Genomic DNA, 115343 nt, shown 5'->3' with positions numbered 1-115343 from the left:
ACGTTTCGCGGTCACGGTATCGGACTCTGGCTTGCCACCAGCCGTCGGTCCCCCACATCTCGAGCAGCGAGCCGCCGTCGACTAGCAGCGTCTCACAGAGCTCGTCGGTGCCCGCACCGTCGACGAACTCGACGTCGAACAGCAGTCTCGAATCCGACTCCACGAGCAGGTCGTACTCGAGTACGACGGGATCGGTGTCGAACGCGTCCGCGGCCTGCTCGCGGTCGACGTTTGCGACCCAGAGACAGGGTCTGGTTTTCGAGACCGACGACTCGAGTTCGAAGGTGATCTCGGGGGTGTGTTCGAACGCGGTTACGAGGGTGTTTTCGGTGGCCGGAAGCCGAAGCTCGGCTATCGTCGACATCACGCTACGTACACCGGCATCACCTAAAAATAGCTGTTCACGGCGGGCTGACTGTCTTCTGTTCGGATATACCGTCTGCGGGCAGTTCGTGGCTCCGGGTCCAGGTCCGTGTTCGTCCGACTTGTGGTCGCCCCAGTCAATGCTACGCTGGCTTCTGGGCGCTCACCGCCCACCGTCGCTCACAGCGACAGTCCCACGTCACTCACAACATCCTCCGCGAGCACGGACTCGAGTTCCCGCACGCTCGCTTTCTCCACGCGGTCCGGATTCGCGAGCACGCGCACGGTCTGGGCGCCGAGTGAGACGTACTCGAGTGAGAGTCGCTCCGCAGTGTCGCGCAGGCCGAGTGCGGCGTCGGCATCGCCTGCGATGACTCGTCTGGCGGGGCTCTCGTGGGCGCGCAGGCCGACGTCGAAGCCGTCGATTTGGGTTGCGAGGTCGTGCTGGTCGTCTCCCCGCTCTGCCGCGAGGTCGGCGAGTGCTCGCTCGATGCTCGTACGGAGACCGGAGTCCGACGTTCGGTTGACGAACTGTAGGTCTCGGTCGACCAGGTCGTCGAGGTCGTCGATCTCGTCGGGGTTGCCTGCGCGGACGATGAGCCCCCAGTCGCGCTCCCAGCTGCCGAGTTCGGTCGCCTCGAGTTCGAGTTCGTGTTCACGCCCGCGCGGCCCGGCGACGACGGCTACGTCCGGGATTCCCTCCCGGAGTCGCCGGAGACCAGGCCGGGAGCCGACCGAGAGATACCGGGGGTTGTCGAGGCGGTCGAGTACACGGTTGAGGGTCGGATCGTCTTCGCCGACGCCGAGCAGCGTGGGCGGGCGAACGTCGGGGGAGAAGAGTTGGACGTCGACGGATTCGCCGCGCTCGAGGTAGTCCGTTTCGGGGCCGACCTCGACGACGCCGTCGGCTTCGGCGAGGCTGGTTGTCGCGCCGCTGCCCTTGTCGACGGGGTAGACGAGGGTGTCACCGGCACTGACACCGACACCGGCATCGACACCAGAATCAGCACCGCCGCCGTTACTGTCGCTGTTACTGTTACCGTCCCCATCGGTGACGAGCCCCACCGGCATCAGCCGGAGTCGGCCCTCGCCGTAGCGCTCATCGCGAGCCATGCGGCCCGTAACGGTCGCCGATTCGGGCTCGGGAAGCCCAGCAGCCTCCCGGATCGCCGGCGCGACGAACGTCCGGAAGACCATCATCGCCGAGACGGGGTAGCCCGGTAGCCCGACGTACGCGGAGGAGTCCAGTCGGCCGACGAGCATCGGCTTCCCCGGTTTGACGCTCACGCCGTGGAGCAGCAGTTCGCCCTGTTCTTCGATGACGCGATAGATCACGTCGACCGCGCTCGCGCTGGTCGACCCCGAGGAAAGCACGAGGTCACACTCCGCCGCAGCCTCGCGGAGAATCCGCTCCATCTCGTCCTGTTCGTCGCCCGCGTGGGGGTAGAGAATCGCCTCACCGCCTGCATCTTCGACGCCGGCCGCGATCGTGTAGCTGTTCACGTCGTAGATCTCGCCGCGGGCGCTCTCGAGTTCCCCGCCGGGTCGCACCAGTTCGTCACCCGTGGAGACGATGCCGACGCGCGGTTTGCGCCGGACGGGTACCTCGTCGATCCCGAGGGCAGAGAGGAGGCCGATGTCCCGCGGTGTGATGCGGGTTCCGGGCCCGAGTGCGCGCTCGCCGGCGGCGACGTCCGCGCCGGCGAACATGACGTTGTCGCCGGGGGCGACGGATGTGCGGACCAGTACTGTCCCCTTGTCACCGTTTTCACCGCTCTCGTCAGTTCCGCCATCGACTTCGTCACCGACGTCCGTCCGCTCCACCGGCACCATCGCATCCGCGCCAGCCGGCATCACCGCACCCGTCGAAATCTCGGCCGCCTGGCCGGACTCGAGTACAACCCCTGGCTTCTCGCCGGCGTGGACCGTGCCGACCACGTTGAGTTCGGCGGGATCGGCCTCGTCCGCGCCAAACGTATCTCGTGCGGTGAGCGCGTAGCCGTCCAGACTGGCCCGGTCGAAGCCGGGCACGTCGAGTTCGGCGTCGAGCCGTGCGACGAGGACGCGGCCGCGGGCCTCCTCGAGTGGCACGCGTTCGACGCCGCCCTCGATCGACAGCGAGTCGATCGCCTCGCGGGCCGCCGCGGGGGAGGCGAGATCGCGAAATTCCTTGCGGTTCATACGGGCCCTTCGCAGGCGGACGGTAAAAACGTCAGTTGCTCATCGCCCGCCACAGCCGCCGGCGGACTCCCAGTTTTCCACGAGAACTGTCTCTCCCTCGGGAATGCCTTCCCGGTCGTCGTCGACGACGACCCAGCCGTCCGCGAGCGCGACACTCGAGAGGACCCCCGAGCCGCTGGCGCGGGTTGGCGTCGCGGCGTATGCTGGTCCGTCCGGTGTGTCATCGTTGTCGTCGTTGTCATCGTTGTGCGTCAGCTGTACGCGGGCAAACGTTCGCGTCCCTGGTTCGCTGGGGATCTTGCGTTCGAGTCGGGCCTGCGTCGTCGGGTGGGGCTCCGGCTCAGTCCCGGCGAGCCAGTGAAGTACCGGTCGGAGGAACTGCACGGCGTTGATGATACAGGCGACCGGGTAGCCCGGCAGTGCGAGGACGGGCGTCTCCTCGACGATGCCGAGACAGACCGGATGGCCGGGCTTGAGGCCGACTCCGTGGACGAGCACCTCACCGAGGTCGTCGATCACCTCGGGCAGCAGGTCGCGCTCGCCGACCGAGGAGCCCCCAGTCGTCACCACGACGTCTTTCGTCAGATCGCGCTGGATCGCGACGCGCAACGATTCGCGGTCGTCCGTGACGACGTCGCGGTAGGTCGCGCGCCCGCCCCAGCGTTCGACCAGCCGCGAGACGGTGAGCCCGTTGGTTTCGATGACCTCGCCCGGTTCCGGGTCGTGCTCGACGAGTTCCTCGCCGGTCGGGATGACGCCCACCGTCGGCCGCGTCGCGACTTCGACCTCGGTGCGACCAACTGAGCGCAACAGGCCGAGATCCGACGGCCGGAGTCGGTGACCCACATCGTAGAGGTGCTGTCCTGTGTCGACATCCTCGCCGACCGGTGCGACGTTCTCCCCCTCCGCGACGGCATCTGTGACCTCGAGTTCCCCCGTCGACTCGACCGTCTCGACGTGCTCGATCATCACGACCGCGTCGGCCCCTTCGGGGAGCGCGCTGCCAGTGTGGACCCGCGTCGCGGTTTCGGGTGTGACGGGTGCGTCCGTGACCAGTTCGCCGTCCTGGCCCTCGTTCGACCGCAGCACCGCCGGTGAGCGCTCGCTCGCCCCGAACGTATCCGCCGCGCGAACGGCGTAGCCGTCCATCGCTGCACGCTCGTAGTGTGGTACGTTCCGGTCAGCCGCAACTGGTGCTGCGAGGACGCGACCGTCGGCGGACTCGAGTGACACGGACTTCGTGCCGGTCGGTGGCTCCGTCCCCTCCGCCCCCTTCCCATGGCGGTCGTCGATCGCCTCCCTGAGTAACTGGCGCGCTTCGTCGACCGGTGTCCGAACCTTGAACCCGGCCTCGGTGCGCTCGCGGTCGGCTCCTTTCATACCCTGTAGCGGGTCGCGGGGCGTCAAAAGCGTAGGGGACGGACCGCCGCAGTGCGTGTGGGTTGGACGCGAAACCGCGACGCACGCGATGACCGCGACCGCGGGCTTTTTCGTATCGGCGTTCGAACCTGTATCTATGCCAGCGCTCCGCGACGCCCTGCGGGATCTCACCGAGGACGTCTTCTTCGATCTCCTCGAGAGCGACGAGTCGTACCTGCTCGTTCTCGACGTGCCGGGAATTACCGCCGATTCGCTCAACTGCGTCGTCGAGGACGGCCAGCTCGCGATCACAGCCCAGCGCGAGAAGGACACCCCTGATGGCTACCAGTATCTCGAGGAGAACCGATCACTGCTCGTTGACGTCGAACTGCCGCTGCCGAACGATGTCCAGACGACAGGGATCGAAACGGACGCCGTCGTCGAGCGCGGGGTACTCGAGATCACGCTGCCGAAGGCGACGAATGAGGAGACGTTGATCAACATCGTCGACGAAACCGGCGACAGTGATGGCGACTCCGGGGGTGGTTCGATGGCCGGTCACGACCACGACGACAGCAACAGTAACAGCGACGACGGCAACAACAGCGACACCGACACCAACACCGACACCGATCGCGACGACCACAACAACACTGCAGGTGCCGACGAACCGAGGTGACCGAGGCTGGGCTCTCTGCGTGCGTACAAACGATTCGTCCTCGTCGCCTGGCAGTTTCTTCCCTTGCTACTCGCGTATGCACGAGACCGCCGTCGCTTCCTCCTGTTCGGTCGTTCCCGATCCGTCGACGCCGAAACCCGTCGCCACCGCGCGTCGGTGCTACTCGAGTCGTTGCTGACGCTCGGGCCGACGTTCATCAAACTCGGCCAACTCCTCTCGACGCGTCCGGACGTGCTCCCGCCGGCGTACATCGACGTACTCGCCGCGTTGCAGGACGAGGTGCCGCCGGCCGAGTGGGACGAGGCAAGAGCCATCATCGAAGCGGATCTCGGCCCGATCGACGAGCAGTTCGAGTCGTTCGATACCGACGCGATCAGTGGTGCGAGTCTCGGGCAGGTCTACCGGGCACAGCTCCACTCCGAGGCAGTCGACGACCGCGAGGACGATGTCCGTGAGGTCGCGGTCAAGGTCCGCCGGCCGGAGATCGAATCACTGGTCGAGGCTGACCTGCGCGTTATCCGCTGGTCGCTCCCGTTGCTGCTCTTTTTCGTCGACGAATCGCGTGCGTTCTCACTCGAGAACCTCGCCGACGAGTTCGCGAAGACAATCCGCGAGGAGATGGACTACGAGCGCGAAGCGGAGATGCTCGAGACTATCCGCGCGAACTTCGCGGGCGACGACCGCTATCGCATCCCGACCGTCATCGAGAGTCACGCTGGACCACGGATTCTCACGATGGAGTACATTCCGGGGACGAAGATCAACGACGTGGAGGAACTCGAGTCGCGCGGGATCGACCGCAGCGAGGTCGCGGAGAACCTCCAGTGGGCCTACATGCAGATGATCATGGACGATGGTGTCTTCCACGCCGATCCCCACCCGGGGAATCTCGCTGTGACCGACGAAGGGCGGATCGTCTTCTACGACTTCGGCATGTCCGGCCGGGTCGACGACTTCGTTCAGGAGAAGATCATCGACTTCTACATCGCCGTCGCCAACCAGGACATCGACGGCATCCTCGACGCGCTGATCGAGGTGGGGACGCTCTCGCCCGACGCGGACCGCGGTGTGATGGCCGAGGTGATGGAAATCGCCATCCAGGACGCCCGCGGTGAGGACGTCGAACAGTACCGGATCAACCAGATCGTCGGGCAGATCGAGGACTCGATCTACGTCTTCCCGTTCCGACTGCCGAAGAACCTCGCACTCGTTCTGCGAGTCGCAACAGTGGTCGAGGGCGTCTGCGTCACGCTCGACGAGAATTTCGATTTCATCGAGACCGCGACGGCCTACCTGACCGAACAGGGCTACCGCGAGGAGACGGCGAGACAGTACGCTGCCGAGACGGCCCAGCAACTGCGCCACTCTGCCGAATCGCTGACCCGAATCACGCCGAAAGCAGAGCGGACGCTCGACCGACTCGACCGGGACGACCTCTACGTCCGTATCGGCGTCGAAGACCCCGACAACGTGTTCGCCAAACTCGCAAAACGGCTCATCTACGGCATGTTGCTCACCATGTCGCTGTTCTCGATGGGCGTTCTCTACGCGCTCAACGCCCCCTGGGCCGCAATCGTCGCGGCCGTCTTCTCGTTCTTCGTCGGGATTCAACTCTATCGAACGTTCCGCGAACCACGGTCGATTCGTGCTCGCCCGCAGTTTACCAGACAGAGCATGCGAAAGCGCCAGCGTGACGAGTAGCGTCGTCGTTCCACCATGCGGCTGTTGTCTTTCCGCCACGTGGCTCTAGTCCGTTCACCGCGTGACCGTGTTCTTCCTGCCGCGAGACCGCTGCTCCGCTGCCCGCCTCGTCAACTGGTCGTGATCGGCACTGCCGACGCCAGCGCGCGAGAATACCTCTAACGTTCTTTCCACTGGCCCTCGTAGGGGAGGTATGGAATCGGATCGAAACGTGGACTCCCCACCAGCCCCCTCGTTCGACTCGCTCGCCGACCTGCCGCTCACGATCGAGCGCGTCTCGACAGCGCGACTCTCGCGAGACACTTCGAGTGGGTTCACCCGCGTCACTACCGAAATCACACTCGCCGGGGAAGGCGTCGAGGGCATCGGCGAGGATGTCACCTACGAAACCGACGAGCACGACGAACTCGCCGCCTACGGCCTCCCCGACCTCACCGGCGAGTTCACACTCGAGTCCGTCTCGAATCGCCTCGCCGACCTCGACCTCTTCCCGACCGCACCCGACCGCGAGGTCTTCCGGAACTACCGCCGCTGGGGACTCGAAAGCGCCGCGCTCGACCTCGCGCTGCGCCAGTCCGAGACGACGCTGGCCGCCGAACTCGGCCGCGAGCGAGACCCCGTCCGCTTCGTCACCAGCACGCGCCTCGGCGAGCCACCGACGACGGAGCGACTCGAGTCCCTCCGCGAACAGGTGCCGGACGTCGAGTTCAAACTCGATCCGACGACCGACTGGGACCGCGACCTCGTCGCGCAACTCGACGAGCGCGTCGGCACGGAGACGATCCGCATCCTCGATCTCAAGGGACAGTACGAGGGGACCGACGTCGATGCGCCTGCCGATCCCGACCTGTACGAACTGGTACTCGAGTCCGTCCCCGACGCGATCATCGAGGACCCCGGCCTGACTGACGAAACAGAGCCGCTGTTCGAGGACGAGGCCGTCCGTGAGCGCGTCTCCTGGGATGCACCGATCGAGAGTCTGGCGGATGTCGAGGCGCTGCCCTGGGAACCCACCTGGCTGAACATCAAGCCGTCCCGATTCGGCTCGATCGCATCGGTACTCGAGACGATTGCCTACTGCGAGGAACGGGGCATTCGGCTGTACGGCGGCGGGCAGTTCGAACTCGGCGTCGGTCGCGGGCACATTCAGCTGCTGGCGTCGCTGTTCTACCCCGACACGCCGAACGATGTTGCGCCGGGGGCGTACAACGATCCCGACGTTGGCGAGGGGCTGCCGCCGAGTCCACTCGAGCCGCCGGCGGCGTCGGCAGGGTTCCGGTGGTGAGCCGTACGGTTGACACGCACCGGGAAATTCGATGCCGGGGACCAGGGAGTAGGGGTGACTACCGGAGACAGCGCCCGAACAGTTCGGTCTCGCACGTCGTAAGCCCGTACAGGGTGCTGCTGGTGTTCGCGTAGAGCCAGTCGTCTGCGACGGCGACCGAGTTCCTGAGTGGGTCCTCGGTGTCGTAGCGCGTGTGGACCGAGCCGGTCTCGCGGTCGACAACGACGACGAGGTTGCGATTATTGACGTAGATTCGATCGCCGACGACTGCTGGGATACCCGTTCTGGCCGAGGTAGGTTCGGCCTCTCTGAGTTCCTCTGGATCGACGTTCGGCGGGGCCAGCTGTCGGTTCGCGTCCAGCCAGCGCCGCTCGCCCGTCGCCGTGTCTCGGGCGAGGAGCCGAAAGCCGGCGGCATAGTACACCGTGTCCTCAGTTGCGGCCAACTGTCGGGGGATCCACCCGCCGCCATCGTCGTCGTCGACTTCCCACAGGACCTCACCGGTTGTCGCATCGAGTGCTGCCGCGCCGTAGGTCTCCTCGTCGGCGGCGCTTGCGCAGGTAACGAAGACGGTGCCGTCGACGACAGTCGGCGCACTGTCTGCCGAGACCGACTCGCTCCACAGTTCGGTGCCGTCGGCTGCGTCGAGCGCTTTAACGCCCTCCTCGAACTCCGTGAGATAGACGACGTCATCGACAGCGACAGCCGAGTAGACACCCGTTCCGTCCCACGTCGTAAACTCGTGGCGCCAGCGTTCGGAGCCATCCTCGAGGTCGACGGCGTAGAACAGCGCCACTGATTCACCACTGACGAGTTGACGATAGTGGCCGACGTAGACCGTGTCGTCGTCGATCGCAGGCGAAATGGGTTGGTGACTGAGCTGTCCGTCGCTGACGTTGTCGAAACACCACTGTGTCCCCTCGTTCTCGCCCGCCCCGACCGCACAGAGACCGTTGGACGTCTGTATCAGGATCAGCGACCCGTCATCGGCGAGCGTGAGCGAATCTGCGTGGTGGTACGTCTGCTGGCTCTCTCGCGTCGTCGTTACAGTCGTGGTCCACTGACTGTCGCCGGTTCCAGGGTCGAGTGCTTCGATCACGATGGTTCGCTCTCCCTCCATGAGCGATGGTGGGCCGTCTGTGTAACCCACGTAGAGCGAGCCGTCCGCGAGCAGTGGCGACGTACTCGATCCGCCATACGACGGGAGCGAGCGCGTCCATCGGGCCGTTAGTGGTGACTCAGGGCCGTCGATATCGCCGGGGTGAACACCGGTTCGTGTGCGGCCATATCCGCGCTGGGGCCACGACCCGGTCACCGACGGCTCCCGTCGAACGGCGCTACAGCCGGCAAGAACGGCGCTCCCGCAGGCTGCGAGCACTGCACGTCTGGAGGGCATGTCGATAGTTTCGGTCCAATTTGTTAGGATAAATATTTTGTGTGATTGGTTCCTCTTCAGCGCTAACTGTCACTTACGCGGGTTTAGACCGCCAAAAGCGGCACTTGTTGGCTGCCATTGGAAACTGTCGTCTCCCGAGTCGGTTGCGTACCGTCTTGGAAGAGGTTCGACTTAGACTAATTCTGCACACACGAGTTGGTTACCTATGCCGGTGTCTGTCGTACAATAATCAACAATACTCATCCCGCCAGACTCGTTCCATCTATTCGCATGGCACGCGCAGCAATCATCGTTCTTGCGGGTACAGAGGGTCCAAGCAACCTCGGTCGCGTCGTCAACGCGATGGAGGCCACTCGAGAGTTCCAGGAAGCCGACGACGACGTCAAACTGATCTTCGACGGCGCAGGCACCCAGTGGATCGGCGAACTGACCGACGAAGATCACACGTACCACAGCCTGTACCAGCAGGTCACCGACGTCGTCTCCGTCTGTGACTACTGCGTCAGCGCCTACGACGTTGACGAGGCGGTCGACCAGTCCGATGCCGGCCGCGTCGACGAGTTCGACGGCCATCCGAGCATCCGCTCGCTCGTCGACGACGGCTACGAAGTCATCACGTTCTGAACAGCACGACAGTCGGCCGATTACCGGGGATTGTATCGGGAAACTCAGCACGGCTCCCACAGAACCGACGGCACATCCTCCCCACCAGCACCGTCTCCACCAGTACCGGCTTCGAGTTCCCGTTGCAACTCGTGGACACCATATCGCGACTCCGAACACAACTGCTCGGCACACGTCGGCGGCACCACGATACGGCGACACTCTCCCGACACGAGTAGACCATCCGGCCCGAACGTCACCTCGAACTCGTAGTAGCGGACGCGTACGTCTCGCTCGCTCTCGTCGAACGCACACTCACTCTCCTCGAGTACCGGATGAACTGTCTCGAGTGCAGCCGCGACGTACTCGAGTACAAGACCCAGCCCAGGGGTGTCGGCCGTCCCGAGCTCGATGCGGATGACTGGGACGATGGGGGTGGTCGTTTCTTCAGCAGGACCAGGGGGGGTCGTCGACGCGCTCGAGTTGGCGAACGGTCGGCGGCGTCTCGAGGTGTGAGCCGGTGCCAGGACCGAGCGCTGTGGCGAGGTGGTCGTCGAGGTCGGTAGCCAGCGACGAGAGTGGTGGGGACTCCTGGGTTCGGTGGTAGCGTTGCCAGAGCCAGCGTGTGATCCCGGAGACGATGGCGACGGCGGCAACGACGGCGACAAGAGTAATGACAGATGCCGCCACTGCAAGCGTGGTCGACGGCGTGGCCCCCACTGGTGATAGGTCCCCAGGAAGGTGAACTGTCCCCTGCCACGGGGACTGGAACTGGAACTGGAACTGGAACTGAAACTGCCATTGCCACTCGGCAACGAACTCGAGTGCAAGTCCCAGTCCGAGTGCGTGTCCCAACTGAGAGACAACACCGCCGGTGGCCCCGGTCATTGGGTCGTTGTTCGCGTGTTCGCTCCGAGATAGTTTCGCTTCTGACAGCCGGTTTGTTAGTGTGTTCCGGCCCGATTCACCACGCCAAAACTACTGATATCTGGTGGGAGAGTCGATTTCCGTGCCGTATTGGGGTATCGGCTATCGGAGCCGCCATTCCAAACGGTTTATGGCCATCGGTTGATTACCCCGGGACATGGCGAAACAGCAGCAAGAAGTTCGCGATCTCCAGGAAGGTAGCTACGTAGTTATCGACGACGCAGCCTGCAAGATCAACTCCTACTCGACGGCAAAGCCGGGGAAACACGGCAGCGCCAAGGCCCGAATCGAGGCCGTTGGCGTCTTCGACGGCAAGAAGCGCTCGCTTTCCCAGCCAGTCGACGCGAAGATCTGGGTCCCGATCATCGAGCGCAAACAGGGTCAGGTCGTCTCCGTCGACGGCAGCGACATGCAGGTCATGGACCTGGAAACGTACGAGACCATCACGATGCGCATGCCCGAGGACGTCGACGCCTCCCCCGACGAGAACATCGAGTACCTCGAGATGGAAGACCAGCGGAAGATTATATAAGTTGATGTTTCCCGGGGCGACCGACGAACACGAGGCAGCCGACACGGCGGACACATCCGCCCGTGCGGACGCGAACTTCGTGGTCGTCGGCGCGCCCCTGGACGTGTCGACGACCTTTCAGCCGGGGACCCGATTCGGTCCACGGCAACTGCGGACGTTTGCAGAGCCGTTCGACGACTACGACCATCGAACGGACCAGTATTTTTCGGAACTCGGCGTTCTCGACCACGGCGACGTTCGCGCGTGGGACGACGTACCGGCGTATCTCGAGTGGCTCGAGGGAACCCTGCGCGATATCGTCTGGGACGACGCCGTCCCGCTCACGCTCGGCGGCGAGCACACGGTCTCGCTGGCCGGCGCTCGGGCCGTCGAACCCGAGGTCGTCGTCTCACTCGACGCCCATCTGGATCTCAGAGCAGACTACGACGGCAACCCGCTCTCACACGCGAGCGTCATGCGCCGGATTCTCGACGACGTCGACTCGGTCGAGGAACTGGTCGTCCTCGGTGCCCGCGCCGGCAGCGAAGCCGAGTGGGAGCGAGCCGCAGAAGACGACGTGACCGTCGTTTCACCAGCGGACGTCACTGACTGGAACGCAACAGCGTGGGTCGACGACCGAGAGGCCTACCTCAGCGTCGACATCGACGCCGCAGATCCCGGCTACGCGCCCGGCACGGGTACTACGGAGCCGTTCGGTCTCGAACCGCGCGAGTTGCGCGACGTGGTTCGTGCGGTCGCACCGCAGGCAACCGGCTTCGATGTCGTCGAGGTCAACGACCGCGACGACGGCCAGGCGGCCTCGCTCGGCGCGAAGCTACTGCGCGAGTTTGTCTACGAGCACGCAGCCGGGCGGCTGTAGCAGACCACAGTTCTCCGATGCCCGGCTGCTCAGAACGGTGACGACAGATACTCCTTCGGAATCGAATTTCGAACCGTCACCAGCGGGTCCACGACCTGACTGATCTCCAGCCCACCGACCAGACTCGAGAACAGGTAGGCGTCGGTCGTACTGATGTCGTGCTCCGCGGACAGCAGTTCGATCGCATCTCGGTTAGCCAGCTCGCAGGCTTCCTCGAGTGTCTCTGCGTTGGCCAGCGGCTTCCAGGCGTCGGGTGTTTCGATCAGCGGGCGCTCGAGTTCCGTCTCGGGCTCGTTTAGCACCTCGACGGTGATGTCGATGTCCGTCCCGATCTCCGCGCCGGTGCCACACATCTCGCCATCGGCCATCGCGGCCTTACAGTCGCCCATCGCGAGCATGGCACCCTCCTGAAAGACGGGGAGATACACCGTGTTCCCGGCGGCGAGATCCGTCGTGTCGAGGTTACCACCGTGGTTGTGCGGGACGAGCGTCGTATGCGATTCCGACTCGGTCGCGACGCCAATAGTGCCGATGAGCGGGTCGACCGGGATGTCGGCGTCGATGCCCTCGAACGAGAGCGTGCCGTCCTCGATGGGAGTCATCCGCGTTTTCGGTGCCTCGATCCCATCGTGGCCGGCGAGTAGGCCAAAGCCCTCGATCGAGATGACGCGGCCGTGTTCCTCCGTGAGCCGGATATCTTCGATGTCGACGCGGAGGACGTCGCCTGGTTCGGCTCCCGCGACTTCGATGGGTCCCGTTGCGGCGTTGACCTCGTCTGGGACGGCTTCGATCACGTCCGCATCGGATTGCACCGCGCCATCCAGGCTGTCTCTGGTGTCGATCGTCAGCTTCTCGCCCGACTCCACCGTTGCGATCGGCTCCAGCTCCGGCGTGAACTCGTAGATTGCGCCCTCCTCGTGGCTGATCGTTCGTCGCGACATGAGTATGTCGTCGATACGAATGGGCGGGTTGTAAATCGCCCTCTCGCGGAAATTCGTGCTTCAGAAGACAGGGATGTCGTTGCGGTCTTAGCGTGCGAGTGCAGGACCACAGGTATATGTATCACGCGGGTGGAGGCTATGCGCGGACTGTTTGCGACGCGATTGCGGCGATAGGTGCGGTACGGTCGCGGCGGTGACTGCAATACGGTTGCGGACACGATCGCGAAATCGGCCCATCGGAGTCGGACACTGAGACGGGCACGCGTGAGTGTGGTCCGACCAACGATGCGACCGCGAACGCGGAGATACAAACCCGATCCACCATGAACGTAACCGACGTCCACGACCGCTGGGAATCGCTCTCGGGAGCCTACTCCCCCGAGTACTACGCCTACTACGGCCCAAACGCGACGAGTAAAGCCCTTCGACAGACGCTGTCCGAACTCGTCGACCCGGACGCGTCCGTCCTCGAACTCGGCTGTAGTTCGGGTCGCCACCTCGCACACCTCCACGAACACGGCTACGAGAACCTCGCCGGTATCGACATCAACGAAGCCGCCTTCGAAGTGATGGCTCAGAACTCACCCGACCTGTTCGAGGCGGGCACCTTCTACTGCTGCTCGATCGAACACCTCGTCGACTCCCTCCCGACGAATCGCTTCGATGTCGTCTACTCGGTCGAGACGATTCAACACGTTCACCCCGACAACGACTGGGTGTTCGACGACCTCGCGCGCATCGCAAGCACTGCGGTTCTCACAGCAGAGAACGAGGGCACTACTCCGAACGGAGAGTCTGGGTCCGATTCGGCCACGGAAGCAGCGTCAAGTTCAGGTTCGGGTTCGGGTTCGAGTTCAGCCACCGGTTCGGGTTCAGGTTCTGACTCTGAGCCTGGGCCGAGTTCCCCGCTGCGCGAGGTTCGCGAAGTCGACGGGCTCCCGCTATACATCCGAGATTGGGAGCAGGTGTTCACCGACCGCGGTCTCCAGCCGGTCGACTGTACCGATACCGAAATCGAGCGCCACACTGTGCGTGCGTTCGACTGTCGGTCGTAGTCGGTTCCACTCACGGGATAGCCAGAGACCGCAAGGATACAAGCCCGCCGCGGAATAACGGACGCGTATGAGCATGGAACTCGCCGCGTTCGTCGACCGACTCGACGAGGCGCTCGACACCGCAGCGTACGCCGACCTCGACGCCAGCGCGAACGGCCTACAGGTCGGCCCGGACGAGGGAACCGTCGAACACGTCGCGTTCGCCGTCGACGGCGTCCAGAAGACGTTTGAGCAGGCGATCGAGGCCGACGCGGACGTGCTAGTCACCCACCACGGCATCTCCTGGGGCGGCTTCGACCGCGTCACGGGGCGCACCTACGATCGCCTCCAACCGCTGATCGAGAACGACCTCGCGCTGTATGTCTCACACCTCCCACTCGACGGCCACCAGGAACTCGGCAACGCCGCCGGTGTCGCCGACGTACTCGACCTCGAGAACCGCCAGCCGTTCGGCGAACTCGGCCCCGAGTACATCGGCCAGCGCGGCCGTGCTACCGACTCGTATACGCCTGCCGAGCTGCGCGAACAACTCGAGTCCAATCTCGAGACGGGCGGCCAGCCAGTGCAGGTACTCGAGTTCGGCCCGGACGAGATCGAGGAGATAGGGATCATCACGGGAAGCGGCACGGACTGGCTCGACGAGGCGGTCGAGGCGGGTGTGGATGCGCTCGTGACGGGTGAAGGGAAACAGAAGGCCTACCACGAGGCCCGGGAGGCGGGCATTCACGTCGTGCTGGCGGGCCACTACGCGACGGAGACGTTTGGCGTTCGAGCGGTCCAGGAACGCGTCGAGTCGTGGGACGACGACCTCGAGACGAGCTATTTCGAGGTTCCGACCGGGCTATAGGCTGGAACTGACTGACTGACCGACTGGCAAACTGGCTTGACCCCTGAGTACTATTTCACTCGCCGGTGGACGGTCCGTATGGAGGTTGTACGCGAACTCCCGCCGCGACCGTCTGCGCGCGAGGCTGCAGTCGCGGTCGGTATGATCGTCGGCGTCAACGTAATCGGTTCGTCGCCGTCGCTGTTCATCGGCTCGGATACGAGCTGGTTTTCCGAGCCGTGGTTCTTTCCACCGGGAATCGTTTTCGGAGTCGCGTGGACGACGCTGTTCACGCTGATGGGACTCGCGCTGTACCTCGTCTGGCGACACGGAACCTCCCGGCGGGATGTTCGCCTTGCAATTGCGATCTTCGCGGTGCAACTCGTCGTGAACGTCTCGTGGACGCCCGCGTTCTTCGGCCTGCAGCGGGCGGATCTCGGCTTGCTCGTCATCGGGGTGCTCTGGGTCGCCGTCGCCGCGACCATCTGGGCGTTTGCCCGCGTCGACCGACTGGCGGCGGCGTTGCTGGCTCCCTACCTCGCCTGGGTCTCGTTCGCCGCCGTGCTCAACTATACGATTTACGCCGGGTAAGCACCGACACGCGAGCGCGCCGAGAACAGCCACGTGATAGCCACAGTTGGTCACACAATACCTTCAGTAGGTCTGTGCCGTCGCCGACCCCACGTCGATCCGCACCAGCGTGTTGTCCGCGTAGGCGTCTGCAGGCGCGTCGTACTTCGCATGAATTCGCCGGCGAGCGTCCTCGTTCGCTTCCTCGTCCTCGACAACCGTCGCCGTCCCGAGCAGGCTCACCATCCACTGCGTCTGCCCACCCTCGTCGGCCTGTATCGAAAGAGCAACCTGCGGGTTCTCCCTGATGTTCGCCAGTTTCTTGCCGCTCGTCACGATCTCGACGGTCTCGTCCGACTCGTCGTAGGTGTACCAGACCGGCGCGACGTGTGGCCGCTCGTCGACACAGGTTCCGAGGTGTGCCATGAGCGGTTCGCTCTCGAGTAGCTCGGCGGCCTCGGTTGAGACAGTAGACACGATTCGTTCACCCACGAGAGCGGACAAAAGTGGTGTCCCGGCGGAGTCATGCCTGTCTGTCCGTACCGGAACCGGATTCGCGACAGACTCAGGCCCGCGAGGACCGGAGTCGGCCGACATCCAGTCGCAGATAGTGCCACAGCGTTCCCGTCAACCCGTCCGCGGCGATCCGGCGACCCGAACTCGCGACGAGTACGTCGGGATGGTAGGCCGTCGGATACTGGCGGCCGAGCCGGCGGCTGAACGCCGTATCCTCGTTCGGTACGTCCGGGAAGCCACCTACCTCGCCGAACGCCCGATGGTGTACGACGCAGTTGAACCCCGGCAACACCGGGGACGCAAGTCGCGGGAAAAGCTCGTTGATCGTCGCCTCCATCACCTTCGCGCGCAGGGGTCCAGTCATCCGACAGCGCGAACTCGCGGCGGCGAGCCCCTCACGTTCGACGAACCCCAGCATCTCGGTGAGGTAGTCTGCCCGCACCCGCGTGTCTGCATCGATGAACGCGAGCCACTCGCCGTCGGCGCGGCTGGCACCGAGGTTGCGAGCGACGGCGATACTCGAGCCGTCCTCCTCGAGGACCGTCGCGCCGTACTCGCGGGCAATCGCTCGCGTGCCGTCAGTCGACGCGCCGTCGACGACGATCACCTCGTACTCGTAGGCGGTGTCGAGCGCGGTGATACTCGAGAGCGCGCCGCGCAGATACGCCGCCTCGTTTCGCGCGGGGATGACGATGCTCACGTCGATGGGTGGTGGGTCTGCTGTCGACGGAGATTTCTCAGTTACCGACCGGGTCGTACTCGCGGACATCCTTCTTGTCGTACTCGCTCACCCGCGGGTTGCTTAGTCGTAGTGGTGGTGTACGCCCTGCGTAACCGCAGCGCCCCCAGACCTCCCCCGATAGTCGCCAGTTCGCATACTCACGGCAACATGCCGTATCTATCATGAACATTTATAATGATGGACCATTATGGATTGTGTACAGACAATGTCGGTCGTACACGTACACCTCGGAGCGTAGTTACGCTCGCACTCCNGTATCTATCATGAACATTTATAATGATGGACCATTATGGATTGTGTACAGACAATGTCGGTCGTACACGTACACCTCGGAGCGTAGTTACGCTCGCACTCCACCCGACCTCGAACCGCCTCTTGTGATACCCTGCAGTCCGAACAGACCCGACCGACATGAGCACACGACACCGACCACAGACCCAGACGCGAACGCACGCACAGACACGAACACAGACAGACACCGCTACACGCTTCGGTTCCAGTACTGGACGTGACGCAGAGACTGATGCCGGAACTACCGGAACCAGCACCACCTCGACGACATCTGTCACCGCCCGCTCCCCAGCGACGTTCTCTCACCGCCACACTGACCGGCTCCAGAACCTCATCGACGAGTGGAACACCGCCTTCGCAAATTCGCGGTCACCGGATCACTCCACCCAGCCGTAGTCATCCTCACTCGGCGGAACTCGAGTACTGCCACTGCCATTGCTACTGTGACGACTCACAGCTGCCGACAAAGCAGCCAGCCGTCCGCCCTAACCGACAACCGTTTTCCGCTCGCATCCCTACGTTCGCCCGGCCGATGACGAAGTGCTGACCCGAGCCAGACTCGGCACCTGGCGATGACGAACCCTATGAGTACTGCCAGGCCCGCTGTCGCCGATTCCCGGCGATAGCGTTCTCTCGAATTGAATTCGACCAGCCGGCAGGCTGGCTGTCGGACGCTGCGTTCGGTTCACGAGTGCCAGGTACACCGCCGCTCACGCACGCCGGACGAGATGATCACGAACAACCCACTGGCACGTCCCACAGAGCCGATCAAGAGCCACCATCACAGCCAGAACCGGATACGACTGGCGCTGCTCCTGGTACAGATACTCGACGACCTCACGATGAGCCGTTCTGGCAGGCGTCCCCTGCGAAATCGTCCGCGCCAGCGTCTCCTGTCGCTCCTCGACGAACCGCTGACAGCAGACCCGGCGAGCGGCGAGGGCCTCGTGGCGCTCCCGAAGCGCTTCGAAGCCGAACGACGACAGCGGCGTCTCGTCCGCTGACTCGAGCCACTCGAGTACGCCGTCGATCGCAGTTACCGCCTCAGTCAGTGATTCTGTTTCGCGCTCCAGGACGCGGGCCATCGTCTCGAGTTCGGTGCGGCGCTGGTTCGCGCTCATCCGGATCGCTTCCTTCAGCGCCGGCGTGAACTGATTGGGCGTCGTCGGGGCAAGCGCTGTCGCGATGTCGGGGCCGAGTTCTTCGACGACCGTCTCGAGGAGCGGTTCGGATTCGTCGATCGTTTCGGTGCTGTATGGGTGGACGGTTTCGGCGAACAGCGTTCGGACGCGGGCTATGGCGTCTGGTTCGTCCGGGTGGTGTTGAACGATCGATGCAGCGGGCGTGGCATTGTTGCCTTCGTCTGTGAACGTCGTCGTGGAGGCCGTCGTGGGGGTGGTGGTAGCGGCGGTAGAGGGAGGAGTGTTCACGCCGGCGCTGGGCTCGAGTTCCTCGACACCGGTTTCGAATCGCTCGAAGGCTCGTCTGCCTGTGGCGACGGCCGTCTGTTCCTCGGCGACGCGATCCAGTGCTGTCTGGAGGACGTCGACTGTCACCGTACCCACCTCGTCGGCTGGCACGTGGTTTCACTCATGGGTTTGCACCGGGGTCGTTCATCGGATTGGGTGGTTTGGTTGGGGGGTTCGGCTGGGATGGTTCGGTTGCGGTGGTACGGCTGAGGTGGTACAACTGAGATAGTACGGCTGAAGTGGTTCGATTGAGACGATTCGGTGGCGCTAGACCGTCTCCGTATCGGTCTGTGTCTCGGTATCTGCCTCATCCGCCGTCTTCCCGAGATACGAACGAATCCGCTCGTCGTCGACGGCGTCCAGTACACGGTCAGTGCCGAGCGTTTCGACCAGTTCACGGGTCCCCTGCGTGGTCCGTGACTCGGCGGCAGACTCCGAGAGTCGCGTCTCGAACGCACGATCGATGTATCGGGTTCGTAGTTCCTCGTAGCGCTCCGTTTCGAGATCGTGGTCGTCATCGGACGTTTCGTCATACCACTCTCGCCACCGCTCCCGGGTGGCCCACTCGCCCGTAAACTCAGACTCTCGGCGGAGCCAGTCGTACCGCTCGGCGACGCCGTCAGGGAAGCCCTGCGCGGTTCGGTGATCCTCGATGAGGTTTCGAGCGACGTGTGCCCCCTGACCGGCGGCGATGACCGCCTGGGCGTTCCGGCTTCCGTTCGGTGAGGCGACGTACAGGCCGTCGATCGGCGTACGACCGTCCGCATCGGGATAGGACGAGTCGAAGTGGTGGTGCTCCTCGCCGTGGTGCTCGTGGGTTTCGAACAGTTCGTCGCCACCCAGCGGACGCAGGTACGAACCGTCGTACCACGCGGCTGCGACGACCGCACCGGTCGTGACCCGGCGACCTTCCTGCGTTTCGACGACGAGCGGGCCGTCGGGATGCTCCCGATCGACGGACTCGACCAGATCCGGAACGAGGTCACCGCCGGCCGTCTCCACGTGGGCGTGCAGCAGATCGTAGAAGCCCTCGATGTCGATGCCACCGGGAAACCCAGGATAGTTCTCGAGATATGCACACCGCCGGAGGGCGGCGTTCCCGCGGTCGAAGACAATGGTGTCGAGACCGTGTCGGGCAGTGAAGATCGCGGCCGCGCTACCGGTTGGTCCGCCGCCGACGACGACAACATCTCGATCCGTCTCATCGACCGCGTCGCGCTCACTATCTGCAGCGTCCGTCATGTTCAGAACTCCCCAGCCACGATGTCTGCAACCCGCTGGCGGTCGAACAGGTCTTCGCCACCGAACTCGTCGGGGAACAGCCCCTGGGCGGCCATCTCGAGTTGGAAGAGATTGATGATCGGTCCCTGGTAGAACAACCCACCGAAGATGACCCGGTCGTTCTCGACTGCCGTCAGGTTCTGGGCGACGCTGTGGTCTTGCATCGGCTCGAGTACGTCTGCCTCGAAACTCTCGGCCGTTACGCCAGCCTCCTGCCAGATGACGATCGCGTCGGGATCGACCTCGAGCAGCGCCTCGTAATCGATCGTCCCGCCCGTTTCGTGAAAGCCGCCGACACCGCTGCGCTCGAGTGCGTCTCGGGCGCCGAGGTCGTCCCACTGCTTCGACTGCGTGCCACCGTCGAGAGTGTAACCGTAGAACTCCTCGGGCGCGACGGACTCGGGCGCGAGGATCGCGATTTCTGGATTCTCGTCGGGCAAGCGAGAGTGGACATCGGCAAGCACCTCGTCGTGGAGTTGGTCGAACGCCTCGAATCGCTCACGTTCCTGAAACACTTCGGCGATTTTCTCGAACGCCTCGTATAGCGAGTAGTACTCGTAGTCGTGCCAGCCGTAGCTTCGGGAGAAAATCGTGTTGCCGATGAACGGTGCGACACCGTGTTCGATAGTTTCGATGTCCGCTTCGGTCCACTGCACCTGGTTCGTCATAAACGGCGGATCGACGAGGTGGACGTCCGCGTCGAGTTCGTAGAACAGTTCGGTGTCCGTGCCGCTCTGCCAGAGGTCGATCAGGCTGTCCTCGTCGACGGAAACACCCGGGAGTTCCTCGTAGTAATGCGTCCCGAACCGTTCGACGAGTTCGACGCCGAGTAACCCGTCTGCCTGTCCCAACGCGACGCCCATGTCCGCGTAATCGGCGGTGTAGGGGAGCCACCGTTCGGGAACGCTCTCGAACTCGACGGTCCCCACTGGTTCCATCGTTACCGAGTAGGTGCCGCCCGTCGTTCCAGTTCCATCGGTGCCGTTCGTGCCTCCGTTTTCGCTGTCCGCCTCCGTGCAGCCAGCGAGCAATCCGGTCCCCGCAATAGCAGAGCCGTATGTCACATATTCGCGCCTCGTTACCCCCTTGTTGCCAGCGATGTTCGACTCGACGATTGCCATACTTTTAGGCTTGCCTAAAACATTATAGTCGCTTCGATATTAGGCCAGCCTAAAAGGATGGAACGAGCTTAGAGGTCGCCCGTAACGATCTCAGCGACCCGATCGCGGTCGAAGAGCCGTTCCGATTCTGGAATCGCATCCGAATCTCCCGGCCACGAGCCAAACTCGTCAGGGTAGACCTGCTTCGCGAGCGCTTCGGTCGAAAACAGGTGCGTGACCGGACCCATGAACTGTCCCGACGATCGAACGACGTTGCCGTTTTCGACGGCAGAGAGGCGACGAGCGGTCGAGTGATCCTCGAGCGGATCGACGACCTCGCGCTGCCACTCCTCGCCAGTCATCGACGAGAGAGTGAGCGCGGCGATGTAGTCCGGGTCGACGTCGAGCAGGGTTTCGTAGCCGATATCGCCGGCGATGTCCATCCCCTCGAAGGCGTCGTTGATGCCGAGGTCGCGGAAACACCGAACGTCGTTTCGCTTCTCGCTGATCGGTGCGGGCTGGAACTCGCCGGCGTCGGCGTCGATACCCCGCCAGAAGACGGCTGCCGTCGGCCGTTCGTCTTCGGGCGGCAATCCGTCCTCGATCGTGTCCATGAACTCGTCGTGGAGTTCGACCCACGCCTCGTACTGCGCCTGGCGCTGGAAGAGTTCGGCGACCGTCTCGAACAGTTCGTACATGGTGTAGTAGGGTTCCTGTCCCTCGAAATCGAAGCGGATGTAGGAGCCGAGAAACGGCGCGACGGCCGTCTCGATCTCCTCCATATCCGCGTTGCTCCAGTTCGAGTAGTTCTGTAACATCCGCGGGTCCGCCAGGATCACGTCGGGGTCGATCTCGTAGAAAATCTCGCGATCGTAATTTCGTGCAGACTCGCCCTCGCCGTACTGGAATACGTCGTCGAGGTTGTAGTCAACGCCGGGAAGCTGCTCGTAGAACTTGTACGGCTTCCGTTCGGGGTAGGCGTGGGCTGCCGGCTGGAGTCCGAGCGACATCGCCATATCCTCTTGCGTGCCGGGAATTACGAAGAACGATTCCGGCACGTCCTCGAACGTGTGACAGCCGCTTGGCTCGATACAGACCTCGTAGGGATCGACGCCGCCGTCGCTACCGTCAGACTCACCGCTCGGTTCAGTCGTGTCGGCCGCACAGCCGGCAATACCGATCGTCACTGTCGTTGCGGTCGAGGCGAGCACACGCCGTCTGCTTGTCATACAAGTTTTAGGCTTGCCTAAATAGTTATGAGTGTTTTGTTTTAGGCCGGCTGAAAATATAGGTGGTTGGCGTACTCGAGTACGAACGACCGAGCACAAAACGCGCGAGTAGCACCAGGATGTGGAGTCAGAGTTCGCCGAGTTGCTGTTTCTTGCGCATCAGGTAGAGGAAGTACGGGCCACCGATGAGGCCGGTAACGATGCCGACTGGAATCTGTACGGGGTTGAGCGCGAGGCGCGCGCCGACGTCGGCCGAGACCATCAGCGCCGGGCCGACGAAGAGACAGCCGATCAGCAGCTTCTTGTGGTCGCTGCCGACGACGTTGCGGACGATGTGCGGGACGATCAGCCCCACGAAGCTGACGATGCCGGCGACGGCGATGCTCGAGGCGGCGGCGAGGACGGCCAGTCCCGACAGGCCGAACCGGACGCGTTCGACGGACATCCCGAGCGCGGAGGCAGTCCCCTCGCCGAGCAGGAGTACGTCGAGCTGGCGCGAACTGAGATATGCCAGACCGACGGAGACCGTCGTCCACGGCAGGGCCATTCGGACCTCCTGCCAGCCGACGCCGGACAGCGAGCCGTTGAGCCACGAGATGGCCTGCTGGACGACGCCGATATCGTCGGTGAAGACGAACAGCGCGGTCTGGAACGAGCCACAGACCGTGCCGACGATGACGCCGGCCAACACCAGCCGAACGGGGCTCGTGCCGTTGTTCCACGCGATGAGATACACCAGCAAGAACGCACCTGCACCACCCGCAGCGGCCACCAGCGGCAGGAACGTGCTCAGACCGGAGAAGACCGTGAGCACCACGAGCACCATTAGGCCGGCACCCGACGAGACGCCGAGAATGAACGGACTCGCGAGTTCGTTGCGCGTCACGGCCTGAAAGATCGCACCGGAGACGGCGAGGCTCATCCCGACCAGAATCGCGACGATCACGCGCGGGAGACGCAGATCCCAGACGATGTGGGTCTCCGTCGACAGTTCGGGCAGCCGGGACACCTCGTAGCCGGTGAGCGTTTCCAGTATCCCCTCACCGAGGAAGAAGTTGAGCAGCCACCGGTAATCGAAGATGACCGCAGGATCAAACAGCGCGCGCCACGCCTGGGATATCGACATCGAGTACGCACCGAAGCTCAGCTGTACGAGCCCACCAAGGACGACAATAGCAGTTCCTCCGAAACAGACGGATAGCAGCTTCGGGTCTGCAAGTGGCCGTCGTGACTGTCTGGACTGTCCCGTCGTTGGGGACTCACTCGAGTGCGTCTCAGGCATCGCTGGTGAGCCCTCGTTCCGATTCCGATTCCTGTTCTCGTTCTTGTCTCCGTACCCGTCTGCGCGCCCCGTTCAACGTGTCGTCGTTCGAGACTGAACTCGAGTGCAGAGAGAAAGCGCCGGTCGAGCTTATCGATGTGGTCACCGGCCGATCCACTGCAGCCGGTGGAGAGGCGATCGATTTCCATCCCATACTTTTCGGCAAGCCTAAAACAATATATACGTTTTTATTTTGGTCGACCTAAATAATGTAGAGGTGTTCGGGTTGACTGTCCCTGGATTTGGGTTATGGTGTGGCTGTTCTGACCGAGGTCACCAGAACAGGTCGGCAACGTAGGGCAGTGGCTAGATGCTGTGTTCTCTCCGTCGTCTATATTCTATATGAGACTGCGGACACGGCTCTCGGGGCTGGCACACCCGCGTGTGAGTCTTATAGCTGCACGCGTCGTCCGACCGCTATGGCGACGGGGAACGGCGGTGATGACGAGGCCGACAGCGGCGAACTCGACGACGAGGACACCGTTACCACCACTCCTCCCACCACCAACGCCGCTCCCAGCGTCTCTCTCAACCGACTTCTCCCTGTTCGCTCCCGACTCGCGTGGTGGCTCCTCGCACTCGTCGTCGCCGCCATCCTGCTCTGGCTCCTGCTCGCGTACCTCGGTATCGTCGCCTTCGGTCTCTTTCTCTACTACGTCGGCCGTCCCGCCGCGCGACGACTCGAGGTCACTGTCGGGACGACTGCCCGCGCCGCCGTCCTGACGATCCTGCTCGGTATCGTCCCGCTCGTTGTATTTTTGGGCTCCGTCGTCGCCATCGCCATCGGACAGGTATTGACACTCACTGATGCCGACGTGGACCAGGCGCTCGAGACGGTCGCGCCCGGACTCGGCCTCATCCTCGATCGACCGCCGGAGTCACCGGCGGAACTCGCGTCGATGCTCGTCGACCGACTCCGGCCGGCCGATGCCACGGCGCTACTCGAGTACGGGACGGGTGTGCTCGCCCAACTCGCGACGCTTGTGTTTACGGTGACGCTGCTGTTTGCGTTCGTCTACCTGTTGTTGTGCTACGATCGGGTGATCGCTGGCTGGCTTCGCTCGCTCGGCGACCACCGCGACGCGACGGGGCTGCAGTACCTCCGCGGTGTCGACCGGGAACTCAGTCAGGTCTACGCGGGCCAGATGTTGACCGTGGTCGGTGTCGTGTTGCTCGCCTGGGTGCTCTTTCGGGCGCTGAACCTCGTCGCACCGGCCGCAGTCGCAGTGCCGGTGCCGATCCTGGTCGCACTCGTCATCGGGATTGCCTCGTTTATCCCGCTCGTCGGTCGCTCGCTGGTCTACATCCCGCTAGTTGCCTACCTCACGATCCGCGCGCTCCAGACCGACCCCCAGACGCTGTGGGTACCCGCCGCGGTGGCCGTCCTCGGCTGGGTCGTTATCGACCCCATCATCCGCTACTGGGTGCGCCCGTCGCTCTCGAGTCACGGTACGCCCTCGAGTGTGATGCTCGTCGGATACCTGGTGGGTGGGGCGACCGTCGGCTGGTACGGCGTCTTTCTCGCGCCGCTGGTCGTCGTCGCCATCCGACGGTTTCTCACCGCTGTCTTTCCGCGTCTCGTTCGCGGCGAGACACTCTCTGGACCGACGAAGTGAGTGAGAGTTGCAGGTGTTGCGACAGCGTCAGTTGATCCTCGTATCGTCTCCCCGACTCGACTCTCACTCGTTTTTGGAAAATCGTTTAAATCGCTGTATCGGGTAGTGGCCGTGAATGCCTGCTCCTCCGCGAACGGATTCCGGCGAGTCGTCCGTGTCGGACGTTCGACGGCACCGTGAACACGTCGTCCGCGAGATCCGACAGCGTGCACTCGAGTACACACGCCTCGATCGGTTTCTGGACGACGTGAGCGACCGTATTGTAACTGCAGTCGATGTGCCAGCACTGTCGGTACTCGAGTTCGACGACGTGCCGACTGAGAAGCCAGCCGATGCTGAGACTGAGTCTAGCGCTGATGCCGAGCGCGCTACCCGAATCGCGCCGACTGCGACTGTTCGCGCAGTGGCAACGTCGGAAGAGACGGTCTCTGCGGAGAGCAGTGGCGAAACAGCGATTGGGTGTTCGCACTCCGTTGCTCACGGCCTCGTCGGTCGGGCACTCGAGTCGGCTGAGCCGGTCGTGGGTGAGGTGTCCGGTGACGACCTCGGATTCGTTTCCGTTGGGTCGATGAGCGGAGGAGGAACTGAAGACCGAGATGAAGGTGGAGACGAGGATAGAGATAGCGGTGGAGACGAAAATAGAGATAGAGCTAGAGATGGGGTCGAGGGCAGCGGTGACAACGATAACGCCAGTTCCGTACGGGGATGTGTTGTTCGTCTTGGTGGTGCTGGTGAGTCTGAGTACAACGGTGGCTGTGACCGTGGCCATGGCTATGACCGTGCTCCTGAGGAGCGAGCTAAGAGCCAGAGTGGGGACGAAGACCAGCCCGTCTCTGTGTCCGACTCCGAACACGACCAGCCATGGGGACTCCTTACCCTCACCCTCCCCACCGACACCACCCACCAGTTCAACGAGGCCGACATCGCCTTTCTCCAGCGCGTTGCCACCGTACTCGAGTCTGCCATCCGAAACGTGCAGGCCAAACAGCGTCCAGAGCCCGAGTGTACAGCAACCGAGGCCGGTTTCAGCACACACGACCGGGTAGTGCAAGCGCTCGAAACGGCGAGTGAGGGGATCAGCCTGCTCGATGAGGAAGGGACGTTTATCTACGTAAACTCGGCGTACGCGGCTCTCTACGGCTACGAACCGGAGTCGATGATCGGTATGCACTGGGAGCGGCTGTATCCCGAAGGGATGACCGACGACCTCTACGAGGATATGATCTCGACGCTACAGGAGGGCGAGTCCTGGTCGGGCGAAACCGTCGGGCTACGGCGAGACGGCAGCCAGTTCATCGAGGACCACTACCTCGCGCCGACCGACGACGGCGGCATGGTCTGTGTCGTCCGGGACGTGACGAAACGACGCCAACTTGAGGAGGAACTCGACGAAGTCCACACCCGGATCACGGACGCATTCATCGGTATCGACACGGACTGGACGTTCACGTACGTAAACGACAGTGCGGTCGACCTCCTCGACGCGTCCGACGAGGCACTTGTCGGCCGATCGTTCTGGTCGGTTTTTCCCGACACAGACGACGTCGAGTCGATACTCCGCGACGCAGCAGCCACGCAGGAATCCGTCTCCTTCGAGGCGAACGTGCCAGCACTCGATGCGTGGCTCGAGATCAACGCCTACCCATCGGAGACCGGGCTCTCGATCTACCTCCGTGACGTCTCCGACCGCGAGGAGACCAAACGAGAGCTCCGGAAGAGCAATCGTACGCTCCAGCGACTGTACGAGATCACTGCCGACCGAGAGCGCTCGTTCGAGGAGAAAGTCGACGACCTCCTCGAACTCGGCCGCGAGCGCCTCGACCTGCCCGTCGGGTTCGTCTCCGCCGTCGACGCCGATCGCAACCGGTTCGAAGTCGCCCAATCCATCGGCGGCAGGGAGATCGAACCAGGCGCGACCGCACCACTGTCGGAGACGTACTGCCGGGAGACGATCGACACCGACGACCTGCTCGTCCTCATCGACTCCCCGCCGGCCGAGACCGTCTCCGACGCTGCCTACGAGCGCTGGGACTTCGACGCCTACGTCGGCGGCAAGGTCATGGTCGACGACACCCTCTACGGCACGCTCTGTTTCGCCGGCGACGACGAGCGCCCCGCTCCCTTCTCGCCTGCAGAACAGCGCTTCGTCGAACTCGCAACCCAGTGGCTCAGCTACGAGTACGAACGCCAGCGCCGCCAGACCGAACTCGAAACGCTCGTCTCCAATCTGGAGTCCTCGAACGAACGCCTCGAACAGTTCGCCCACGCCGCCTCCCACGACCTGCAAGAACCCCTCCGAATGGTCTCGAGTTACCTCCAGTTGCTCGACAGCCGCTACCGTGAGGAACTCGACGACGAAGGCGCGGAGTTCCTCGAGTTCGCCGTCAACGGGGCCGACCGGATGCGAGCGATGATCGACGGATTACTCGAGTACGCCAGAGTCGAGACCAGAGGGGAGCCACTCGAGCCGGTTGAGTTGGACACTATCGTCGAGGAGGTTCGCAAGGACCTCCAGGTGCAGGTGACAGAGCGCGATGCGGAGATTACGGTCGAGTCGCTGCCGCGCGTGCAGGGTGACGAGTCCCAGCTCCGCCAGGTCGTGCAGAATCTTCTCAGCAACGCGCTCGTATACAACGACGAGGAGTCACCAACCGTGCACGTGAGCGCAGAGCGACGGACGTGGGACGACGAGTGTGTGATCTCGATTGCGGACGACGGGATCGGTATTGACGCGGACGATCAGGAACGGATCTTTTCGGTGTTCGACCGCCTTCACAGCCGCGAGGAGTTCGAGGGGACTGGAATCGGACTCGCGCTCTGTCAGCGGATCGTCGAGCGTCACGGCGGAACCATCTGGGTCGAGTCCGAACCCGGGGAAGGAACGACAATTTCGTTTACACTACCGCTGGCGGAGTAGCAGCGCTATCGATCGGTCTCAGTCTCGGTCTCAGTCTCAGTTTTGACAGTGCCGGTACCTGACTCGCTCTCGCCCAGACGAGAGTACCGCGACCGTCCGAGTGCGGCCCCATCCAGGGACTACATAACAAAACATATGTTGTGCCCGACGCCTCTGGAAAAAAGAGTCTCTCCCGATGGTTCTGGCCGCCTCCGCGACGTCGACGCGACGAGCAGCCCTGCGTGAGCGTGTCCGCATCGATACCCGCACACTCGCGCTCTTTCGGGTCGCCCTTGCGCTGTTGATTCTCGCTGACCTCTTCCTTCGCGCTCGGAACTTCTCGCACTTCTACACTGAGGCCGGCCCGGTCCCCCAGTCGCTCGCAACGGCAGCGTTGTCGACTGACGCACCATCGGTGTACTTTCTCACCACTGATCCCACTGGGACGGCGGCGCTGTTCGTCGTCCACGGCGTACTCGCCGTCCTGTTGCTTGTCGGCTACTACACTCGAATCGTGACCGCGTTGTCGCTCGTGTTCGTCCTCTCACTCGATCTGCGGAATCCGTTGGTTCTGAGCTACGCCGACACGCTGTTCGTCTGGCTGCTCTTCTGGGCGATCTTCCTCCCGCTCGGGGACCGGTGGTCGGTCGACGCCGTCCACGCCGACCGGGAACCGAGAGCCAGCGTCGCGAGCATCGCCACGGCGCTCGCACTCTTCCAGATGATCACGATGTACACGGTCAACGGCTATCACAAATCCGGCTCTGCCCTGTGGCCGAGCGGCGAGGCGGCCGTCCTCGTCTTCGGCCTCGACGATATGACGTTTTTCCTCGCGGACTCCCTCCACGCGGTCCCGTCGTTGCTTCAGGCCGGCGGTTTCGCGTGGTACTACATGCTCTGTCTCTCCGGCCTGCTTATCCTCACACGCGGCCGCCTCCGAACGGGACTCGTCTCGGTCTACATGGTCGCCCACCTGTCGTTCGCCGTCACCGTCCGCATCGGCGCGTTCGCGTTCGTCGCGCTCGCCGGCCTCATCCTCTTTCTGCAGTCGTCGTTCTGGAACGACCTCTCGGCCGTCGCACACCGGCTCTCGCTTCCAACGACGACCGCCGACACGAACAGAGCGGTGCGAACTCGGCTCCCACTCGCTCGCCGCCATCGACTCTCCGACCGGCTTCCAGCCCTAACTGCACTCGCCGCCCGCCTGCCACGGCTCGAACTCGAGTACACTGCACAGCTCACATCCCGAATCAGACACAACCCCACCCGGACAGTGGCGACAGTAGTTGTCGTGCTCGGAGCCGTCGTCGCGCTGGTGTCAGTGCTCTCAGCGGGCGGGCTGGTCGGTGACGAGGTCGATCCGGTCGCGGAGATCGAACGGGGTGCGACCGGGTTCGTCGACCACCAGACTGAGTGGAGTATCTTTGCCCCGGAGCCACGGACGACGGACCGATACTACGTCTTCCCGGCAGTGACTGCCTCTGGGGAACACCTCGACGTGTACAACGATCGCGAACTGACGTTCGACCGCCCCCACGAGAATCTCCAGCAGCAGTACGAGACGTACCGCGAGCGGTTCTACATGAACAGCGTCGGGGCAACGGAGCCGCCCGAGACGACCGCGTTGCTGGCCGAACACATCTGCACCGAGTGGAACGAGGCCCACGACGGCGACGAACTCACGCACCTCACGATGTACCAGGTACAGGAGGAGGTGACCCGCGAGACGATCGGAACGCCGGACGACCGCGAGCGCTCGGCGGTGTTGCTACACAGACACGGCTGCGGTGACAACGAGCCGACCGAAATTGTGGACTCCGAGTGGAATGACGATAATGAGAGTGGGCTGCCGTAGTTCGGGGCCGCGCCTCAGTCACCACTGACGCGAGCCCCGATCGAGATGCTTCGCACGCCGTAGCGCTGACACGCACCCTGTGCACGCTCCGAGGTAAACTCGTACTGTGGGTTCGCCCGCATCACCATGACGTCGATGCCGGGCCGCTCGATCACGTCGGCGTAGTCGTCGAGTTGCATTGCCCCGCCGATACACGACGCCCAGAGATCCACGTCGTTCTTGATTCGCTCCGGCATCTGCTCCCGGCTGACGATATCCGAAAGTGCAAGCCGACCGTCCGGTGCGAGGACACGCTCGACCTCCTCGAACACTTGTTCTTTGTGCGCCGAGAGGTTGATGACGCCGTTCGAGAGGACGACATCGAAGCTGTCGTCGCCGAACGGAAGTTCCTCGATGTGGCCGCGCTCGAACGAGACGGTATCCATCCCCGCCTCATCGCGAGCAGCACGTGCGTTCTCGAGTTGCTCGTCAGTCATATCGAGTCCAACGACGCGCCCCTCGTCGCCGACGTGTAACGCAGCGATGAAGCTATCAGTTCCCGACCCGCTGCCGAGGTCGAGCACCGAATCACCGGGACGCAACGATGCCATGTCCATGTGGTAGCCAACGCCGGCGAACGACGCGAGTGCACGCGCTGGAATCCGGTCGAGATCCGCCGTCGGATACCCCAGTTGCTCCGCCAGCGGTCGTCCCATCTCGAAGTGGTACTCCGCGTCCGGCTCCGTCGCAACCGCTCGATACAGTGTCGTTACCTTCTCCTCGAGTTCCTGTTCGTCGAGTTTGTATGCCATAGTGACCGTTTTGCGCTGTCGTCTCCCACCCTGTTCGACTGTTCCTGACTTCCCGTTCGTGCCCTTGCGCTACTGTTTGTGTTCGTGCTCGTGCTCGTCCTCGTGTTCGTCTTCGCCCACCGGAACACTGACCGTCTCGACGTGCTGTTCCTCGATCTCCTCGAGTGTGAACTCCTTGCCGTGCTGTTCGGCGACGTGGTCGCGTGTGATCTCGAGTAGCCGTTCTCTGTCGTCCTCCTCAGTTCGCAGTGTGAAGACACAGCCCGAGACAGCCGTGTCGCAGGCAACCTGAAGCGCTGTCATCGTCTCTTCGTCGTGAACGTTTTCTGTCATGCGTGTTCGTCCTCCGAGTGTCGATACGGCTAAGAGCTCCATGTAGTCATCCGACACCCCAATCGCACGTAGTGCATGGCGGGCGGGCGACGATACGAGTGCAGGTGCTGCACGACGTGCACGGTATGACCGGCTTGCAGCACATGACGGGGTGAGAATCTCGGACCGGGGAGAAACAGGGCCGGAACAAACCGGAGGGAGCTAAAACCACACCGATCACATGCACGCTACAACGCAGCGTCACTCGAGTTCCGGGCCAGTCGCGAGCGGATGTGCCTCGTGGCGGAACTGCTCGTAGGTGTCCTCGGCCCAGCGACGGGCCGCCGGCGTCTCCGTGTCGACGAACACCTTGACAGTTCCGCTGTCCTGATTGTAGCCACTGATTCCGACGCGATGATCGAAGAGGCTGATGCCGTAGGGCGGCACCTCCCTGTGGAGCAACACCGTGAGATTCCCGCTTTCGAGGGCCGCTTTCGAGAGCTCCGGATACGTCCGTCGAACGGCGGCTGCGACGTGTGGTGGGTCGATGATCTCTGTTTCCATGCCGTCGAGAATGCGCTGGCAAAACTCCTCTCGACAGGGGTTGAGCAGCCCCAGATCGAAACCGAGGAATCGGAACGTGTTCGTCTCCCGAAGCAGTTCGACGAAGCGGTTGACCGGCCGGTACGGATCACTCGTCTCTGCAACCGTCACGACCGCGTCAGCACCGATTTCGATGGGAAACTCGTTCGCCTCGATCGGGAGCCACTCCCAGACGTCCCGCAGTGTCCGTTCGGTTTCGATCCGCTCGAGGAGGTCACTGAGCCCTGCAGCGACGAACGAACCCAACTGCGTTGCTCTGTACTCGTCCCCATCGCGAACGATCCAGTTACGGGCTTCGAACTCCCGGAGCGTCCGCCCGACCGTCGACATCGATGCACCGGTCTCCGTCCGCAGTGCCGCCCGACTCTGTGGGTGTTTGGCCAGGGACTCGAGTACGGTGACTCGATGTGGCGAGCGAGCCAGGAACTCGATGTCGTCGAGCGCCGTGTCTGCGTTGTGTGGTAACATAAGACTAGTACTGGCCAGGAGACTATAGCTCTGGGGCGTCGCGGTGGTTCGGTGGTTTGCTGGTTCGATGTTTCGATGGCTCGATGGTCGATAGTTCGATAGTTCGATGGTTCGGTGGTAGTCGATACTTGGTAGTGGGTCACATAGTTTAGCTATGGGCTCCGATCGCGAACGACAGTCGTCAGATGACAATGAGCTCGGCGGCGAGATTGACGACGATATTTCGACGATGAGTTCCGTCCTCGGAGATGCCTACCGGGGAGAGCTCGACCGGGAAACAACCTGGCGGGACCGTCTCGACCAGACGACTACCTGGAGCGTTACCGTGATGGCTGCGATTCTCACGTGGGCCTTCTCGAGTCCGGATAATCCACACTATATTATCCTGGTTGCTGTGTTGGCGGTGTCGACGTTTCTCGTGATCGAAGCACGCCGGTATCGCGACTACGACGTTTACCGCTCACGTGTGCGTCTCTTTCAGAAGAATTTACTCGCAAATGCGCTTGACCCATCGCAGGAACTCGAACACGAAGAGTGGCGGAGTGAACTGAGTGAGGACTACCAGCGGCCGACGGTAAAGATTTCGTTCTTTGAGGCGATCAGCAACCGTCTTCGACGGATCTATTTCGCGTTACTGTTCGTCCTTCTGTTGGCCTGGATCTTTCGCGTCACTGCGTTTGCGCCCGATGAGAGCTTTCGAACCGTCGCAACGATAGGGGAGCTACCTGGCGGGGCAGTCTCCGTACTTGTGGGCGTGTTCTATGCCTCGATACTGGTACTCACACTGTGGCCACACGAACGCGAGGCGATGGGCGAGTTTCGGGATGACGATCAACAGACGTGGAAAGATACGGGATAAATCATAATCTGCTATATAGAATCGAGGTTACGGCGCGATCAGAGCCAACGTACGAAACTGGGGCACCGGCGGTCTCTCGACTTGAGAACGCCGGCACATCCCTCAACCGAGACGCCAGCGTAGCGAAGTCAGTTCAACGGATGCCTGTCGATACCCATGCAGAGTACGACCGTCGTGCCCAACTCGACCGACTCAAGAACGCGAGCGCAGACGAAGATGTCCTCGTCTCGATCGTCGTCCCACCGGGCGAATCGATCGGTGCGGCTCGCAAACCCGTCGAGACTGACTACGCCGAAGCGACCAAACGTGACGAACAGACGCTCGACGCACCGCTGATCGACGCACTCGAGGCGGCCCGCCAGGAACTCGCCGACTACGACGAGGTCCCCGAAAACGGCCTTGCCATCTACACCGGTGTCGTCGACGGCGACCTCCTCACGGTTGTCTTCGACGACCTCCCGCTCGCACTCGACGAACTGCTCTACGAGCACCACAACGAGTTCAATCTCGAGCCCCTGACGGCGATCACTGAGGACGAATCAACGTACGGTCTTCTCGTCGTCGAGCGTGGGGGCGCAGCCTTCGGCCGCTACGAGGGCGAGACCGTCGACGTCATCGACTCGTTCGACAGCGACGTCCCCGGCAAGTCGAGCGCCGGCGGCCAGTCCGCCGAGCGGTTCGAGCGTGACCGTGAACGACAGAAACGGGAGTTCTTCGACGAGGTCGCAGACCGCGCAACACGAACGTTTCTGGACGACGACGCAGTCGACGGCATCCTCCTCGGTGGCACGACCGGCACGGTCGAGCGGTTCCGCGAGGAAGCCGACCTCGATCACCGCTTCGACGACCACGTCATCGGTGAGTTCAGCGTCGAGTACGCGTCGGAGCAGGGGCTTCGCCAACTTGCGGAAACAGGCCAGCAAACGATCGAGGACCAAGATCACGAAAACGCCCGCGAAATACTCTCCGAGTTCTTCGATCGCGTACAGAACGACGGCGAGACGATCGCCTACGGAATGGACGAGGTCGACGACGCACTCGAGTACGATGCGGTCGAGACGGTGTTGATTTCGACGGCACTCGAAGGAACGGCGATACAGTCGGTGGGGGATCGGGCGGTTGAGCAGGGGGGTGAGACGGTGATTGTGCCGGACAACTTTGCCGATGGGAGCCGGTTCGTCGATGCGTTCGACGGGGTTGGCGCACTCCTTCGGTTTCCGATTGAGTGAGTGAGCGAGTGTGGTTGGTGGGTTTTGTGGCCGGTAGTTGGTGTTCGGTCCTTAGTATCGTGTTCGATGTTCAGCGTCCAGCATTCGGTGTTCGATGTCCAGTGTCCAGTATTCAGTATTCAGTGGCCGGCACCCAGTAGTCGGTGTCTGATACCCGGTGTACCGTATTCAGCGTTTGTCGTTGATAGCCCACGTCGGTGAGTTTTGGTAGTCATTGCTGGCCCTGTACCTAGATTATGTTATCCATCCATACCAACCACTCCCACACGCATACACACATATCTGATTCGAATGTATATATTACACCTGCTATGTTATCGAGACAGCGTCCGATTCCGAATCGATGTGAGCCATCGCGAAACAGTTCCCGTCCGATTGCTCCACGCAAACCGACACCCGAACTTACAGACTGAACGTTGTGGGGGTGCACTCGAGTACCGATGAGATGGCTATGGGCGAGTCTGAACAGGAACAAACAGAAGACAGCGGCGAGTGGGTAGCGAACGTCAGTGGAGAGATCAGGCGTCTGATTCCGCACACCGACAGCTGCCCTGATCTAGCAGATCGCGGATCGTATACTGTTGTTTGCAGTCCTCACAGGTCACCGTTACCGTCACGAGGACGTTGAACTCCCCAATATCGAGCACGTCACTTCGCTCGAGTTGGGCGACCGTATCCTCCGTAACCGCTGCGGTCCGGTTTCGGAGCGCGCCGAGTTTATCTCGGCTGCGCTCGAGTCGCTCCTCGTCGCTCGGCGACTCGAGTGAGGCTTCGAGACAGCCCGTCAGGTGGTTGTAGACGGTCTGGTGCGAGACGAAATCGCTCTCGACGTCCTCGACTGGGACGGCGTCGCGCTCGAGTTCCTTGCGTGTCTGGACACGTGTCCCGCTGCTGACGTCGTCGCCGGTGAGCAGCCGATACGTGTTCTCGACCTCGCCGTCTTTGTACTGCAGCCCTGCGTCGTCGAGGGCGGCCTCCAGCACACGTTGGTTGACGTGCTCTGCGAGGTCGCGCGTACTGTATCGGTCGTCGGTTCTGTCGGTCCAGTAGCTAACGAGTTCCTCGTCCAGGCCGATCAGATCGTACTGCTCGGAGATCCGTCCGACCTTGCAGCCACACGCTGAACTCGCCGCTGCGTCGAGAGTTCGCTCGGTCACTGTCCGAACGGTACTCCAGTGAGCGAGAAAAGCGTTCCGACCGCGGTGTTTACAGCAATACGTCCGTAATGCGAGGATTGCGAGCGGGTCTTGCGCTGTGTTTTCGAGGCTGAGACTGTGCTCTTGTCTAACTAATCAATAATCAGAGTAATGATCAGTACTATCTGGGAATTGCTATATCTCTGGCGAGCTGTTCGTCAACGAGACAGAACAGGGGGTGAAATCAAGAACCGCATCGATTCGAGTCCAGCCGGCCACTATTTACAGTCGTAAGATTGTAAAACAGCCATGTCGGACCGCGCGCTCTCTCGTGTCGGGACAGGTGGGCGGCTCAGGCTGATTCGGACGGCGAAATCGGTTCGACGACCAGTACCCGGAGATCGTTGACGTTCGTTCCGGTTGGGCCAGTCCGGACGAGTGCGTCTGCATCCTCAAGCACGGCACACGCATCGTTTCGTGCGAGTGCATCGTGGGCGTCCGCTCGCGTTTGCCCCCGATTCTGTTCGGACTCGCCGTCTGCTTCGAACGCACTCGTTCCCACTGTGGTCGCATCCACAAGCGCACCCGCGATATCGGTTGTGCCGTCGATACCATCGGTGTCGACACTGCCGACGACAATGCCGTCGGACTCGAGTGCAAGCGCGCTCGCGAGTGCAAACTCCTGGTTCGGCCCGCCCCGGCCGGGGTTCTCACAGAGTGTGACGGTTGTCTCACCACCGGAGAGGAGAACTGTAGGTGGGGAACACGGCTCGCCGGTGTGACGACACTCTTCGGCGATGGCGACGTGCGTTCGGGCTGCTTCGCGGGCTTCGCCGCGAACGCGTGCGGAGAGGACGAGTGGTGTGTATCCCCGCTCGCGTGCGGCGTCACGGGCTGCCTCGAGTGCGACACGTCCGTTTCCGATGACGTGGGTGCTCGTCCGCTCGAAGAGGTCGCCGTCCGAATCGGGTACCGGTGTCTCTGGTACGTCTCCAACCCGGCCGCGCTCGAGGTGGGCGACAACAGCATCGGGTGCGTCGATCTCGTATCGCTCTAGAACGCCGATCGCGTCGTCGTAGGTCGTCGGATCCGCGACTGTTGGTCCGCTGCCGATCACACTGGGATCGTCGCCGACGACATCACTGATCGCGAGTGTGACGACGGTTGCAGGTGCGGCCTCCCGTGCAAGCTGGCCGCCCTTGATCGCAGAGCAGTGCTTTCTGATGGCGTTGATCTCACCGATTGTTGCGCCGGACGCGAGGAGATCTGCGGTCACCTGCTGGACGTCGGAAAGCGAGAGTGAGGCGGCTGGTGCAGCGAGCAGCGCGCTCGCGCCGCCGGAGAGGACGACGAGCAGCAACTCATCTGACCCGGCGGCTGCTGCGGCCTCGAGTACCTGTGTCGTGTGCTGAACACCAGTCTTGCTTGGAATCGGGTGCGTTCCCTCACGGACAGCGACGATGTCACTCTCGACCGGATTGTCGGTAACGACGACGCCCGTCGTGAGTCGGTCCTCGACAACGGCGCTCCCCTCGAACTCCGCCTCAAGCGCGTAGACGAGCTGTGCAGCCGCCTTTCCACCGCCAACGACCGTTATCCGCTCGTACTGTGACAGATCGTACGAGGTCGTGACGCGCTTCCCACCCGTTACGTCTGCCACAGTTAGCTCGCCGTTCGACACCGTGCAGGTTTCTGCGATTCGCTCACCAGGGCGCGCCGCCTCGATCCCCGCGAGCAGGCACTCGAGTGCGACCTCGTGTGCAGTCGTCGGTGTGCGTGCCACCGGTCCACCGCGGCCGGTCGGTGCGGATAGATGTTCGGGGGAGTTGCCGTCCATGCGTACCGCCTTGGGTGTCTCGGTGTATGTATTTACCGTGCAGTGCCACGTTGGGCACGGTTCCGCTGAATCAGATCTGTTTGACAATCCCAAAGGCTGCTGGCCGGAATAAGTGAGATGTGAACAACCCACAAATACAGACGAGGCAAAATTCAGCCAGACCCTGTCGTTTTCTCCCGACTTTCTCAGCGGGCGACGGACAAACAGACGGCAACTATATTTCATAATCTCAAACATCCACTCGGTAGGCGATCGAGCGTGCTCTATCGTCGTGTCTAAACCGGAAAATGCAGACAGTCGTTGTCTTCTTACCGATACTGGCAACGAACAACCGTTTGTGGATGGGGGCAATGACCAAAAATCGGCACGACGAATACTGTCTTTGTAGTTATCAAACTTGGATCGAGATACTGTGTCGCTCGCCATGACGGTCCGTCGAAGGGGAAAGACTATGTCGACACCACAAGTTGCACCCAGTGTGAGCGATACTACCTCGAGTGAAGTCAATCTTCACTACATCGACGGTGAATGGGTTGAAGGAACCGGTTCGGAAACGTTCGAAAGCGAGAATCCGGCGACGGGCGAGACGCTGGCGACGTTCCAGCGCGGCACCGAAGACGACGTCGACGCCGCCCTCGAGGTTGCCGACGAGGCCTTCGAAGAGTGGCGAGAGCTGTCCCACATCGACCGCGCGGAGTACCTCTGGGACATTTACCACGAACTGCGCGAGCGTCACGACGAGTTGGGCGAAATCGTCTCCAAGGAGTGTGGCAAGGAGATTTCCGAAGGGAAAGCTGACGTCGCCGAAGCCTGGCACATGGTCGAGTGGGCGGCGGGCAACGCGCGCCACCCGCACGGGGACGTGGTACCGAGCGAAGTAGGCAGCAAGGACGCCTACATGCGCCGGAAGCCTCGTGGCGTCATCGGCTGTATTACGCCGTGGAACTTCCCGGTCGCAATCCCGTTCTGGCACATGGCCATCGCCCTAGTTGAGGGCAACACGGTCGTCTGGAAGCCAGCCGAACAGACGCCGTGGTGTGGCCAGATCATCGCCGAGATGTTCGAGGACGCCGGCATTCCAGATGGCGTCTTCAACATGGTCCAGGGCTTCGGCGACGCCGGTGCAGCGATTTCCGACGACGAGCGCGTCGACACGGTTCTCTTTACCGGCTCCGCGGAAGTCGGCCAGGAGATCGCCAGCAAGGTCGGCGGCGAGCCGGGCAAGCTTGCAGCCTGTGAGATGGGCGGCAAGAACGGGATCATTGTCACCGAGGAAGCCGACCTCGATATCGCCGTCCACTCGGCGATTATGTCGAGCTTCAAGACGACCGGCCAGCGCTGCGTTTCGAGTGAACGCCTGATCGTCCATACGGACGTCTACGACGAGTTCAAGGAACGCTACGTCGACATCGCGAAGGATGTCGCAGTGGGCGACCCGCTGCAGGAAGACACCTTCATGGGGCCGGCAGTCGAGCCCGAACACGTCGAGAAGATCAAGAAGCACAACGACCTCGCAGTCGAGGAGGGTGCCGAGGTCCTCGTCGATCGCTTCGAACTCGAGGACGACGAAATCCCAGCCGGCCACGAGGACGGCAACTGGGTCGGCCCGTTCGTCTACGAAATCGAGTACGACACCGACCTGCGCTGTCTGAAAGAGGAGTGTTTCGGTCCGCACGTCGCGCTGCTGGAGTACGANGTCTACGAAATCGAGTACGACACCGACCTGCGCTGTCTGAAAGAGGAGTGTTTCGGTCCGCACGTCGCGCTGCTGGAGTACGACGGCGACATCGAGGATGCCGTCGAGATTCACAACGACACGCCGTACGGGCTCTCCGGGGCGATCATCTCCGAGGACTACCGCCAGATCAACTACTTCCGCGACCGTGCGGAAGTCGGCCTGGCGTACGCGAACCTCCCGTGTATCGGTGCAGAGGTCCAGCTTCCGTTCGGCGGTGTGAAGAAGTCTGGCAACGGCTATCCGTCCGCACGTGAGGCCATCGAGGCCGTTACCGAGCGAACTGCGTGGACGATGAACAACTCCAAGGAAATCGAGATGGCACAGGGCCTCTCGGCCGACATCGTCACTCGAGACGACTGAGGTCTCCGACCACCTCGAGCAACCCGCTGCGGCATTTGATATCTGCAAACTTTAAGACGATCCTCGCGTAGTGATGGGTATGACAGCCGGGTCGCCCGGGAACGGGGCCGAGAACGAACGCGACGGACCGCGCCAGATCAAATCGGTGCGCACAGCAGCGACGGTTATCGACGTCATCAAACAACACCAGGGCGGCAGTCTCGCCGAGATTTCGCGAGAACTCGAGTTAACCAAGGGAACGGTCCACACCTACTTGCAGACGCTGGTCGAGTGTGGGTTCGTCACGAGAGAGGACGGGGAGTACCGGCTGAGTTTTCAGTTCATCGCGCTCGGCGAGCACGTTCGAAACGAGACCGACCTCTACATGGCTGGCCACAACGAGGTCGACGAACTCGCAGAGCGGACGGGCGAGTACGCCCACCTGATCGGCGAGGAACGAGGGCGCGAGACGGTGCTCTACGAGAGTCGCGGGGAGTTCGCGGTCGCGATGGATTACCATCTCCGGATGCGCGAGACCCCCCAGCATCTCCACGACACAGCAGCGGGGAAAGCAATTCTCGCGCACGTTCCTGTCGATCGGCGCGATGAAATCCTCGCGAACCAGGAGTTCGAACGGCAGACGGCGAATACGATTACGGACGCAGCCGAGCTTCGCGAGACGCTCGCTGACATCCGCGAGCGAGGCTATGCGCTCAACGACGAGGAAGAGATTCGCGGGATGCGCGCGGTTGGTGCGCCCGTGCTCGATCCCGATGAGACGGTCGTCGGTGCAGTCAGCGTGACGGCACCGACGAGTCGGCTGAAGGACGAACGGTTTCGCACGGAGATGCCCGAGCGGGTGATGGAAACGGCGAACCTGATCGAGGTCAACCTCGAAACAGCGCGGTTCGACAGTTGAGAGGGGATAGGGTCGGCCCGTCCGGTAGTCACCCCGTCTCGAATTTGCAAAGAGATATATGACCGTCGCCCGGAAATTCTGACAGTAGCTATGTTCGAGCAGAGACAGCCAACGGATCTTCGAATAAGACGAAACCGGCCACGAACGGTGGGTGACGGGCGATGAGCGCCGAAGACGGGAACGGCACCGGTTCGAATGTGACCGGTGACCGAGACACGACCCGCACCGCACGACTGCTCGGTGTTCCGCTCGACCTGGGCGCGAACCGCCGCGGCGTCGATATGGGCCCCTCGGCGATTCGCTACGCGAATATCGCCGCCGAACTCGACGCAGCCGGCGTCGGCTGTGTCGACGATGGCGACCTCGAAGTCCCACGACTCGAGACGAGTTCACCCGTACCCGATGTGGATGACTCCGAGGCAGCCTCGAACGCGAAGTATCTCGACGAAATCGGCGGCGTAACGGCCACGCTCGCAGATGCCGTCGCGACGACGATCGACAACGGTGCAACACCGCTCGTCCTCGGTGGCGACCACGCAGTCGCGATGGGTTCGATGTTCGGTGCCGGCCGCCACACGGATGACGGGATCGGCGTCATCTGGTTCGACGCCCACGGCGACTACAACACGCCCGCGACCTCGCCGAGCGGAAACGTCCACGGAATGCCCCTCGCCGCCGCCCACGGCCGTGGCTCGTTTGCCGACCTCGACTGGGCCGACACGGACGCCGTCAGCGAGGAACATACCGTCCTCGTCGGCATCCGGAGTCTCGACGAGGAAGAACGAACTGCACTGCGCGAGAGCGAGGCCACCGTCTTCACCATGCGCGAAATCGACGAACGCGGCATCACCGCCGTCGTCGAAGACGCCCTCGAAATCGCCACCGACGGCGTCGACGGGATCCACGTGAGCCTCGATCTGGACTGGCTCGACCCAACGGTCGTCCCGGGTGTCGGCACTCCCGTCCGCGGCGGCGTCGACTACCGCGAAGCTCACGCCGCACTCGAGTTAGTCGCCGAGCGCGACCGCGAGGCAGACATTCTCCGGTCGATGGGCGTGGTCGAGGTGAACCCGATTCTCGACCGAGATAATCAGACGGCGGAGGTTGCAGCGGAACTTGCGGCCAGTGCGTTCGGGAAGCGAATTCTGTAGCGCTGTGCTGTCTGGCTGTTCTGCTATCGGCGTTTGTGTTCGATTGCAGTCAGTCCGGAAAATCCACCTATTTTAAGCCCCCCGGTGACAACCACCATGCATGCGACGCGAGACAGCAGAGCCGAGTGTATCGCAACTGCCAGGTCCGGCTGCATCTGAGTGGGTCGAGTATCACCAGCAAGCGGCAGCCACGAGCACGTACGTCTACGATTTCGTCTGGGACATCACCGCCGACGCGGAGGGGCCGTTCTGTACGGATCCCGATGGTAACGTCCTGCTCGATTTCACGAGCCACGTGGCCGCGGCACCACTGGGGTACAACAACCCGCTCCTGATGGAGAAGTTCGAGGAGTTCGACCTCGTCGACCCCCTCAAAATCGCCGGTCATGACTTCTACGTCAGCACTGGTGGCTCGCCCGACGACGCAGCGCTTCCCGGGCCATCCCACCTGATAAACACACTGACGGACATTACGGATCACTACGACATGGACACCGTTTTCCTCTCGAACTCCGGGGCGGAAGCGGTCGAGAACGCGATCAAGCTCTGTTACGACAACTGCGAGCAGCCCAAGTACGGCCTGACGTTCGAGGGGGCCTTCCACGGCCGAACCCTCGGGGCGCTCTCGCTGAACCGCTCGAAGTCAGTTCATCGGCGTGACTTCCCCGAGATCAGCGGCATTCACGACGTGCCCCCCAGCATGGATGGCATCGAGCGCCTCCGTGAGAAGCTCGATCCCAAGAGCGGCCACATTCCGCCGGAGCAGGTCGCGTACCTCATCCTCGAACCGGTCCAGGGCGAAGGCGGCTACCGCGTCCCCGACGACGAGTTCATGCGCGCGGTGTCCGACCTCTGTGCAGAACACGACATTCCGCTGATCGCCGACGAGATCCAGACCGGCGTCGGCCGGACCGGTGAGATGTGGGCGTCGGACCACTACGAGTTCGAGCCGGACGTGATCACCAGCGCCAAAGCACTCCGCGTCGGTGCAACGATTTCGCGCGAGGAACTCTTCCCCGATGAGGAGGCCCGACTCTCCTCGACCTGGGGTGCCGGCGACATCATCGCCTCGATGCAGGGGACGCTCACCCTCGCCGCAATCGAGGAACACGACCTCATCTCCCACGCTGAGAAACAGGGAACGCTGCTCGTCGACCTCCTCACCGACGTCAAGGAGAGCCACGAGGCCGTCGTCGACGACGTTCGCGGCCTCGGACTCATGGGTGCAATCGAGTTCGACACCGCCGAGCGCCGCGACGAGGTCGTGGAGGCTGCACTCCAGCGCGGCCTGCTCACCCTCGGCTGTGGCAAGAAAACGCTGCGACTGCTCCCGCCACTCGACGTTCGCGACCGCGAACTCGAGATCGCAACCGATCTCCTCGAGGACTCGATCGCGGCGATCGAACCCGCTACGGTTGCGAACTAGGGGAGACGACTCGGCTCGCACTCGCACTCGTGCTGTCGAATCTGACCGCCAGCACAGTCGACTAGCAGTGAGCCGTCGCACTATCACCCGGCCGACGGCCGCCCCACTGCCTCGGAGTGCCGTCGTCCAGCTACACGATCACAATGGTACCGCACGTACTCGTACTGCGACTGCTTACCGGCCTTTGAACTCCGGCTCGTACTCGTCCTCGGCGAACGCCCGCGCCCCCTCCTCGTGATCGTTCGTCTCGAGTAGGCTCCGGAAGAGTCGGCCGTCGTAGGCCCGCCCCTCCTCGAGTCCGGTCTGCGTTGAAATCGCTGCGGACTCCTTGATCGACTGGATGGCCAGCGGCGGCTGCGAGGCGAGTTGCTCGGCGAACGCCTGTGTCTCCTCGTCGAGATCGTCGCCGTAGACGCGGTTCGCGAGGTCGATTTCGGCCGCGCGCTCGGCGGAGATGTGCTCGCCGGTCATCGCGAGTTCCTTGGCAGTCGAGGGGTCGGCGAGTTCGGCGAGGTACTGCACGCCACCAGCACCGGGCAAGAGTCCGAGATTCACCTCGGGGAAGCCGAACGAACTTTCCTCGTGTGCAAATCTGAAGTCACAGGCGAGTGCCGTTTCGAGGCCGCCGCCGAGACAGTAGCCGCGAACCTTCGCAATGACCGGTGCTGGGAATTCTGCGATGAACTCGTAGTGACTCTGGCCGGATTGCTTGCCGGGACTCGAGTCACTGAACTCGGTGACGTCGGCGCCAGCGCAGAACGTGCCGCCCGCCCCTTCGACGATGACCGCGCGGAGCGCGATGCCGTCGGTCTCGTTATTCTTGGACTCGAGCCACTCGAGACTCCCGACAAGGTCCTCGCGAAGCTGGGTGTTGAGCGCGTTCAGCGAGTCGGGCCGGTTCAGCGTGATGTGGCCGACGCCGGTGTCGTCGTCGAACGAGGCGAGCGTGGTGTCGAACTCGGTGTCGTGGTCCATAGCCGAGACCACGGTAAACAGTCACATAATTTTGTCGACCAGTACAGCGGCCGCGCCGTGTTTGCCCCTTCTACTCATCTACGAGAAACCGATGAGTTCGAATTTACTATAGCAACAGGAGATTCATATCTATTTCTCCCCGAAATTGATGCCGCGTTCTGTGGCCCGCTATCGTGGTCTATGGCACGATCCGCCAGCAAAACACTACCTCCGATTTCTCTTACCAGCGAATACATGAGTACACCTGTGAATCGCCTCGGGGTCAAGTGGTTCGAGAATCGAAGATTCTCGTCATCACGAGAGAGCTTTGCTCTCTCGATCGACCCCGAGGCTTCCTGCTTCGATGACGCGCTTTGCAGACACCGAAGTGGTGTCCGTAGGGAGCACAGTCTCCACAGGCGTGTCTTCGGGCCATCCCAGCCCTAGTTCAGAAAAGCCGCGTTGAAGGACGTTCATCGCCGCATTCGCATCCCGGTTACACTCGAACCCACAACTTGGACAGGAGTGTTCCCTGACCCAGATTGGCTTCGCCGTCTCCATACCACACGACGCACATTCTTTCGTCGTACCTCGTGCTTCGACCTGCACGACGTGACAGCCGTATAGGTCGGCTTTGTATTCGAGGAGGATGATGAATTGCCGCCACGCTGCATCTTGCTTGTTGCGAGCGTTATGCGAGTCTTCCAACATCCCCTTCACGTCCAAATCCTCAACGAACACCGCGTCGTACTCACGGACAAGCCACGTTGTAATCTTGTGCTGGTAGTCCAGCACCTTCCGGCGGATGTGACGCTTGACCGTCGCCACTTCCCGACGCTGTTTCTCGTAGTTGTTCGACCCTTTCTGCTTCCGTGAGAGCGTGCGTTGCTCGCGGCGGAGTCGCTCGTACTCGTCTTCAAGGTCGAGCCAGTCCACGGTCGTGCCGCCGCTGGTGTGGATGTAGTTGAGAATTCCGAGGTCGATACCCACGCTGTTGCTTGAATCTAACTCGTCCAGCGCGGGTTTCTCGGGTAAGTTGGCGTCATCAGTTTCGAGGCCGAAGGAGACAAACCAGTCACCGGTCGTCTCTTTTTTGACCGTGACTTCTTTGATGTCTGCCTCATCCGGAATTGTGCGGTGGTAGCGGATGCGGATGTCGCCGATTTTGGAGAGCCAGAGTGTCGCGTGTCGGCCACTCGTGTTTTTGAGTTCGAAGCCAGACTGCGAGTATGTCATACTCTGAAACTCCCTCGGTGACTTCCACTTGAGCCTCCCCACTTTGTTCCCGTTTTGTTTCTGTTCAGAGAGGCCGTCGAGGTTCTGGTAGAACCGTGTGACGGTTCGTTGCAGAGCCTTCGAATTGACTTCCGAGAAGACAGAGAACTCGTCTTTCCAGTCGGGGAGTCGGTAGTGGTGTTTGTACGCGGAACCGATGTCGTCGGCGTCCACGTGTTCGTACTCGTACCGGGTGTAGTTGTACGCTTGGCGATGAATGTCGATGTGTCGTTCCAGCTCAGCCGCTACCTGTTGTGTTGGATAGGTGAGGTAGCGGTGACTGTACTCCATCGCTATCTTTTGATTCAAAGTGTATTCATTTAATTGTTTGTATGTCTGCCTATCGGATTCAACCTGGGAATCAACCCCCGGGTCATTCTCCTATACTGCTTGTAAAGGCTGATTGCGGCACGGCTGCCGTTCTCCAATCTGACTTGACCAGACTAAATTCCGGGAATACCGAATACTACCAGTACCGAGTTTCGACCGTGACGTCAGACGAACGTCACTGGTGGGACGAGAGAGTGGGTACTCGAGTACCACCCACTGGCCACAACTGAGCTGTGACACGGTAGGTGGCGGACTCGAACGAGTACGCTGCCAGTGAATGCTGTGATGAACTACGGGTCAATTACCTGCGCATCAGTCCCGATTTTGTCGTAGGTACTTCCGGGAGAGTCAAAAATATTCTATCGGTGACCGGAGAAAGAGCGATAATAGCAGACACACCAAATCGTTCCGTCGCGGGGCGTTCACGATCGTCGACGAACTCTCGGAGAACGGCGGCGGTCGGGCCTCGGAGCTTGCAGACCGCCTCGAGATGCCGGTGAGCACGGTCCACGACTACTTGCAGGCGCTCGTCGATACGGGGTACGTCACCGTCGAGGAAACGGACAAGGTGTACCGACCCTCCACTCGATTTCTCGAAGTTGGCCACCGGCAGCGCCACCGGTTTGAGGTCGTCAAAGCTGTCCGGGACGAACTCGCGGCCGTCGCCGAGGAAACCGGTGAGCACGTGACGCTGTTGATCGAGGAGAACGATCAAGCTGTCATCCTCGCCGTGCAGGAGGGCTCGGAAGCCATCACGTTGTTCGCCTATCCCGGTGCGCGGATGCCCCTGCACGTCACCGCGCCGGGGAAGGCGATGCTCGCCCACATGGATCCCGAACGAGTCGAGTCGATCCTCGGCCGCGGCCTCGTCGAGATCACCTCGCAGACGGTTACCGATGCCGAGGTTCTGCTGGAGCAACTCGAGTTAGTCCGCGAACGAGGGTACGCAGTCGACGAGGGGGAGCGAATCGCGGGGATGGTCTGTATCGCCGCGCCGGTGCTCGATAAGCGCGACGAACTCCGGGGCGCGATCTGTGTCTGTGGGCCGGAAAGCCGGCTCGACGAGACGAGGCGGACGGAAATCGCGGACGTCGTGAAGCGGGCGGCGAACGTGACGCAGGTGAATCTGGATTACGTCTGATCAGGGCCGCTCGCTGTGCAGGCCGCTCTCAGTAGCCGACGAACTCCGGATCATCCTCACCGAAAAATGCACCGAGTCCGCGCTCGTAGTCCTCCGTTCGGGCCGCCTTCGCGATGGCGTCGGTCTCCGCAGCCAGATGGGACTCGAGTCCCCGCTCGTAGCTCTGGGTCAGCAGCCGGCTGGCGGTGCCGAGTGCGTGCGTCGGGCCGCTGGCGAGGTCGGCTGCGAGGTCGGCGACGTGGTCGTCGAACTCCTCGGATGGAACGACCTCGGTTGCGAGTCCGAGGTCGACGGCCTCCTCGGGGCCGATCGGCTCGTCTCGGAGGACGATTTCCTTCGCGTTCCGGAGGCCGACGAGTCGCGGCAGGAAGAACGTCGAGCCGCCGTCGCCGGTGAGCCCGATGCCGGGGTAAGCGAATCGCAGGGTCGTGTCCTCGCCGAGGATGAGCAGGTCAGGCATCAGCGCGAGACTGAAACCGATTCCGGCGGCGATGCCGTTGACAGCGCCGACGACAGGTGTCTCAGTTTGTTGGAACTGGATGACCGCTTCGTGGGCGCGGCCGGCGAGCTGACGCAACCGCGCCGCGTCAGAATCGTCGCCCTCGAGTTGGGCGAGATCCGCGCCGGAGCCGAAGAACTGGCCCTCGTGGGTGAGGACGATACAGCGCGTCTCCTGGTCTTCGCCGAGGTCGGCCGCGACCGCGATCAGTTCGTCGGCCATCTCGAGTGTGAGCGAGTTGCGGCCGGCGGTGCTGTCGAGCGTTACGGTGGCGACGCCGTCGTCGTGATCGACGGTGAGGTTCTCGTAGTCCGTCATGTTGGGCGGGGATTCGTGGCGGTGTTGGTTAACTGTTATCGTCGGCTGAGCCGGTGATTCTGTTCCAGGTCCAGGTCCAGTACGTGCGCGAGCAGCGCTAGACACTGTTCCGACATCGCCGGAAACGGATCCGCGGCAGCGTGCGTTCTCCCTGAATCGGACACTTTAGTAGGTCCCTCGCGAATATTCGTCCATGGAACTAACGAGTGAACAGGAGCTTATTCAGCAGACGGTCCGAGAAGTCGTCGAAAACGAGGTTCGAGAGGGTGTTCACGAAGCCGACGAGTCGCAGACGTTTCCCGAGGATGTCTGGGACGAACTGGCCGACCTCGACCTGACCGGCCTCACCGTTCCCGAGGAGTACGGCGGGATGGACGTCGACGAGGTCACGTACAGTATCGTCAACGAAGAACTCGCCTACGGCCATCTCGCGGTGGCGACGGCGCTGTCAGTTCACTGCCTGGCAACGTCGTGTATCCGCGAATTTGGCACCGACGCCCACCGTGAGAAGTGGCTCCCGGAGATGGTCTCGGGCCGCCCCGTCGGCGCGTTCGCGCTCTCGGAACCCGACGCCGGCTCGAACCCGGCCGAGATGACGACGGAAGCCAAACTCGACGAAGACGCCGGCGAGTACGTCATCAACGGCAAGAAACAGTGGATCACGAACGGCGAGCGCGCGGGCGTCGTCGTGCTGTTCGCGAAGACGGACCGCGACGACCCGAATACTGTTACCCAGTTCCTCGTCCCGAAGGACGCCGACGGGCTCGAGGTCGGCAAGAAGGAGGACAAACTGGGACTGCGCGCGAGCGACACGACGACGCTCATCTTCGACGATGTCCGGATTCCGGCGGAGAACCGACTGACAGAGGTTGGGTCGGGACTCAAAGCAGCGTTTTCGATCCTCACGGGTGGCCGGATCGCCATCGCGAGCCAGGCCGTCGGCGTCGCGCAGGCGGCACTCGACGCCGCGACCGCGTACGCGAACGAGCGCGAGCAGTTCGGCCAGCCGATCATCGAGCACCAGGCGATCGGTCACAAACTCGCGGACATGCAGACCGACGTGCAGGCGGCCCGCCTGCTCACCCGCGACGCCGCGCGCAAGAACGAGGACGACGTCGACCCGACGGCGGCAGCCATGGCGAAGTACTTCGCCAGCGAGGCGGCCGTCGACGTGGCCAACGAGGCGGTGCAGGTCCACGGCGGCTACGGCTACACGAAGGATTTCGACGTCGAGCGCTACTACCGCGACGCGAAGATCACGACGATCTACGAGGGAACCAGTGAGATCCAGAAGAAGATTATCGCGCGTGATCTGAAGTCGCGCTGAGGCGATCCGAAGTCGAACCGAGGATCGGACGTTCTCGTCACTCTACTCGTACTCGTAGACGTCGCCTGACTCTACTCGTACTCGTAGAATCCCTTCCCCGTCTTCTTACCCAACTCACCCGCCTCGACCTTCCGCTTCAGGAGGTAGGCCGGCTGGTAGCGATCCCCGAGTTCCTCGTGCAGCGTCTCGGAGGCGTGCAGACAGATGTCGAGGCCGATGTGGTCGGCCAGCGTGAGCGGCCCCATCGGAACGTTCGTGCCGAGTTCCATTCCCGCGTCGATATCTTCTTTCGTGGCTACGCCCTCGTCGTAAGCTCGGATCCCCTCGTTGAGCCAGGGCATCAGAATCCGGTTCGTGACGAATCCCGGCTTGTCGTCGGACTCCCAGGTGGTCTTCTCGAGTGCCTCGGCGAACTCGTGGGCCAGCGCAGTGATCCCGTCGGTCGTCTTCTCGCCGACGACGACCTCGACGCCCTCCATAATCGGGACGGGGTTCATGAAGTGCAAGCCGACGACGCGCTCGGGGCGTTCGGTCGCGATCGCGATTGACGTGATCGAAATCGTACTGGTGTTCGTCGCCAGCACGGCCTCGTCATCGACGAGGTCGTCGAGGTCGGCGAAGACGTCGCGTTTGACGTCGAGGTCCTCGAGTGCGGCCTCCACGACGAGGTCGCAGTCGGCGAGGTCCGCGAGGTCGGTCGTGCCCTCGATGCGGTTTCGGATCGTCTCGGTGTCCTCGCCGTCCGGGAGTGAGTCGCGGTCGTCGAGGCGACCGAGGCTGTTCTCGATGGTCTCGAAGCCGTTTTCGACGTACTCCTGTTCGATATCGCGGACGATAACGTCGTAGCCGTGCGTTGCGGCGACCTGTGCGATGCCGCTGCCCATCGTTCCGGCGCCGACGACGCCGACGCGGTCGATCGAATCCAGGCTTCGGTGGTCCTGTGACATACGCTGCTGTGCTGTCACGATCAGTATAAGTGTGCCGAATCGGCACCCAACACCGGACGACCGTTCAGAGAGTAACAACAAGACTTTAGATTCTTGCCAGAGATGTCCACACTAATGTTCGACCAGGAAGAGATAGACCAGATTCGCGAACAACGGGAACGGTGGGCCGAGGACACACTCGAGCCGACACTCGAGTCCCACGGCGAGCGCCAGGACCGATTCGCGACGGTCTCGAACCACGAGGTCGACCGACTCTACACCCCCGAGGATATCGCGGATCTCGAGTACGACGAGGATCTCGGATTCCCGGGTGAGCCGCCGTACACGCGCGGTCCATACCCGACAATGTACCGGGGGCGGACGTGGACAATGCGCCAGTTCGCCGGCTTCGGGACGGCAGAGGAGACGAACGAGCGATTCCACTACCTGATCGATCAGGGACAGACGGGGCTCTCGACGGCGTTCGACATGCCGTCGCTGATGGGGATCGACTCGGATCACCCGATGAGCGAGGGTGAGGTCGGGAAAGAGGGCGTCGCGGTCGATACCCTCCGAGACATGGAAATCCTCTTCGACGGGATCGACATCAGCGAGGTCTCGACCTCCTTTACGATCAACCCGTCCGCGGCGGTCATCTACGCGATGTACATCGCGCTGGCCGACCAGCAGGACGTCCCACGCGAGGAGATCCGGGGGACCCTCCAGAACGACATGCTGAAGGAGTTCATCGCGCAGAAGGAGTGGGTCGTCCCGCCGAAACCCTCGCTCGAGGTCGTCACCGATACCATCGAGTTCGCGGTCGAGGAGACACCGAAGTTCCACCCAGTCTCCATCTCCGGCTACCACATCCGCGAGGCTGGCTCGACGGCTGCCCAGGAGGCCGCGTTCACGCTCGCGGACGGCTTCGCCTACGTGGAGGACTGTCTCGACCGCGGACTCGATGTCGACGAGTTCGCGCCGCTGCTCTCCTTTTTCTTCAACTCCCACAACTCGATCTTCGAGGAAGTCGCGAAGTTCCGCGCCTCGCGCCGGATCTACGCCCGCGTGATGGACGAGTGGTACGACGCCGAGCGCGACGAATCGAAGCGCCTCAAGTTCCACACGCAGACCGCCGGTCAGTCGTTGACCGCCCAGCAGCCGTTGAACAACATTACCCGCGTCACCATTCAGGCGCTCGCCGGCGTTCTGGGTGGTACGCAGTCGCTGCACACCAACAGCTTCGACGAGGCACTGGCGCTGCCGAGCGAGAAGGCAGTCCGCGTCGCCCTGCGCACTCAGCAGATCATCGCCGACGAATCCGGCGCAGCCGACATCGTCGACCCGATGGGCGGTAGCTACGCGATCGAGAAGTTGACCCACGAGATGGAAGCCGAAATCATGGGCTATATCGAGGATATCAAGGAGATGGGCGACGGCTCCGTCCGCGACGGCGTCCTCGACGGCATCGACCAGGGCTACTTCCAGCGCGAGATTCAGGAGTCGAGCTACGAATACCAAAAGCGCGTCGAGCGCGGCGACGAGGTCGTCGTCGGCGTCAACGAGTACACCATCGAGGAGGACACCTCGCCCGAGATTCTCAAAATCGACGAGACGACCCGCGACCGACAGCTCGGGCGTCTCGAGGAGGTCAAAGAGGAGCGTGACGACGAGGAAGTTGACGCGACACTCGAGTCGCTCTCCGACGCGATCGAAACGGACGAGAACGTGATGCCGTACATCGTCGACGCGGTGAAAGCCTACGCGACGATGGGGGAGATCATGCAGGTGTTCGAAGACCATCACGGGGCATATCAGGAAGAACTGAGTCCGGTCTAGTTTCACTTTTAGAAGATAGCTCTCTTTCAGACATATCACATAGAACCCCTTCTGATCGGTTACGCAACTATATCACGAAACAGGCGCCAAAAGAACACAACGGTTGCATCTCTCACCTTCTTACTTATAGCATCTCCGACAGCGTGGAACCCGAGTACGGTCGAAGAAAACGCCACCACAACGTTCTAAAGTCACATATGGGGCGGTTACTGTGATTCCAGTGACGAGTGGAGAGTATACGACCACCTCTGTTACCTATTCGGTTTCCTCTGTGTCTCCTTACATTCAGGAACTGACCGGTGGGAGGCTACTCGAGTACATCCCAGATTCGTCGTCGAGTCGGTGTTTTGATCGACTGCGATTCCGCTGTCAAGTCGTCTCATACTTTCCCGTGACGACACCGCAACACTCACAGCGACACGTCGTTGATCGTCGTCGCCGGCAGTTCACCCTCGAAGACGGATTTGACGTTTTCCGCCGCCTCGAGGCTCATGTTTCGCAACGACTCTGTGGTCTGCGCGCCGATATGCGGCGTGAGAATTACGTTCTCGTGCTCGAACAGCGGCCCCTCCGTCGTCGGCGGCTCCGCCTCGAAGACATCGATCCCTGCCCCGGCGATGGCGTCGGACTCGAGTGCGTCCGCTAGCGCGTCGCGGTCGACGACCTCGGCACGAGCGGTGTTTATCAGGATGCCTGACGACGATAGGTGCTCGAGTTCATCGTGCGAGATGGCGTGTCGCGTTTCGGGCGTCAGCGGGGTGTGGATCGAGAGCACGTCCGCGCGATCGAGCAGGGACTCGAGTGAGTCGACCGCTGAGATAGAGTCGGGTAGTGTCTCCTCGTCGACGTAGGGATCGTAGGTGAGACAGGTCATGCCGAGGCCGGTAGCGAGGTCGGCGACGATGCGGGCGATGTCGCCACAGCCGAAGAGACCGATGGTGTCGTCGCGCAGTTCGTCGGTGGTGCCGTGGCCCTCCCACTCGCCGTTGCGGAGGCGCCGATCAGCGCCGAGAAGGCGACGGCGGACGGCGAGCATGAGCGTGATGGCGTGTTCGGCGACGGCGCGGGAGTTGACCCCGGGCGTGTTGGTGACGACGACGCCGTTGTCGCTGGCGGCGGCGACATCGATGTTGTCGTAACCCACGCCGTGTTTGGAGATGTGTTTCAGGTTCGAAGCGCGGCCGATGAACTTGGCGTCGAGCCGTTCGATACGGGTGACGACGGCGTCGAACTGGTCGGCGGTGGCGAGGAGGTGCTCGTGGTCGTCGAACTCGTCGATGTGGGTTGTCGTCGCGAACTCCTCGAGTAGCGCTGGTCCAGCGGGGTCGATCGTTGCGGGAAGGAGGACGTGCCACTGCGATTGTTCGTCTGTTTCTGCAGGCTCACCGTCGGCTACGGCTGGGTCTGCGTCCGGGTCTGACATATGCCAATGTGGTGCGCTCAGGCGGAAATAGCATGTGGTCGGTGCAAACAGGGGCCGTGACCGACTGTGTCGTCTCGGGCACAGGTGCTCGAAAAGAAGCGGTGATCGTACACCGCATATCACGTCGCGCGAGAAGGTGATAAAGAATCGAGACGCGAGAAGCCGAAGAACTGAGAGACGTGGCGTTACCGACTGGTACTCGAGCCGCCCGGAACCGGCTGGTCACTCGAGACGTACTTCTCAGTGAAGAAGATCGCGACGAAGATCGCGATGCCGGCGAGTTGGCCGATCAGGTCCGGGTAGACCATGATGAACGCGCCGAGCCAGAACAGCCCGAAGCGTATCGGGATCTTGTACCGACGATCGAGCCGGAACGGGTAGTTGAGGCCGTAGATCATGGTGATCGCGCCGAGCAGGATAGCACTCGCCGCGATCAGCGACTGGGTCCCGATCTCGGTCGAGACGATCTCCGGGTGGTAGATGAACGACAGCGGGAGGACGAAAAGCGGTGCGGCGATGGTCATCGCCGTCGCGCAGGTCTCCCAGAAGTTCGACTCCGCGATCCCGGAGGCGACGACGACTGCGATCGCCACCGGCGGGGTGACGCCGGCCATGACGGCGGCGTAGAACACCATGTAGTGGGCGGCCAGTTCGGGCACGCCGAAGTCGTTGACGAACGCCGGTGCCACGAGCGTCGAGGTGATGACGTACGCGGCGACCGTCGGCATGCCGACGCCCATCACGACGCAGACGAGCATGCCGAGGATGACGGCGATCAACAGGACACCACCGGAGATGTCCATCAACATCAGCGCGATCTTCGAGGGGACGCCGGTGACCATCAGCAGGTCGACGACGCCGTTGACGGCGGCCAGGATGATGGCGATCGGTGCGAGGATGATCGCACCGCGGCGGAAGCCGCCGACGGTGTTCCAGAACTCGGTGACGAACGCGTCGACGACGCGGTACTCGCGAACCGAGCGGAACGCGGGTCGAATGGACCCCGTCGACCACGAGTCGTCGAGTTGGACCTTCGTGGACTCCTTGCCCGTTGCGGTCAGATAGAGCGACTGCAGGACGGGGGTCCCGATACCGAGAACGACCATCGAGATGACGGTCCAGAACGCAGACGTCGGCACGGTCCACTGCAGGACGCCGAGCATGGTGATCAGGACTGCGAACGGAATACCAAAGCGGATTCCTTCGACGATTTTGTCCGTGCGCGAGAGTCGCTCCTCGAACAGATCGTCGAACTCGAGATCCTGGCTGCTGACCTCGCGGATCGAGGTGTAGTGGACGGCGACGACGATACTGGCGACGAGAATCGCAGCGGGGAGGAGGCCGGCGACGATGACGTCGACGTAGGCGATACCGAGGAAGGAGGCCATGACGAACGCGGATGCGCCCATCACTGGCGGGAGGACCTGTCCGGAGGTCGATGCAGTGCCTTCGATTGCCGCGGCGGTTCGTGGACGGAGGCCGCTGTCCATCATCGTCGGGATGGTGAACGATCCCGTCATACCGGCGTTTGCGGCGTAGCTACCGTTGACCGAGCCGATAATCGCGCTGGCGAGGACGGCGGTCTGGGCGACGCCGGATTCGATGTACTTCGCGCTCACGATCGCCATTCGGAGGATGAGATCGAACGCACCGTAGGCGAACAGGAGGCCGGCATAGAGGAGGAACGGGGCGATCAGTGCGGCGGTGAGCTGGGTCAGCGAGCCGAAGAACCCGGCGAGGTCGGTGATCAACACCTGGAGCATGTACTCCGAGTTGATGCCGGCGTGGCTGAAGATGCCCGGCGTGACCTGGCCGAACAGGGCGTACAGCATTGCACCACCGACGAGTCCGAGGAAGACCTTGCCATAGGATCGCCAGGTCAGATAGAGGATGACCGCGACGACCATCCAGGCCAGATGGTACTCGTGCTCGAGCGCCCAGCCCTGTCGGTTGATGTAGACGTCTTCGAAGTTGGTGAACAGGTACGCACAGGCGACGATCATCACGCTCGCACAGGCCGCCAGTATCAGGAGGTCAATATAGTCCTCGTCTGCGATCGACTCCGTAGCCTCGTTGAGGATGTAGAGGAAGAGGATCCCACCGAGGAAGACGACGGCGAACCGGGCGCGAGTCATCGACTGCGTGTACGCCCAGACGAGGATCGCCACCCAGAATATGACTGCACCAACGGTAATCGCGTTGTTGATAGAGCGTATCGTGGTGTCCTGGAAGTCGGTTAGCGATTTCGTATTTGTACTCATTCTTTCTGTAAGTTCTGCGTTTATTCGGTATAAAAACCGTCTCGAGAACGGCGTTAGTTGTAGTTACCGGCTTCGTCGGGGTCACCGATGACCCAATCGTCGTTCCAGGCGTCGTTATCCTGGTAGTACTCGGCTGCACCAGGGTGCCATGGGTAGTCGTCGATGGCCGCCGACGTCATTGCGTCGAGGTCTTCCGGAACGAATCGTGGCTCGGCATCTCGTGCCGTATCACCGTGCTCGTGAGCGATTCGGGTGAGTTCGTAGACCTGCTCTGCAGGCGTGTCGTGATGGAACGTAAACGTCACTTCGAGGTCCCAGGAGGCGACCTCGTCGGCGCCAATGTCCTGATCCCAGTTGAAGTCGTCTTCGACGTCGTCGTATCGCGAGAGGCCAGCACCGGGGTACTCCTCGATCGCTTCGACGAGTGCGTCCGTGTGCTCGACGTAGCGGACGTCAGTTCGCGCGTCGTACTCGACGACGAAGCCGGTGTTGCCGACGCCCGGCGTCCCGTATGCGATTGCGGCGTCGATGTTCCCTTCCTCCATTGCACCGGGTGCGTCGTCGACGTCCATGTCGACGATTTCCATCTCCTCGTAGACATCCTCGACCTGTGGCATCGACCAGACGTCGAGCGTCGTTGCACGGGTCGAGTAGCCCGGCTCGGCAGGATAGACATTTGCGCCCGCGAGGTCGTCGAACGTTTCGATATCGGTGTCTTCGCGAGCAACGACGTAGATGCTGTAGGGGAACGCCAGAAAGCCCTGCCACGGAATCGTATCCACCGGATCGTCGGCGAACATGTCGTCACTCCCCATCGCTTTCGACATAGTGTTGGTGTCGACGATTCCGCCGTCGACCTGCCCCTCGTTCATCCGGTAGGTCGTCCCGACGTAGCCCGGACTCTCGACCGTCGAGTACTCAACATCCTCCCCGTGGTCGGAGACAGCCTGTTCGAACCCGAGGCCGACGTCCATCGTCCCGCCAGCAGAGGTACCCATTCGAACAGTGTTTCCGTCGTCATCACCCATACAACCCGCTAAGGCGAGTGCCCCGATCGCTGCACCGCTCTGTAGGACACGCCGCCGGCTGGTGTTACCAGTAGACATGGTAACTCAACCATAGATCTTACATCGTATATAATCTTTGGTAGTATATAACGTATCATAATATGGATATAGAAATGTCGGATTCGGTCGGAAAATTGTTGATTTAACACGCTGTCGGAGGCTATCTACATCTTATCCGATGAATGTCGATATTTTAAATCCTTGTTCGCTATTGACGGATTTTATACGTGGCGTTGTATATAACTATTATTCAGTATTGTGATGACGTGACTATTTGTCTCACAGGACGATCACGTACTCATCGATTCACTCGGTAGAGAACACACCCCGCGGCGAACGGTCGTTGGGCTCCGGTCACGGCGTTCGAACCAGAATTGCTGAACGATTGAACGCCACCGCGTGCGTTCGCTCTATCAGTTGAGTGTGGAGGAAATTAGTTCTCGGACCCGCTGCGGACGGCTGTGAGTGCATCAGCAGAGAGGACACTCGAGAGCACCGGCTCGGTGTGCTCGCCGAGCTGTGGTGGCTCGTGGCCCGAACGGGTCGTCGATCCGGAGAACTCGATCGGACAGAGCGGGAACGGAAGGTCGACGCCGTCGATCGTGAGATCGTCGAGCGTGCCGCTCTCTTTGAGGTGCTCGTCTTCGAAGACGTCGACGGTGTTCTGGACGGGTGCCCCTGGGAGGCCCTGGTCGCGGAACAGGTCGAACCACTCGTCGTTCGTTCGGTTCGCGAAGATCGGCTCGAGTTCGGTCGTCAGCGCGTCCCGGTTGGCGACGCGATCATTGTTGACGGTAAAGCGGTCGTCGTCCGCGAGGTCGGGACGATCGATGGCCTCACAGAACCCGGTCCAGGTGTCGTCGCTGCCGATCGCGACGGCGAACCAGCCGTCTGCGGTCTCGAAGGTGCGATACGGTGCCAGCGAGGGGTGGACGGTTCCCTGACGGGGGTACGGCTCCTCGGTGACGAACGTGCGACCGGCGCGCTCTGTCAGCCAGGAGACCAGCCCCTCGAACATCGGCACGTCGATGTACTGGCCCTCGTCGTTGTACAGCGCCGTCGTGATGCCGATGACGGCGTACATACCGGCGCAGATGTCGCCGATCGGAATCCCCGGCCGCGCCGGCGGGCCATCCGCCTGCCCGGTAATGCTCATGCTGCCCCCGAGCGCCTGCACGACCATGTCGAACGCCGGCATATCGCGGTACGGCCCCGCGAGAAAGCCCGAGATCGAACAGTAGACCAGATCCTCGTTGACTTCGCGGAGGTCTTCGTAGCCCAACCCCCACTTCTCCATCGTGCCGGGCCGGTAGTTCTCGATGAGCACGTCCGCGCTCTCCGCGAGGGACTCGAGTGCGGCCGCGCCCTCCTCGGAGGCCATGTTGAGTTCGATGCTCTGTTTGCCCCGGTTGAGCGAGGCGAAGTAGGCGGTGATCCCCGAGTCGCCGATCTCGGGGCCGACGCTTCGCGTGATGTCCCCGCGTGTGGGGCGTTCGATTTTGATGACCTCTGCGCCCATGTCCGCCAGGAGCTGGGTCGCGAACGGACCCGAGAGCATCTGCGTACAGTCGATGACGCGGACGCCCTCGAGTGGCGTGTTCGCGTTCGGTGCCGCGGTCGGTGTCGACGTCGGGGGTGCCATCGTCTTGGATGGTGTTCTCACACGTAATGAGCGCTCCGTTCTCGGAAGGGACGTGGAGGGTACTCGAACGGTGGGCGGAAACTCGGATGGTGTTCGGACGGTGTGTAGACGACGTGGCCAGAGGCGGTGCTGGTGGGAGTCGTGTCGGGACTGGCCGTGTTGTGGCGGGGCTACCACGAGGTGAGAAGAGCGACGACGAAGCCGGTGTCTGCTGCGTCGATCAGCCGAGGTACAGGACGAGCCAGTAGGCGAGCATCGCGAACAGTCCGACGGCGAGGATGAGTTCGGTGATCGTGACGAGGGTTGGAATGTACGTTCGGACGCCGTCGGCAGCGTTGTCGTAGCGCTGGTGAAGATCGTCGAGTGTGTTGACAAGCCGCGTTCCGATCGTCTCGTCTGAAGCCATACGTGAGCTATAGTGCGGTCGATGTTAAATCCATTCGTTTTGCGAGCACACCACACGGTGCTGTGGCTGGTGGGTAGGGTGAGACTACACGGGACCGCCGGCGTTCGCGCACCGGGGCGTTCGGTTCAGTTCCGTTCAGTATCGGAACGCGACTAGAATCGTCGCGGCGCTTGCGAGCAACGCGAGCATCAGACCGGCGAACGCGACGCCGTACGTCGCTACGTCAGCCAGTAGCCCCACGTACGCAGGGCCAACGCTTCCGACGCCCATGTAGACTGTCCGGAATCCGCCGATATCACCGCCAGCGTTCGCATCGGGCAGGCGAGCCATCACGTATGCGAGCATCGGCGGTGTGAACGACATCAGGCCGACCGCGAAGATGGCGACGCCGACGAGGATCCAAGCGGTCGACTGCACGATGGAGAGGGCGAGCAACCCGACGGTTCCGATCGCGACCGAGCACAGTGCCGCTCTGAGCCGTCCGAAGCGGTCGCCGAGGTTGCCCGACACCGGTTTGACGAGCATACCGATGACGAACAGCGAGGCGAACGCGCTCGCCGCAATTCCGGCTGGAAGCCCCTTCTCGACCTGCAGAAACGTCGGCAGGAAGCTCACTGCACCCTGCCAGGTGAGCATGAACAGGCAGAACGACAGGACGAGCAACTTCTGTTCCGGGCCGACGAGCGCCCGCGACACCGTCGCGCGGAAGTCGAACTGCACGCGCTCTATGTTGTACGGTTCGTCCCGCCAGGAGTGAAGCACCAGCGCAACAGCCACTGCCAGCACGATGATCGGCGGAAACGCCAGCCGCCAGTTACCAGTCGCGAGTGCAACCGTCGCGAGCCCTGCAGAGAGCCCGCCGCCAATGTCCCAGAAGCTGGTGTAGATACCGAACGCTTTGCCCTGCTCGCCGGCGTAGAGTTCCGAGAGGTGCGTAAACCCTGTCGCCGGATACGTCCCCGAGAACAGCCCGAGGAACGCGACACCGACGAGGTAACCGAGGAACGTCGCCGACACGGTGACGACGAGCACGCCTGCGACGAGACCGAGGAGGCCGAACACGAGCACCGGATGCCGTCCGAGTACGTCCGAGACCCGACCACCGAGATACTGTCCGAGGGCGTTCAGTCCCCACATGATCGACAGCCCGGCACCCGCCTGAAACGGCGTGATCGAGAGGTCGTCGATGATCGCCGGCAACAGCGGCGACATGACAAGCAGCCCAAGCGCGACCGTCCCAAAGCCGGCGGAGGTAGCACCGAGCAAGTACGAGCGCGGTGGGTGCGTCGACTCCGCTTCATCGGTTTCATCGATTCGCTCACCTCGCTCGCAGTGCTCGGCAGCCGTCGCTGGCGCTGCGGTCGCGGCCGTCTCGTCGGCCGAGTCGTCGTGTCCGTTCGGTGATTCTGTCATACAGTACGCAGTAGCTCAGACTGCCGTTCGAGTTTCCGCTCGCTCGAGTGCCGAGTCCTCGTCCCTAGAACCCCGAGGTCCCCTCGAGTGTGTGCTCCTCGACGACATCCTCGTCGAGTTCGACACCGATCCCCGGCGTCTCCGGCACCTCGATGTAGCCGTCCTGGATCAGCGGCTCGTCGCGCTGGATCAGGTCGTCCCACCAGTCGACTTCGAGCGCGTGGTACTCGAGTACGTCGAAGTTCGGAATCGCTGCGCCGAGGTGGACACAGGCCATCGTGCCGACGGGGCTGCAGACGTTGTGCGGCGAGAGCGGGATATAGTTCTCCTCGGCGCGGTCGGCGATGCGCATGGTTTCGCCGAGGCCGCCGACTGTGGTCGGGTCGGGAGTGACGATGTCGACGCCGTGGTCGTAGATGAGGTCCGAGAGTTCGAAGACGCGGAAGCGGTTTTCACCCGTGGCAACCGGCGTTCGGGTGGCCTTGGTGACCTCCTTCTGGGCCTCCATGTTCTCCGGCGGGACGGCGTCCTCGAGCCACATTAGATTGTACTCCTCGAGTTCGTAGGCGAGTCGCTTCGCGCTCTCGACGGAGTAGTCCCAGTGGCAGTCGAAGGCGAGGTCGATCTCGTAGCCGATTTCCTCGCGGACGGCCTCGACGATCTGGCGTTTGTGCTCGATTGCGGCGTTGCTGAGCCGGCCGTTGTACGGGTCCGGGTCGTTGTCCATCTCGACGTCGAGGTCGAATTTGAGGGCGGTAAAGCCCATGTCGACGACGCGGCGGGCCTCGTCGGCGTAGGCCTGGGGCGAGTAGGCGTCGGCGTCGGCGTACTCGGTGTAGCCGTCGTCGACGGCGTAGGCCTCGCCGGCGTGGCAGTCACAGTAGATGCGAACCTCGTCGCGGAGTTTGCCGCCGAGGAGCTGGTAGACCGGGACGTCGAGGATCTTGCCGGCGGCGTCCCAGAGGGCGATTTCGATGCCGGAGGCGGCGGTGATGACCTTGCCGGTGGTGCCGCCGTGGCCGGACATCTCCTGGATGATGCGCCGGTAGAGACGCTGAACGTCGAGCGGATTCTCGCCGATCAGGAAGCGCTTGGTGTACTCGACGAGTTCGGGGACGCCGCCCCCGCGGTAGGATTCACCGATGCCGGTGACGCCGGCGTCGGTTTCGATCTTGATGAGGTTCCACTCGAAGTTGCCTTCGACGACGCAGGATTTGATGTCGGTGATTTCGACGTCGCGCGGTTCTGCTCGGTTCGTGATCTGGTTGGAGAAGTCTTTCATTGTGTCTCTGTGTCTCTTTTGGTGGTTGTCGACTGGGTTGCACTGATTGCTGAGTACGTTTCTGTGTCGCTGTCGATTGTCGCTGTCGCGTCTCTATCGGTTTCGCGATCGCGCACGTCGTAGTGGATCTGACCGGCGCGTCTCAAGTGTGTCTCTTACGCCTCCCGTCTAAACTTTTCGACGGCGTCTTTGTCGATTTCGACGCCGTGTCCCGGCTCGTCGGGGAGCGAGATCATGCCGTCGTCGTCCGGCGCGAGCGGCTCTGTGACGATATCGTCGAAGACCTTCACGTCCATGTCGCGGTAGAAGTACTCCACCCAGAGGGCGTTCTCGATCGACCCTACGAGGGAGGCGTGGAGGTTCCAGTTGTAGTGTGGCGCGATCTGCACGTCCAGCGCGGCCGCGTGGTGGGCGATCTTGAGCCACTCGGTAATGCCACCGCAGACCGTCGCGTCCGGCTGCAGCACCGTCGCCGCACCGTCGCTGTACAGGCGTTCGAAGTCGTAGCGCGGCCCCTCGAGTTCCCCCGTCGCGACGGGGTAGGAGATCGCCTCGTTGACCGCGGTCATCGACTCCGTGCTGTCGATCATGACGGGCTCCTCGATGAAGTACGGGTCGTAGGGTTCGAACGCGCGACAGTTGCGGATCGCCTCGGTTGCGTTCGACCAGCCGCCGTTGGCGTCGAGCAACAGCGTGCGCTCGTCGCCGATCTCCTCGCGGACGGCGGCGACGCGCTCGGCCTCCTCCTCGACGGAGCGGCGGCCGACCTTCATCTTGACGACATCGTGTCCTTCGTCGAGGTAGCGCCGCATTTCCTCGCGCAGCCCCTCGTGGCCCTTATCGTCGCGGTAGTAGCCGCCGCTCGCGTACGATGGGACTTCGTCGGCGTAGCCGCCGAGGAGCTTGTACAGCGGCTGGCCCGCAGCCTTGGCCTTCAGGTCCCACAACGCGATGTCGACGCTCGAAATCGCGCGCAGGAGGATGCCGGAGCGTCCGATCTGGACGGTGCCGTCGTACATCTCGCGCCAGAGGCGCTCGGTGTCTCGGGGGTCCTCGCCGAGCAGCATCGGTTCGAGGAGCGATTCGACTGCTTCCGAGATGAGATGTGCGCCCTCGTAGCCGAGGGAATACCCCACGCCCTCGCGGCCGTCTGCTGTCCGGACGTAGGTAATCGCGTGATCGCGGTACGTCAGCGTCCGATTGGAGAACGACACCGGCGACGCCAGCGGTATCTCTACGGGGACGCTCTCGATTGCTGTGATCTCCACAGTCGAGCACACGTGAAACGATACCAAAAACCGCGCACCATCCGGCAAGTATTCCCTGGAGATACTGTTCGGCTCGATGACGCGGGATGGGACAACGCTACGAGCCGATACTATATATGCCCGGCATCAAAACAGACTGCCATGGAGTTCCCCGATCGGCGTGAGCTCGGAGAGCTGATCGAACCGCAAGCGACGCCGACGTTCGCCCGCGTACAGTACGAACCCGACACGGTGACACTCGAGAACCCACTCGAGACGGTCCGCTCGGAACTGGCGACGCTCGCACTCGACGAACTCGAGTCGGGTGCGACCGTCGCGGTCGGCGTCGGCAGCAGAGGGATTCACGGCATCGGTGATATCGCGACCGAGACGGTCTCGTACCTCGATGAGCAGGGATTCGACCCGGTCGTGGTCCCCGCAATGGGGAGCCACGGCGGCGCGACTCCCGAGGGCCAGCGTGAGGTACTCGAGGCGCTCGGAATCACCGAGGACCGACTCGGCGCACCGATCGAGGCCACGATGGCCGTCGAACAGATCGACGAGATCGAGATCGGCGACGTGACGACACCGGTCTACTTCTCTGCGGCCGCACTCGAGGCCGACGCGGTGTTCGTGATCAACCGGGTCAAGCCCCACACCAACTTCACCGGCCGGATCGAGAGCGGCTGTTGCAAAATGCTCACCGTCGGCCTCGGCAAACAACGCGGCGCGCAGGCGTTTCACTCGACGGCGCTCTCGGAGGGCTACGTGCCGACGATCGGGGGGCTGACCGACGCGATTCGCGACGCCGTCCCGCTACTCGGCGGCCTCGCACTCGTCGAGAACTTCCACGAGGAGACCGGCCACATCGAGGCGATTCCGGCCGCCGAACTCGAGTCGCGCGAGCCGGCGCTCCTCGAACGCGCGTACGACGAGATGGCGACGCTGCCGACGGACGAGATCGATCTGCTCGTCGTGGACGAACTCGGGAAAGAGATTTCGGGTGCGGGGATGGATACGAACGTCATCGGCCGCTATCGGGTGATCAACGCGCCCGACCCGGCAAATCCCTCGATCGACCTGATCTACGCGCGCGGGCTCACGGAGAAGACGAAGGGGAACGGCAACGGCATCGGCCTCGCCGATATCACCCGCATGCAGGCCGTCGAACAGCTCGACATCCAGAAGGTATACGCGAACGCGCTCACGAGCGGGTCGCTCGCCAAGGCGAAGCTGCCGCCGGTCGCACCTGACGACGAGATTGCACTCCGCGTCGCGCTGAACGCGCTCGGCGGCTACGATCCAGACACGGTTCGGGTCGCCTGGATCGAGAATACGACCGATCTCGGCGAGTTCTACGTCTCCGAGGCACTGGCGGACGACCTCGCCGAACGCGGAGAACTTACGGTTATCGAGCGAGCGGCCCTGCAGTTCGAGGACGGAACGGCGGTTTTCGACGCATAATACGGCCCGTTGGGCTCCTTGTGGCAAAATTCAGCGGTGGCGGACCGAACGCTACTCCACGATGTGATCCCGCGAGCCCGCATCCGACGCGTAGGTCGCGTTCAACTCGAGTTCGTTCGCTGCGGCGAGCATCATATCCGGAATCTCCTCGTCGAGCCACTCGCCCGTCAATCGGTGGGAGGGACCGGCAACGGCCAGCGCGCCGATCGCTCGCCCGTCGCGCTTGACCGGGACGGCCGTCCCGTTGAGCCCGTCGACGTGCTCTTCGCGGTTGAAGGCAACGCCGCGCTCGCGGACCGTCTCGAGTTCCTCGTAGAGCTCCTCCCGGTCGGTGATCGTGTTGGCCGCGTGCGCAGGCAGTCCCCACTGGTCGAGAATCTCGTCGACCCGCTCGCGCGGGTAGTGTGCGAGAATCGCCTTCCCGGCCGACGATGAGTGGAGGTGGATCTGCCGGCCGACGCCGAAGCCGACGCGGACGGCCTGGCTACCGGTTTCGACGTGCAGATAGATCCCGAGACCGTGGTCCTCGACGACGAACTGGGCCCGCTCGCCGGTCTCCTCGGCGAGCGCCTCGACGTGGCGCTGGGTCATCTCGTAGGCCGGATCGCGCGTCTGTGCAGCGCGCCCGAGTCGTGCAAAGCGCAGCCCAAGCTGGTACCGTTCACCGTCCCGTGAGACGTATCGCATATCGTGGAGCGTCTGGAGATGCCGGTGGGTCGTGCTCTCGGCCAACTCGAGTTCGGCTGCAATCTCCGAGAGCCGTGCGGGACCGATCTCCTGGAGCGTGTGGACGACCTCGAAACTGGTCTTCGTGGCTTGAATTGTTTCCTCGTTCCGTTCCACCATACTCCTACTCTGACCGACCGGTACTTATCAGTTCCGCATAGCGGAACTCATGACGGCGGTACTACAACGGTGGGTGGTGCCAGCAGGGGGTGCGAGTTACTAAGTAACGTAGGTTTCGGCAACAAAGACGGGCTAACTTCCCCAACAGGGAGTATGTATTCGTTCTTCAGGGCGGAATCTGTCAGTCCACTGTGCGTGAACGCAGAGGGAGAACATCCAGAGTATTACACACGTACAGTTGTAATTCAAGGTACGTGTAGTACTGACACGACCGGAGGTGGGTACCTGTTAGCCATACAAAGTGGTTGAAATCGGCCTTACTGTCGTCTCTACCTGTTCTTTCCGCGGAACGGAATTAGTTTCGCCTCTCGTGGCATGAACAACCTTACCGCAACGCGAACCTTTTTGCCGCTTTCCTCTGGCCTTACGGACGATATGGATCTACAGATCGACGGCAACGCGGCACTCGTCACGGCGTCCTCGAGTGGACTCGGAAAGGCGTCTGCGAAGGCACTCGCCCGCGAGGGCGCGAACGTCGTAATCAACGGTCGCGACGAGGACCGACTCGCGGACGCGAAAGAAGAGATTGAAGCGGAGGCGACCGGCGAGGTCGTCGCCCAGGTCGGCGACCTGACCGACGAGGACGACATCGACACACTGATCGAGACGACCGTCGACGAGTTCGGCGGCATCGACCACCTCGTAACGAGTGCTGGCGGCCCGCCGTCCGGGCCGTTCCTCGACACCGACGACGACGACTGGTATCACGCCTACGACCTGCTCGTAATGAGCGTCGTCCGACTCGCCCGCGAGGCCGAACCGCACCTGCGCGAGAGCGACGAAGGGACCATCGTCAACATCACTTCCCGCAGCGTCAAGGAAGCGATCGATAGTCTCGTGCTATCGAACTCCGTCCGGATGAGCGTCATCGGACTCGAGAAGACCCTCTCGAAGGAGTTCGCGCCGGACGTGCGGACGAACGCGGTCCTCCCCGGTCCCCACGAGACCGAGCGCATCGAGGATCTGGTCAACCAGGCCGTCGACCGCGGCGACTACGACTCCTACGAGGAGGGGCTCGACGACTGGGCGAGCAACCCCCTCGAGCGCGTCGGCGACCCGATGGAACTCGGCAACACCGTCGCGTTCCTCTCCTCGCCGCTGTCGGGCTACATCAACGGTGAAAGCGTTCTGATCGACGGGGGCTCGACCGGAGCGAACCTATGAAGCCGGTCGAGTTCGACGACGCGGAGACCTACGAGCCGGACGAGGGCTGGCGACGGGTCTCGATGGCCGGCAGCGACGAGTTCTCCTTCGAGTGGTTCGAGAAGCCACCGGGCCACAGCTCGCCGATGCACGACCACAAGAACGAGCAGGTCTGTCTCTGCCTGCAGGGCGAGCTGACGATCGCCACGGAGGACGACGAGGTTACACTCGAGCAGTACGACTCCGTCTGGCTCGACGCCTGGGAGAGCCACCGCGTCGAGAACACCGGCGACGAACTGGCCGTCGGTCTCGACGTGTTCGCACCCGGCCGCTCGTTCGACTTCTGGACGGACCGAGACGACTGAACAGCGGATCAACCCGACTTACCCCTACTGATGAAGTATCTCGCACGCACTCTCGACGGAAAGCCACTACTCGGCGACGACGAGGGCTACGTCCCGCTCGCGGCGGCCGCGCCCGAATTGGAAAGCGTCTCCGACGCACTCCCGCGCGCCGCGGCCGGCACGCTGCCCGACCTCGACGACGTCCCCGCCGAGCGAATCGACCCGGAACACGTCCAGTTCGGCCCACCGCTCGCCCAGTTCGGCAAACTCTGGGGGATCGGCCTGAACTACGAGGAACACGCCGGCGATCTGGACGAACAGCGCCCCGAGGAACCGGCGAGTTTCATGAAGCCGGCCAGCGCACTCACCGGCCCCGGCGGTCCGATCAGACTCCCGCCGGTCGAGCAGACCGACGGCGTCACGGCGGAGGCCGAACTCGCAGTCATCATGGGTCGCCAGTGTCGAAACGTGGCCGAGAGCGACGCGGACGACGTGATTGCCGGCTACCTGCCGGTCATCGACATGACCGCAGAGGACATCCTCCAGCGCAACCCGCGGTTCCTGACCCGCGCCAAGAGCTTCGACTCGTTCATCGTCGTCGGGCCCGCAATCGCCGTCCCCGAGGAGCCGCTCGCACTCGAGGAGCTGACCGTTCAGACGATCGTCAACGGCGAAGTAACCGCCGAGAACGAGATCCGAAACATGCTGTTCCCGCCGCGAGAGATCGTCTCGTTCCACTCGGACGTGATGACGCTCGAGCCAGGCGATCTGTTCAGCACGGGGACGCCTGGCGCGGAGCCACTCGAGCCGGGTGACCACGTTGAGGCGAACGTGGAGTCGATCGGCTCGGTGGAGGCCCCGGTCGTTCGCTGACCTGTTCGAACCGCTCAGACGGACGACCCCCTCGTTCGCTTTTCGATCCCCGAGGCGGGAAACCTACAGGTATCTCGGGATCCAATTACTCACCAACCGGTACGATTCCAATGCGCTCGAAGGATAGCGACGAGACGGCAGTCACGATCGACGAGGAGTGGTTTCGCTTCGGCGTCTACATCGCCTTCCTGTACGCGGCGTTTACGCTCGCGATCGTCTACCTGCTCCGACTCGACCAGACGATCGGCCTCGTCGCTGCCGTCGTCGGGAGCATCGTCTTCGGGCTCTCGATTATGGTGTACGTACTCTACGTGCGGTGACGGCGGTTCTCACTCGTCGTCCATCATCGTGATCACCGGTCGGTCAGCCGAGAGTAATACCGACTGGGTGACGCTGCCGAACAGTACCTTCCCGGTCGGACTCCGGTCGCGGCCGGACATCACGATGGCGTCCGCGTCGATTTCCGTCGCAGTCTCGAGTATCGTCTCCGCGGGGTCGCCGTGCTCCCGTCGCGCTTCGACGGTGATCCCCTGCTCCTCGAGGTCCGTGAGGATCACTGCGGCGCTGTCGGGAAAGTCTGTTTCGTCGTAGACGTCCTCGGATTTGACACGGCCACCCTCGCCGGTGACCTCGAACTCCTTGAACACGTTGAGCGCGACGACCTCGATATCCTCGGGATCGCCGGGCAGCGAGGTGATGATCGAGGCTGCCTGTCTGGTTCGTCGTTCGTCCTGATCCACTGGTAACAAAACCCGGTACATGTGCTATCACTGTGCGACCATCATCTTAAATGTCCTGTCAGAGTGTCTGTGTGTCAGGTGTGAGAACAAGGCTGGCGTCGCTATCGAGACAAACGTTTTGGTGTCCGCGCGAGAGGGCACTGACGAGAACGATGACGACGAGTTCGCAGGCCCTGCTCCGATGTTACGACTGTGGCTGCACGTATGACCACGGCGACCGCACGCGATGTTCCTGCGGGGAACCGCTCTGGTTCGATCTCGACGTGAGCGGATTCGAGTGGCCCGCAGAGACAAACCAAGAAACGGGACGAGACCCAGCGACGGCCGGCAGCTGGCGGTACGACGCCGTCCTTCCGGTTTCCGCACCCGACACGACCACACTGCCGCCGGGTTCGACGCCGCTCGTCCGCGCAGGTGCACTCGACTCGTTCGCCGACTGTGGACTATACCTCAAACCCGAGGGACAGAACCCCACCGGCAGCTTCAAAGACCGCGGCACCGCCGTCGGCGTCGCCCACGCCCTCGACACCGGTGCGGACTGGATCGGTACCGTCTCCCACGGAAACATGGCCCTGAGCACCAGCGCCTACGCCGCGGCGGCCGGACTCGAGTGCGCCGTCTTCGTCCCGGCGGACATCCCGTCGGAACGGCTCGACCTGCTCGCCCGGCACGACCCGCACGTCTTCCGCGTCGAGGGCGACTACGGCAGGCTCTACGAGGAGACGCTCGCGCTCAATACTGACGGCGACGCCGGTGTCACGTTCGTCAACTCCGATACGCCGCTGCGGGTGGCCGGTCAGAAGACAATCGCCTACGAGCTACTCGAGCAGTTCCGACTGGGGTCGTCGAACGTGCCGTCCTCGCCGAACATGCCGTCCTCGTCGGCTGTGCCGGACGCGATCGTCCTGCCGGTCAGTAGCGGCGGCCAGGCCAGCGGCGTCTGGAAAGCGCTCCGGGAACTGACCCGGAGTGGCGCGCTCGCAGACGACGATATCCCGCGGCTCTATTTCGTGCAGGCAGCGCCCTGCGATCCGATTGCGACGGCCTTCCGGGAGGGCCGCGAGGAGGTAACGCCGATCGACGCCGACGAGACGATTGCCGTCTCCATCGCGAACAGCGACCCGCCGAGTGGTACCCGCGCGCTCACGGCCGCTCGCGATACCGATGGTGCGGTCGTCTCCGTCTCCGACGAGGCGACACGCGAGGCGATGGACCGACTGGCGACGGACGCCGGCCTCGCCGTCGAGCCGTCCAGCGCCGTCGCGCTCGCGGGGGTTCGCAAACTCTCGGACCGCGGCGAGATCGCAGCAGACGAGTCCGTCGTCACGATTCTGACCGGCTCTGGCTACAAGGAGTCAGTCGAGACGGAGCCACGGTGTCGCGACATCGACCTCGCCGACCTCGAACACGAACTCGCGTCTGTCGTCGAGTCCTGAGGCGCTGGTCGCAGGCGTACGAAACCGCAATTAGTCGGCGGGATCGGGCTCAGACTCGAGCTGGGAGTCTGCACCGGTCTCGAGTACCCCCTCGCGCTCGAGGTCGCCAGCCACGTCCTCGACCGCGGTCACGACAGCCTCACCGATCGCCTCGACCGACGCCTCGCTCACCGTCAGCGGCGGCGCGAGCATGAGGTGGTCGCCTGCGACGCCGTCGACGGAGCCCGAACCCGGATAGGTGTAGACGTCCTGTTCCATCGCGCGCTCGTACACCCGTCCGTTCACGTCCAGGTCTGGGTCGAACGGCTGTTTGGTTTCTCGGTCCGCGACGAACTCGAGTCCGATCATCGCGCCGGCGTGGCGAACGTCGCCGACGATCGGATGATCGCGCAGCGGTTCGAGCGCGTTGACGAGTTGCTCGCCACGCTGGCGGCCCGTCTCGAGTACCTCGTTGGTGTACTGGGCGACGACGTGGGAGGCGATGGCCGCCGACAGCGGGTTGCCGGCGAAGGTGTGGCCGTGCGCGAAGGAGCCGCCGTCGGGGTCGCTCGCATCGAACTCGGCCGAAATCGTGTCGCTGACGATCGCCGCGCTGATGGGCGTGTAGCCCGCCGAGAGCCCCTTTCCGATGGTCAGTATGTCCGGCACTACGTCGAAGCGCTCCATCGCGAATAGCGGCCCCGTGCGGCCGAAGCCGGTCATGATTTCATCGGCGATGAACAACACGTCGTACTCGTCGCAGATCCGTCGGATCTCCTCGAAATAGACCGAATGGGGGTGTGCCGCGGGGATGCTCGCGCCGGAGACCGGCTCGGCGATGAAGGCCGCGATCGTCTCGGCACCCTCCTGTTTGATCGTCGTCTCGAGTTCACGGGCGGCGGCGACGGCCTGCTCTTCGGGGGTGCCGTCGTGCTCCCAGCGGTAAGGGTAGGCTGGTGAAATGTGTGGCCAGCCCTGTAGCTGTGATTCGTAGCCGTCGCGCCGGGCGGTGTTGCCCGACGCCGACAGTGCACCGAGCGTCGCGCCGTGGTAGGACTGCCACCGGCCGATGATCTTGTGCTTGCGGTCGTTCCCGCGCTCGCGGTGGTAGGCGCGAGCCAGTTTGAACGCGGACTCGTTGGCCTCGCTGCCGGAGGTGACGAAGAAGGCGCTGTTCAGGTCGCCGGGCGCGCGTTCGGTGAGCTGGTCGGCCAACCGTTCGGGTTCCTCGTTCGTAAAGTGCGAGAGGCTGAGGTAGGAGACGTCCGCGAGCTGGTCGCTGACCGCGTCTTCCAGGCCGGGGACGGAGTGTCCGAGGTTGACGACGGCAGCGCCCGACGCCGCGTCGATGATCTCGCGGCCGTCGGCGGTGACCAGAAACTCGTCGTGTGCCGTCTCGATGGTGAGGTGGTCGGGACCGATTCCGCCGCCCCACTTGTAGAAGATCGAGGGTGTGCTTCCCATGCACGGAGAGGCAGTGGCGACCACTGTAAACGTTTCCCGACGGGGGCGGAAATACAGGTACCAATTCGTGAGTAATTGTTTGGAGTAGAGAGTGTTCATGTAGAAGCGCCTACTACTACTATCGAAAGGCTGTGGTATTTTCGCTCTTATCAATATAATATGCAGTCTGCTAACTGTTTCGTGAGTTCGACAGCACAAGGTAGCGACCTGAAGCAACCGTAAGGGAAGAGACGTAGTAGTGTCTCAATCTCACAGTCTCAGGCCGTCAACCACTTTTCCTCTCCGTAGTTACCGATCGAGCCAGCCCTGGAACATCGCGTCAGGACTTCGAACTAATACACTCTGAGTTATTATAGCAAATATCCGACACAAAAGCCAGTTGTGAAGGTAGAACTGGCACTTTCGAAACCATGTGGCAGACTAGTCTCATGCTTCAGAGTCGGGGCCAAACTCGTGTTCGTAGGACTCGAGTACCAGCCCAGTTGGATCCAGCGTATAGTACCGTTCCCAGGCCGGTGCGAGACTCACCACCCTGGTGTTCGCAATCTCGTCTTCGCGGTGGGTGTGGTGGTGGCCCACGAGACAGAGGTCTGGCGAGAGCGTCTCCAGGAGGGCCGTCACGTGCTCGCAGCCTGGATCGTAGCCGTAAGAGAGCAATCCGGTCGGTGCTTCGTGAGTGAGGAGCACGTCGATATCGGAGAGTTCAGCGGCCTGTTCGACATCTCCGTGGGTAAAGTGTCGCCGCCGGTCGCCCTCGAGTTCGTCCCGCGAGCGGTCGTACTGCGTCGGCGCGAAGTTTCCGGAGAGCCCGGCGATACGGAGTCCGTCGACGGTTGTAACGGTGCTCGCGAGGAGATGGACGTTGTTCACTTCTGGCGGTCTCTCGCCCGCGCGGAGCGCGTCGATGACGTCGAAATCTTCGTTGTTGCCGGCGATAAACCAGGTCGGCGCTGGCAGGTCGTACAGTTCGAGGTCCCCGACGTGCAGCACGTGCTCGGGGTCGACCGTGCGGTAGCACTCGAGTAGTGCCTCGCGTCGGGCCGGGTCGGATGCGTGGGCGTCGCCGAGGACGAGCATGTTTCTGGTGGATTTGACGGGAGTGAGAGTGATACTGTTGGTGGTCAGCGCGGCGGGCGGTTTGTCGCAGCTGTGTGTGAATGGCACACAAATTTAAATAATCGTTCGAAGTAGTCAGCGAGGAGATGGATTTCGGACTCGAGGGACGGACGGCCGTCGTCACCGGCGGTGCCGGACGAATCGGGAGCGCAGACTGTCGAATTCTCGCGAACGAGGGCGCGAACGTCGTGGTCCTCGACGTGGACGCGGACGGAGCGGCCCGCGTCGCCGCGGAGATCAACGACGCTGGGGACGACGGGGAGAGTGAGAGTGAAAGTGAGACTGGGACCGACACAGCGGGCGAGGCGATGGCACTCGAGTGCGACCTGACCGACCGCGACGACGTCGCGGCCTCGATGGCGGACGTTCGCGATGCCTTCGGCGGGGTAGATATCCTCGTGAACAACGCGGCGATGGTCGACGCGCGCTCGCGAGTCGACGGCTACGACGACGACATCTGGGAGCGCGACGTGGAGATTAACCTGACGGGGACGTACAACGTCAGCAAGGAGGTCTTCCCGCGGATGTGCGAGCGCGGCTGGGGCCGCGTCGTCACCATGTCCTCGATGGCCGGCTGGTACGGCGGGTTCGGGCAGCTTTCCTACTCAGCGACGAAGGCCGCGATGATCGGTCTCGGGCGGACGATGGCACTTGAGGGCGCGCAGTCCGGCGTCACGTCGAACGTGGTCGCACCGAACATTGTCGTCGGCGCGTGGGCCGAGATGGGGCCGGAGGAACTGAGCGAGCACGTCGACGAGTACTATGCACGAATCGCGGAGGCAACGCCGATGCGCCACCTTGGCACGGAAGAGGACGTGGCCAATATGGTCGCCTACCTCTGCTCTGAGCAGGCGTCGTACGTGACGGGACAGGTAATCGGCGTCACCGGCGGTGTCGATCTCTTTAGCTTCTGAGCCAAGGGTGAGCCACGGCCACGGCGACGGTGATCGCCCCGCGGACACTTTACCGGTCCCGTCGTACCCCGGCCATGGCCATCGAAGCCTCGTTCGTTGCGACACAGGGGACGTTCCCCCTCGCGGAGGTCTTTTCGAAGTTCCCCGCAGCACAGATCGAACTGGATCGAGTCGTCCCGGCGACGGGGGTGCTGATTCCGTACTTCTGGTTGCAGGACATCGATTCGGCAGCGATCAACCTCGAGGGGATCTCACATCCCGGAATCGACGACCTTCGGATCATCGACGATGTCGACGGCGAACTGTTCGTGCGAATCGACTGGGACTTCGACTACGAGAGCATCCTGTCGGCGATACTCGAGACGGACGTGGCGCTGGTTTCGGCAATCGGGCGCGAAGACAAGTGGACGTTCGAAATTCGCGGTGAGAGTCAGGCCGACGTCTCTGTGTTTCAGACGTACTGTCGAAATAACGACATTTCGGTCGAACTGACCGAACTGCATGCGCTCTCGCCGTTACACTCCGGTCAGGAGTACGACCTTACCGAGGCGCAACGCGAGGCGCTGACGCTCGCCTACGCGCGGCTACTTCGATTCACCGCGCCAATCGAGCCAGCAGGAGATCGCTGTCGAGCTCGATATTACGAGACAGGCGCTCGCTTCGCGGCTGCAGCGAGGGACGAGGCGACTGATCGCGAGCACGCTGGTCCGACCGTCCGAGTAGCACATAAAGGCATTACCCAAGCAAAAGTCAGGACTACCCGTCTACCGCCCCTCTACTGAATTGTGTGTGGAACTGACCGACCCGCGGGGACGGCCCAGCTGTCGACTCGAACAGTGACGACCGTCGAACCCGCCGGTAGAAGGACCACCGGACGATGGGGAACTCGAGGAATGTGGCGTAGCGACGGTAGTGCAGAGACGAGACACCTCCTACTCGCGGAGGGACGCTGGTGAAGAACTACGTCGAGTGTACCGGCTGTGACTTCGTCTATATGTCAGAGGACACCGTGACCCCCGCGCCGAGGAATCAGATCGCCTGCCCGAACTGCGACGGGACGACTTTCCAGTTCACGAGTTCCTGATCTGCGATCGGTAGTCGCGCGGCGTACTCGCAGACGGAGCCTGTGATCGCCAGGACCGAAACTTGGAATCGCGAAACCACCTCAGTCGTCGCCCTCTAGCTGAACCAGATCGTCGACATCCGGAATCTCGGCTGCGGCGTCCGTGATCTGTTGCATCCTGTCTGTATGCTTCTCGACTGCGTAGGCTGCGAGCGCGCCGTCCTCGAGTCCGACGCGCTCGGTCTCGTCGTCGGGCTGGAACCGCTCGTCTTCGGTAATCCCCTGGACGAGCGGAACGAGTTCGTGGACGGTGTCTTCGATGAGCGCAGGATCGACGCCCTCCGCGATCAGTTTCTTGAGCTGGTTCATCCCGAACCCGACGTGGCGGCCCTCATCGCTGCGAATTTTCGTAAAGCCCTCGACGAGACCAGGGAGATGGGGAAGCTCCTCGAACTCGCCGCCGTAGGAGGTCTGCATCCCGTAGTAGCCCGTCTGGGCCAGGATGCCCTCGACGGTGAGGTGGTAGTGGCAGTAGGCTTTCGCACGGTTTTCGGGCGTGTCCGACTCGAGGAGGCGGTACTGTGCCTTCCGGTTGCGGTCGAACAGGTCGACGTACGGTTCGTTGAACCACTTGTCGTTCCGCGGATTCGAGCGCTCCCAGCCGAGTTCGTCCTCGACGGTCCAGATTACCTCGCGCCAGTAGCGGTCGAAGAAGTCGGCGTGTTTGGCCTCCTCGTAGAGCTGTGTCGTCAGAAACAGCTGGTCGTCGATGTCGTCGAGCACCGTTGCGAGTGGCGCGAGGTCCTCCGTCACAGCGTCCTCGCCGGCCCCGAACTTCGCGATGCCGTTGAGCGTCCGGTCCCAATAGGCCTGGTCGTACTCCTCCGATCCGTCGATGTGTGCGAGCAGGTTCTCGACGTCCTGTTCGAGTTCAATTTCGCCGGGATCCCAGTGGCGTTCGACTGCGTTCCGATAGTACCGGTTCGAACGGGAGTCCCGATCCATCATCTCGGTAGGTGTGTATTCTGTTGCCATACACCACGGTATTCCGTCCGAGTATTAAAATACAGATCCTTCAGAAACTGATAACAACTCCGAAGGAGTGGTTTTCACGGAGAGAGCAGCACCCAGCGACAGAACTGGAGTGGCCAGCGTTACGATCGCTGCGATGCCGAGCCGATCTCGAAGATCTCCTCGTACAGCGTCGCCGCGAGTTCGTCCATGTTGTCCGCCGCCTCGCTTGCGTCCATCGAGTCGCCGACGCCCTGCCACTCCACTGAGAGTCGAGACAGCGGGACGAGAGCGATGCCGCCGATCGTGATCGTTCCGTCCGGGGTGTGAACGGTCCACTCCGTCCGCATACCGTCAGTGGATTTCGTAACGTCTTCGATCGCACCGCCGGCCTCGATCCAGCGGTCGACGAGTCCGTCAGTGATACGGCGCAGTTTTCGCTCGCCGAGGACGTGCACGGCGATTCCGACACCGGTGAGGAGCACGAACGCGGCGATCGCGAGCGGAATGCCGCCGTAGGGAACGTTCACCGACGCCGCGAGGCCGGCGATCACGACGATCAAACCGAGCACGCGTGCGTCGAGTGCGCTGGGGACCGTTCCGCTCCAGACGGCCTCCTGGGGTGACTGTTCGAGTTGCATCTATCGGTGGTGAGGACGACTAGCGGGTAGGTCTTCCCCTGTCCCGTTGTACCCTTTATCAGTTGTGTGGGTTCGATTTCTTTATTCGCTCTTCCGTAGGAGATTGTTGATACTACTGAGCGGTAGCTACGAAGTCAAAGAGGACAAGGTCACCGCGTTAATGAATGACGGAAGTTATGGGCATGGACTAAGATGGGCGAGTATTGGGAGGCGACCGGCGAGGCGATCTCGGTCGTCATCTGAGTGAGGAGGAATTGGATCGTCTGCTGGACGAAGAAGACGATCCAAAGATCATCAAGCGGTTCTCCTTTGTCAAACGCCTCTACAAGGGCGCAACGTACGAGGAAACAGCCGATGACGTTGGCAAATCTGCGTCGACTGGAAGTCGCTGGGAACGTCGGTGGAACGATGGCGGACTTGGGCAGTTGACACCGAACTTCGGGGGCGGCAGACCCCTGAAGCTCGGTGACGAGGAACAAGAGCGTCTGTTAGGACTTCTCCGGGAGGGACAGCCCTGGAAAGCACAGGAGAAAGGTCTTCTCTGAGTAGCCACTCTTCGGACAGTCGCCTCGAGAACCGATCTAATTTACTCTCAACTGGTTCTCGTCTATCGCGCGTCTCTTCTGATAGATACTCAATTTTGACAGGGTCACCGTCGTTTTGGTCGAAACGAGTCAGTCATCGAGTGGCTCGCGGTGTATAGAAGCGGACCTGAGTGCCGATTGTGGGATGAAGTTAGCAAACGTTGCAATGGGTCTTGTTCGTACCTGATACTACCTGATATTATTTATAATTGTGATGACCATCCCTATAAATATCATAGCTGCACCAACATATATCACTATTGGTGTCCATGGTTGCTGGTTAAATCCAAAAACTGGAAGTATATATCTTGGAGTCACCATTAGCACAACACCTAATATTAAAAACACTCCTTCTGGGTAATTGAAATTGATTTTTGACATACTCAATTAGATTCCAATCTATGATTTTCAGGATTCTATTTATGTTCTTTTCAGTTAGTGCAGTTCTTTCTGCCTATAATATGGTGGCAATATTCACTTGTTAGTGATAAATGTTAGTCAGACACGTAAGCCGATAGATCAGGCGAACAACTAACTTTTGGCGGGAAACTCTTAACATCACAATCCATGTACTCCTCTAGACAAAGCGTGATGTCAACCCCATCGGATAAGTCAAGATCACTATCGTCGTCAAATTCGTGAGTCACGACACAACCGGTTGAACTGGCGGTTAATGTTATTACACCGATCCCGGCTGCTGATGTACCTGGTTCAGGGAGAAGTGTTAGGGTAAGACCACCCGCCCCCGCTACAGCCGTACAAAGCCACTGTGGAATGTCATCTGTTCCAACCACAGTATTAAATGTGAAGGAACGTTTGCAATCTATACTACTTTGTATTCTCATCCGGTTGTTATTTGTTTTCTTTTCCCGATATTTATTCCACTCCAAAGAATCTACGACGTTATAGCCCTCTGGGTTCTTCTCTTGTGCTGAAAGGCCATTATCGAAATCAATGGTTTCTAGATTACTCTTGTAACCAGATCCATCCACTATCGCTGTCACATAGACATCGTCTTCTATCACTTGAATAGTAAGGACCTCTTCACCGGTGTCATTTAGCGTCGTTGTTAAAAGCACATATTCAGAAGGATCAATTTCTTCGTCACCGGTAATCTGTACCTTGTAGCCATCAAGATCAGCCTTTAGAATTTTCTTATCCTTTTCTTCATAAAGGAACTCGACCATTTCCTCTACAGCTTTGTTTGAGAACGCTTCACGAGAATATCGGTTTTCTTCAGAGGAAGATAATTCGACTTTTTCTACATTATATTCAGTTCCTGAAGCGGTCGCCGTCCCAATGCTGCTAGCGGCGAATATACTCGAAGCACCAATTGCCTTCAACACGCGACGTCTTTTTTTATCCATCATACAACCATACCTTCCAACCATTCTTTGGTAAATCTTTTATTAGATCTATCGAGATAGTCACGGTTTAGACGGTAAAAGTCACCAGCGGGTCAGCAACTGTTCGAGCACGTGCGTGAAGGTGACGCCGTAGCAGCTGGTCGTTGACGTTCTCGAGTACACCTACCAGAAATTTCAAGTTAGACGGCTGTGTTGAATCACTAGACGGCGTCAGGGAAGGTCAGTAAATCGAAGGAGTTTAACCGGGGAAATTTGGGTGTCCATGACGCAAATCTCCCGCTTCACCGAGCGTTGTGTCTCGATTGCTCAAAGAGTTACGGGTGAACGAGCCGAATCCGCCGCCTATGCCCTCGTTTCGCTGCATTGTCTCCGGATTTACCTCGATACATCCTACCGGATGACGATCGATCTGCTGAAGGAAATGCCGCAAATAACAGGGGATATCGGCCGCGCTGAGGCCGATCTCCCCCGCACCCTCCACGCTGTGTAAGGCGTTTGACCGGATCGAGATGAGCGTCTGTCGAGTGCTGCTGCGCCAGTCGGCGCAGCTGCACGATCCCTCTGAGCACGCTGCGATCGATGCAACATTCTACGAACGAGACCGTGCCAGCCGCCATTACTGCCACCGAACAAACTATCGCGTTCAGACGCTCAAACTGACAAAAATCGTCGATACAGCAACCCAAGCTGTGCTTGATCTTCACTGCTCGACGACGTTAGAAGGCAGTGACGCGGATCTCTGTGAGCAGATCGCCCGCCGGAACGCGGGCGATCTGCGGTCTTTAGCCGCTGATAAGGGCTATGACAAGCAACAACTCCGCGAACGACTCCGTGACCTCGACATTCGCCCGCTGATCAAACACTGTATCTTCGCGCCGTACGATCACGCGCACAACGCCCACATTGACGAAGATCGGTACGCTCAGCGGTCAATGACTGAAACCGTCAACTCCGTTGTCAAGCGCTCGCTGGGCTACGCCGTGCGAGCGCGTAGCTGGTATCGAGAGTTCCGTGAAATTGCTCTGATGTGTGTCGTCTACAGCATCAAACGAGCCGTCAAACAGTAAAATCCACCGCCTTACAGCGATTCAACAAAGCCCTGTATTCACAACCGCTGTTGTGCGTTCTCGCCCGCTCTCGCTCATCTCAGCTGCGACACTCGCCCGGTCGACAAACGCTATGTGGGTTCTGTGTGATATGAGAACACATCCATGAGCTGGACGGTGATGCCGACGTTTGACGACTACGACCGTGCCCGCGAGGAGTTCGAATGGGATCTCCCAGAACAATTCAACCCGGCCGTCGACTTCCTTCGCAAACACGACGATACAAGCCGTGTCGCACTCCGATACGAGCGACCCGACGAAAGCGACAAGAAAGATGGAAACGGCGACAGCGAAACGCGATTCAACGAGGACACCATCGAGACGTACACCTTCGACGACCTCGACGACCGCTCGGATCGCCTCGCCGCCGCACTCGCCGACCTCGGCGTCGAGGCCGGCGATCGCGTGGGCGTCGTCGTTCCCCAAAAACCCCAGAACCCGATCACACACCTCGCAAACTGGAAACTCGGCGCAGTGTCGGTGCCACTCACCGTCCTCTTCGGCCGGGACGCACTCCAGTACCGACTCGAAGACAGCGAGGCCACCGCCGTCGTCGTCGATCCGAGCGTCCGCGATACCATCGAGGAGATTCGTGATGAGTGTCCGGCACTCGAGTCCGTGGTCGAACTCGGCACCGCCGCCTCGGTCGACGGCGACGCGGACGCCTTCGACGAGTTGCTCGCCTCGTACGAGCCGGGAATTGCGGTCTACGATGCCACGCCGGAGACGCCGTCAGCGATCATGTACACGAGCGGGTCGACGGGGCCGCCGAAGGGCGTCCTCCACAGTCACGCGCTGTGGCTTGGCCGCGCCGCGGCGGCGTACAACTACTTCGAGCAGGGGCTCGCGGAGGGTGAGGCGACGCTGTGGACCCCCGCGGACTGGGCGTGGGGTGCTGCGCTCGGCGGGACGCTCTTCGCCGCGTGGCACCACGGCTGTACGATCGTCGGCTGGCCGCGGGAGGGGTTTGACCCCGAGGCCGCCTACGACCTAATGGACCGTCACGGCGTGACCAAGGCGTTCATGCCACCGACCGCGCTCCGGATGCTGATGGGTGTTGACGACCCCGAGGGACAGTTCGACCTCGCACTCGAGACGTTCGCCTCCGCAGGCGAACCGCTGACCCCAGAGGTGGTCAACTGGGTACAGGAGACGTTCGCAGACGTGGGGATCAACGACTTCTACGGGCAGACGGAGCTCAATCTGGTCGTCGGCAACTCCTCGTGGTTCGAGACGCGGCCGGGGAGCATGGGCAAGCCGTTCCCGGGGTACGAGGTGGCGATTCTCGATCCCGACGCCGAGGAACGGGTACCGGACGGTGAGGTGGGCGAGTTAGCCGTCAAGCCGGACGATCGGCGGGTCTTCTTCAACGAGTACTGGGAGCTTCCGGAGAAAACGGCGGCCAAACAGACGGAGAGCGGGTGGTTCCGGACGGGCGACCTCGTCGAACGCGACGACGACGGCTACCTGTGGTTCGTCTCGCGGACCGACGACGTGATCCTCACCAGCGGCTACCGCGTCGGCCCGATGGAAGTCGAGGAGGCAATCCTCCACCACGACGCCGTCGAACAGGTCGGTGTCGTCGGCGTGCCGGACGAAACTCGCGGCGAGGCGATCAAGGCGTTCGTCCAGCCCGCCACTGCGGTGACGGACGCGGCGCAACTCCGCGAGGAAATTCGCACCCTCGTCCGCGAGCGCCTCGCGGAGTACGAATATCCACAGGAGATCGAGTTCGTCGACGAACTCCCGACCACCACGACCGGCAAGATTCGGCGGCGCTCGCTTCGCGACTAGGGCGTGTTGAACACCACTCGAGCCAGCCCCAACTGCACTCTGAACTCTCCCCGTGGCGTAAGTTTATACTGGTGCCGACAGATGATCGGGTATGGCACTCCAGAAGCCGGACCTCTCCGGACAGACTGCGTTCATCACCGGGACGACCCGCGGAATCGGTAAGGAAATTGCGCTCGCGCTGGCCGAGCAGGGCTGTAACATCGTTTCAACAGGAAAGACGAGCGAGGCGGATGCAGACGAGAGCGAAGACGGAAGCGGCCCGGACCTCGAGGGCTCGATCGAGCAGACGGCCCGCGAGGCGCGCGAACACGGCGTCGAGGCGCTGCCGATCCAGCTCGACGTTCGGAGCGAGGACGCCGTCAACGCTGCAGCCGAGCGCGCTATCGACGAGTTCGGCGAGGTCAACATCGTCATCAACAACGCGAGCGCGATTCAGTTGTTGACGGTGGAGGATCTGCCGCCGAATCGGTTCGACCTCATGACCGACGTCAACATCCGGGGTACCTACCTCGTGTCGCGAGCCTTCGCCGGCCACCTTCGGGAGGTCGAGAACGCCTGGCTGTTGACCAACGCGCCACCGGTCAAGATCGATCGTGCGCCAGGCGAGGCGCCCTACGCGTGGTCCAAGCTGGGGATGTCGTTCCTGACGCTCTCGATGGCGAGCGAACTCGGCGACGGCAACGTCGGTTGCAACACCTTCTGGCCCGTGACGGCGATCGATACGCGTGCGACGCGGTACTTCGGACTCGGAACGGAGGACGACTGGCGGACGCCCGAGATTGTTTCCGATACGGTACTCGAGATCCTCTCGCGCGATCCGGCCTCGTTCACCGGGAACGCGGTGTACGACGAAGAGCTCTTGCAGGAGGCCGGTGTCGAGGACTTCTCGCGGTACAACCTCACCGAGGGAGACCCTGCGCCGGGATCGGCGCAGTTGTTCGATCCGGAGTACAGTCGCTCGGACGAGTAACCCGTCGAATTGGGGTGTGTCGGTACCGTCTGAGGACGACACTGCCAATGCAGGTACGTTCATTATTTTGACGCGAGGTGGCGACTCTCCTATGGATGCACCCGACGAACGGAGTGGCGCGGTTTCAGGAGGGCGACGATAGATGTGCACGCGACTGGTATACCTCGGCGAGGAGGGGCGCGTTCTCACGGCTCGCTCGATGGACTGGGGCGAAGATATCGGCAGCAACATCTGGACGCTCCCGCGCGGCATGGAGCGGACCGGCCAGGTCGGCCCGGCCTCCATGGAGTGGACGGCGGCGTACGGCAGCGTCGTCACGACCGCCTACGACATCGCCACCACCGACGGCATGAACGAGGCTGGCCTGGTCGCCAACCTGCTGTGGCTGCCCGAGTCGGAGTATCCCGACTGGGACGGCGAGGAACAGGCCATGGCGATTTCGCTGTGGGCACAGTACATGCTCGACAACTTCGAAACCGTCGCGGACGCCGTTGAACACGCCCGACAGGAGGAGTTCGTTGTCGTCACCGAGCAGGCCCCCGGCCAGGACAGACTGGCGGCGCTGCACCTCTCCCTCTCGGACGCCACTGGCGACAGCGCGATCATGGAGTACGTCGACGGCGAACTCACCATTCACCACAGCCGGGAGTATCAGGTGATGACGAACTCGCCGACGTTCGACAAGCAACTCGCGCTGGCCGAGTACTGGAACGAGATCGGCGGCACGGTCATGCTGCCCGGCACGAACCGTCCAGCAGACCGATTCGTGCGGGCGCGGTTCTACGTCGACGCCGTGCCGAGCGTCGAGGACCGGCGTACCGCGACCGCCAGCGCGTTCGGCGTGATTCGAAACGCCTCGGTGCCGTACGGCATCAGCACGCCGGACGAACCCCACATTTCCTCGACGCGCTGGCGAACCGTCGCGGACCACAAGGACGGCATCTACTATTTCGAATCGGCGCTCATGCCCAACACCTTCTGGGTCGAACTCGACGAACTCGACTTCTCAGTTGGCTCCGGAGCGCGGACCCTCCAGCTCGGACCCAACCAGTCGAACGCCTTTGCTGGTGACGTCTCCGGTCAGTTAGAGCCGCACGAACCGTTTGCATTCCTCGGCCCTGAAGCGGCGACCGGGTGAGCGGGCACACCGCCATCTGCACGTAGCCCGGCAGCGCACCAGCAACCCAACAGCTCAGTGTATTTATACTCCTCCAGCGTACTGTCCAGGCAATGTATCTGGTCCAACTGGTCAACAGCGCGAACGTCCTGCTGGCCTCACTACTCGCGCTCATCGCATTCGCAGTCGTGGGCGGGAGCGTCACGCTGAACGCGAGACACCACCGCGTAGCGAATCCGCCGGCGTGGGGGCTAACGCTGTTCGCCGTACTCCTCCTCGCCACGGTCATGGCCGGCCTGCGCGGCGCTGTCCTGTTCGGCCTCCTCCTCGTCGGTCTCTATCTCGCCGTGCGGCGTGACACCCGTCGTACCAATCGCACTTGAAGCGTACACAGGTGTACTCGAGTCGCTTTCTGGCTGGCGGCATTCTGGTCGGTATCGAATGGGAGGTTCTGGTTCTGGGTTTGATGGTGGCGATGGCGCTGGTTCTGGTTCTGATTCGCACGCACACGAGTACGCCGGCGACATCCGCTGGGGATGGTGCTGCCCGCGCTGTGAGCGGGACGTCTCGGTGACGAAAGATCCGCGCTCGGAGACCTTCGTCTGGGCGTGCCCGGACGAGGAGTGTCCAGCCGTCGGCTTCGGTTTTCAGTCACGCCGACGCGCACGGATCGCACTACGGGAGTATCGCGAGCGGTATCAACAAATCTACCGCTGACGGCAGCGATCAGCGGGAGGTGGGTTTTAGCACGATCAGCCGGCGAGCGACGCAGCCGGCTCATCCGGCTCCGCTTCGGCCTCGACGCTGCCACCGTCCGACTCCTCGATCACGTACCGCTGGCCGAACATCGGATCGAGTAGGCTATCCACCTCGCCGCGGTCGTCTCGCAACACCGGCGCGTCGTCCGATTCTGGCTCGTCGAGTTTATTGTCGATCGCACCGCTGAGGTCGACCCCCATTGCTTCGGTTCGCTCGTTATTTCTGGACTCGAGTACCCCCTCGTCGAACGCGGGTGCGCTCTCGTCGGTGGTCGCGACGACCTGGATATTCTGAATCGCGTTCGCGTCCGAGGTACGGAAGCTGTAGGCCTCGGGGAAGACCTCGTTGATCGTCTCGTACTGGGCGTGGTAGAACTCGGCTGCCGGACCGCTCGGCGCGGCGATGACGTTCGCGTGGAGGATGCCGTCGTCGGCCAGTCGGTCCGAGGCGAGTTCCATGAACTCGACGGTTGTGAGGTGGAACGGCACCTGATCCTTCTTGTAGGCGTCGAGGACGATTACGTCGTACTCCTCGTCGGTGTTCTGGAGGAACTGCCGGCCATCGGTCGCGTAGACGTTCAGGTCGTCGCGTTTGTCGTGGTCCTCGAGTGTGAAGTACTCCTCTGCGGCGTCGGTGACGTATGGATCAATTTCGACGACGTCGACGGTTGCGTCGTACTGCTCTGCGAAGTCCTGCGGGCCGGTGTAGCCGCCGCCACCGACGAACAGCACCCGGTCCACGTCGTCGATCTCGTCGGTCAGCAGCATCGGCAGGTGGAAATACTTCGTGTAGGTGAAGACGTGCTCGTCTGGGTCGTCTTTGTTCAGCGCGCTGTGTCGGGCACCGTCTAGGTACATCGTTCGGACGTTGTCGTCGTCGACGACCTCGAGTTGCTGGTGTGGCGTCTGGGTTTCGTGGACGATCTCGCCGCGGTGGTCGACGTCGAAGATGGCGGGGCCGCCGGCCGCGGCGACGATGAGGACGAGTGCGACGAGCACGCTCGCGACGGTCGGTCTACGGGGGAGACTCGGTGCGACGAGGACGAGTGCAGTGGCGACGAGCATGAGCCCGAACAGGAGCCCGATCGCGTCGATCCCCATGGACGGAATCAGGATGAACGTCGTCGCGCCGGAACCGACGATGCTGCCGATGGTGCCGAGCGCGTAGACGTGGCCCGACGCCTCGCCGGTGCCCCGCTTTTGCGAGAGTTCGGCCGCGTAGGGACTGATGAAGCCGAGCAGGTAGGTCGGCGGGCCGAAGAGGACGATAACCGCTGGGAGGGAAGCGTAGCGCGGCGGCAGCGCGAGCGTCGAGGTGTACGTGAGAAGCAGGTCGCTCGCGAAGATCACGACGGCGACGTAGACCGCGGTCCCGAGCATGAGCCAACTCATCTCGCGGGTGCTCGCGGTCGCCGCCCGCTTGCCTCCCTGCCAGTAACCGAGGCTCAACGCGGCGAGGAGAACGGTCAGAATGCCGCCGACGGTGTAGATATGGTTCCCGAACTGCGGGGCGATCACCCGCACGGCGAGGATCTCGAGTCCCATGCTCGTGACCCCCGAGACGAAGACGGCGAGTTCGGGTTTCGTCGGGCGATACGCAGCGACCTGCTGGAGGGCCATCGTCCGGAATGTGACGGGCCGGCCGTGAGTACCTGTCGCCTCGGCGTTTCAGCGCCGGTGGACTGTGCTATGGACCCAGGCGGCTCACGATGGCCGCGTCATCACATGCGTCAGCAAAAAGAGTCCAACCGCAACCACGGCAACCGTCGCCAGACTATACTCGAGTGCCCCGACGAGCGCTGCGCCCCAGACGAGCCACCAGGCGAACAGTGCAGAGAGGATTGCGTTGAGGACGATGAGCAGTCGCGGATCGCCTGCGGAGGATTCCAGTCCCTCACGAAAGCCGCCGCGGTCGCCGTCCGTGCCGGAATCGCCAGCCATAGCGCGATAGGGGAGCGTCAGTCACTTAGCCGTTTCCGTCGTGGGCGCTGTGAGTGCGTTCTCACTGGATAACTTACGCCCGGAGCACACACGAGCAGCGGGCTTTATAACGCCTCGCTCGAACCGCAGACGTATGCGTGAGGTCACCGTGTCCCGAACGATCGACGTCTCGCCGGCGACACTTCAGACGCACCTCGATCCGGCGACAATCGTCGAGGCGGAGGGGAGTTTCACCGTCGTCGATATCGATGAGGGCGAGACAGCTGGGACGACAACAGTCATCGCTAGCGGCCCCGGAATGCAGCTTCCGCTGGAGTTCGAAGAACGCGAGGGAACGATCTACTATACGCAAGCGGGTGAGCGCGGTCCGTTTTCGCACATGGAGACGTGGCTGGAGTTCGAGCCTGCGGCTGGGCAGGGGAAGTCACAGAATCAGCAACAGCACTCTCACACTCATCTCACCCTCCGCTCCGCCGTCTCCCTCGCCGCCCCCCTTCCCTTCGGCGACCGAATCGCCGCCTGGAAACGCAAAGGCGAACTGCAACGCGCACTCGAGACGTTCGCCGAGGAACTCGAGTAGGTCGCGTTACCAGTGGGTGCTCTCTCTCGTTGCGATAGGGCACCAGACGATGACCGATCTAGTCGAGCCAGGTTGCGCCCCACTCGTCTAAGGCCTCGAAGACCGGGGAGAGTGCACGGCCCTTCTCAGTTACCGTGTAGTAGCTGGCGACGGGTGACTCGAGTTCCTTGCGGTTGTCGACGAGTCCGTGGTCCTCCAGGTCGGCAAGAACGCGCGAGAGTGTATACGAGCTTGCACCTGTCGACCGTTTGAGTTCGTTGAACCGTTTTTCGTCGTCTTGGAGGTCGTTGAGGACGACGAGTTTCCACTTCGAACCAACCTCCGCAACTGCACCAACGACATTGCAGACATCCGCATTGTGCAGTTCGATATCGGAGTCCGTCGCAGAATCTGGTTCGGGTGGTTGGGTCGGCATAACCTGGTCACACACTTGTTGCCTGCTGTATATATGGGTTTGGTGCCAAACTAGGTACTGTGATGAAACTACGACACTCGCTGGTGCTCGGGGTCGAGGGTACTGGCAGCGCTATGTCTCTGAGGAGGGGGCACTGATCGACGTGGCTCCGAACCCAGATACAGGTGTTCTCCCACAGGACGCACGGATCGGCCGAACTGCACTTCGTGTCACCGACCTCACGGAGATGACCGAGTTCTACCGGACCGTCGTCGGATTCACTGTGCTCCGGCAGTCGGAGACGACCGCCGTTCTCGGTGTCAGTGAGACGCCGCTTCTCGTCCTGAAGCGAGACGCGGATGCACCAGACCGACACCGATCGGCTGCTGGCCTGTTCCACAACGCGTTCAGAGTCCCCTCACGCGAAGCGCTGGGCGATGCACTGGCTCGACTCCAGGATCGCTGGCAACTCGGTGGCGCGTCCGACCACGGCGTCAGTGAGGCGCTGTACACTACCGATCCGGAAGGAAACGGCATCGAGATCTATCGCGACTTTCCGCGTTCGGAGTGGCCCGCGGGTACCGACGGCGGGGTTCAAATGACGACGCGTCCGCTCGACCTTGACCCGATCGAGGCAGCTGCCGCGGGTGCGGGTGCGTCAGCGCTCCCCGCTGGAACGGACGTCGGACACGTTCACCTCGAAGCGTCGTCGTTGGACGCGTTCAGGGACTTCTACGTCGACACTATCGGATTCGAAATTCGAGCGACAGTGCCAGACGCGGTGTTCGTGGCCGCTGATGGCTACCATCACCACGTTGCTGGGAATACGTGGAACCACCGCACCGAACCAGTCGACGGGAGAGGGCTATCCTGGTTCGAGATCGTCGTCCCAGAATCGGCGGCACTCGAGACGATTCGAGAGCGACTCGCGGCCAGTCAGCACACGGTGACTGAACTGGACGACGGGATCGCTGTGACAGGGCCTGACGAAATCGAGGTCCGGTTCCGAGTCGAGTCCTGATTTTGACGGGTGACGTTACGTTTGGTTAGCTGCGACGGCGACCGGCGATCTGATTGAGGATCAGTCGGTGGTCATCCGCACACGCGACCGTCGTGAGCACGAACAGCGTTGTGATGATCGTCCCGAGGGTGAGTCCAGAGATGGGGAGCAGGCCGAACGCGGCGGCGAGAAGCAGGCCGACGCTCGCTGCCGCGGTGGCCACGTAGTAGGTCTCGTCGGTATCGATCTGCCCGTCGAGACGCGTACGCAGCGATTGGGCGTCGTCTGCTGGTGTGTCCGACGTTGCAACCTCGAGATATGGCCTGAACGTTTCGAGGTGCTCACCAGGGCGGATAATGCCGCGTGATTTGTTGTACTCGATGACACCCGCTTTGTCGAGTTTGGGGAGGTGGGACTGGTACAACGGGATGTAGACCCGCTGGCGCTGTGTCGAGGTCAGTTTGGCGACGGTGGTCTCGTGCTCGCGGGCGGCGACGTGTTCCGCGAGGGCACCCATCTTGACGGTGTCTTCGCTGTGTAACACGTACCGAATCGCCTCTCGCCTGCGCGACGTCTGGAGGATGTGGAACACGTCGTCGTCGGAGAGGGCTGTCGATTCCGCTGTCGTGTCGTCCGACGGGGATGCCGACTCCGTTTCAGGATCGGCGGGGGTTGGGCGGTCGGTGATGCTCATACTACCTACTCCGGTCGGGCGAACTGCGCCTACCTAAACGTTATTGTACGTCGTGTCGAGAAAAACAGTAAAAGTTTTAATACGTTTCAAAAATCAGACTGTCGCTGTTAATCACGTATTAGTGTCCTAAAGCAGTTGTTAGTGGCGTATTGGCGAATCTAACACCTTCATAAGATGGTACAGTACAGGACCTAAGAACAAGCAAGATAAGACATTCGTGTAATTCTGAGTCTCGTTTATCGTGGCCGTTCTGACCAGTTGATAGCTATGACGGATTCGTCCGGAAAACGGCTTCTCCCCCCGGCTCGTCGGGAAACTGCGTCTTTTGTCCATCTGTCTGTTGGTCCCATTCAGCATCCGTCACCAGACACTCTGCGAGGCGCGCGCGCAGTCGCTGTTCGAGCCCTGCTGTTTCGCGCTCGCAACCGTTGTCATCCGTGGAAGTATCCTCGGTCTCTCCACCGTCATCGAACTCTGTGCCAATGAAGACGAGTTCCGTTTGCCGGTCGCCGACCTCGTCGTCCCACTCGAGTTCCGGTCGGTTAGATCGATAGAGGTCGCGCTCGAGGTCGGGGAGGTCGGCGATCCAGGGGCCGGTTGCGGTGAGGCGACTCGAGGGGCCGGCCTGGGAGAGGGTGAGTTGCATGTCGGTGGTCGCGACCCAGACGGTTCCCTTGGATCTGACGACGGATTCTGGAAGTGTTCGGAGGAAGGCAGCGAATCGCTCGGCGTGGAAGGGGCGGCGCGAGCGGTAGACAAAGGAGTCGACGCCGTAGACATCGTTGGGGTGGCGGTGTTGGTGGTGGTGGTCGTTGCCCTGGTTGTGGTCCTGGTGTTGATACTGGCCATCATCGGCCGCTGCAGCCACTCGGTCCAGACTCTCGCGTTCGTCGAGTTGGGCCGGATCAAACAGATCGACACCGAGTAACTGATCCGGATCGGCCGCGCTGAACTCGGTCTGAATCGTCCGCACGTCGGGCTGAAGCGCTTCGACCAGTGCCGTCGCCTCCGCGAGTTCCGCCGGCGTACAGCGGTCTGCCTTGTTACAGAGAACGACATCGGCGACCTCCACCTGTTCGATCAACAGATCCGACAGTGGTCGGTCTGACTCCGCGGCGGGATCCGTCTCTCGTTCCGGAACCGCCTCCCCGCCGAAGGTGTCGATGAACAGCCGTGTATCGAGCACCGTGATGATCGAATCGACCTCGTAGCGGGCGGCCACGCGCGACGTCGTCGTAAAGAGGCGAGCGACCGGTGCCGGTTCGGAGATGCCGGAGGATTCGACAATCAGGTGGTCGAACTCCCGGTTGCGAGCCAACCGGACGACGGCCGTCTCGAGGTCGTCCTGCAGTTCACAGCAGAGACAGCCGTTCGAGAGTTCGGCGATCCCGTCGTCGACGTCGAGGTCAGACCCCTCGGCGACGAGTTCGGCATCGACGTTTACCTCGCCCATATCGTTGATGAGGACTGCGAGATCACGGTCTCCAGCGTTCTGTAGCAGGTGATTGAGGAGTGTGGTCTTTCCCGCACCCAGGCTGCCAGCAAGAATCGTCACTGGAATCGTCGCGGTCATATCGGGAGTCATTGTATTGCACGGATTAAGACCCGTCGTCTCAACGGCGCTTCGACGGGCCAATAGCTAGGTGCGACAATGCGATCTCCAACCAACAGCACATTCACGATGACGTATTTCTGGGGTAGAAAGTAATGATAACCTACTTGTACCGATGGAATTAAAATGTGGCTACATGCAACAGTGTCCCCGCCGTTCGGTCCTCGGTGGAATCGGTGCGACGATGGCTGCTGCCGTTGCGGGTTCGACCGTCGCCGCGACGGACGAGCATACCGACACCAGCACCGACACCGCGACGACCTCCACGACCGCCGACGCGACGTTCGACGACCTGCTCGCGTATCTCCCCTCCGAGATTGCACAGGACTCGATGGTTCTGATGGCGACGAACTACGACCGGTTGCTCGAAGCCAACCAGCCCAACGACCCACTTCCGAACGTCAACGTCCTCGACCTCGACGCCGACGACATCTCGAAAAGCGTTCTCGTCACATCCTACTCCGAGGAGTACACACAGCCACTGACGGTCCTGTCCGGCGTTGAAATAGAAGAGTCCACCTCGTCCCGCGAAACCGACGCCGGACTCGAGTACGAGTACACTGAACTCGACGACGAGGATGCTGTCGTCGGTACTGACGACGACGTACTCATCGTCACCAACGAACTCGAGACGCTCGATGCGGCTGTCGACGCAAACGCGGCAGAAGCAACTCGCCTTCTGGACGACGAGTCGACACTCGAAGCAGGTATGTCGGCCTTTGGCGACAGCCACATGCGTCTGGTGCGCACCGGTGACGAACAGCTGATGACACCGGGCGAGACGGACGCCGTGCCGACGTACTTCACGCACGCCCAGACCGTCATCGACGCGGATACGATGGAACAGTCGATCGGATTCGAGTTCGAGGACGAGTCGGATATCAGCGATGAACTGATCGAATCGCTCGAGGCGGAGTTCGCCTACACCGCGACCGAGGAGCCCTCGGTTGACGTCGATGAGACGTTCGTCAGCACGACCGTCGAACGCGACCTCGCTGCCGAACGCGCCATCAGAGAGCACGACAGTCCTGGGTTCCTTCGCGTCGACCGGGACATCGACCTCGACGACGACTACCTCGAGATCGAACTCGGCCGCGGCGATCCGACACCGATCGAGGACCTCACGTTCGAGGTCGGTGACGAGGAATACGACCGCGACATCTGGGCCGATGGCCACGGCAAACTCGAGGAAGGCGATACGATCGTAATGGACATAGACGACGTCGAGCCGAACCTGTCGGTCAGACTGCGCCACGACCACGAACTCGGCGGCTCGAGCAGCGGAACGACCGTCCTCTCGAACTTCTGGTTCAACGGTGAGTTCGACGTCGATACCGGCGAGTTCACTGTCAGCTACGCAGACGACTTTCCGCTCGACGGTGACCGGCTTCATCTCGCCGCCTACGACGAGCGTCCGTACTATCGACCGACCGAGGACGCACCCGAGCCGAAGGCGTCCGCACAGCCGTGGACGGGTGAGACGCTCTCGGAAGGGGCGACGGCGACGCTCGAGGGCGTCGAACCCGGCGACCGGATTCTCGTCGGCTGGGACGGTATCGAAAACAGCGACAGTATCAGATCACTTCAGGCCCAGCCGCCAGGCTCCGTGAGCTTCGAGTACGACTACGAGAGCGAGACGGTCGAGGCGACGATCGAGTTCGGTGAACGCCAGCAGTATGCGGCGGCAAATACGGCGGTGGCGGAAGAAGCGGCTGCAGACACGGAAGACGAAACCGACACCGACGACACTGAACGCTCGGCAGACGAGTACGAGTTGCTGGTCGACGGCGAACGAGCGACGACCCAGTGGGCGGAGGAGTACGACACCGTCACCTCCGGGACGACGATCGACATCGACGGCGTCGACGTCGGCACCGAGATCGAAGTCGTCTGGGCTGGGACGGATGCCCGAATCGGTTGGACGCGCGTTCGGCCGTCGGTTCAACTCGAGTACGACGACGGAACGGTCGAGCACGTCGGTGGAGAGGCACTCTCGGCATCCGAACTCACCGCGGACGTCTGGACGGATGGAGACCGGTTCGAGATTGAACTGGCTGACGAGGTCGACGGCGAATTCGCGGAGGGCGAGACGTTCGCCGTCGATGCCGATGCGGTTAGCGACGATGGGGCTGCGGACGAAGACGACCGCGAGTTCGGGACGGTCCGGGAAGTCTCGCTTCGGTACGATACCCACCGTGTCGGATTTGCGCTTCCCGACCGGTAAGCGACGCCCACTGTCGGTGCGCTTCCCGACCGGTAAGTGACGCTCACTGTCGGGTTCGAACGTGCTCTCAGTCTTGGGGCAACTGTTTTTGAGCCGGTCCGCAAGCTCGCAAGTCCGCAAGTCCGCAAGTCCGCAAGTCCGCAAGTCCGCGAGGGCGATACATTTTAGTCTCCAGCACCGAGCATGACCGACGATGACACTTGCCGATCGCATCGAGTCGTTCCGGACGACGCTCGAGGAGTGGCTCAGGGGGCTCTATCACGGGATGTTCACACACCCGGCCTACGAGAAAATCGAGCAGGAAGCAGAAGACACCGAGGACGCGTTCATGCTCGCGTGCTTTCCCGACGCCTTCGGCATTCCAAGTCCGGTCTCGTACTACACCGCCGAACTGCTCCCCTACCTCGAAGACGAGTTCAGCGCCTGGGAACGGCGCATGTGGGACCGCCAATCGATCGTCGAGCGCAAGGGCCACCAGTACCACTTCTGACTCCAGATGACTGATTTCGTCTTCTTCGGCGGCAAGGGTGGTGTCGGCAAGACGACCGTCTCCAGCGCGTACGCACTCGAGTGCACTGCGGCAGACGAGGAGACGCTCGTCGTGTCGACGGATCCGGCCCACAGCACGACCGACGTGTTCGGCCAGCAGTTCAGCGACGAGCCCCAGTCGGTTGAGGGGTACGAGGGGCTCTCTGCGATGGAAATCAATCCGGACGAGGTCGTACAAGAGCACCTGCTCGACCTCAAGCGCCAGTTGAACGCACAGCTATCGGCGACGATGGTCAACGAGGTGGACATCCAACTCGAGATGGCCCACCAGACGCCGGGGGCGTACGAGGCCGCGCTGTTCGATCGGTTCGTCGACGTGATGCAGAACGCCGAGGAGTACGACAGAGTGGTCTTCGATACGTCGCCGACTGGTTCGACGCTGCGATTGCTCGCGCTACCGGAACTCCTAGAACAGTGGATCGACCGGCTGATGGCAAAGCGCCGGCGGAGTATCGACCTCTACGAGAAGGCTGCGATCGGCAATCAGGAGCCCCGGCGCGTGATGGACGGCGATCCGGTGCTCGCACGGTTACAGGGGCGCAAGGAGCGCTTCGAGTACGCTGGTGACGTACTTCGTCAGGACGCTGCCTTCTATCTCGTCTTGAACCCGGACGAACTCTCGATTCGCGAAACGCACCGTTCGGTCGAGACGCTCACGGAAGCCGAGTTACCCGTTCGCGGCCTCGTCGTCAATCGGCTGACTCCCGAACCAGACCCGGACGAGGAGGGTCGCGGCGCACGCTACCTTCGTGACCGTGTTGCGACGGAGCGCGACCGTCTAGAGCAAATTGACGACGAGTTCGACGTCCCGGTCGTGGCGACGATCAAAACGCGCGTCGAGGAAGTTCGGGGAAGTATTCTCGACGATGTCGCGGCCGAACTCGATATCGCTGGCTCGAACGTGGATCCACCGAGTGAGCAGGTATAGCCTGCCTGTGCGTGGGTTGTTCACCCGAAGCACCCTGACCATCTGTCGATTCGTTCTGGCCGTGTCGGAAATATCTCCGGTTTTGGCGACGAATAATCCCTTCTATCGTCGGCTTGTCGAATCTAAATAAATTATATTTATGGTGTTGCCGTTCAACGGTTGGTGCGGGAGACAATAACATGGCAGGTGTGATCTGGATCGTTGCGCTGATACTGACGACGTTTACCGTCGCGTACATCACGTACGGTCGGTATCTCTCGCAGTTCGTCAACTTAGACGACAGCCGTGAGACACCGGCGCACAAGTATCAGGACGGTCAGGAGTACGTACCGGCGAAAAAGCCGGTCCTATTGGGGCATCACTACTCAAGTATCGCGGGCGGTGCACCGGTCGTCGGACCGATTACGGCGGCGTTGGTCTGGGGCTGGGTGCCAGCCGTGCTGTGGGTTGCGATCGGCAACCCGCTCATCGGCGCGGTTCACGACTTCGTCTCGCTGTCGAGCAGCCTTCGACACGAGGGGAAGTCGATCGGCTACATCATCGGCGAGTACGTCGGTGAACGCGGCAAGAACATGCTGCTGTGGTTCGCGTTCTTGCTGACGATTCTGGTCGTGGCGGTGTTCGCACTCGTCATCGGGGTTGTCCTGGACGCGTATCCACAGGCAGCGACGGCGAGCCTGATTTACATCACGCTCGCGCTCCTGTTTGGTGTCTGGCTCTACCAACTGGGCCTGCCGTTTTCCGTCGGGACGGTCGTCTTCGTGGGCGGCGTGTTCGGCTCGGTCTGGGCTGGTATCCAGTACCCGCTCGCACTCGTTCCAGGAGAGTACCCGGAGGGAACGATCGTGTTACTGGAGTCGACGCCGTTCTTTATCCCGGAGCTACTCCAGAGTGTCAACATCGGTGCGTGGGTGCTCGTCATCCTCGTCTACGGGGCGCTTGCGAGTATCCTGCCGGTGTGGATGCTGCTACAACCGCGTGACTACCTCTCGTCGTTCCTGCTGTACACGGGTGTCGGTGGGGGGCTGCTCGCAGTCATCGTCGGGACGTTCATCACCGGAATGGGAAGCGATGCAGTGCATCCAGACACCGGAGACGCACTGAGCTTCCAGATCGAGACGGGTGCCTGGTACGGCTTCTTCGGCGAGGCCGGTCCCATCGCACAGGAGGGGCTAATCCCGCTCATGCCGCTGTTCCCGCTGTTGTTCCTCACTATCGCATGCGGAACCGTCAGCGGGTTCCACTCGCTGGTTTCCTCGGGAACGACGGCGAAGCAACTGAACAAGGAGACTGACGCCAAGCTGATCGGCTACGGTGGCATGCTCGCGGAGGGACTGCTCGCTGCAGTCGCGCTGGTCACCGTGACGATCATCGCGATTCCCGCCGCCGACGGCGGAATCGGCCTCGCACTGCCGAACTTCGCAACTGGTGGCGGTGCGATCCTGACGGCGTTCGGTATTCCGATGGCGTACGGTGCGCCGTTCATGGCGCTCGTCCTCGCGAGCTTCCTGCTGACGAGTATGGACACGGCCGTCCGGCTGGGTCGGTACATGCTCGAGGAACTCATCGGCACGCCCGAAACCGAGGTCGAGGCGTACGCAGCCAACCGCTACGTCAACACGTCCGTGATCGCCATCGTGGCGTTCTTCCTGCTCGGCAGCGGTCGCTGGGAGGACCTCTGGACGCTGTTCGGCGGCGCAAACCAGCTGCTGGCGTCGCTTGCACTCCTCACGGGAACGATCTGGCTGGCCAACTGGAGCAAGACGAAGCAACTCGTCTCGACCGGTGGGCCGATGGCCCTGATGGGCTTCATCACGGTCTGTGGCCTGGTATGGGTCGGTGGCTACCAGATCATTGGTGGTCGCCTCCTCGGGATTACCGCGGAGGCCGAGACCGGCATCATCGGCATCGGCTCGGCGATCGCTCAGGTCCTTATCATCGCGACGCTGCTATACCTGGCACTGTCGCTGTTCAAGATCGGCTACGACAACTTACAGACGGCTCGCGACAGCGGAACGGGTGTCGCAGCCGACGTGAGTCAGGACGACGACTAGTCGAGCCGCACTCGCGGCTCGTGGTGTGGTTCATTTTTTGACCGCTGCAGACCGAGTGTGTCGAGTACCGACAGCACCAGTCTAGAGAATCCGTCGACTGGCTGTAACTACAACTGAAGCCGTCGCGAGAGCAACCCCAGTAGTCCCGGTTCCTCGTGTTCGATCGGTTCCCAGAGCCGAAACGCGGTTGCAACGTCTGCGTTGTCGCTTGCAACCAGCTCCGATTCATCCGGTGCGACAACGACGAAGTTCGTCTCGTAGTGGCCGTGATAGCCGTACTTCAACAGCGTTCGCCCGTCGTAGGAGGCGACACGATTCCGGACGACGTCTGGAATGCTGTCTGTGATGAGCACGAACGTAAACTCCGTACAGAAGTGCTCCTCGGTCGCCTCGATCCACTTGTCCGCGAGGTCGTCGCCGAAAGCGTCGAACCGATCGAGTGTGTCGTCGTCGACGCGGTCGACGCGACTGACGAACAGGTGTTCGTTCGACTCGTGCTCGGCAAACGAGAGCGCCGGGTGGAGGAAGTGTTTCTGACTGACCAGTGAGAGTTCGCCGTAGAGCGTGAACGACTCGCCTTCAACCTGGTAGTCCTTCTCCAGATCGTAGTTGTGCATGAGCCGGTCGCTTACTCTGTCGATGTACTCGTCGTCCCAGTCCGGGACGTCCGCGAGATCAACGTCGGCCGGTGAGCCGTCGTCTTGGGAGCTCACACCCGTTTCAGTGTGGCCGTCCGCGGTTCGTTCCATGTGTGTGAATGCCACGAGGGTACCAAAAAGCCGTCGGGACGACCCGTGTGTTTACATACCATAGCGTCCAAAGACGAATATAACCAAGTCAATACATGGCACGAAAACGCGAGGCGTGTGGCCGCTGCTCGATGTCCGTCGCAGTCGAAGCCGCACAGAGTCAGCAGTCCGACCGTGACCGGGCGGACCGAGACCCCTACGGCGAGGCCCGAATCGAAGTCGAGGAATCAGCGCTTCGCCGCCTCTCCCCGGATGGCTGGCTTTCGAGGCTTTCCACTCGAGTAAGCGAGCGCGTTCGCCGCCTTACCTGGGGGAACTGAGGCGCTGGGTGCTGAGGCACTGAACACCGAGATACTGGGCGCTGAGAGAGAGCAGAGAGCCAGCGAAAGGATAACCACTCAGTTCGTCGTAATGATTTCGATGACGTCCCGCGACTCGACCTCGTAGTTCTTCCCGAGCTGGCGGTTCGACCGGCAGTCAATCGCGTGGAGAAAGCCGTCGCCGATGTCCGAGTGGAGACTGTAAGCGAAGTCCTCCGCGGTCGAGTTCGGCGGGATCAGGTAGCAGTCGGGCAGCACCTCGCCGCGCTCGTTTCCGAGGCCGTTCGCACCGCCGGGGAACACCGGCGTCACGCCGAGCACGTCGAACAGCGCAGTTTCCAGCGCCGCCTGAACGCCCGTCGCCCCGTACTCGTCGAGGAACGCTCGAATCTGTTCTAGACCCTGTTCTTGCTCGCCAGAGACGTCGCCCGTAATTTCGAAGCCGTCGTCACCTGGTCGGTAGTCGAGGACGCCGGCCTTGTCCGCCGACTTGAGCGCCTTTTCGGCGTGTGCGCTGCAGGGAACGATCGTCAGGTGTTCGTACTCGGGATCGGACGTAATCTCCTCGTAGTTCGCCTGCGCCTCGGGCGTGTCCATCTTGTTCGCCGCGATGACCATCGGCTTGGTCTCCTTGCGAATTTCGCGGGCCAACTCGAGTTGATCCTCGTCCTCCCATTCGTCGGGGTCGAAGCCGATATCGACGCGGCGGATCAGGCGTTTGATCTCGTCTTCGTTGGTTTTGAACGCGCTCATCTGCTCGGCGAGTTCTTCCTCGATGGCGTCGTCCTCGGTGGTGTAGCCCGATTCGTACCGCTTGATCCCCTTCTCGAGGATGTCGAGATACCACTGGTCGAGTTCCTCTTCCAGGAAGGCGATGTCCTCGCAGGGGTCGTGGCCCTCGGTTGGTTCGCCTTCCAGGTCAGTCTCGCCCGAGAAGTCGACGACGTGGACGAGTACGTCCGTCTCGTTCAGGTCGCTCAAGAACTGGTTGCCGAGGCCGTTGCCCTCGTGTGCGCCAGGAATGAGGCCCGCGACGTCGACGAGTTTCGTTGGCACGAAGCGGGTGCCGTGCTCGCAGTAGCCGACGTTCGGGGTACACTCCTCGTCGAACTCCGGGGCTGCACAGTCGACGCGGACGTAGGCCTCGCCGACGCTCGGGTCGATGGTCGTGAACGGGTACGCGCCCTCGGGCACGTCGTTCATCGTCGCAGCGTTGAAGAAAGAAGATTTCCCGACGGACGGTTTGCCAACCAGTCCGATTCGGTAACTCGTACTCATTATCAGAGCCTGGCGAACCAGCCCTAAACGGGTTTCTGTCTGCTGTCAGCGTGCTATGGCTGCCCCTGGCACACGATCGGTACGCGACCAACACACGCTGGCACACAATCGACACACGCTGGCATATAACCGACACACGACTGAGACACAACTGACACACTCAATCGCGAGGAAAATCGATGGCTGCCCGCTCAGTTCGCCGACTCGAGACGAGTTACCGGGCCAGCGTCGTCCAGCTCCAGCCCGCAATCGCCAGCACGATCAGCGCAAGGACGGCGAAGGCACCCCATTGCTGAGTCTGCGTGTCCGCGATCGGTGCGAACACGTCCACCAGCCCGGTCGCCTGCATCATGCCAATGACGAGCAACAGCAACACGAGGATCGAAACGACGGCGATCGCGATCCAGTTGCGAGCCATCTGCGCACCCTCTTGCTGGGCTTCCTCCGCGTCGTGCGTCGGTTTCTCGGTCGGATCCTGGTCGGCACCGGCGTCAGGATCCAGATTGGAGTCGCGGTCGGACATATCAACCAGTAGAACGGGATCACGGGAAACGGTTCTACCTGCAGGTTCCGGCCCCGGTTGAAGTACGCAGGCAGCGCCGTGCGCTCTGAGCGCTGGACCCAGCGCTACTCGAGTACCGCCGCCAGCGCGTCCATCGTCTCGTCAACCAGTTCGCGCCGCGCGTTGTGACCCATGTGGCCGACGCGGATGATATCGTCCTCGAGATTGCCGAGTCCCGTCGCGAGGACGATGTCGTGCTCCTCTCGGAGTGTCTCCTGGAGGTCGGTTGTGCTGCCGTCGTACTCGAGTGCGGTCACCGTCGGTGAGCAGTCTTCGGTCGCGGTCGGATAGGGCTCGAGGCCGAGGTCGGCGGCGCGGTCGCGACAGTGGGCGGCGACTTCGCGGTGGCGCTCGAAGACCTGTGCGGGGCCTTCCTCGAGGATCTGGTCGGCGGCGGCGTCGAGTGCGCGGATGTTCGCGGCCATGTGGGTGTAGGGGAACCACTCCTCGTCTTCGTTGGCGGCGGTGCGCCAGGGCGTGAGGTCGGTGTAGTTGGCGCGGTTCTCGACGGTCTCGATGCGCTCCCAGGCGTGCTCGCTGATCGTTGCGGTCGAGAGGCCGGGTGGTGCGCTGAAGCACTTCTGGCTCGCGCCGAGACAGACGTCGATCCGATCCGTGGGAACGGGCGTGCCGCCGAGCGAGGAGACGGCGTCGACGACGCTGATGATCCCGTGTTCGTCGAGCACGTCCAGAATCGGCCCGAGGTCGTTCAGCGTGCCGGTCGGGGTTTCACAGTGGACCATCGTCGCCACGTCGAACGGTTCGTCGGCGTCCTCGATGGCGCTCTCGACGGTGTCACGGTCGAGCGTCTCGTCCCAGGGGACAGAGTACGTGACCGGTTCGCCGTCGTACTGGGTGACGAAGTCGGCGAAGCCGTCGCCGTAGCGGCCGTTCGAGAGACAGAGGACGCGGTCGCCCGGCGAGACGAGCGAGTCGATGGCGGCCTCGAGACCGAGGATGCCTTCGCCGGCGAGGATGGCGGTGTCGCGGTCGTCTGTGGCGATGGTACCGTCCGAATCAGCCGTGTGAATTCGCGTGAGTTTGTCGGCTAACGCGCGGTAGCACTCGAAGAACTCGGGTTCGAGGTCCGGATTCGGCATCGGTTCGGCGAGGCGTTCTCGAACTGCGGGTGGGATTTCGGTTGGCCCGGGCGTCATGCGCAGGCGCTCGGGAACGTGGCAGTCGGTGGGCATTGGAATCTACCCGCGTCTACCGGCGGTGCTGACTAAAGTCGTCGGTATCCGGTACCGTCGGTCGTCGACCACTGGAAGACGTCTGACTCAAAGGGACTACCCTTATCGGGCGGGCCGTCACACACTCGCGTATGCACGTCACGTTCCTCGGAACCGGGAGCGCGATGCCGACCGGTGAGCGCTTCCAGACCGGCATTCTCGTCCAGAACGACGGCCGACAGCTACTGATCGATTGCGGCTCCGGTGTGCTTCATCGCCTCCAGCAGTCCGGCGTCGGCTACGAGAACGTCTCGACAGTGTTGCTCACCCACCACCACTTGGACCACGTCGCCGACCTCCTGCCGTTGATGAAAGCCCGCTGGCTCGCCGGCGAGGAGCACCTGGAGGTCGTCGGCCCGCAGGGAACCAAGGGGCTACTCGACGACCTGCTCTCCGTTCACGAGTACATGCAGGGCAAGATCGACCTGCAGGTACGGGAGGTCGTCCCCGGCGAGTTCACCGTCGCGGGCTTCGACGTCTCGGCCTACGAGACGCGCCACTCGCTGCCGTGTCTGGCCTATCGGTTCGACGACCGGTTCGTCTTCAGCGGCGACAGCGAGGCCTTCGCCGGGCTGGCGAACTTCGCCGAGGGTGCTGCAATCCTGGCTCACGACTGCTCGTTCCCCGACGACGTCGACGTGTCGAACCACCCGACACCAGAGACGCTCGGGCGCGAACTCGCCGGTCGAGAGATTGGTCGCGTCTACCTGACGCACCTCTATCCGCACACCGACGGTCGCCACGAGGAGATGCTCGAGTCGATCGGCCGACAGTACGATGGCGACGTTCGATTCGCCGAAGACCTCAAAACCATATCAATAGATCAAGGGTCCTGAACACTTCTTCTGGGCCTCGAGTCGGCTGGGAGATACATATTATTTCGTGACAGTCAGGTATTTGTAAACCTCCAAACACGTATAAGTGGTGGCGTTTGTAGGATCATAACAACAGCATGGTCCCCAGCGACGCATCACTAGCACAGGCGAGACCAGATCGACGAGAGACGACGCAAGCGATGACGGCCGTCCGAGCGACCGCAAGAGCGCTGCGCGGACGACCGTACGCACCGGACGTGCTACACGTCCTATACGTCCCACTCGTCAACCCGGAGGCGACCGAATGAGCGCACCGGAACGAGTCGCCGACATCATCACCTCCCACTCGCGACTCGTCCTCGTCGTCCTCCTCGTACTGACCGCCCTCGTCGGCGCGGGCGTCCCCATGGTCGACGACGACTCCTCGCTCGACCAGTTCGAAACCGACTCACCCGAAGCCGAGGCACTCGAGGACATCGACGAGCGATTCGTCGCGGAGGATCAGGAGGACACGACGACTGTGCAGTTGATCCACCGCGGTGATGGCAGTGGGGGCGGTGGCGACGGCGTAGACACCAACGCAACCGCTGAGAACGTCCTCTCACAGGAGTCGCTCATCGAGTCACTCGAGTTCCAGCAGGACATCCGTGACAACGAGTCGATCAATTCGACGCTCGCCCACGACGGCGAGGGTGATGCGATCACCGGCGTCGAGAACATCGTCGCGATCACGGCGATCACCACCGAACAGGCCGCTGACCTCGAAGAGCGCGGTGCGGAACTCGAACAGCGCGAGGGCGAACTCAACGAAACGAGCGCGCAACTCGAGGCCGGCATCGACGACGCGCGCGAAATCCAGCGCGAGCAGGAGCAACTACGCGCAACATACGACGAGGACGACCCCGAATACCAGGAGGGTGTCGCCGAACTCGAAGACGAGTACGACGCCCTGCTGGAGGAGGTGACGACCGACCTCGACGACGAGCAGGCCGAGGAGTACGAGGAGTTCGCCGATCAGGCGCGGCTACTCGAGTCCCAGTTGTTCCAGATCGAACAGCAGGCCGAGAACCCCGAGGAGGTCCCCGAATACCAGGAGGCCTCTGAGGACCTCGAGGGCGTCTACACCGGTGCGACGATGGGGGTCCTCGAAGACGAGTACGAGCAATTAGAGGAGGACGGTGACCAGCTAGAGGAAGATCAGGCCGAACTCGAGGAGGGTGAGCCTGAGCCAACGCTCGACGAACAGATCGAGGCACTCGAGGAGCTCGACGCGGACGAGTTCGAGGATATCCTCACGGACACGCTCTCTGACGACGACGAGAACGACGGTGCGGCACTCGCGTTCATGCCGTCGGACTACGAGCCCGGCACCGCCGAGGCGGACGCGCGGATGACGGTACTCTCCCAGGAGGCGGCAGGCGAGATGGAGATGGGCGCTGGCGATGACGCGGTGATCGACGCACAGCTCGATCTGCGCGAACTCGCGGGCGAACACGAACACGAGTACGTCGTCTTCGGCGTCGGCGTCATCACGGACGAGATCGACCGCTCGATGGGCGACAGCCTCTCGATCGTCGGGCCGCTCGCGCTGACGTTCGTCGTCGCCGCGCTGATACTCGCGTACCGCGACCCGCTCGACATCGTCCTCGGTGTCGTCGGTATCGGTACAGTCTTGCTCTGGACGTTCGGCTTCATGGGCTGGGCCGGGATCGCGTTCAACCAGATGATGATCGCCGTCCCGGTCCTGTTGATCGGGCTCTCGATCGACTACGCGATCCACGTCTTCATGCGCCACCGCGAGCAACGCGAGGCAGTCCGCTCTGAGGGCACCGGTCAGGATGCAGGCGAGGCGGACACCGTCCGCGGCTCGATGTCCATCGCCCTCGCCGGCGTCGGCGTCGCGCTCGTCTGGGTGACCGCGACGACTGCTATCGGCTTCCTCGCGAACCTCGTCAGCCCCATCGGCCCCATCCAGGAGTTCGGAGTCGTCAGTTCCGTCGGCATCGTCGCCGCGCTGATCGTCTTCGGCGGGCTGATCCCGGCCGCCAAAGTCGAACTCGACTCGGTACTCGAGTCCCGTGGCTACGACCGTCACCGACGCGCGTTCGGGACGGGTGGCGGGCGGTTCAGTAGCGTGCTCACGCTCGGTTCGACGGCTGCACGGCGCATCCCGCTCGTGGTCCTCGTCGCGGTCTTGCTGTTGACCGCCGGCGGCGTCTACGGCGCGAGTCAGGTCGACACGAGCTTCGACGAGGAGGAGTTCCTCGCGGAGAGTCCGCCGGCGTGGACCGAGAACCTGCCCGGTGGGATGAGCCCCGGTGAGTATCAGGCGGCCGACGACCTCGACTTCGTCAACGAGAACTTCCAGCGTGAGGACACGCAGGCCCAGATACTCGTGGAGGGTGATGTAACCGACGCGGAGACGTTAGAACGTCTCGACGCCGCCGAGGAGGCGGCCGCTGAGAGCCCGGTCACCTACACGCTGGCGACCGGCGAAGCGGACGTCGAAGGGCCGCTCTCGGTGATGGAAGACACCGCGGCACAGAACGAGTCGTTCAACGAGACCTACACTGCGGCGGATACGACGGGTGACGACATCCCCGATGAAAACATCACGGGGCTGTACGACGAACTCTTCGAGGCGAACGACGCGGGCGCGAGCGAGGTCATCCACCAGACCGACGACGGGGAGTACGAGTCCGTCCGGTTGATCGTCGCCATCCAGGGCGACGCCGACTTCGGCGAGGCGACCGACGAGATGCGCGCCATCGCAGCGGGCATCGACAGCGAGGGTGCCGGTGACGAGCGAACGGTCGAGACCGAGGTCGACGGCTCCACCGATACGAACGACGACGAACTCGCCGTCAGCGCCATCGCAACCGGCGATCCGATCGTCAACTACCTCGTCGAACAGGACCTGCTCGATACCGTCTTACAGAGCCTGCTGATCACGCTGGTGGCCGTCTTCACGTTCCTCTCGGTGGCCTACTGGCTGACCGGGAACAGCGCCAGTCTCGGGGCCGTCACCCTGCTGCCGGTCGCGTTCGCCGTCAGCTGGATTCTCGGCACGATGTACCTCATCGGGATGCCGTTCAACGTCCTGACGGGGATGATCACCAGCCTCACGATCGGGCTCGGGGTGGCCTACAGTATCCACATCAGTTCGCGCTACACGCTCGAACTCGAGCGCCAGGGCAACGTCTGGGCGGCGATGCACACCACCGTCACCGGCACCGGTGGCGCGCTGCTCGGCAGCGCGGTCACCACCGTCGGCGGCTTCGGGACGCTCGCGTTCGCCATCCTGCCCGTGCTCCGCCAGTTCGGGATCATCACCGGACTGACGATCACGTACGCGTTCCTCGCAAGCGTCGTCGTGTTACCGACGCTACTCGCGCTGTGGACGCGGTACTTCGGCCCGGACGTCTCGTTCGACATCGATCAGGCCCGGCAACCGACGCCGACGGCCAGCGATGGCGGACGTGCGCTGGATAGAGATGGGGACGGGGATGTGGATGCGGACTCGGCTGCAGCCGTCGATTCCGCTCCAGAGACGGAAACCGAAACAGACACCGACGAGACGACAACGGAAACCGCAGCCGAAACCGAAACCGAAACCGAAACAGACGACCGAACACCGTCCGCAGGTGAGGACCAATGACCAGAGACGAGAGCGCCGCCATCGACGCCTTCGAACGCCTCGGCCTCACCAGCTACGAGGCCAAGGTCTTCATCGCCCTCCAGCAACTCGGCTCCGGCACGGCCCGGGATGTCGCCCGCACCACCGACGTCCCGCGCTCGCAGGTCTACAGCGTCGCCGAGAGCTTAGAGAAACGTGGTCTCCTCGCCGTCCAGCAGGCGAGTCCGATCCGTTACCGGCCGGTCAGCATCGACGAAGCCCAGACGACCCTCCGGAACCGCTTCGAACGCGAGCAGGAACGAGCGTTCGACTACGTCGAGCAAGTCAAACGCGACTCCGTCGAGGAAGAAACCCAGGAGGACATCTGGACGATTCGCGGCCGCGAACGCGTCGACGACCGCGTCGTCGACCTGGTCTCGAACGCCGAGGACCGAGTCCTGTTCGGCACCCGGCTTCCCGACCTCGTCACCCCCGCGCTGGGCGAGGCACTCGAGAACCGCGCCGCGGCCGGCGTCGCCGTCACCGTCGTCAGCCGGGACGATGGAGTCCGTGATCGACTCGGTTCGCTCGAGGGTGTTACCGCGGACCTCCCGCCGACGAACCGCGAGGACGACGAGCGATCGGGACGCATTCTAATCGTCGACGATGACGGAATTCTACTGAGCGTCGTCGACGACAGCGGCGGCGAGACCGCGATCTGGAGCTCGGGCTCGCTGTTCGCATCAGTACTAATCCAGCTGATCGAAGCGAGCGACGAACTGCGCTGACGCGCACGAGACGCCGCTGCGGTCACCGGCTTCGAACCTGCCGAATCACCCGCACGTTGTTCCCCACCGCAGCCACACCGACCACCGTGATCGCCACCGGCACGAGCAGGTCGACTCGAGTACCCGGCGCTGTGCGAGTCATCGCCACCGCGCCGAGATAGAACCCCACAAACAGTGCGACCTTGAACAGCCCGAAGCGAACGACCCCCCACGCCGACGGCGGCTCACCGAGTAACCGACGTGCGAAGGGCATCCCTTCCTCGATCTGGGCGTGTCTGAGGCCGACCGCGGTCGTCACGAGGTCGCCGACGCCGTAGGTGAGCACGGCGGCAAGCCAGAGCGTCGAGCTGAGTGCCATCGGGTGAGCGGATGAGATGTGGTTCCTACTCGAGTCGGTATCGCAACAGCGCTGCGATGCCGCCGAGGTTCGAGAGCTGTTGGCCCGGCGGGAACTCACTCGAGAAGACGGTGACCTCGCCGCCTTTCTGTTCGGCCGTGCGAACGACCTGGTCGACGTCGATGGCCCACTCGCCGTCGGGGCCGCGCTCCTTGCGCAGGCGGTCGTCGAGGATCAGCAGGCGTTCGATCGCGCCGAACTCGGCGGCCTGCTGGACCGCTTCGGGGCCGTAGGCCGCTTTCGCGCCCTGAGCGATGCGTTCGGTGAGCTGGTCGATGTACTCGGCCTCGCTCTCGATGCGCGTCTCCTGCTGGACGTCTGCGACGGCACCGCGTTTCAGGACCTCGTGGACGCCTCGGTCGCCGACGCTCGCCGTGTCGACCATCGTGAGCTTCTCGGCGACCGCGGGCTCGTTGTCCTCGAGATACTTTCTGGCGTCCTGTTTCGTAAAGCCCGGCCCGGCGAGGATGATCGCGTCCGCGTCCTGTCGTTTGAGCACGTCGCCGAGTTCGGCGAACAGTTCCGAGCGCTCGCGGGCGTACTCGCCTTTGCCGGTGGGGCCGGTGATTGTCGCTCGCTCCTCGGTGCCGTACTGGGCGACCGTGTGGACGTGGGCCTGCCCTTCCTCGACGGTGGCGATGGCGACGTCCGGGTTCTCGGTGGCTTCCTCGGCCTCCTCGAGACGGGCTTCCTGGTCGGGCTTGAAACGCTTCTCGATCGAGAGCTCCTCGCGTTCCTCGACGTTCAGCGTGTGGTGAAAGCCCAGTTGGTCCTCGCGTGAACAGGCGACGATTTCGCCGCCGACGCGCAGTCGGTTCGCGAACTTATGGAACTCGATGTCCTCGACGGCGATAGCGACCCACATGTGCTCGCGCTCGCCGCCGGTGTCGCGCATCTGGTCGTCGTTGCGCTGGATGCGCCGGGTCGTATCGCCAGCGACGCGGTCGCCGGGCTCTAGCACGTACTGGAGGTGCCAGAGGTCGTCGACGCTCTCGGGGACGACGGTAACCCGCTCGCGTCCGCCGTCGAGCGGTTCCCGGTCTTTGATTTGCATACGGTGCTGTTCTCGGGGTCACGGTAAGTGCGTGACGGATCGGCCACTGTATCGATGGCCACGCAGTGTGCTAGAGTGTGACTGTTGATAGAGGACACCTCACTTGCGTGAGTCGGTTCAGTGGAGAGTAGACAGCCTGTTGAACGATTGTATCCAACAGGGTTAGGAAGCGCCGTTATGGCCACTGTGTGCTTAACCCCAGCATGAGTTTCGGATATACGACTCGGCTCGAAGACTTTGGCACTCGGTCGCTGCTAACACACGCCGTTATGGCTGTCACGTTCGCTGGAGCGATCCTGAGCGGGCTGTTCGTCGATGGACAACTGGGACTCGTCTCGTTCGTTGCGTTCCTCAACTTTACCGCCGGTGCGTGGGTCGTCCAGTCGATTCATTCGCTCGGAAACGCACGAACTGACGACAGCTACTCTGGAATTCTGTCGGTGTTGCTCGATACGACCGGCGAGCGGACGTACCACGGTCTCGATACGGGGAGACTTGCCCGACTGCTTACGCTCATCGCAGCCGTTACTGCTGTCTCGCTGCTGACCGCCGGGCAGGTGCTCTCCGGTGTGCTGGTTTCGATCGGTGTCGTCGCAATCGGTAGCGTTGCACTGATCACTGCAATGGTTGGGTTTCTGATCGCCCTCGGGTCGTCCTACGACGCGTCCGAACGAACGCTAGCGGCTGACCTCGACCAAAACCGCGATGATGGGACCGGAGAATCATTCGACGACCTGTCCGACACTGAAGATTCCGTCCAATAACACGCACTCGTTCAGTAGGCGGTCACCGAATACGTCCGGCAACTACACCACCGAACGACGTGCTCAGGCATGGGCCAGATAGTTCTCCGAACACCAGACCCACTCGTTGTACGCCGGAACGTGCAGCCCCCACCAGGTGATGCCATCACACTCCTCGGGGCCGTTCATGACTTCGCCCTGGGTTCCCTCAGGTAGGGTCAGTACGACATCGTCGTTGAGACACGGCTGTTCGCGCCCGTTCAGATCCGTCGTCGTAACGACCTGGTCGCCGTCCTGGAACTGGTCGCCACCGCCACCGCCACCCTCCTCTTTCACCAGACTCTCGAAATGATCCATATCCCAGTCCGGATACGGACAGGTTCGACCATCGTGGTGGAAACTGCTACAGTCGCCATCCGGCACGTGTGTATGCCCGATGATCCCGCCCGGCTCGTTCTGGATGCAGGTGTTACTCGTGTAGAACTCGAGTGGGATGTCGTGCATGTCCGCAATACAACGGACGAGTTCGGCGGAAGATTCGTAGCAAGCGTCGGAAATGCCGTTGTCGTCGAACCACTCGTGTTCGATACCGATCGAGCGGTGATTTGCGATGTAGCGGGCGTGCCAGGCCGCGCGATTGTGGTGGACGAGCTGATCAACGTGGCCCGCCGACGGCCCGTCCGTCCAGTCGTAGTTCTTCACGAGGTAGTGTGAGCTCACGCCCGAGTTCGAACTGGTGAGCGTGTTGAGTGCGCCCTGGTACGCGCCGGCAGTGACGTGGATGACGATCCAATCGATGCCGAAGTCGCGTGCGCTGTGATTCGCCGCCTCGACCCAGCGGTCCGCGGCGTCGCACTCGGTGTGTGAGGCTGACGCGCGGTCTACCTGCGTTCCGAGTATCGTCCCGGTTCCGGCGGCAACGCCGGTTGCCTGGAGGAACGACCGTCGTTTCCAGTTGCTATGGCCGGTCGTCTCTCGGTCGTCGGTACTCGAGTGCTGTTCTCGGTCTGTATCGTGTGCAGTGCAATCAAGGCACATAGAATGACAGTCATGCGATGCGTACACTAATAACTATTGGATATTGTGGTAACGGATTTCGATCACGGCTACCGACACAGGCGGAGAAACAGGAGGCAAGAGGAGGGTGGGAGGCCGCCACTACACGCAGGCACTCCACTACGACTGGTCGAACAGATCACTGGCCAGCCGCCTACAGGTCGTAGTCACACCGAAACTAACTGGCAGCGACGCAACAACCTCATCAAAACCAGCATCCAAGACAGTTCAGGGCCGTCTTGTGCCTCTATGTCTCGAACGGCGGCCAGACCGGTCTACTGGTCTACTCTTCCGCGATCCGACTCCCGCCCGGCGGCATAAAGTGCTGAATGCGGTCCGGGCTGGCGATCTTCCGCACGAACGTCTCGTCTTCGAAGCGCTCGCGGAAGCGACGGTACAGTCGCTTGGCCGCGTCGGCCTGCGCGTACCGCCCCGGCTCGAGTTCGATTGTCGTCTCCGCGGTGCCCTCGATGGCTGCTGGCGGGCCGCCGATAACGCGAGTGTAGGGCTCACACTGGATGCCGACTGCGGCACCGACAGGGGTGTCGCGGTAGTAGGTTCGGTCGCCGCGGACGGCGAAGCCGCCTTTCTCCAGGTACTCCCCGCTCTCCGGGGTCTTGGTTACCTGATCGGAGTCGACGGCGTAGACGTCGCCGGCGTAGCGGCCGTCCTTCCAGACCGACGAATAGGAGACCGCAAACTGGGCGGCCTCCTCGATGCTCGACTCTGGCAGTTCGATGTCCGAGGAGGAGGCCTCGCTCGGATCGGTCGCTTTCAGCACCGTGACCGGGCCGCCGTGGGCCTGGGTGTGAAGCACCTTGTCGCCGGGTTCGAGATACTTCTTCACCAGTTCCTCGTTCTGATCTGCGTCCCGGCCGCCGATCACGAGGTAGCCGTCGCTGGTGTGGAACCAGCGGAACCGGTCGAACCAGGGCTCGTTCTCCCGGATCGGAATGGAAGACTCGGCGAGCCAGTCGCGGTCCTCGTCCTCTCCCTCATCTTCGTCACCGCCCCCGCTGCCTGCACCCGATTCGCCGTCGCTTTCCTCCCACTCGTCGCGACGGCGCTTTGCGTCTTCTAGGTCCTCCCGGGTGTCCTCGATAGCCGCGAGCGCACCCTCTTTCTTCTCCGCGACGCGCTTTGCCTCGGTGTAGAGGCGGTCCGCGTTCTGCTCGACGCCGTCGTGTGCAACGAGTTCGATGTACTCGCCGTCGACGTCGACGGTGACGATCCCCTCGCTGCCGTCGACGTCGATGACCGCCTCGGCGGCCTCGATGCCCTGCTCGGCACCTTCCTCGAACCGCGCCTCGATTGCTTCCCAAGGGCGGTCCTGCGCGCGGGCTTCTTGAATCGTCGAGAGGATGTCGTCGACGAGTCCGTAGTTGGCGTACAGCAGTTCGGCGTTCTCGCGCAGATTCTCGGCTTCCTGCTCGAAGCCCTCGATCGCACCCTGCTGTTGCTCGATGATCCGCTCGTGCTTGGCGATCTCCTCCTCGAAATCGGGTCGCTGGCTCGTCGGATCCGGCTCCTCCTCGTCTTCCAGCTCCAGGTGGAAAAAGTAGTCGTCGAGCGCGTCGAGGAAGGTGTCGTACGGCTCACCGTCGAAACCGGCTTCATCGTGCTCCTCGAGTGGGAACGGCGTGACATCGACAACCGGTCCGGTGTCGTTGTCGTTGGCATTGGCGTTGGCGTTGTCGCTCCCCGTGTCGTCGTTGTCGCCGTCCTCACTCTCACTGTCGTCCGCCGACGCCCGATACAGCCGCGAATTGAAGTTCCCGTTCCGGATATCCAGCGCGAGTCGTTCGATCGCCTCGTAGAGCCTGTCGTAGATCTCCTCGTCGGCGTCGCCGATATCCATCGCCTTCTCGACGCCCGCGCGGGTACAGACCTCCTCGGCGTACAGTCCACCGAAGTTGAGCTGCGTCGCGAGCGTCCGCACCACGTCCGTATCCGACTCCTCCATCTCGTGGCCGAAGACCTCCCGGGAAATCGTCAACGGATTCGTCCGCGTATCGGGGAACTCGTAGCGCGAGCCCGGCACGACCGTTCGTGACTTCAGACGGACCGTCTCCAGACAGTCGATCACCTCGTACTCGCCGTCCGTCACCGCAACGTTCCCCTGTCCGAACAACTCGACGATAATCCGGGTCGTCCCGTCGTCGCGCTCGAAGGTGAACTCGAGTATCCGGTCGAACTCGTACTGTTCGACGCCAGCGAAGTCCGCCCCGGAGAGGCGGTTGCGAAGCATCATCGCGAACTGGGGCGGTCGGCCCGGGGCGTCCGGCACCCGCTCGGGGGCAACCGTGTGGGCGCGTTTGACCTCGCCGACTTCGAGGAGGAGTTCGATGCGGCCGCGGTCGAAATCGCGCATCTTGAGGCGGACGAGGTCGTCGCCGTAGCGATAGGCTTTGTCGACCTTCGCGCCCTCGTAGGTGCCGAACTCGCGGACGAGGGCGGCGAGATCGACGCTCGTCAGCTCCCGCTTTGGATCCATACAACAGAGTGCCCCGCGCGGTCAAAAAGGCGTGTCGCTCCGTGGCGGCTGGCGTCCGCTGGTTTGGGTCGCCACTCGAAGCCCTCACAGCACATCCGAATCCCACGATCGCGGCCCGCAGATGATCCACAGCAGACAGCACTCTGCTCGCCAGTCGGAAAGGCTAATCCCGCCCGACCCACTGCATACCGGTATGAACGCTGCAACCGAGTCGACGACCCGCACCGACACACACGGGGGCGATCGACGGCCATGAGCGCGCCACAGGACAACGCCTCCTGGCAGGCCCTCCTCGAGTTGCCTCCAATCCTGGAGCGACTCGAGGACTCCGGCGGCATCCCGGTGCTCGAACTGGTCGAACAGCTTTCGGACCGCCACGACCTCGGGATCGAGGCCGAGGGCGTCGCCTATCACGACCGCGGGATCCGTGTGCCCGGCTACGACGCAACCTTCGTCCACGAGCCAACGGGCTCGCGCGGTCGGCCCGCCTTCAGCGTCGAAGTGAACTCCGTCGGCCCGCGAAACACCTGGGGTGTCTTCGACAAAACACACTCATGGGACGTCTACCTCGTGCAAGCACCCGGCATCGCGGCGCTCGCCTGGATCAGCGACGAGGAGTACCGGGTCGAGGAGGCCGAGCAGTTCGAGACCAAACAGGACGCCGTCGCCGCCGGCCGATTCTCGTTCGGTATTTTCCTCTACGGCGGCGACGCCTGGCAGGAGCAACTCGAGTACATGCGCCGGACGAACGCGCCGGCGTACCTCCAGCGTGAGGACGGGTCGACGATGCATCCCTCGACGCAGTCCGAGTTCTACCAGCTCGTCGACTCCTCGCCGACGGAGTTCCGGACGAGCGGCAACGCGCCCTCGTATCTGGGGCTCCTGGAACTCGAAGTGACGATCGACTGAGAAAGAGAGTCGGCCTCTCACGCACTCAGAGCCAACAACACGAGCGGAACGGTGTTAACCGCGACATGTGCGCCTACGACGACGAACAGCGTTCGTCGCCAGACGTAGGCCACGGTCAGCAGGATGGCCGCTGGCACGAAGACGAGCATTCCGACGATCCCGTCTCCGACGTGAATGAGGACGAACACGGTCGCCGTCACGATGCCGGCGACCCACGTCGACGCCGTGATCGACTCGAGTCGCTCGAGTGCGTACCCCCGATACAGCACCTCTTCGGTGACGCCGGCCGTGGCTGCGATGAACAGCGACCAGTACAGCTCGGAGCCGTCGGGGGGCGTCCCGCTCCCGTTGGCCGTCTCGAGTAGCCCGAACTGGGCGAGCAGCGACTGCATCACGCCGACTGAGAGCATGATGGCGAGCCAGAGCCCGACGGTAATGGCGAGGTCCCAGCGGTCGGGCCGTCGAAAGCCGATCGACGACAGCGAGCGCTTCTCGATCCCGACGACGAACAGACAGAGCCCCGCAGCGAGAAGCCACTTGTAGACGGCCACGTCGACGCCGGAGAGCGACCAGCCGGTCACAGCCTCGAACGGAATCGTGAGAAGGAGCCCGAAGAGCGCTAGCGCGATGGCACCGAGAGTGAGACGCGTACCCTTTTGGCCGCCAAGAGAACCCATGACGTAGCCAACTGAGCGCTACATCTTAGAAGTTAAGAACGAACAACGGACGTACAGCTACCAGTGCGACCGAACCGGGACGAGTGCGTTCATGAGGTCACGGACTCGAACACTGCAACCTCGAGTTCGACCGTCCGACGGAATAGCTGTTCGACGCGGGCTTGCCGTCGCGGCGAGAGCGTGGGACCAATGGCGTCGAGTTCGCTTCGCAACCAGTCCACGAACTCACGGAAGGCGGGGATCGCGTGGAGGTCGATCCACTCGGCGTAATAGAACGGGAGATCGGTGCCGGCACTCGGCAGAGAGTCGATTTCGGACACCTGCGTCGATTCGTGGTCTGCGTACTCGTCGACAACCGCCGTCGCCCACGATTCGTATATCCATTCGGCGGGAACGAGGACTGCCAGCGTCTCGGCGTACCCACCCACGTGGGTCGCGCGACCGAGCAGGTCGATCAGCGCGGCGATCGGGTCACTGAGTTCGGGATCGTGTCGCCGGTCCTCGGACACGTCGAGTGCGTTGAACGACCGCTCGAAGTAGTCGTTCTCCTCGTCGGTGAGCGTGTCGAGGAACTCGACCAGCGGCCGCTTCGCGTCCATCACCGAAGCCTGTCCAACTGCGTGGCCGAACGCGCCCACGAGTTCGTCGACGAACGCGTAGTCCTGGACGAGGTACTCGGCGTACACGTCTTTGGGGAGTTCACCGGAGCCGAGGTCCCGCGTGAACGGATGGGTGACGGCATCGGTCCAGGCCGGTTCAGACCGTGCACGGAGCCAGTCGGTGAACCGCGCGTCATCACCGTCGCCGCCATCGCCGACAGCCCTGGCGTACGCTTCGAACGTCGCGGGAACCCCGTCGAGGTCAGTTATTCCATCGCTGGCGCTGGTCACAGTCCCCACCCCTCCTGCGTGTAGGCCATCTCCCAGAACCGGTACTCGAGTTTCGCGCTCGTCAGGAACGCCTCACGCATCGCGTCGTGCTCACCCGGGTAGCGCTCGCCACATTCGTCGACAAACTCGCGACACCACGCCGTTGCCTCACGGAACTCGTCGCTCGTGTACATCTCGATGAACGGGGTGTACTGGTGCTCTTCAGTGGCGAGGTCGGCCATGTGCTCGCCGACGTCGAGGTAACCCTGCATGCACGGGTAGAGCGCACCCGCAATTTCGGCGAGCGAGCCCTCGTGGGCCGTTCGCACGAGGAAACTTGTGTAGGCGACACAGGTCGGCACTTTCTCGGTGGACTCGAGTTCGGCCTGTGAAATGCCGTAGTCGGCGGCGAACTCGCGGTGGAGGTCCAGCTCGTAGTCGAGCACCTCGTGGGCGACGCCGAGCAGGTGCGTCATCGTCGCCTCGTCGCGTGCCTTCGCTCCGGCAATCGAAAACAGGCGTGCGTAGTCGAGTAGGTAGCGGTAGTCCTGTTTCACCCAGTGCTTGAACGCCGCCTCGTCGAGCGTGCCGGCGGCGAGTTCGGTGACGAACGGGTGATTCTTCTGTGCGTCCCAGATGTGGGTGCCCTCCTCGAGAAGCTGGTCGCTGAATGCCATACGCTACCGACGGCGCTGCACAGTAATATAAGCTAGTGCTATAATCCATTTATATCAGAAAACGCCAGGTACGCCTTTCCCGACAGTCGGTGAACGACCGCTATGGTCTCGCTCGCGGAGGTCGTCCTCGTCGCCGCCGTCGCGGGTGGAGTGACGGGACTCGGCGCGCTCCCGCTCTTTTTCACCGACCGCATTAGTCACCGCACCTACGACGGCGCGCTCGGACTCGCCGCCGGGATCATGGTCGGTGCGGCCGTCTTCGCGCTCATCGTGCCCGGACTCGAGTTGGGCTCGCCACTCGAGGTCGTCGCTGGCGTGCTCGCGGGCGGTGCGTTCTTGCTGGTCGGAAACGCGGTGTTACCACACCTCCACCTCCGGTTTCGGGCGGATCGCGTCGAGGGGACGGCGATCGTCGAGCCATCGGTTGATCCTAGTAGCGGGGCTGGTTCGAATGGTGGTCACGACACCGGAACCGACACTACCGACGACACCAGCGACAGAACTGGCGACGGTAGCAGTGACAGAACTGGCGACAGCGAGACAGCCGGCGACGACCTCCGCCGCGCCACCCTCGTCGGCAGCGCCGTCACGATCCACAACGTGCCCGAGGGGCTCGCGGTCGGCATCGCGTTCGCCAGCGGCGAGTCTGCGATCGGGTTCGCCATCGCGACCGCAATCGCCGTCCAGAACGTCCCCGATGGGTTCGCGATGGCCGTTCCCGCTGTTCGAGCGGGCGTCTCCCGCGGGAGAACGCTGCTCTACACGACCCTCTCCGGCGGCGTCCCGGAGCCGATCGCCGCAGCGGCCGGTTTCGCACTCGTCACTATGGTCTCCGGACTCTTTCCGGTGGCCGCCGGCTTCGCCGCAGGCGCGATGATCGCCGTCGTCTTTCGCGAACTCGTGCCCTCGAGTCACGGCCACGGCTACGCCGACACCGCGACGGCGGCGTTCATCCTCGGCTTCGCGCTGATGCTGGTCGTGGATACGGTACTCGCGGTCTGAGGCCCTCGACTCGCCGCGACCCGCGGTTTTATCGGCCGTTCGACGAAACTGAGAGCGATGACTTTCGCGACGAAATTTCGAAATCGAGAGCCGATTGTCGGCACCTGGCTCACGCTCGCCGATCCGGCGGTCGCCGAACTCAGCGGCGGGCTTGCGTTCGACGCGGCCATCATCGATATCGAGCACACGCCGAACTCACTCGAGACGGTGAGTGGATTGATCCGTGCAGTCGAACTGGGAAGTCCCAATGCAGCGAAGCGCGACAAAACCGCACCGCTCGTCCGCGTCTCCGAGAACGACCCCACCGAAATCAAGCGCGTCCTGGATGCCGGTGCTGACGGCGTCATGGCACCGATGGTCGACACCGCGGCCGAGGCGCGCGACCTCGTCGAGGCGACCCGCTATCCACCGGAGGGCGTGCGCGGAATCGGCCTCGGCCGCGCGACGAAGTACGGTGAAACGTTCCCCGACGCCGTACGGAATCCAGAGACAGAACCCGTGACTATCGCACAGATCGAAACCGAGGCCGGACTCGAAAACGTCGCTGAGATCGCCGCCGTCGACGGTCTCAACGGCCTCTTCGTCGGTCCAGCAGATCTCTCAGCGGCGCTCGGCATCGTGGGGGAACTCGAGTCCGACCGATTCCTCGACGCGGTCGACCGGGTACTCGAGGCGGGCCACGCGGAAGACAAACCGGTGTCGACGCTCGCACTCGGTGGGGACGACGTGGAGCGCTGGCTGGATCGCGGGTTTGATTTCGTGGTGGCTGGCGTCGACGTGAGTTACGTGCGAGCGGGGAGTGAGCAGGCGCTGGCGGCGTTCGAGGATGCAGTGGACGACAGCAATTCCGACATCGCCTAAATGTGACATCCTCCTCGCCGTAAACGGCGAGGCTTCCCGTACCGCAGGTGGGATATTTGCCGGTCTACGACACGACCTGTTCTCTCGTGTTGAACGTCCCGCTCTCGCGGTCGAACAGGTGTACCGATGGCTGTGCCACACAGCCGTTACTCCTATCCTCGCCGTGAGGACTCGGAGTTATCTTCTGTCGCATGTTCTCCGCCCCGTTACAATCCGCGTTTCCGACCAACTCACACGACGAACAGACGTACAATCCACGATGCTTCCGGTTGGACTTCGTGTCGTCACCACACGCTGAACACGTCTTCGATGTATCCCACTCGTTTTTCTTCAGCACCTCGACGTCACGGATCTCGCCTTTGTATTCGAGGTACTGGTAGATGCGGTCGAACGCCCACGAATGCAACTTCTTGTTTCCTGTCTTGCCCCAGTTTGCTTCTCGCACGTCTTCAGGCCAACTCACCGCGAGCGTGCCGACACCGCGTTCGACACACTCCGTAATGATGGTGTCCGTAAGCGTGTGGTAGAAATGCGTTTCCCGATCTGCGAGTTTCCGACGTGCCCACATCGACTTCTCTGATGGACCATTCTCACCCTCAGTGTCGTACTCTGCTCGTTTGAAGTAGTGCTTGTCCTGCTTGAGCGAGTTCCCGGGGTAGAGAACGTATTCGTCGGGGAACGCGACCGTGGCGATATTTTTGATGCCGAGGTCAATTCCAGCAACGCCGTC

Annotated in this window: 102 protein-coding genes and 4 pseudogenes (2 of these 106 running past the window's edge); 51 read left to right on the top strand and 55 right to left on the bottom strand. The window is 62.3% G+C overall.

Going from position 1 to position 115343, the window contains the following annotated elements; all coding sequences use genetic code 11:
- The 3 genes from C483_RS05850 to C483_RS05840 all read right to left on the bottom strand — a co-directional run.
- Positions 1–364, bottom strand: partial view of a helix-turn-helix domain-containing protein gene (locus C483_RS05850; protein WP_006652435.1) — the 5' portion only. It extends 284 nt beyond the left edge of the window; only the first 364 of its 648 coding nucleotides appear in the window; it begins with the start codon at positions 362–364; the stop codon falls past the left edge of the window.
- Positions 365–543: 179 nt separating this feature from the next.
- Entirely contained in the window at positions 544–2544 is a 2001-nt protein-coding gene (locus tag C483_RS05845) for a molybdopterin biosynthesis protein (RefSeq protein ID WP_006652434.1), read from the bottom strand.
- Positions 2545–2583: 39 nt separating this feature from the next.
- The gene (locus C483_RS05840) at positions 2584–3924 is read right to left on the bottom strand and encodes a molybdopterin molybdotransferase MoeA (protein WP_006652433.1); all 1341 of its coding nucleotides are present in this window, start codon (positions 3922–3924) and stop codon (positions 2584–2586) included.
- A 136-nt stretch (positions 3925–4060) separates the two neighbouring features.
- Here C483_RS05840 and C483_RS05835 point away from each other — a divergent pair, with 136 nt between their 5' ends.
- The 3 genes from C483_RS05835 (at position 4061) to C483_RS05825 (ending at position 7568) form a co-directional block, all read left to right on the top strand.
- Entirely contained in the window at positions 4061–4582 is a 522-nt protein-coding gene (locus C483_RS05835) for an Hsp20/alpha crystallin family protein (protein WP_006652432.1), read from the top strand.
- A 63-nt stretch (positions 4583–4645) separates the two neighbouring features.
- Positions 4646–6283 carry an ABC1 kinase family protein gene (locus tag C483_RS05830; protein ID WP_049912453.1) on the top strand — a complete coding sequence of 546 codons (1638 nt, stop codon included), beginning with the start codon at positions 4646–4648 and terminating at the stop codon, positions 6281–6283.
- 193 nt (positions 6284–6476) lie between these two features.
- A complete protein-coding gene (locus C483_RS05825; protein ID WP_006652430.1) occupies positions 6477–7568 on the top strand; it encodes a hypothetical protein in 1092 nt (363 codons plus the stop codon).
- A gap of 58 nt (positions 7569–7626) precedes the next feature.
- On the opposite strand, the gene C483_RS05820 is transcribed toward C483_RS05825, so the two are convergent.
- Positions 7627–8964, bottom strand: coding sequence for a PQQ-binding-like beta-propeller repeat protein (locus C483_RS05820; protein ID WP_049912452.1), 1338 nt, complete (start codon positions 8962–8964; stop codon positions 7627–7629).
- 270 nt (positions 8965–9234) lie between these two features.
- Between C483_RS05820 and C483_RS05815 the strand changes: the two genes are divergently transcribed.
- Complete coding sequence (locus C483_RS05815; RefSeq protein ID WP_006652428.1) at positions 9235–9588, top strand: DsrE family protein; 354 nt, start codon at positions 9235–9237, stop codon at positions 9586–9588.
- 426 nt (positions 9589–10014) lie between these two features.
- Here C483_RS05815 and C483_RS20795 read toward each other — a convergent pair whose 3' ends face one another.
- Positions 10015–10455 (bottom strand): hypothetical protein, encoded by a 441-nt coding sequence (locus C483_RS20795; RefSeq protein ID WP_006652427.1) that lies wholly within the window; start codon positions 10453–10455, stop codon positions 10015–10017.
- A gap of 196 nt (positions 10456–10651) precedes the next feature.
- On the opposite strand from C483_RS20795, the gene C483_RS05805 reads away from it, so the two are divergent.
- Positions 10652–11026, top strand: a complete 375-nt coding sequence (locus C483_RS05805; protein WP_006166895.1) for a translation initiation factor IF-5A — start codon at positions 10652–10654, stop codon at positions 11024–11026.
- Between the two features lie 4 nt (positions 11027–11030).
- Positions 11031–11885, top strand: coding sequence for an agmatinase (speB, locus tag C483_RS05800; protein WP_006652426.1), 855 nt, complete (start codon positions 11031–11033; stop codon positions 11883–11885).
- Between the two features lie 29 nt (positions 11886–11914).
- Here the strand turns inward: speB and C483_RS05795 are convergent, their stop codons facing one another.
- On the bottom strand, positions 11915–12826 hold the full coding sequence (locus tag C483_RS05795) for an acetamidase/formamidase family protein (RefSeq protein ID WP_006652425.1): 912 nt from the start codon (positions 12824–12826) through the stop codon (positions 11915–11917).
- A 323-nt stretch (positions 12827–13149) separates the two neighbouring features.
- Here C483_RS05795 and C483_RS05790 point away from each other — a divergent pair, with 323 nt between their 5' ends.
- From C483_RS05790 to C483_RS05780, 3 genes are all read left to right on the top strand, one after another.
- Entirely contained in the window at positions 13150–13881 is a 732-nt protein-coding gene (locus C483_RS05790) for a class I SAM-dependent methyltransferase (RefSeq protein WP_006652424.1), read from the top strand.
- 73 nt (positions 13882–13954) lie between these two features.
- Entirely contained in the window at positions 13955–14728 is a 774-nt protein-coding gene (locus tag C483_RS05785) for a Nif3-like dinuclear metal center hexameric protein (RefSeq protein WP_006652423.1), read from the top strand.
- A 78-nt stretch (positions 14729–14806) separates the two neighbouring features.
- Entirely contained in the window at positions 14807–15298 is a 492-nt protein-coding gene (locus C483_RS05780; protein ID WP_006652422.1) for a TspO/MBR family protein, read from the top strand.
- A gap of 63 nt (positions 15299–15361) precedes the next feature.
- On the opposite strand, the gene C483_RS05775 is transcribed toward C483_RS05780, so the two are convergent.
- The 7 genes from C483_RS05775 to C483_RS05740 all read right to left on the bottom strand — a co-directional run bounded on the left by C483_RS05775 (position 15362) and on the right by C483_RS05740 (position 23187).
- The gene (locus tag C483_RS05775; protein ID WP_049912464.1) at positions 15362–15754 is read right to left on the bottom strand and encodes a pyridoxamine 5'-phosphate oxidase family protein; all 393 of its coding nucleotides are present in this window, start codon (positions 15752–15754) and stop codon (positions 15362–15364) included.
- An 88-nt stretch (positions 15755–15842) separates the two neighbouring features.
- Positions 15843–16562: a glycosyltransferase gene (locus C483_RS05770; protein WP_006652420.1), complete on the bottom strand. Its 720-nt coding sequence runs from the start codon at positions 16560–16562 to the stop codon at positions 15843–15845.
- A gap of 974 nt (positions 16563–17536) precedes the next feature.
- Positions 17537–18382: a DUF7260 family protein gene (locus C483_RS20790; RefSeq protein WP_241431476.1), complete on the bottom strand. Its 846-nt coding sequence runs from the start codon at positions 18380–18382 to the stop codon at positions 17537–17539.
- A 180-nt stretch (positions 18383–18562) separates the two neighbouring features.
- A complete protein-coding gene (locus C483_RS05755; RefSeq protein ID WP_006652417.1) occupies positions 18563–19537 on the bottom strand; it encodes an FAD-dependent oxidoreductase in 975 nt (324 codons plus the stop codon).
- A gap of 2 nt (positions 19538–19539) precedes the next feature.
- Positions 19540–20697, bottom strand: a complete 1158-nt coding sequence (locus C483_RS05750; protein WP_006652416.1) for an ABC transporter substrate-binding protein — start codon at positions 20695–20697, stop codon at positions 19540–19542.
- Positions 20698–20765: 68 nt separating this feature from the next.
- A complete protein-coding gene (locus C483_RS05745) occupies positions 20766–21905 on the bottom strand; it encodes an ABC transporter substrate-binding protein (RefSeq protein WP_049912451.1) in 1140 nt (379 codons plus the stop codon).
- A 127-nt stretch (positions 21906–22032) separates the two neighbouring features.
- On the bottom strand, positions 22033–23187 hold the full coding sequence (locus tag C483_RS05740; RefSeq protein WP_006652414.1) for a FecCD family ABC transporter permease: 1155 nt from the start codon (positions 23185–23187) through the stop codon (positions 22033–22035).
- 458 nt (positions 23188–23645) lie between these two features.
- On the opposite strand from C483_RS05740, the gene C483_RS05735 reads away from it, so the two are divergent.
- The 3 genes from C483_RS05735 (at position 23646) to C483_RS05725 (ending at position 29593) form a co-directional block, all read left to right on the top strand.
- On the top strand, positions 23646–24842 hold the full coding sequence (locus C483_RS05735; RefSeq protein ID WP_006652413.1) for an AI-2E family transporter: 1197 nt from the start codon (positions 23646–23648) through the stop codon (positions 24840–24842).
- A gap of 115 nt (positions 24843–24957) precedes the next feature.
- Complete coding sequence (locus tag C483_RS20785) at positions 24958–27759, top strand: PAS domain-containing sensor histidine kinase (RefSeq protein WP_006652412.1); 2802 nt, start codon at positions 24958–24960, stop codon at positions 27757–27759.
- Between the two features lie 175 nt (positions 27760–27934).
- Positions 27935–29593: an HTTM domain-containing protein gene (locus C483_RS05725; protein ID WP_006652411.1), complete on the top strand. Its 1659-nt coding sequence runs from the start codon at positions 27935–27937 to the stop codon at positions 29591–29593.
- A 14-nt stretch (positions 29594–29607) separates the two neighbouring features.
- Here C483_RS05725 and C483_RS05720 read toward each other — a convergent pair whose 3' ends face one another.
- From C483_RS05720 to C483_RS05710, 3 genes are all read right to left on the bottom strand, one after another.
- Entirely contained in the window at positions 29608–30384 is a 777-nt protein-coding gene (locus C483_RS05720; RefSeq protein ID WP_006652410.1) for a methyltransferase domain-containing protein, read from the bottom strand.
- A 69-nt stretch (positions 30385–30453) separates the two neighbouring features.
- Entirely contained in the window at positions 30454–30717 is a 264-nt protein-coding gene (locus tag C483_RS05715; protein WP_006652409.1) for a hypothetical protein, read from the bottom strand.
- Between the two features lie 240 nt (positions 30718–30957).
- On the bottom strand, positions 30958–31767 hold the full coding sequence (locus tag C483_RS05710; protein WP_006652408.1) for a helix-turn-helix transcriptional regulator: 810 nt from the start codon (positions 31765–31767) through the stop codon (positions 30958–30960).
- A gap of 154 nt (positions 31768–31921) precedes the next feature.
- Here C483_RS05710 and C483_RS05705 point away from each other — a divergent pair, with 154 nt between their 5' ends.
- Together C483_RS05705 and C483_RS05700 are read left to right on the top strand one after the other, a co-directional pair.
- On the top strand, positions 31922–32626 hold the full coding sequence (locus C483_RS05705) for a DUF2270 domain-containing protein (RefSeq protein WP_006652407.1): 705 nt from the start codon (positions 31922–31924) through the stop codon (positions 32624–32626).
- A gap of 140 nt (positions 32627–32766) precedes the next feature.
- Positions 32767–33855, top strand: a complete 1089-nt coding sequence (locus C483_RS05700; protein WP_006652406.1) for a Vms1/Ankzf1 family peptidyl-tRNA hydrolase — start codon at positions 32767–32769, stop codon at positions 33853–33855.
- A 518-nt stretch (positions 33856–34373) separates the two neighbouring features.
- Here C483_RS05700 and rdfA read toward each other — a convergent pair.
- Both rdfA and C483_RS05690 read right to left on the bottom strand, forming a co-directional pair.
- Complete coding sequence (gene rdfA / locus C483_RS05695; RefSeq protein ID WP_006652405.1) at positions 34374–35012, bottom strand: rod-determining factor RdfA; 639 nt, start codon at positions 35010–35012, stop codon at positions 34374–34376.
- A gap of 331 nt (positions 35013–35343) precedes the next feature.
- The gene (locus C483_RS05690; RefSeq protein WP_006652404.1) at positions 35344–36828 is read right to left on the bottom strand and encodes a glycerate kinase type-2 family protein; all 1485 of its coding nucleotides are present in this window, start codon (positions 36826–36828) and stop codon (positions 35344–35346) included.
- 451 nt (positions 36829–37279) lie between these two features.
- Between C483_RS05690 and C483_RS05685 the strand changes: the two genes are divergently transcribed.
- The 4 genes from C483_RS05685 to C483_RS05670 all read left to right on the top strand — a co-directional run bounded on the left by C483_RS05685 (position 37280) and on the right by C483_RS05670 (position 42401).
- A complete protein-coding gene (locus tag C483_RS05685) occupies positions 37280–38926 on the top strand; it encodes an aldehyde dehydrogenase family protein (protein ID WP_049912450.1) in 1647 nt (548 codons plus the stop codon).
- A 79-nt stretch (positions 38927–39005) separates the two neighbouring features.
- Positions 39006–39824: an IclR family transcriptional regulator gene (locus C483_RS05680; RefSeq protein WP_049912462.1), complete on the top strand. Its 819-nt coding sequence runs from the start codon at positions 39006–39008 to the stop codon at positions 39822–39824.
- 161 nt (positions 39825–39985) lie between these two features.
- Positions 39986–40975, top strand: a complete 990-nt coding sequence (rocF, locus tag C483_RS05675) for an arginase (protein WP_006652401.1) — start codon at positions 39986–39988, stop codon at positions 40973–40975.
- 100 nt (positions 40976–41075) lie between these two features.
- A complete protein-coding gene (locus tag C483_RS05670) occupies positions 41076–42401 on the top strand; it encodes a class-III pyridoxal-phosphate-dependent aminotransferase (RefSeq protein WP_006652400.1) in 1326 nt (441 codons plus the stop codon).
- A gap of 174 nt (positions 42402–42575) precedes the next feature.
- Here C483_RS05670 and C483_RS05665 read toward each other — a convergent pair whose 3' ends face one another.
- Positions 42576–43376, bottom strand: coding sequence for an enoyl-CoA hydratase/isomerase family protein (locus tag C483_RS05665; protein WP_006652399.1), 801 nt, complete (start codon positions 43374–43376; stop codon positions 42576–42578).
- A 294-nt stretch (positions 43377–43670) separates the two neighbouring features.
- Positions 43671–44921, bottom strand: coding sequence for an RNA-guided endonuclease InsQ/TnpB family protein (locus C483_RS05660; protein ID WP_006652398.1), 1251 nt, complete (start codon positions 44919–44921; stop codon positions 43671–43673).
- A 425-nt stretch (positions 44922–45346) separates the two neighbouring features.
- Between C483_RS05660 and C483_RS05655 the strand changes: the two are divergent.
- Positions 45347–46101, top strand: a pseudogene (locus C483_RS05655) (IclR family transcriptional regulator).
- Between the two features lie 28 nt (positions 46102–46129).
- Here the strand turns inward: C483_RS05655 and C483_RS05650 are convergent.
- Positions 46130–46918: an enoyl-CoA hydratase/isomerase family protein gene (locus tag C483_RS05650; RefSeq protein ID WP_006652396.1), complete on the bottom strand. Its 789-nt coding sequence runs from the start codon at positions 46916–46918 to the stop codon at positions 46130–46132.
- Positions 46919–47111: 193 nt separating this feature from the next.
- On the opposite strand from C483_RS05650, the gene C483_RS05645 reads away from it, so the two are divergent.
- Positions 47112–48245, top strand: a complete 1134-nt coding sequence (locus tag C483_RS05645; protein WP_006652395.1) for an acyl-CoA dehydrogenase family protein — start codon at positions 47112–47114, stop codon at positions 48243–48245.
- Between the two features lie 71 nt (positions 48246–48316).
- Here C483_RS05645 and C483_RS05640 read toward each other — a convergent pair whose 3' ends face one another.
- The gene (locus C483_RS05640; RefSeq protein ID WP_006652394.1) at positions 48317–49192 is read right to left on the bottom strand and encodes a 3-hydroxyacyl-CoA dehydrogenase family protein; all 876 of its coding nucleotides are present in this window, start codon (positions 49190–49192) and stop codon (positions 48317–48319) included.
- 114 nt (positions 49193–49306) lie between these two features.
- Between C483_RS05640 and C483_RS05635 the strand changes: the two genes are divergently transcribed.
- Positions 49307–51007, top strand: coding sequence for an acyl-CoA mutase large subunit family protein (locus C483_RS05635; protein ID WP_006652393.1), 1701 nt, complete (start codon positions 49307–49309; stop codon positions 51005–51007).
- A 409-nt stretch (positions 51008–51416) separates the two neighbouring features.
- Here the strand turns inward: C483_RS05635 and C483_RS05630 are convergent, their stop codons facing one another.
- From C483_RS05630 to C483_RS05595, 8 genes are all read right to left on the bottom strand, one after another.
- Complete coding sequence (locus C483_RS05630) at positions 51417–52430, bottom strand: hydroxyacid dehydrogenase (protein WP_006652392.1); 1014 nt, start codon at positions 52428–52430, stop codon at positions 51417–51419.
- Positions 52431–52615: 185 nt separating this feature from the next.
- Entirely contained in the window at positions 52616–54691 is a 2076-nt protein-coding gene (locus tag C483_RS05625; protein ID WP_006652391.1) for a TRAP transporter permease, read from the bottom strand.
- A 53-nt stretch (positions 54692–54744) separates the two neighbouring features.
- Entirely contained in the window at positions 54745–55797 is a 1053-nt protein-coding gene (locus C483_RS05620; RefSeq protein ID WP_049912449.1) for a TAXI family TRAP transporter solute-binding subunit, read from the bottom strand.
- 394 nt (positions 55798–56191) lie between these two features.
- Positions 56192–57400 carry a CaiB/BaiF CoA transferase family protein gene (locus C483_RS05615; RefSeq protein WP_006652389.1) on the bottom strand — a complete coding sequence of 403 codons (1209 nt, stop codon included), beginning with the start codon at positions 57398–57400 and terminating at the stop codon, positions 56192–56194.
- 220 nt (positions 57401–57620) lie between these two features.
- Complete coding sequence (locus tag C483_RS05610) at positions 57621–57806, bottom strand: hypothetical protein (RefSeq protein WP_006652388.1); 186 nt, start codon at positions 57804–57806, stop codon at positions 57621–57623.
- A gap of 135 nt (positions 57807–57941) precedes the next feature.
- Positions 57942–59219, bottom strand: coding sequence for an MFS transporter (locus C483_RS05605; protein ID WP_006652387.1), 1278 nt, complete (start codon positions 59217–59219; stop codon positions 57942–57944).
- A 64-nt stretch (positions 59220–59283) separates the two neighbouring features.
- Positions 59284–60501 (bottom strand): mandelate racemase/muconate lactonizing enzyme family protein, encoded by a 1218-nt coding sequence (locus tag C483_RS05600; protein WP_006652386.1) that lies wholly within the window; start codon positions 60499–60501, stop codon positions 59284–59286.
- A gap of 155 nt (positions 60502–60656) precedes the next feature.
- The gene (locus tag C483_RS05595; protein WP_006652385.1) at positions 60657–61769 is read right to left on the bottom strand and encodes a mandelate racemase/muconate lactonizing enzyme family protein; all 1113 of its coding nucleotides are present in this window, start codon (positions 61767–61769) and stop codon (positions 60657–60659) included.
- A gap of 141 nt (positions 61770–61910) precedes the next feature.
- Here C483_RS05595 and C483_RS05590 point away from each other — a divergent pair, with 141 nt between their 5' ends.
- On the top strand, positions 61911–63212 hold the full coding sequence (locus tag C483_RS05590; protein ID WP_006652384.1) for a DUF362 domain-containing protein: 1302 nt from the start codon (positions 61911–61913) through the stop codon (positions 63210–63212).
- A gap of 51 nt (positions 63213–63263) precedes the next feature.
- Here C483_RS05590 and C483_RS05585 read toward each other — a convergent pair whose 3' ends face one another.
- Complete coding sequence (locus C483_RS05585) at positions 63264–64058, bottom strand: IclR family transcriptional regulator (RefSeq protein WP_006652383.1); 795 nt, start codon at positions 64056–64058, stop codon at positions 63264–63266.
- Between the two features lie 435 nt (positions 64059–64493).
- On the opposite strand from C483_RS05585, the gene C483_RS05580 reads away from it, so the two are divergent.
- The 4 genes from C483_RS05580 (at position 64494) to C483_RS05565 (ending at position 66798) form a co-directional block, all read left to right on the top strand.
- Positions 64494–65282, top strand: a complete 789-nt coding sequence (locus tag C483_RS05580) for an SDR family oxidoreductase (RefSeq protein WP_006652382.1) — start codon at positions 64494–64496, stop codon at positions 65280–65282.
- Positions 65279–65626 carry a cupin domain-containing protein gene (locus C483_RS05575; RefSeq protein WP_006652381.1) on the top strand — a complete coding sequence of 116 codons (348 nt, stop codon included), beginning with the start codon at positions 65279–65281 and terminating at the stop codon, positions 65624–65626. Before C483_RS05580 ends, C483_RS05575 begins: the two co-directional genes overlap by 4 nt.
- Positions 65627–65656: 30 nt before the next feature.
- Positions 65657–66478: a fumarylacetoacetate hydrolase family protein gene (locus C483_RS05570; RefSeq protein WP_006652380.1), complete on the top strand. Its 822-nt coding sequence runs from the start codon at positions 65657–65659 to the stop codon at positions 66476–66478.
- A gap of 110 nt (positions 66479–66588) precedes the next feature.
- A complete protein-coding gene (locus C483_RS05565) occupies positions 66589–66798 on the top strand; it encodes a hypothetical protein (RefSeq protein ID WP_006652379.1) in 210 nt (69 codons plus the stop codon).
- Positions 66799–66807: 9 nt separating this feature from the next.
- Here the strand turns inward: C483_RS05565 and C483_RS05560 are convergent, their stop codons facing one another.
- Positions 66808–67239 (bottom strand): universal stress protein, encoded by a 432-nt coding sequence (locus C483_RS05560; RefSeq protein WP_049912448.1) that lies wholly within the window; start codon positions 67237–67239, stop codon positions 66808–66810.
- A gap of 131 nt (positions 67240–67370) precedes the next feature.
- Between C483_RS05560 and thrC the strand changes: the two genes are divergently transcribed.
- Positions 67371–68654, top strand: coding sequence for a threonine synthase (gene thrC / locus C483_RS05555; protein WP_006652377.1), 1284 nt, complete (start codon positions 67371–67373; stop codon positions 68652–68654).
- A 30-nt stretch (positions 68655–68684) separates the two neighbouring features.
- On the opposite strand, the gene C483_RS05550 is transcribed toward thrC, so the two are convergent.
- Complete coding sequence (locus C483_RS05550) at positions 68685–70097, bottom strand: aminotransferase family protein (protein ID WP_006652376.1); 1413 nt, start codon at positions 70095–70097, stop codon at positions 68685–68687.
- A 426-nt stretch (positions 70098–70523) separates the two neighbouring features.
- Positions 70524–71174, bottom strand: a complete 651-nt coding sequence (locus tag C483_RS05545) for a metallophosphoesterase family protein (protein ID WP_006652375.1) — start codon at positions 71172–71174, stop codon at positions 70524–70526.
- A 125-nt stretch (positions 71175–71299) separates the two neighbouring features.
- Here C483_RS05545 and C483_RS05540 point away from each other — a divergent pair, with 125 nt between their 5' ends.
- A complete protein-coding gene (locus tag C483_RS05540; RefSeq protein ID WP_006652374.1) occupies positions 71300–72127 on the top strand; it encodes an SDR family NAD(P)-dependent oxidoreductase in 828 nt (275 codons plus the stop codon).
- A gap of 74 nt (positions 72128–72201) precedes the next feature.
- A pseudogene (locus C483_RS05535) lies at positions 72202–72850 on the top strand (helix-turn-helix domain-containing protein).
- A gap of 442 nt (positions 72851–73292) precedes the next feature.
- Here the strand turns inward: C483_RS05535 and C483_RS05530 are convergent.
- Entirely contained in the window at positions 73293–74225 is a 933-nt protein-coding gene (locus C483_RS05530) for a hypothetical protein (RefSeq protein ID WP_006652372.1), read from the bottom strand.
- A gap of 119 nt (positions 74226–74344) precedes the next feature.
- Complete coding sequence (locus C483_RS05525) at positions 74345–74842, bottom strand: hypothetical protein (RefSeq protein WP_006652371.1); 498 nt, start codon at positions 74840–74842, stop codon at positions 74345–74347.
- 203 nt (positions 74843–75045) lie between these two features.
- Between C483_RS05525 and C483_RS05520 the strand changes: the two are divergent.
- Positions 75046–75372: pseudogene (locus C483_RS05520) on the top strand (helix-turn-helix domain-containing protein); the annotation flags it as partial.
- Positions 75373–75615: 243 nt separating this feature from the next.
- Here the strand turns inward: C483_RS05520 and C483_RS19875 are convergent.
- Positions 75616–75807, bottom strand: coding sequence for a hypothetical protein (locus C483_RS19875; RefSeq protein WP_152419834.1), 192 nt, complete (start codon positions 75805–75807; stop codon positions 75616–75618).
- A 113-nt stretch (positions 75808–75920) separates the two neighbouring features.
- Positions 75921–76796: a hypothetical protein gene (locus tag C483_RS05515; RefSeq protein WP_152419833.1), complete on the bottom strand. Its 876-nt coding sequence runs from the start codon at positions 76794–76796 to the stop codon at positions 75921–75923.
- A gap of 259 nt (positions 76797–77055) precedes the next feature.
- Between C483_RS05515 and C483_RS05505 the strand changes: the two are divergent.
- From C483_RS05505 to C483_RS05480, 6 genes and pseudogenes are all read left to right on the top strand, one after another.
- Positions 77056–77860 (top strand): annotated as a pseudogene (locus tag C483_RS05505) (IS5 family transposase).
- A gap of 144 nt (positions 77861–78004) precedes the next feature.
- On the top strand, positions 78005–79693 hold the full coding sequence (locus C483_RS05500) for an acyl-CoA synthetase (protein ID WP_006652368.1): 1689 nt from the start codon (positions 78005–78007) through the stop codon (positions 79691–79693).
- A 91-nt stretch (positions 79694–79784) separates the two neighbouring features.
- Positions 79785–80663: an SDR family oxidoreductase gene (locus C483_RS05495; RefSeq protein WP_006652367.1), complete on the top strand. Its 879-nt coding sequence runs from the start codon at positions 79785–79787 to the stop codon at positions 80661–80663.
- Between the two features lie 142 nt (positions 80664–80805).
- Positions 80806–81801, top strand: a complete 996-nt coding sequence (locus C483_RS05490; RefSeq protein WP_006652366.1) for a linear amide C-N hydrolase — start codon at positions 80806–80808, stop codon at positions 81799–81801.
- Between the two features lie 92 nt (positions 81802–81893).
- Positions 81894–82163, top strand: coding sequence for a hypothetical protein (locus C483_RS05485; RefSeq protein ID WP_006652365.1), 270 nt, complete (start codon positions 81894–81896; stop codon positions 82161–82163).
- 58 nt (positions 82164–82221) lie between these two features.
- Positions 82222–82497 (top strand): hypothetical protein, encoded by a 276-nt coding sequence (locus C483_RS05480; protein ID WP_049912445.1) that lies wholly within the window; start codon positions 82222–82224, stop codon positions 82495–82497.
- A gap of 35 nt (positions 82498–82532) precedes the next feature.
- On the opposite strand, the gene C483_RS05475 is transcribed toward C483_RS05480, so the two are convergent.
- Entirely contained in the window at positions 82533–84158 is a 1626-nt protein-coding gene (locus C483_RS05475) for a spermidine synthase (protein ID WP_006652363.1), read from the bottom strand.
- 84 nt (positions 84159–84242) lie between these two features.
- Positions 84243–84479 (bottom strand): hypothetical protein, encoded by a 237-nt coding sequence (locus tag C483_RS05470; RefSeq protein WP_006652362.1) that lies wholly within the window; start codon positions 84477–84479, stop codon positions 84243–84245.
- Positions 84480–84612: 133 nt separating this feature from the next.
- Between C483_RS05470 and C483_RS05465 the strand changes: the two genes are divergently transcribed.
- Positions 84613–85059 (top strand): SRPBCC family protein, encoded by a 447-nt coding sequence (locus C483_RS05465; protein WP_006652361.1) that lies wholly within the window; start codon positions 84613–84615, stop codon positions 85057–85059.
- Positions 85060–85117: 58 nt separating this feature from the next.
- Here the strand turns inward: C483_RS05465 and C483_RS05460 are convergent, their stop codons facing one another.
- Positions 85118–85474 (bottom strand): winged helix-turn-helix transcriptional regulator, encoded by a 357-nt coding sequence (locus C483_RS05460; RefSeq protein ID WP_006652360.1) that lies wholly within the window; start codon positions 85472–85474, stop codon positions 85118–85120.
- A 142-nt stretch (positions 85475–85616) separates the two neighbouring features.
- Between C483_RS05460 and C483_RS05455 the strand changes: the two genes are divergently transcribed.
- Complete coding sequence (locus C483_RS05455) at positions 85617–86474, top strand: VOC family protein (RefSeq protein WP_006652359.1); 858 nt, start codon at positions 85617–85619, stop codon at positions 86472–86474.
- Positions 86475–86499: 25 nt separating this feature from the next.
- On the opposite strand, the gene C483_RS05450 is transcribed toward C483_RS05455, so the two are convergent.
- Together C483_RS05450 and C483_RS05445 are read right to left on the bottom strand one after the other, a co-directional pair.
- Positions 86500–87147, bottom strand: coding sequence for a DUF7344 domain-containing protein (locus C483_RS05450; RefSeq protein ID WP_006652358.1), 648 nt, complete (start codon positions 87145–87147; stop codon positions 86500–86502).
- 265 nt (positions 87148–87412) lie between these two features.
- Positions 87413–88720, bottom strand: coding sequence for a CobW family GTP-binding protein (locus C483_RS05445; RefSeq protein ID WP_006652357.1), 1308 nt, complete (start codon positions 88718–88720; stop codon positions 87413–87415).
- Between the two features lie 175 nt (positions 88721–88895).
- Between C483_RS05445 and C483_RS05440 the strand changes: the two genes are divergently transcribed.
- From C483_RS05440 to C483_RS05425, 4 genes are all read left to right on the top strand, one after another.
- Positions 88896–90983: a hypothetical protein gene (locus tag C483_RS05440; protein ID WP_006652356.1), complete on the top strand. Its 2088-nt coding sequence runs from the start codon at positions 88896–88898 to the stop codon at positions 90981–90983.
- A 193-nt stretch (positions 90984–91176) separates the two neighbouring features.
- Positions 91177–91473 (top strand): hypothetical protein, encoded by a 297-nt coding sequence (locus C483_RS05435; protein ID WP_006652355.1) that lies wholly within the window; start codon positions 91177–91179, stop codon positions 91471–91473.
- 6 nt (positions 91474–91479) lie between these two features.
- The gene (locus C483_RS05430) at positions 91480–92460 is read left to right on the top strand and encodes an ArsA family ATPase (protein ID WP_006652354.1); all 981 of its coding nucleotides are present in this window, start codon (positions 91480–91482) and stop codon (positions 92458–92460) included.
- Positions 92461–92639: 179 nt separating this feature from the next.
- Complete coding sequence (locus C483_RS05425; protein ID WP_006652353.1) at positions 92640–94514, top strand: carbon starvation CstA family protein; 1875 nt, start codon at positions 92640–92642, stop codon at positions 94512–94514.
- Between the two features lie 107 nt (positions 94515–94621).
- Here C483_RS05425 and C483_RS05420 read toward each other — a convergent pair whose 3' ends face one another.
- Positions 94622–95263 (bottom strand): hypothetical protein, encoded by a 642-nt coding sequence (locus tag C483_RS05420; protein ID WP_006652352.1) that lies wholly within the window; start codon positions 95261–95263, stop codon positions 94622–94624.
- Positions 95264–95358: 95 nt separating this feature from the next.
- Here C483_RS05420 and C483_RS19400 point away from each other — a divergent pair, with 95 nt between their 5' ends.
- On the top strand, positions 95359–95583 hold the full coding sequence (locus tag C483_RS19400; RefSeq protein ID WP_006652351.1) for a hypothetical protein: 225 nt from the start codon (positions 95359–95361) through the stop codon (positions 95581–95583).
- A gap of 78 nt (positions 95584–95661) precedes the next feature.
- Here the strand turns inward: C483_RS19400 and C483_RS05415 are convergent, their stop codons facing one another.
- From C483_RS05415 to C483_RS05405, 3 genes are all read right to left on the bottom strand, one after another.
- Entirely contained in the window at positions 95662–96861 is a 1200-nt protein-coding gene (locus C483_RS05415; RefSeq protein ID WP_006652350.1) for a redox-regulated ATPase YchF, read from the bottom strand.
- A gap of 214 nt (positions 96862–97075) precedes the next feature.
- Entirely contained in the window at positions 97076–97384 is a 309-nt protein-coding gene (locus tag C483_RS05410) for a hypothetical protein (protein WP_006652349.1), read from the bottom strand.
- A 104-nt stretch (positions 97385–97488) separates the two neighbouring features.
- A complete protein-coding gene (locus C483_RS05405; protein WP_006652348.1) occupies positions 97489–98616 on the bottom strand; it encodes a pyridoxal-phosphate-dependent aminotransferase family protein in 1128 nt (375 codons plus the stop codon).
- Positions 98617–98747: 131 nt separating this feature from the next.
- Between C483_RS05405 and C483_RS05400 the strand changes: the two genes are divergently transcribed.
- The 4 genes from C483_RS05400 to C483_RS05390 all read left to right on the top strand — a co-directional run bounded on the left by C483_RS05400 (position 98748) and on the right by C483_RS05390 (position 103874).
- On the top strand, positions 98748–99491 hold the full coding sequence (locus C483_RS05400) for an MBL fold metallo-hydrolase (protein ID WP_006652347.1): 744 nt from the start codon (positions 98748–98750) through the stop codon (positions 99489–99491).
- 116 nt (positions 99492–99607) lie between these two features.
- Complete coding sequence (locus C483_RS20200; RefSeq protein WP_160166249.1) at positions 99608–99778, top strand: hypothetical protein; 171 nt, start codon at positions 99608–99610, stop codon at positions 99776–99778.
- A complete protein-coding gene (locus tag C483_RS05395) occupies positions 99775–103128 on the top strand; it encodes an MMPL family transporter (RefSeq protein WP_006652346.1) in 3354 nt (1117 codons plus the stop codon). Before C483_RS20200 ends, C483_RS05395 begins: the two co-directional genes overlap by 4 nt.
- Positions 103125–103874, top strand: coding sequence for a TrmB family transcriptional regulator (locus tag C483_RS05390; protein WP_006652345.1), 750 nt, complete (start codon positions 103125–103127; stop codon positions 103872–103874). The genes C483_RS05395 and C483_RS05390 overlap by 4 nt, the downstream gene beginning before the upstream one ends.
- A 22-nt stretch (positions 103875–103896) precedes the next feature.
- Here the strand turns inward: C483_RS05390 and C483_RS05385 are convergent, their stop codons facing one another.
- Together C483_RS05385 and C483_RS05380 are read right to left on the bottom strand one after the other, a co-directional pair.
- Complete coding sequence (locus C483_RS05385) at positions 103897–104232, bottom strand: hypothetical protein (RefSeq protein ID WP_006652344.1); 336 nt, start codon at positions 104230–104232, stop codon at positions 103897–103899.
- 25 nt (positions 104233–104257) lie between these two features.
- A complete protein-coding gene (locus C483_RS05380) occupies positions 104258–105325 on the bottom strand; it encodes an mRNA surveillance protein pelota (protein ID WP_006652343.1) in 1068 nt (355 codons plus the stop codon).
- Between the two features lie 269 nt (positions 105326–105594).
- On the opposite strand from C483_RS05380, the gene C483_RS05375 reads away from it, so the two are divergent.
- Positions 105595–106089 (top strand): hypothetical protein, encoded by a 495-nt coding sequence (locus C483_RS05375; RefSeq protein ID WP_006652342.1) that lies wholly within the window; start codon positions 105595–105597, stop codon positions 106087–106089.
- A 63-nt stretch (positions 106090–106152) separates the two neighbouring features.
- Here the strand turns inward: C483_RS05375 and C483_RS05370 are convergent, their stop codons facing one another.
- Complete coding sequence (locus C483_RS05370) at positions 106153–107106, bottom strand: N-acetylmuramoyl-L-alanine amidase (RefSeq protein ID WP_006652341.1); 954 nt, start codon at positions 107104–107106, stop codon at positions 106153–106155.
- 301 nt (positions 107107–107407) lie between these two features.
- Positions 107408–109618 (bottom strand): ribosome rescue protein RqcH, encoded by a 2211-nt coding sequence (gene rqcH / locus C483_RS05365; RefSeq protein ID WP_006652340.1) that lies wholly within the window; start codon positions 109616–109618, stop codon positions 107408–107410.
- 252 nt (positions 109619–109870) lie between these two features.
- On the opposite strand from rqcH, the gene C483_RS05360 reads away from it, so the two are divergent.
- The gene (locus C483_RS05360) at positions 109871–110527 is read left to right on the top strand and encodes a hypothetical protein (RefSeq protein ID WP_006652339.1); all 657 of its coding nucleotides are present in this window, start codon (positions 109871–109873) and stop codon (positions 110525–110527) included.
- 17 nt (positions 110528–110544) lie between these two features.
- Here the strand turns inward: C483_RS05360 and C483_RS05355 are convergent, their stop codons facing one another.
- From C483_RS05355 to tenA, 3 genes are all read right to left on the bottom strand, one after another.
- Complete coding sequence (locus tag C483_RS05355) at positions 110545–111204, bottom strand: CPBP family intramembrane glutamic endopeptidase (RefSeq protein ID WP_006652338.1); 660 nt, start codon at positions 111202–111204, stop codon at positions 110545–110547.
- A gap of 89 nt (positions 111205–111293) precedes the next feature.
- Complete coding sequence (locus tag C483_RS05350; RefSeq protein WP_006652337.1) at positions 111294–112094, bottom strand: TenA family protein; 801 nt, start codon at positions 112092–112094, stop codon at positions 111294–111296.
- On the bottom strand, positions 112091–112750 hold the full coding sequence (gene tenA, locus C483_RS05345; protein WP_006652336.1) for a thiaminase II: 660 nt from the start codon (positions 112748–112750) through the stop codon (positions 112091–112093). Before tenA ends, C483_RS05350 begins: the two co-directional genes overlap by 4 nt.
- Positions 112751–112852: 102 nt before the next feature.
- On the opposite strand from tenA, the gene C483_RS05340 reads away from it, so the two are divergent.
- Both C483_RS05340 and C483_RS05335 read left to right on the top strand, forming a co-directional pair.
- Positions 112853–113752 carry a ZIP family metal transporter gene (locus C483_RS05340; protein ID WP_006652335.1) on the top strand — a complete coding sequence of 300 codons (900 nt, stop codon included), beginning with the start codon at positions 112853–112855 and terminating at the stop codon, positions 113750–113752.
- A 57-nt stretch (positions 113753–113809) separates the two neighbouring features.
- Complete coding sequence (locus C483_RS05335) at positions 113810–114613, top strand: HpcH/HpaI aldolase family protein (RefSeq protein WP_006652334.1); 804 nt, start codon at positions 113810–113812, stop codon at positions 114611–114613.
- A 64-nt stretch (positions 114614–114677) separates the two neighbouring features.
- On the opposite strand, the gene C483_RS05330 is transcribed toward C483_RS05335, so the two are convergent.
- Positions 114678–115343, bottom strand: the 3' portion of a protein-coding gene (locus C483_RS05330; protein WP_006652333.1) for an RNA-guided endonuclease InsQ/TnpB family protein. It continues 585 nt past the right edge of the window; 666 of the gene's 1251 nt are visible here — the last part of the coding sequence; its start codon lies beyond the right edge, outside the window — the gene reads right to left on this strand; the stop codon is at positions 114678–114680.

The sequence above is a fragment of the Natrialba hulunbeirensis JCM 10989 genome (assembly GCF_000337575.1).
GTDB classification, from domain to species: Archaea; Halobacteriota; Halobacteria; order Halobacteriales; family Natrialbaceae; genus Natrialba; species Natrialba hulunbeirensis.
Note: the sequence above shows the minus strand (reverse complement) of the source record. Positions and strands in the feature narration are given on the sequence as shown.

What these genes read in the sequence shown, in the direction of transcription:
- C483_RS05845 (WP_006652434.1), bottom strand. Translation starts at nt 2,544, where the DNA reads ATGAACCGCAAGGAATTTCGCGATCTCGCCTCCCCCGCGGCGGCCCGC.
- C483_RS05840 (WP_006652433.1), bottom strand. Translation starts at nt 3,924, where the DNA reads ATGAAAGGAGCCGACCGCGAGCGCACCGAGGCCGGGTTCAAGGTTCGG.
- C483_RS05835 (WP_006652432.1), top strand. Translation starts at nt 4,061, where the DNA reads ATGCCAGCGCTCCGCGACGCCCTGCGGGATCTCACCGAGGACGTCTTC.
- C483_RS05825 (WP_006652430.1), top strand. Translation starts at nt 6,477, where the DNA reads ATGGAATCGGATCGAAACGTGGACTCCCCACCAGCCCCCTCGTTCGAC.
- C483_RS05820 (WP_049912452.1), bottom strand. Translation starts at nt 8,964, where the DNA reads ATGCCCTCCAGACGTGCAGTGCTCGCAGCCTGCGGGAGCGCCGTTCTT.
- C483_RS05815 (WP_006652428.1), top strand. Translation starts at nt 9,235, where the DNA reads ATGGCACGCGCAGCAATCATCGTTCTTGCGGGTACAGAGGGTCCAAGC.
- C483_RS20795 (WP_006652427.1), bottom strand. Translation starts at nt 10,455, where the DNA reads ATGACCGGGGCCACCGGCGGTGTTGTCTCTCAGTTGGGACACGCACTC.
- C483_RS05805 (WP_006166895.1), top strand. Translation starts at nt 10,652, where the DNA reads ATGGCGAAACAGCAGCAAGAAGTTCGCGATCTCCAGGAAGGTAGCTAC.
- speB (WP_006652426.1), top strand. Translation starts at nt 11,031, where the DNA reads ATGTTTCCCGGGGCGACCGACGAACACGAGGCAGCCGACACGGCGGAC.
- C483_RS05795 (WP_006652425.1), bottom strand. Translation starts at nt 12,826, where the DNA reads ATGTCGCGACGAACGATCAGCCACGAGGAGGGCGCAATCTACGAGTTC.
- C483_RS05790 (WP_006652424.1), top strand. Translation starts at nt 13,150, where the DNA reads ATGAACGTAACCGACGTCCACGACCGCTGGGAATCGCTCTCGGGAGCC.
- C483_RS05785 (WP_006652423.1), top strand. Translation starts at nt 13,955, where the DNA reads ATGGAACTCGCCGCGTTCGTCGACCGACTCGACGAGGCGCTCGACACC.
- C483_RS05780 (WP_006652422.1), top strand. Translation starts at nt 14,807, where the DNA reads ATGGAGGTTGTACGCGAACTCCCGCCGCGACCGTCTGCGCGCGAGGCT.
- C483_RS05770 (WP_006652420.1), bottom strand. Translation starts at nt 16,562, where the DNA reads ATGTCCGCGAGTACGACCCGGTCGGTAACTGAGAAATCTCCGTCGACA.
- C483_RS05755 (WP_006652417.1), bottom strand. Translation starts at nt 19,537, where the DNA reads ATGACGGACGCTGCAGATAGTGAGCGCGACGCGGTCGATGAGACGGAT.
- C483_RS05750 (WP_006652416.1), bottom strand. Translation starts at nt 20,697, where the DNA reads ATGGCAATCGTCGAGTCGAACATCGCTGGCAACAAGGGGGTAACGAGG.
- C483_RS05745 (WP_049912451.1), bottom strand. Translation starts at nt 21,905, where the DNA reads ATGACAAGCAGACGGCGTGTGCTCGCCTCGACCGCAACGACAGTGACG.
- C483_RS05740 (WP_006652414.1), bottom strand. Translation starts at nt 23,187, where the DNA reads ATGCCTGAGACGCACTCGAGTGAGTCCCCAACGACGGGACAGTCCAGA.
- C483_RS05735 (WP_006652413.1), top strand. Translation starts at nt 23,646, where the DNA reads ATGGCGACGGGGAACGGCGGTGATGACGAGGCCGACAGCGGCGAACTC.
- C483_RS20785 (WP_006652412.1), top strand. Translation starts at nt 24,958, where the DNA reads ATGCCTGCTCCTCCGCGAACGGATTCCGGCGAGTCGTCCGTGTCGGAC.
- C483_RS05725 (WP_006652411.1), top strand. Translation starts at nt 27,935, where the DNA reads ATGGTTCTGGCCGCCTCCGCGACGTCGACGCGACGAGCAGCCCTGCGT.
- C483_RS05720 (WP_006652410.1), bottom strand. Translation starts at nt 30,384, where the DNA reads ATGGCATACAAACTCGACGAACAGGAACTCGAGGAGAAGGTAACGACA.
- C483_RS05715 (WP_006652409.1), bottom strand. Translation starts at nt 30,717, where the DNA reads ATGACAGAAAACGTTCACGACGAAGAGACGATGACAGCGCTTCAGGTT.
- C483_RS05710 (WP_006652408.1), bottom strand. Translation starts at nt 31,767, where the DNA reads ATGTTACCACACAACGCAGACACGGCGCTCGACGACATCGAGTTCCTG.
- C483_RS05705 (WP_006652407.1), top strand. Translation starts at nt 31,922, where the DNA reads ATGGGCTCCGATCGCGAACGACAGTCGTCAGATGACAATGAGCTCGGC.
- C483_RS05700 (WP_006652406.1), top strand. Translation starts at nt 32,767, where the DNA reads ATGCCTGTCGATACCCATGCAGAGTACGACCGTCGTGCCCAACTCGAC.
- C483_RS05690 (WP_006652404.1), bottom strand. Translation starts at nt 36,828, where the DNA reads ATGGACGGCAACTCCCCCGAACATCTATCCGCACCGACCGGCCGCGGT.
- C483_RS05680 (WP_049912462.1), top strand. Translation starts at nt 39,006, where the DNA reads ATGACAGCCGGGTCGCCCGGGAACGGGGCCGAGAACGAACGCGACGGA.
- rocF (WP_006652401.1), top strand. Translation starts at nt 39,986, where the DNA reads ATGAGCGCCGAAGACGGGAACGGCACCGGTTCGAATGTGACCGGTGAC.
- C483_RS05670 (WP_006652400.1), top strand. Translation starts at nt 41,076, where the DNA reads ATGCGACGCGAGACAGCAGAGCCGAGTGTATCGCAACTGCCAGGTCCG.
- C483_RS05665 (WP_006652399.1), bottom strand. Translation starts at nt 43,376, where the DNA reads ATGGACCACGACACCGAGTTCGACACCACGCTCGCCTCGTTCGACGAC.
- C483_RS05660 (WP_006652398.1), bottom strand. Translation starts at nt 44,921, where the DNA reads ATGGAGTACAGTCACCGCTACCTCACCTATCCAACACAACAGGTAGCG.
- C483_RS05650 (WP_006652396.1), bottom strand. Translation starts at nt 46,918, where the DNA reads ATGACGGACTACGAGAACCTCACCGTCGATCACGACGACGGCGTCGCC.
- C483_RS05645 (WP_006652395.1), top strand. Translation starts at nt 47,112, where the DNA reads ATGGAACTAACGAGTGAACAGGAGCTTATTCAGCAGACGGTCCGAGAA.
- C483_RS05640 (WP_006652394.1), bottom strand. Translation starts at nt 49,192, where the DNA reads ATGTCACAGGACCACCGAAGCCTGGATTCGATCGACCGCGTCGGCGTC.
- C483_RS05635 (WP_006652393.1), top strand. Translation starts at nt 49,307, where the DNA reads ATGTTCGACCAGGAAGAGATAGACCAGATTCGCGAACAACGGGAACGG.
- C483_RS05630 (WP_006652392.1), bottom strand. Translation starts at nt 52,430, where the DNA reads ATGTCAGACCCGGACGCAGACCCAGCCGTAGCCGACGGTGAGCCTGCA.
- C483_RS05625 (WP_006652391.1), bottom strand. Translation starts at nt 54,691, where the DNA reads ATGAGTACAAATACGAAATCGCTAACCGACTTCCAGGACACCACGATA.
- C483_RS05620 (WP_049912449.1), bottom strand. Translation starts at nt 55,797, where the DNA reads ATGTCTACTGGTAACACCAGCCGGCGGCGTGTCCTACAGAGCGGTGCA.
- C483_RS05615 (WP_006652389.1), bottom strand. Translation starts at nt 57,400, where the DNA reads ATGGCACCCCCGACGTCGACACCGACCGCGGCACCGAACGCGAACACG.
- C483_RS05610 (WP_006652388.1), bottom strand. Translation starts at nt 57,806, where the DNA reads ATGGCTTCAGACGAGACGATCGGAACGCGGCTTGTCAACACACTCGAC.
- C483_RS05605 (WP_006652387.1), bottom strand. Translation starts at nt 59,219, where the DNA reads ATGACAGAATCACCGAACGGACACGACGACTCGGCCGACGAGACGGCC.
- C483_RS05600 (WP_006652386.1), bottom strand. Translation starts at nt 60,501, where the DNA reads ATGAAAGACTTCTCCAACCAGATCACGAACCGAGCAGAACCGCGCGAC.
- C483_RS05590 (WP_006652384.1), top strand. Translation starts at nt 61,911, where the DNA reads ATGGAGTTCCCCGATCGGCGTGAGCTCGGAGAGCTGATCGAACCGCAA.
- C483_RS05585 (WP_006652383.1), bottom strand. Translation starts at nt 64,058, where the DNA reads ATGGTGGAACGGAACGAGGAAACAATTCAAGCCACGAAGACCAGTTTC.
- C483_RS05580 (WP_006652382.1), top strand. Translation starts at nt 64,494, where the DNA reads ATGGATCTACAGATCGACGGCAACGCGGCACTCGTCACGGCGTCCTCG.
- C483_RS05575 (WP_006652381.1), top strand. Translation starts at nt 65,279, where the DNA reads ATGAAGCCGGTCGAGTTCGACGACGCGGAGACCTACGAGCCGGACGAG.
- C483_RS05570 (WP_006652380.1), top strand. Translation starts at nt 65,657, where the DNA reads ATGAAGTATCTCGCACGCACTCTCGACGGAAAGCCACTACTCGGCGAC.
- C483_RS05565 (WP_006652379.1), top strand. Translation starts at nt 66,589, where the DNA reads ATGCGCTCGAAGGATAGCGACGAGACGGCAGTCACGATCGACGAGGAG.
- C483_RS05560 (WP_049912448.1), bottom strand. Translation starts at nt 67,239, where the DNA reads ATGTACCGGGTTTTGTTACCAGTGGATCAGGACGAACGACGAACCAGA.
- thrC (WP_006652377.1), top strand. Translation starts at nt 67,371, where the DNA reads ATGACGACGAGTTCGCAGGCCCTGCTCCGATGTTACGACTGTGGCTGC.
- C483_RS05550 (WP_006652376.1), bottom strand. Translation starts at nt 70,097, where the DNA reads ATGGGAAGCACACCCTCGATCTTCTACAAGTGGGGCGGCGGAATCGGT.
- C483_RS05545 (WP_006652375.1), bottom strand. Translation starts at nt 71,174, where the DNA reads ATGCTCGTCCTCGGCGACGCCCACGCATCCGACCCGGCCCGACGCGAG.
- C483_RS05540 (WP_006652374.1), top strand. Translation starts at nt 71,300, where the DNA reads ATGGATTTCGGACTCGAGGGACGGACGGCCGTCGTCACCGGCGGTGCC.
- C483_RS05530 (WP_006652372.1), bottom strand. Translation starts at nt 74,225, where the DNA reads ATGGCAACAGAATACACACCTACCGAGATGATGGATCGGGACTCCCGT.
- C483_RS05525 (WP_006652371.1), bottom strand. Translation starts at nt 74,842, where the DNA reads ATGCAACTCGAACAGTCACCCCAGGAGGCCGTCTGGAGCGGAACGGTC.
- C483_RS19875 (WP_152419834.1), bottom strand. Translation starts at nt 75,807, where the DNA reads ATGTCAAAAATCAATTTCAATTACCCAGAAGGAGTGTTTTTAATATTA.
- C483_RS05515 (WP_152419833.1), bottom strand. Translation starts at nt 76,796, where the DNA reads ATGATGGATAAAAAAAGACGTCGCGTGTTGAAGGCAATTGGTGCTTCG.
- C483_RS05500 (WP_006652368.1), top strand. Translation starts at nt 78,005, where the DNA reads ATGAGCTGGACGGTGATGCCGACGTTTGACGACTACGACCGTGCCCGC.
- C483_RS05495 (WP_006652367.1), top strand. Translation starts at nt 79,785, where the DNA reads ATGGCACTCCAGAAGCCGGACCTCTCCGGACAGACTGCGTTCATCACC.
- C483_RS05490 (WP_006652366.1), top strand. Translation starts at nt 80,806, where the DNA reads ATGTGCACGCGACTGGTATACCTCGGCGAGGAGGGGCGCGTTCTCACG.
- C483_RS05485 (WP_006652365.1), top strand. Translation starts at nt 81,894, where the DNA reads ATGTATCTGGTCCAACTGGTCAACAGCGCGAACGTCCTGCTGGCCTCA.
- C483_RS05480 (WP_049912445.1), top strand. Translation starts at nt 82,222, where the DNA reads ATGGGAGGTTCTGGTTCTGGGTTTGATGGTGGCGATGGCGCTGGTTCT.
- C483_RS05475 (WP_006652363.1), bottom strand. Translation starts at nt 84,158, where the DNA reads ATGGCCCTCCAGCAGGTCGCTGCGTATCGCCCGACGAAACCCGAACTC.
- C483_RS05470 (WP_006652362.1), bottom strand. Translation starts at nt 84,479, where the DNA reads ATGGCTGGCGATTCCGGCACGGACGGCGACCGCGGCGGCTTTCGTGAG.
- C483_RS05465 (WP_006652361.1), top strand. Translation starts at nt 84,613, where the DNA reads ATGCGTGAGGTCACCGTGTCCCGAACGATCGACGTCTCGCCGGCGACA.
- C483_RS05460 (WP_006652360.1), bottom strand. Translation starts at nt 85,474, where the DNA reads ATGCCGACCCAACCACCCGAACCAGATTCTGCGACGGACTCCGATATC.
- C483_RS05450 (WP_006652358.1), bottom strand. Translation starts at nt 87,147, where the DNA reads ATGAGCATCACCGACCGCCCAACCCCCGCCGATCCTGAAACGGAGTCG.
- C483_RS05445 (WP_006652357.1), bottom strand. Translation starts at nt 88,720, where the DNA reads ATGACCGCGACGATTCCAGTGACGATTCTTGCTGGCAGCCTGGGTGCG.
- C483_RS05440 (WP_006652356.1), top strand. Translation starts at nt 88,896, where the DNA reads ATGCAACAGTGTCCCCGCCGTTCGGTCCTCGGTGGAATCGGTGCGACG.
- C483_RS05435 (WP_006652355.1), top strand. Translation starts at nt 91,177, where the DNA reads ATGACACTTGCCGATCGCATCGAGTCGTTCCGGACGACGCTCGAGGAG.
- C483_RS05430 (WP_006652354.1), top strand. Translation starts at nt 91,480, where the DNA reads ATGACTGATTTCGTCTTCTTCGGCGGCAAGGGTGGTGTCGGCAAGACG.
- C483_RS05425 (WP_006652353.1), top strand. Translation starts at nt 92,640, where the DNA reads ATGGCAGGTGTGATCTGGATCGTTGCGCTGATACTGACGACGTTTACC.
- C483_RS05420 (WP_006652352.1), bottom strand. Translation starts at nt 95,263, where the DNA reads ATGGAACGAACCGCGGACGGCCACACTGAAACGGGTGTGAGCTCCCAA.
- C483_RS19400 (WP_006652351.1), top strand. Translation starts at nt 95,359, where the DNA reads ATGGCACGAAAACGCGAGGCGTGTGGCCGCTGCTCGATGTCCGTCGCA.
- C483_RS05415 (WP_006652350.1), bottom strand. Translation starts at nt 96,861, where the DNA reads ATGAGTACGAGTTACCGAATCGGACTGGTTGGCAAACCGTCCGTCGGG.
- C483_RS05410 (WP_006652349.1), bottom strand. Translation starts at nt 97,384, where the DNA reads ATGTCCGACCGCGACTCCAATCTGGATCCTGACGCCGGTGCCGACCAG.
- C483_RS05405 (WP_006652348.1), bottom strand. Translation starts at nt 98,616, where the DNA reads ATGCCCACCGACTGCCACGTTCCCGAGCGCCTGCGCATGACGCCCGGG.
- C483_RS05400 (WP_006652347.1), top strand. Translation starts at nt 98,748, where the DNA reads ATGCACGTCACGTTCCTCGGAACCGGGAGCGCGATGCCGACCGGTGAG.
- C483_RS20200 (WP_160166249.1), top strand. Translation starts at nt 99,608, where the DNA reads ATGGTCCCCAGCGACGCATCACTAGCACAGGCGAGACCAGATCGACGA.
- C483_RS05395 (WP_006652346.1), top strand. Translation starts at nt 99,775, where the DNA reads ATGAGCGCACCGGAACGAGTCGCCGACATCATCACCTCCCACTCGCGA.
- C483_RS05390 (WP_006652345.1), top strand. Translation starts at nt 103,125, where the DNA reads ATGACCAGAGACGAGAGCGCCGCCATCGACGCCTTCGAACGCCTCGGC.
- C483_RS05385 (WP_006652344.1), bottom strand. Translation starts at nt 104,232, where the DNA reads ATGGCACTCAGCTCGACGCTCTGGCTTGCCGCCGTGCTCACCTACGGC.
- C483_RS05380 (WP_006652343.1), bottom strand. Translation starts at nt 105,325, where the DNA reads ATGCAAATCAAAGACCGGGAACCGCTCGACGGCGGACGCGAGCGGGTT.
- C483_RS05375 (WP_006652342.1), top strand. Translation starts at nt 105,595, where the DNA reads ATGGCTGTCACGTTCGCTGGAGCGATCCTGAGCGGGCTGTTCGTCGAT.
- C483_RS05370 (WP_006652341.1), bottom strand. Translation starts at nt 107,106, where the DNA reads ATGTGCCTTGATTGCACTGCACACGATACAGACCGAGAACAGCACTCG.
- rqcH (WP_006652340.1), bottom strand. Translation starts at nt 109,618, where the DNA reads ATGGATCCAAAGCGGGAGCTGACGAGCGTCGATCTCGCCGCCCTCGTC.
- C483_RS05360 (WP_006652339.1), top strand. Translation starts at nt 109,871, where the DNA reads ATGAGCGCGCCACAGGACAACGCCTCCTGGCAGGCCCTCCTCGAGTTG.
- C483_RS05355 (WP_006652338.1), bottom strand. Translation starts at nt 111,204, where the DNA reads ATGGGTTCTCTTGGCGGCCAAAAGGGTACGCGTCTCACTCTCGGTGCC.
- tenA (WP_006652336.1), bottom strand. Translation starts at nt 112,750, where the DNA reads ATGGCATTCAGCGACCAGCTTCTCGAGGAGGGCACCCACATCTGGGAC.
- C483_RS05340 (WP_006652335.1), top strand. Translation starts at nt 112,853, where the DNA reads ATGGTCTCGCTCGCGGAGGTCGTCCTCGTCGCCGCCGTCGCGGGTGGA.
- C483_RS05335 (WP_006652334.1), top strand. Translation starts at nt 113,810, where the DNA reads ATGACTTTCGCGACGAAATTTCGAAATCGAGAGCCGATTGTCGGCACC.